The organism is Pseudomonas sp. ESBL9, assembly GCF_036668715.1.
GTDB lineage: Bacteria > Pseudomonadota > Gammaproteobacteria > Pseudomonadales > Pseudomonadaceae > Aquipseudomonas > Aquipseudomonas lundensis.
The window spans coordinates 284,163-399,505 of the sequence record NZ_JAZEVV010000002.1 but is presented as its reverse complement, the minus strand read 5'-3'; the positions used below and the strand labels follow the sequence as shown (position 1 = coordinate 399,505).

Genomic DNA, 115,343 nt, shown 5'->3' with positions numbered 1-115,343 from the left:
TGGGCAAGCCCCGGCCAGCACACACTGCTTGGGCACCGCTCCGTGTTGTGGCAACTTAAGCACACCCCACCCCCTGTCACCGATTGAGAACTTAAGTGCGCGCTCCAGTTTCCCCTGCGTTACCTGTTGAATCGTTTAACCCTGCTTCAGGCCTTGGCAACCCACATCTGCAAACGTTATGGGGGCCGTTGTGGCGTACCAAACCTGTGGTTGAACACCAGCGAGAGCGGCTGTGGCTCGACGATGGCGACTTTCTGGACCTGGATTGGCATGGCGCGCCATCGGCCTATCAACCGCTGGTGTTACTCCTGCATGGCTTGACCGGCTCTTCGGGGTCGCATTACATCGTGGGCCAACAATGCGCGCTGGCGGCTCAGGGCTGGGCCAGCGTGGCGTTGAACTGGCGTGGGTGCTCCGGGGAACCCAACCTGCTGGCGCGCAGTTACCATTCCGGGGCCAGTGAAGACTTGGCCGCCGCCGTCGCCCACCTGCGTGCACGCTTCCCGCTGGCGCCGCTGTATGCCGTGGGCTACTCGCTGGGCGGCAACGTCTTGCTCAAATACTTGGGCGAATCGGGCAGCGCCAGTGGTCTGCAGGGCGCAGTCGCGGTGTCGGTGCCGTTCCGACTGGACCAATGCGCAGACCGCATCGGACTAGGGTTTTCCAAGGTGTATCAAGCGCATTTCATGCGCGAGATGGTGGCGTACGTCAAAAACAAACAGCGTCAGTTCACCCACGACGCCAAGCAGGAAGGCCTGGCCACGCTGGCCAAACTGGGCACGCTTAAATCCCTGAGCAAAATGCGTACGTTTTGGGAGTTCGATGACCGGGTCACGGCCCCGCTCAACGGCTATCTGAATGTGGACGACTATTACCGCCGTGCGTCCAGCCGTTACTACCTGGGCGCTATCGAGACACCGACGTTGATTATCCAGTCCGAAGATGACCCGTTCGTGTTCAAGCACAGCATTCCCGAAGCCAGCGAGCTGTCACCCTGCACCGAGCTGGAGCTGCACGCCAGGGGCGGCCATGTGGGCTTCGTGGAAGGTTCCTTGAGAACACCGCGTTACTACCTTGAACGCCGCATTCCGCAGTGGCTGGCCAGCCTGAAACATGAGTCGGCGTGATGAACGGCAAACAAGGTGAGTCGATCCGTTTCTGGCAAACAGCCCCGCTGACAGGGGTCGAGTTACTCACCGCGCGCTACATCGAACACCGTTTCGTGCCCCATGTGCACGATGGCTTTGTGATCGGCATGATCATGGCCGGTGCCCAGCGTTATCGGTATCGCGGGGCTGAACACCTGGCGCCCACCGGGACGCTGGTGCTCATCAACCCCGACGAAGTGCATAACGGGCACAAAGGCCACGACGCCGGCTGGCGCTACCGCGCCTTCTACCCTGACAACGCGCAGATGCACAGCCTGCTGGAGGAACTGAACCTGCCCGGCACGCACTTGCCCACGTTCAACGAGACGCTGCTGCAAGACCCCGAACTGTTCAGTGGGCTGTGCCACTTGCACCAACAGCTCGAAGGCCCGGAATCGGCGCTGCAACAACAAACCGTCTGGCGGCAGATGATGCTTGCGCTGCTCAGCCGCCATGCCCGTTTGCCGCAACCGGCCCCACCGGGGGTGGAGCACCGGGCGGTGAGGCAGGCCAAAGAACTGTTGCAGACACGCCTGGCGCACCCGCCATCGCTGGAAGAACTGGCGGCAGCCGTCAATTTGTCGCCGTTTCACTTTGCGCGGGTCTTTCAGCGCGCCACGGGCATGCCGCCGCACGCCTGGTTGATGCAGCAACGCGTCGCTCACGCGCGGGCTTTATTGCAACAAGGTTGCTTGCCGGTACACGTCGCGACCCAACTGGGATTCGCGGACCAAAGCCACCTCAGCCGACAATTCAAAAAGGTTTACGGTGTGGGGCCTGCGGCCTACCGGGCCGCGTGTACCTGACACCGATCAATCCGCAGTTGCCCGCTCACCCGGCGGCTACCGCGCCTCCTACTCGCCCGTCGCAACGCCGCGCTGCGGGTCATTGATCCATTCGCTCCATGACCCGGCGTAGAGTTTGCCCAGCGGATAACCGGCCAACGCCAGCGCGAACAAGTTATGACACGCCGTCACGCCAGAACCACAGTACGCCACCAGTTCATCCGGCGAGCGATCACCGAGTTTTTCGGCAAAACGCTGCTTGAGTTGCTCAACCGGGAGAAACCGCCCGCTGCTGTCGAGGTTTTCGCCAAAAGCCGCACATTGCGCACCCGGGATATGCCCGGCCACCGGGTCGATCGGTTCAACCTCGCCCCGAAAGCGCGGCAATGCGCGAGCATCGATCAAGGTCAGGGCAGGGTCGTTGAGGCGCTTTTGCAGCGCTTGGGCCTTGATCAGCAACTGATTGTCCGGTGCTCCGTCAAAATGCCCCCGGGGAAGCCTGACCGAATCAAGGTTCAGCGGAAAACCCGCGGCGTGCCAGGCTTTAAGGCCGCCGTCGAGCACAAACACCCCGTCCCGCTTGCCCAGCCACGCCAACAACCACCACGCTCGCGCGGCAAATGCCCCCGGACCGTCGTCATACAGCACCACATCGCTGTCGTTGTTCATGCCCCACCCGCGCAAACGCTCTATCAGCTCATCGGGATCAGGCAACGGATGACGCCCCGTGACGCCTTTGGTCACCGGGCCACTCAAGTCGCGTTCCAGGTCGGCAAACTGCGCGCCCTCGATGTGGCCTTCGGCATAGCTGCGCAGCCCGTAGTCCGGGTCTTCAAGCGCAAAGCGGCAATCCAGAATGACCAGTCCGGGCTGGGACTGGCGTTCGTTCAGGGCTTGAGGGCTGATCAATTGCGCAACGGGCATCGTGAACTCCTGTGACGGATCAAAAGCAGTTAGTGAGAATCCAGGGCGTTTTCCAGCGGAACGTAATATTCCTTGATGAGTTCATCAACCGCCTCCCGGGCCTGATCGGTGACGAACCCGGCTTCCAGTACCAGCAGTTGATAAACACCACGTTTGATCGCCTGCTCGCTGAGCTGGTCGCTGTTCTCACGCGTGGTACACAGAAACCCGACCCATGACGTCAGGATGATCCACGCATTGAGGGTCAACGACTCGATTTGCAGCGGGGTCATGTTGAGAATCCCCGCCTCGACGAAGCTCGCATAAATCAGCTGGGCCTGCTTCAGGCAGTTTTGCGAGAAAAGCCGGTAACGGGAGGCCAGCTCGCTGTCGCTGTGCAGTAAATGCTCAATGTCGCGGTACAAGAACCGGTAGCGCCACATCGCATCGAGCAGTTGCTGCAAGTAGAAATGTTTATCGGCAACCGTCGCCAGACGCCCTTCTGGCGCGCGCAAAAAGCTCAGGACAAGCGTTTCGTATTCGCCAAACAAAACGGCGATGATCGCCTGCTTATTGGGGAAGTGGTAATACAGATTGCCCGGAGAAATCTCCATGTGCGCCGCAATGTGGTTGGTGCTCACACTGCGCTCGCCCAACTGGTTAAACAGCTCCAGGCTGGTGTTGACAATACGCTGGCTGGTTTTTATTCGTGCGGCCATGGTCTTGAGCTTTACTTGAGAACGAATGGCATCTTACGGCCTAACCCCGAATCGATAAACAACACGACAGGCAGGCCCCCTGATTGACAACTTAGAGCATACGCTCTAGAAACGACCTGGCTCTTGTAAACATTACCTAAAAAAAACGACCCGGAGCGGATCATGTCTGTAGACAGTGCCTACCATCAAGACACCACAGTCCTACCGACTGATCTTCTCTCCCTGCTCGACAAACAGCGTCAGGCCTACGCTGCGCATCCTTATCCTCCGCTTGCACAACGCCAGCAGTGGCTCAAAAGCCTACGGCGGTTGCTCAGCGATGAACGCGAGGTGTTAATCGACGCCATCAGCCAGGACTTTAGCCACCGCAGCCCTGACGAAACGCTGTTTGCCGAACTGATGCCCAGCCTGCACAACATCGATTACGCCCTTAAACACCTTAAACGCTGGATGAAACCCTCTTCCCGCAGCGTAGGCGTAATGTTCCAGCCCGCCAGCGCCCGCGTCCTGTATCAGCCTCTGGGCGTGATCGGGATCATAGTCCCGTGGAATTACCCGCTGTTTCTAGCGATGGGCCCCTTGATCGGTGCGTTGGCGGCGGGCAACCGGGTGATGCTCAAACTCAGTGAATTCACCCCGGCCACCGGGCGCTTGCTCAAAGACCTGCTGGGGCGGATTTTCCCCGATGACATGGTCACCGTGGTGCTGGGCGATGCCGAGGTCGCAGTGGCTTTTTCTTCTTTGCCAGTGGACCACTTGCTGTTCACCGGCTCGACCCATGTGGGCAAGTTGGTGATGCGTGCGGCGGCCGAACACCTGACGCCGGTCACGCTGGAACTGGGGGGCAAATCCCCGGCCATTGTCTCGGCCGACGTACCGCTCAAGGACGCCGCCCAGCGCATCGCCTGGGGCAAAAGCCTGAATGCGGGACAAACCTGTATAGCCCCTGATTACGTGTTGGTGCCTGAAGACCGGGTCGGCGCTTTTATTGATGCGTATCGTCAGGTGATGCACAGCTTTTATCCGACGCTGAGCGATAACCCGGACTACACAGCCATCATCAACGAGCGGCAACTGGCGCGCCTGGAGCATTTGAAAACCGATGCCAGCGCCAAAGGCGCACGTCTGATACCGCTGTACGAGCAGGGCCAGGGCCGACGCATGCCCCATTGCCTGCTGCTGGAGGTCAACGACGAGATGCAGGTGATGCAGGAGGAAATCTTCGGTCCGCTCCTGCCGATCGTGCCGTATCGCAACCTGGAACAGGCATTGGCCTACATCAACGACAGACCCCGCCCGCTCGCGCTCTATTATTTCGGCTACAACAAGGCCGAACAGCAACGGGTGTTTGAAAACACCCACTCAGGCGGCGTGTGCGTGAATGAAACCTTGCTGCACGTGGCCATCGACGACCTGCCTTTTGGCGGCGTGGGGCCTTCCGGGATGGGCTGCTATCACGGTCACGAAGGGTTTTTGACCTTCAGCCATGCCAAAGCCGTCCTGACCAAGCAACGTGTGAACAGCTCGCTGGCCATCTACCCGCCCTACGGACGCACACTCGGGCGCTGGGTGCAGAAACTCTTTATTCGCTGATCGACGAGGAGTGGGCATGCCTGACGCCCGTATGGAAAACGCACTGTTGTCACGCCGAGGCGTCATGAAAGTCGGCCTGGTGGCCAGTACCTTATTGGCCACCGCCGGCTTAACCGCCAGCCTCAGTGGTTGCTCGTCCAACGACCGCGCCTGTGGCTTTGCGGTCCTGCGCAACCGTGACCTGCCCTTTTTGCAGGCATTGATCCCCGTCATGCTGGCCGGCAGCGTCTCATCATCACTGATGCCCGGTGCAAACGATGCCACCCTGCATAAACTGGACAGCAACCTCAGTCACTTGTCACCCGCGCTATTAACGCTCACTCAGCAACTGTTTGATGTGCTGGCCATGCCCGTCACACGCGGCCCGCTCACCGGTGTCTGGGGCGCTTGGGAAAACGCCAGCCCGGAACGTATTCGGCATTTTCTCGAACGCTGGCAGAACAGCAGCCTGAGCCTGCTGCGCATGGGGCATGCCTCCCTGCTGCAACTGGTGATGATGAGTTGGTACGAACGACCGGAATCCTGGGCACAGTGCGGGTATCCCGGGCCGCCGACTGTCTGACCCGCGTTATCCAAAACAATAAAAACCAATGGATACCTCCTTATGCCTGTCCCCGACCTCTTTCGCGACGGCATGGCCCGTGGCTGGAAAACCCTCAACGGTGCGCAGCTCGACCATGACCTGATCCTGGACGCCGACGTTGCCATCATCGGCAGTGGCGCAGGGGGCGGCACCACGGCCGAGATCCTCAGTGCAGCGGGCTTGAAAGTGCTGTTGATCGAAGAAGGCCCGCTCAAAACCAGCAGTGATTTCAAGATGCTCGAAGACGAGGCCTATGCCAGCCTCTATCAGGAGGGTATCGGCCGCATGAGCAAAGACGGCGCCGTGAGCATTTTGCAAGGCCGGGCTGTGGGCGGGACCACGCTGGTGAATTGGACGTCCAGCTTTCGCACGCCCGCGCCCACCCTTGAACAGTGGGCCCGTGAGCATGCGGTGGTCGGTCATGGCAGCGAACAGATGGCGCCCTGGTTCGAGCGCATGGAACAACGCCTGGGCGTAGCCCCCTGGCGGGTCCCGCCCAATGCCAATAATCAGGTGCTGCAAACCGGCTGCGAGCAGTTGGGTTACAGCTGGCACGTCATCCCGCGCAACGTGCGCGGGTGCTGGAACCTCGGTTATTGCGGCATGGGCTGCCCGACCAACGCCAAACAGTCGATGCTGGTAACGACCATCCCCGCCACCCTCGAAAACGGGGGGCAATTGCTGTATCTGGCACGCGCCCACCGCCTGTTGATTAAGGGCGATCAGGTCACAGGGCTTGAATGCCAAGCCATGGACCCGCGCTGCGTCGCCCCCACCGGCCGGCTGATCACGGTCAGGGCGCGGCATTACGTGCTCTCGGGCGGTGGGATCAATACCCCCGGCCTGTTGCTGAGGTCAGACGCACCCGATCCCCATAAAACGCTGGGCAAGCGGACATTTCTGCACGTGGTCAACTTTTCTGCCGCACAGTTTCCTACCGCCATTAACGGGTTTTACGGTGCCCCGCAGTCGATTTACTCAGACCATTTTCAGTGGAAAGACGGCGTGAACGGGCCGATGGGCTACAAACTCGAAGTACCGCCCTTGCACCCGGCGTTGGCCGCCACCCTGTTTGCCCGCTATGGCGAAACCGGTGCGCAGCACATGGCGCAATTGCCCAACACCCAGATGATGCTGGCCCTGATGCGCGACGGTTTTCACCCCGACAGCCCCGGCGGCAGCGTTGAATTGCGCAGCGACGGCTCTGCGGTGCTGGATTACCGCCTCACGGCATACGGCTGGGAGGGGTTGAGGCGGGCCTTTCACAGCATGGCCGAGGTTCAATTTGCCGCAGGCGCCAGCGCCGTGATGCCACTGCACAGCGATGCGCGTATGTGCACAAACCTGCGAGAAACCCGTGAACTGATCGACAGTTTGAGCCTTGAGCTGTATCGGACACGTCTGGCCAGCGCCCACGTCATGGGCGGCTGCGCGATGGGTGAGAATCCGCACTTCGCCGTCACTGACAGCCTTGGACGACATCATCAACTGAGCAATGTGTCGGTACATGACGGCTCATTATTCCCCACCAGCATTGGCGCCAACCCGCAACTGTCGGTGTATGGGCTCACGGCAAAACTGGCGACACTGCTGACCGAACGCCTGGTAAAAGCCGGATGAAAACTGAAAATAATCAGCAAATCGGCGGCGTCTATAGTGCTTTCTACTGCGAATGGCGACTTGGCCGACCGGGATTGCTGCGATACCATCCGACTCCCCAACGGATTCCCGCCAGGACGACGCGATGAACCGAGTGTTGTACCCAGGTACATTCGACCCTATTACCAAGGGCCATGGCGACCTGGTTGAACGCGCTTCGCGCCTGTTCGACCACGTCATCATTGCTGTCGCTGCCAGCCCCAAGAAAAACCCGCTGTTCCCCCTGGAACAACGCGTTGAGCTGGCGCGCGAAGTCACCAAACACCTGCCCAATGTCGAAGTGGTCGGTTTCTCGACCCTGCTTGCGCATTTCGCCAAAGAGCAGAACGCCAATGTATTTTTGCGCGGCCTGCGAGCGGTGTCGGACTTCGAATATGAGTTTCAGCTGGCGAACATGAATCGCCAACTGGCACCGGATGTTGAGAGTCTGTTCCTGACGCCGTCAGAGCGTTATTCGTTCATATCATCGACGTTAGTGCGAGAAATCGCAGCGTTGGGCGGTGATATCAGCAAGTTCGTGCACCCGGCCGTGGCCGATGCCCTGACTGAGCGCTTTCGCAAGAAGTGACCGCTGAAGCGGCGCCCGCGTGCACTGCGGGCGCCAATGCGGCACAATTGTCCGCATTCGATTTCAGTTGCCCGGGCCGACCGCCCCGGCAGGAGTACCCATGTCCCTGATCATCACCGACGATTGCATCAATTGCGACGTCTGCGAACCCGAGTGTCCGAACGCCGCGATCTCCCAAGGCGAAGAGATCTACGTCATTGACCCGAACCTGTGCACCCAGTGTGTCGGTCACTACGACGAGCCGCAGTGCCAGCAGGTCTGCCCGGTCGACTGCATCCCGCTGGATGAAGCCCACCCGGAAACCGAAGAACAGCTGATGGAAAAATACCGTCAGATCACTGGCAAGGCGTAAAACAACACGGCGCCGTCAGCCGCGCGACCCGACTTAGGTCTGGCAGCGCGGGCAGAACACGCTTGAGCGCTGGCCCAGCTTGACCTCGCGCAATTCGCTGCCGCACACCTTGCACTGCTCGTAGGCGCGCCCGTACACAAACAGTTCTTGCTGGAAGTAGCCGGGCTGGCCATCGCCACCGATGAAGTCCCGCAGGGTGGTGCCCCCGCGCTCAATGGCTGCCGCCAATATGCGTTTGATCTCTATCGCCAGCTTCAGATAGCGAGCCCGCGAAATGCTTTTGGCTTCGCGGCGCGGGTCAATGCCCGCCGCAAACAGCGCTTCAGTCGCATAGATATTGCCCACGCCCACCACGACGGCGTTGTCCATGATGAACGGCTTGACCGCCATGGCGCGTTTGCGCGACAGCTGGAACAAGCGCTCGCCGTCAAACAGGTCGGTCAGTGGCTCAGGCCCCAGACGCAACAGCAATGCGTGGTTGAGCGGGTCGTGGGTCCAGAGCATCGCGCCAAAGCGGCGCGGGTCGGTGTAGCGCAGGGCAAGCCCGGACTCCAGTTCGATGTCCACGTGCTCATGCTTGGCCGCCAGTGACCCCGCCTCAACCAGACGCAAATTACCCGACATGCCCAAATGGCTGATCAATGTCCCGACTTCGGCGTTAATCAGCAGGTACTTGGCGCGACGTTCGACCCCGACGATTTTCTGCCCGGACAAACGCACATCCAGGTCTTCGGGAATCGGCCAACGCAGGCGCCGCTCACGCACGATCACCCGGCTGACCCGCTGCCCTTCGAGGTGCGGGGCAATGCCGCGGCGAGTGGTTTCGACTTCAGGTAATTCAGGCATTCGACACTCCGGCAGGGGACAACCTAGTGGGCACCCAGCTCGCGGATGCTTTCCTTGAGGTTCTCAAAGTCATATTCGGACAGACCGATGTAATCCAGCACCAGATGGCTGATGCTGTTCCATTCGTGGTCTTCGCGCTGAATGCCCAAGACCTTGTGCGAGGCACAAATATGCTCGGCCATCTTGAGGATCGCCAGCAGGTTTTTCAGTTGGCTGTGGCGCGACGAGTCGTCGCTGAAGATCGCCAGCGCGTTGTGGTGATTGGCAATGGCGTGGGTCAGGTGTTCCGGCAAGCGCCAGGACTTGGCCGTGTAGTAGCCGACCACCGCATGGTTGGTGTTGAAGTGGGTGTTTTCGGTGTCGACCACGCGACTGTTCGGGCCGGCATTGGCGTAGGCCTGTTCCAGCACTGACATGTAGTTGGGGAAGCGCTTGAGCATCAACGGGATGCCGCAATCGTGAAACAGCCCTAACGCGTAGGCTTCATCGACCGCCTGCGAACCGGTGCGCTTGGCCAGTGTCATGCTGGTCATGGCCACGTCCTGGGCGCTGTCCCAGAACCGGTTGAGGGTCACGATGGTTTCGTCGCACATCTCGCCTTTGATCGACTGCGCATTGATCAAATTGATCACCGTCCGGCAGCCCAGCAACGTCACGGCCCGCTTGATGGACGCAATCTTGTTGGTCAGGCCGTAATGCGGCGAGTTGACGATTTTCAGCAAGGCGCCCGACAAACCGGGGTCTTGGGCGATCAGGCGGGAAATGGCCTCCAGGTCCGGATCGGGCATGTACTGCTCCATCTGCAAATCCACCATGATTTGCGGTTGAGGCGGCACGCTAATGCCTTGCAGCGTTTGGCTGATCTGTTCGGATGAAAGCTCTGGGGGCATGACGACACACTCTGGAATAGCCCGCGATTCTAACGGAATTTACCGCAGCTTTGCGCAGGCAATCCGACACAATGCGGTGAATCAGCCAAGCCCCGCGTGCGCGTCTAGGGCTATAATCGCGCCCTTTTCAATACCCGGAGCGACGTCATGTCCCTGCCAAGCCTGCGCCTTAAAGCCAATGCCGATCGACGCCTGCGCGCCGGCCACTTGTGGGTCTACAGCAACGAAATCGATGTAGCCACCACGCCGTTGCACGGTTTCAAGGCTGGCGACCAAGCGGTGCTGGAGACTGCTGGCGGCAAACCGCTGGGCATCGTTGCCATGAGCCCGAACAACCTGATCTGCGCGCGTTTGCTGTCGCGCGACGTCAAAGTGCCACTGGACAAGTCGTTCTTGGTTCACCGCCTCAACGTGGCGCTTTCGCTGCGTGATCGCCTGTTCGACAAACCGTTTTACCGCCTGGTGTACGGCGATTCGGATTTACTGCCGGGCCTGGTGGTGGATCGTTTCGGCGACATTCTGGTGGTGCAACTGGCTTCCGCGACCATGGAGCAGCACAAGGCCGACGTGATCGCGGCGCTGGTTCAGGTGGTCAAACCGAGCGGCATCCTGTTCAAGAACGACTCGGCCGCGCGTGATGCCGAAGGCCTTGAGCGTTACGTCGAAACCGTGTTTGGCTTGGTGCCGGAGTGGGTTGCGCTGGAAGAAAACGGCGTGAAGTTTGAAGCCCCGGTCATCGCCGGACAAAAAACCGGCTGGTTCTACGACCACCGCATGAACCGTGCCCGTCTGGCGCCGTATGCCAAGGGCAAGCGCGTTCTGGACCTGTACAGCTACATCGGCGGCTGGGGCATCCAGGCTGCTGCCTTTGGCGCCAGCGAAGTCATGTGCGTGGATGCATCGTCGTTCGCACTGGACGGCGTCGAGCGCAACGCGGCACTCAACGGTTTCGCGGACCGCGTGACCTGCCTGGAAGGCGACGTGTTTGAAGCGCTTAAAGAGCTGAAAGCCAACGAAGAGCGTTTCGACGTGATCGTGGCCGACCCGCCGGCGTTCATCAAACGCAAAAAAGACCTGAAAAACGGCGAAGGCGCCTACCGCCGCCTGAACGAGCAAGCCATGCGCCTGCTCACCAAAGACGGCATTCTGGTCAGCGCATCGTGCTCGATGCACTTGCCCGAAGACGACCTGCAAAACATCCTGCTGACCAGCGCCCGTCACCTGGACCGCAATATCCAGTTGCTGGAACGCGGCAGCCAGGGCCCGGATCACCCGGTACACCCGGCGATCCAGGAAACGCGCTACATCAAGAGCATCACCTGCCGTTTGCTGCCAAACAGCTAAACGGGCACGTTCCACAGCCGCTACCGACGGTAGCGGCTGTGGCTTCAGGCTTATGGCTGCGGTTCTCGATCCAGCTTGGGGCTCAGTTCTGTGGTGCCAATCTGCAACGACTGATAGCGCGGCTTGACCACCTTCACCTTCCCCTGTCGAATCGCCTCAATCAACTCGGGTGAGTTGTCGCTTTCCTCGTAGGTGCCCGCCCGTTTCCATTGGCCTTGGGCGTCGCGCGTAAAAAAGTACACAGGGCCCGACCACTTCTGCTTCGGCAACTGCAACACTTCCATCTGCCCGTCGTTATTCAGATCCACCGCCCACAACGCGCACCCCGGTGCCCAGCAGGGCTGGCCTCCGATGCCCCGATCAGCGAACTGCTCACTGCCTTCGATTTTAGGGCCGATCCATTCCAGCATCCGCTCATTTGGCCCGCTAACCCGGTCCCCCATGTCCGCCTCTTTGAGACGCTTCAACAGCACGTCACGCTGTGGCGCCGACAACACCTGCCCCTGCTCCACCTGCGCCAACAAGGCCTCAAAAGCCTGTTTGCCGGGAGGTCCCAAGCGGTAACGCAAGGTGTCTGCATCAAAGGTGTCGACCGACGCTTTGCCGCTCAAAACCCGGTTGACCTGATTCTGGGCACTGAACTGCAGCGGGCTGAACCACGGGGTATGAATCGCCAGTAACAGCAACACGCTCAACAACGCGATCAACGGGTTGCTGACTCGCAAACGCGCCAACCACTGATGCTGTGGCAGCACCACGGCCCAGGCAGCCGCCAGGCTGTGCAATACCATCACGACCACCAGCAGCATCGCCAACAGACGGGTCGGCGTCAGGCCATACTGTTCAATTCTTAACCAGGTCGAATACCCGGCCAGCACCACCAGAACCGGCAGGCACAACAAACACAGGTCGACCATGCGCAGTAGCCACTTGGGGTAGCCAATCTCGTGTTCGCCGTCCTGTACCACGCCGTTGAGCAGGAACAGGATGACGGCCACCAGACACACCATGATTGGCGTCGAATAACCCGTGTCCCAAATCGGCCCCAGCCCCGTGAAGGGCAAGGCGAAGGTAAACACCAGGGCAATCAGCACGCCAAGCGGCAGCAAGAACCGGCACAACGTGAGCAGAATGCCGCGCAGCAAGCCGATTACACGATCATTGTCCCGGCCCATCTTCAGGCCCAGAGCAAACACCATGGCCGAACTGATGTAGATAAATCCGTCGGTGGAAAACAGTGTGTTCAGCGCCACAATGCCGAGCATTTTGAACAGGCCGCCCCACAACAGGATCAACGCCCAGAACACTGCGTTAAGCAGCAGCCCCAGTAGCACGATGAACACCGTGTCCCACGCGTGGCGGAACAAGTCTTCGTAGCGAGGGAAACGCCCTTCGCGGGTCGGCCAGCTGAGGATGAAGGCCGTGCAAATGTACGCAATCACCACCCCGAAACAGGTCCAGCTGCCCGTCAGCCAACTGCTTGAACGCCACTGCTCACCCCCTTCCCAGAACACCCAGGCGCTGATGGCGCTCATCACGCCCGTCAGGCCCAGGACCAGCCAGCCGGTGCCGCGCTGACGCACGTTATCGCCCAACAGCAGCACGTTGATGCCCCCCACCAACACCGCCGTCACCAGCGCGAACTTGAGGCCGTTTTCGGTGATGGAACGGGCCAGCCAGAGCAACACCCCCTGCACGAGGCCAATGGCCAGGCAGGTCTTGATGGAGCGTGTAATGACCATCGTTCAAAATCCCTGTAAGAAAAGCACCTCGACACTGTAAGCCTTAATAGCAAAATCGCCTACATAGGACGTTTTTACCGAACTGCCTGAAGATAAAACACGTACTTAACTCTCACTTAAGATTATTCCTACGTAAAAGCGGGCAATAACTCACTTTATATAACATTGTTGTTTTTCCGTAAGCAGCTAGTTTTAACCAAGTCACTTTGAGAACGACGCAGTACGAAGTGACTGCACTTACTCCCTGAAGTCACCCACTTTTATGTAAGGAGCACGATGATGAAAGCCGTTTCTCTAGAAGTTAGCAAAATCGCCAACCTGGCCTGTCTGGCCGTCCCTCCTCAGCGCTAACGCAACGTCGCTGACAATGAAGCCGGGGCCTGCCGACACCCCGGCTTCATTACCTTCCCCTTCAGAGCTGTTGATCCATGCATATAAATCCTTACTTGTTTATATTGGCCCGGTCACCGCATCACATCGTCTGGAATTATTCCAATCACACGCAATTTGAACTCGACTTTCACTACAGCAAGCGATTAACCCAACTTATTAGCTGCCCTGAACTTTTCGACCCCAACAGCACTGTCGATCAGGACTTTCTGGCGGCCTCAATTATTACAGACGAAGAAATCCCCACACCGGAATGGGGCTGGGATGACCTCTCCCGAATCTTCCATATCGGCACCAAGAACCTGCCGCAGGAGCACATTCCTCAAGACGTCCATGAATGGGCCGTGCAGTACCTGGCACATTGCAACGAAGTCTTGAGCACCCCGGCCCCCGAGCCCAATCGTATCGACCCCCATAACGCCAATCTGGTGGCCCTGCCCGTGTGCAAGCCTGCCGACGCCTTGAAAGGTTCACTCGCCACTGCATTGATCAACCGCAAAACGTCCCGTTCTTTTACCGGGCAAAGCCTTTCATTGCGCCAACTCAGCACCTTGCTTTACCTGTCACTCGGCTATCTGAACGAACGTCGGGGCGAGATCAATCTGTCCATTCCACTGGGCATGGAAGCGCGTCGCAGCAGTCCTTCCGGCGGCGGACTCAACGCCTGCGAGGGTTATGTGTATGTGCAGCACGTGACCGGTCTCAAGGCTGGCGTGTATGCCTATTCAAGTGACCTGCATGCCCTGAGCCTCATCAGCCCGCTCCCGGACGAGCCTTTGGGCAAGCTGCTGTGCGGCCAGCATTTCATCAATACCCTGCCCGTCGGGCTGTTCATCACCTCGCGCTTCGACAAATTGTGGTGGAAGTACGAGCACTCACGGGCCTATCGCATGGCCTACGTTGAGGCCGGGCATATCGCTCAAACGTTCCAGCTTGTGGCCACACAGTTGGGGCTGGATACCTGGCTGACCGGTGCCCTGACCGATGACCGTGTAGAAGCGCTGCTGGGCCTGGACGACAGCCCCGAACAACCCTTGTTTTTTGTGGGCTGCGGCAAAGGCGACGGCCAAGTGCAATGCCAGGAGCTGATGGCGCTCATCCAGCACAAGGACCCCGCACCGTGAACAAACCCTGCCCCCAAAAAACGTGTGCCTCTCCTGCGCCCTACACGTTGGCTGGCTGGGACACCAACGCCAGCGTGCGACTGGATCGCGCCCCTTACGCCTTGCCTGCGGACCTTGAGTCCCAACTGGGCGATCGCCACTGGTTTGTGCCCGCGTTCATGCCTTACCTCGATCACCCGGACATCGTGCAGGCAGGCACGTCCGTGGTGCGGCGCCTGGAGGCCAATCAACTGGTGTACTTCCTCGACTACACCACGGTGCTGGAACACAAACTGGTTAACCGCGCGGTCGAGACCCTGATCCACAACGAACTCGGCCTTCACGTGCCGCTCGCCATGAAAAACGCCGCCTTGCAGCTGTACACCGACGAGGGCTATCACGCGCTGTTCTCCAACCAGATCGCCGAACAGGTGGCTGAGCTGTACGGCATCAACAACCGCTCCCGCCCCGCCCACCGCATCCAGCGCCTGCAGCATCAAATAGACATCTGCCGACCGGCGGACAGGGCTCTGCACTGGTTTTTGATCGGCTTTGTGTCCGAGACGATCATTGCCAAAGAGCTGCTCGGCGCCATCCATGTCCCGCTGGTGTCCACCGTGCTGGACATGTTCAAAAGCCATCTGGGGGACGAAGCCCGTCACAGCCGGTACTTTAGTGAAGTGTTCGCCCATGTGTGGTCGTTGCTCGATGACGTCCAGCGCGCCAAAGCGGCCACCCAGTTACTCACCCTCCTCGGCATCTTTTTCGAAAGCGACACCCGTTGGCTGAAAGAAAGCCTCGCCAGTGTCGACCTCAACCCGACCACCATCGAACAGATCTGCATCCAGTTGCAGCAGCCCGCCGTTCACCAACAACGCGTGCGTGCCGGGGCCAGAGCCACCGTGCTGGCGTTGGCCAATGCCGGTTTTTTCACCCTTGAGCACAACCGGCGACTGTTCTTGAGCGCGGGGTTTATGGATGCCTGAAACGCCAGCGACCAGACCGGGGCTGGCGATTTTCCTGTTGCTCAGCATGGTGGTGCTCGGGGTGTTCCCGCTGGACGTCGTATTGCCCTCATTCCCAGCCCTGGCTGACTACTTTCAACGAACACCGGGCGATATCGCACTGTCCATCAGCCTGTTCGCTATTGGCATTTCGCTTTCACAACTGCTCATAGGTCCGCTTTCTGACCGCATAGGGCGCAAATCCTTGCTGCTTGCGGGCATGGCCCTGTCGATTGTCGGCGCGGCGGGTTGCGTGCTGTCCACAGATTACGGCGGATTTCTGCTGTTCCGGTGCCTGCAGGCCGTCGGGTGCGGGTGTTTCGTTTTGTCTCAAGCCTTGATCCAAGACCTGTTCACCGGCAACCAACGGGACCAGCTGCGCATCCTTATGGTCACCGCCAGCGGGCTGGCGATCTCGCTCTCACCCCTGGCGGGCACCGTGTTGCAGGACGCCTTCGATTGGCCCGGCAGCTTCTGGGTGTTCATCGCGCTGGGGTTGACCGTCTGGGTCATTGCCTGGAGGCACTTAAGGGACAACCCCGCGCGCAATCCGTCCTCCCACAGCCTGCTGAGGGCCTACGCCCTTGTGTGCCGCAATCCCACGTTCATCAGCTACTGGTTGATATCGGCCATCGCTTTCGCCTGCCATTTTTCATTCATCGTCATGTCGCCCTTGTTGTTTCTGGAGCAACTGCACCTGTCCAGCTACACCTTCTCGCTGATATTGCTGGTGTACGGCGCAGCCTATGTGGGCGGCGGCGTGTTGGCTCATGGACTCAGCAAACGCATTAGCGCGAACCGGCAGATCATTGTCGGGCTGTTATTGATCGTTTTGGCGGGGGGCTTGATGGGGCTGCTGCACCGCCACGCAGGCTTGACGGTCTTTAACGTGCTGCTGCCCATGATGGTCTGCACCATGGGCATCACCATCGCCCGGCCAATTGCCACCTCACGGGCGATGGACGTCTTTCCTGATCTGGCAGGCACGGCGTCGTCAGCCGGCAGCGCGCTGATCTTCATCTGCGGCGGGGTTGTCAGTGCCTGGGTCAACCTCAGCCCGGCCAGCCTGCCAGTGACGCTGGCGACCACCTTCATGGCGCTGGGCCTGATTGCGCTGGGCTTGATCCTGGCCACCTGCCGACGCCTGCGCGAACAGCGCCCGGCATAGCCCTTGCTCTGTGGGCCGTGCGTTAGGCCCATTCCCTCCGCACGCCAGCCGTGTAGAATCGACGCATTCATCGCCAATCATCCCCGGCGGGTTTATGAGCTCAGGCCCAGACGCGCGGCGATCCCGCAGCGTTAACGGCAGCTTGCTGACACGTAGTCATTTTCTGTGTTGTCAGTCAGCGATTAGAAGCTCACTTCCCTGTTTGTTACCTGATTAGCCGCCCGGAGTTGCTCCATGCCTGACTATCGTTCGAAAACCTCCACCCATGGCCGCAACATGGCCGGTGCGCGCGCGTTGTGGCGCGCCACGGGGATGAAAGATGCCGACTTCAAGAAGCCGATCATCGCCATTGCCAACTCCTTTACCCAATTCGTGCCGGGCCACGTCCACCTCAAGGACATGGGCCAACTGGTCGCCCGCGAGATTGAGCGCGCAGGCGGCGTTGCCAAAGAATTCAACACCATCGCCGTGGACGACGGCATCGCCATGGGCCATGACGGCATGCTCTATTCGCTGCCGAGCCGCGAGATCATTGCCGACTCCGTGGAGTACATGGTCAACGCCCACTGCGCCGACGCCATCGTGTGCATTTCCAACTGCGACAAAATCACCCCCGGCATGCTGATGGCCTCGTTGCGCCTCAACATCCCGGTGATTTTCGTCTCCGGCGGGCCGATGGAAGCGGGCAAAACCAAGCTCGCCAGCCACGGCCTCGATCTGGTGGATGCCATGGTGATTGCAGCCGACTCCAGCGCTTCTGACGAGAAGGTTGCCGAGTACGAGCGCAGCGCCTGCCCGACCTGCGGTTCATGTTCCGGCATGTTCACCGCCAACTCGATGAACTGCCTGACTGAAGCCCTCGGCCTGGCGCTGCCGGGCAACGGCTCGACACTGGCCACCCACAGCGACCGCGAGCAACTGTTCCTGCAAGCAGGCCGCACCATCGTCGACCTGTGCCGCCAGTACTACGTCGAAAACGACGAATCGGTGCTGCCGCGCAACATCGCCAACTTCAAGGCATTCGAAAATGCCATGACGCTGGACATCGCCATGGGCGGCTCGACCAACACCATCCTGCATTTGCTGGCCGCCGCCCAGGAGGCCGAGATCGACTTCGACCTCAAGGACATCGACCGTCTGTCGCGCCACGTCCCGCAACTGTGCAAAGTGGCGCCGAACATCCAGAAGTACCACATGGAAGACGTGCACCGCGCTGGCGGCATTTTCTCCATCCTCGGCTCGCTGGCCCGTGGCGGCTTGCTGCACACCGACCTGCCGACGGTGCACAGCAAGACCATGGCCGACGCCATCGCCCAGTGGGACATCACCCAGACTGACAACGAAGCCGTGCACACCTTCTTCCGCGCGGGCCCGGCCGGCATCCCGACGCAAACCGCGTTCAGCCAGTCGACTCGCTGGGACACGCTGGACGACGACCGTGAAAACGGCTGCATTCGCAGCGTCGAACACGCTTACTCGCAGGAAGGCGGGCTGGCCGTGCTGTACGGCAACATCGCGCTGGATGGTTGCGTGGTGAAAACCGCCGGGGTCGATGAGTCGATTCACGTGTTCGAAGGCAACGCCAAAATCTTCGAAAGCCAGGACAGCGCCGTGCGCGGCATCCTCGCGGATGAAGTGCAGGCGGGCGACATCGTGATCATTCGCTACGAAGGCCCGAAAGGCGGGCCGGGCATGCAAGAGATGCTCTACCCCACCTCGTACCTCAAGTCCAAAGGGCTGGGCAAAGCCTGCGCCTTGCTCACCGACGGACGCTTCTCGGGCGGTACGTCGGGCCTGTCCATCGGCCACGCCTCACCGGAAGCTGCGGCGGGCGGCGCGATTGGCCTGGTACAGGACGGCGACAAAGTCCTGATCGACATCCCGAACCGCTCGATCAACTTGTTGGTCAGCGACGAAGAACTGGCGGCGCGCCGGGTCGAGCAGGACAAAAAAGGCTGGAAACCGGTCGAAGTGCGTCCACGCAAAGTCACCACGGCATTGAAGGCATACGCCTTGCTCGCCACCAGCGCCGACAAGGGCGCGGTACGTGACAAAGCCTTGCTGGACAAACTGGTGCCGTAACCCACCTCGCACCCCCCAAAAATCCCGGCCATGTGCCGGGATTTTTAATGAAGGGACAAAAGATATTCCCTACAGACATACCCAATGCAAAAGCTTAAAGGCGCCATCAGCTATGCTTCTCTATAAGCGACACGAGAGGCACAAACAACCTTCGGTCTGTCGACAGGCTTATTCCCAAATCAAAGGTAGTCATTCCAGAACGGTATATTTCTAGCTATATCAACCTGTTAGCATTTCCGGTTCGAAATTGTTACACCCCAAGACTGGTACAAGTCGCCCCTCGGAGCTTTCATGAATTACCCGCTGATCCTCAATCTGCTGGTGTTCCTCGCGTTGCTGTTCGGCTTGTCGCTGACCCGCCACACCGCGTGGAGCCTTGCTAAAAAAGTCCTGCTGGCGCTGGTTGTCGGTGTGATTTTCGGTCTTGGTTTGCACCTTATCTATGGTGCTGAAAACCCTACCCTGAAAACGTCCATCGGCTGGTTCGATCTGGTTGGCAGCGGCTATGTGCAGTTGCTGCAAATGATCGTGATTCCGCTGGTATTTGCGTCGATCCTGAGCGCCGTGGCGCGGCTGCATAACGCGTCGTCGTTGGGCAAGATCAGCTTTTTGACCATCGGCACCCTGCTGTTTACCACCATGATCGCAGCGCTGGTGGGCATCGGCCTGACCAACCTGTTCGGCCTCACGGCTGAAGGTCTGGTGGCGGGCGCTGCGGAGATGAGCCGCCTGCAGATCATTCAAAGCGATTACGCAGGGAAAGTGGCCGACCTGAATGTGCCGCAGCTGCTGCTGTCGTTTATCCCGCAAAACCCGTTTGCCGACCTGGCCCGCGCCAAGCCGACGTCGATCATCAGCGTGGTGATCTTTGCTGCATTCCTGGGCGTTGCCGCGCTGCAACTGTTCAAGGATGAGCCGGAAAAAGGCAGCAAAGTGCTCAACGCCATCGACACCCTGCAAGCCTGGGTGATGCGTCTGGTACGTCTGGTCATGAAACTGACCCCGTACGGCGTGCTGGCCCTGATGACCAAAGTGGTGGCGACGTCCAACCTGCAAGACATCATCAAACTCGGCAGTTTCGTGGTGGTGTCTTACATCGGCCTGGCGCTGATGTTCGTGATTCACGGGCTGATCGTGTCGCTGTCCGGGGTCAACCCGCTACGCTTCTTCCGCAAGGTCTGGCCGGTGTTGACGTTCGCGTTCACCAGCCGTTCAAGCGCAGCCAGTATTCCGTTGAGCATTGAGGCGCAAACCCGTCGCTTGGGGATTCCGTCATCCATTGCCAGCTTTGCGGCCTCGTTTGGCGCGACCATCGGTCAAAACGGCTGTGCCGGTCTGTACCCGGCCATGCTGGCCGTGATGGTTGCCCCGACCGTGGGCATCAACCCGCTGGACCCGTTGTGGATTGCAACGCTGGTGGCGATCGTGACGCTGAGCTCAGCCGGTGTGGCTGGCGTAGGCGGTGGCGCAACCTTCGCTGCGCTGATCGTACTGCCCGCGATGGGCCTGCCAGTGTCGCTGGTGGCGCTGTTGATCTCGGTTGAGCCGCTGATCGACATGGGCCGCACGGCCTTGAACGTGAGCGGTGCCATGGTGGCCGGTACGGTGACCAGCCAGATCATGAATGAGACGGATAAAGCCATTCTGGCTGAAGACGATCATGGCGAGCTGGCACACGCGTAACGCTTGACCCTCACCGACCCCTCTCCCCATGGGAGAGGGGCTTCAATGTTTGCTTAAGCCCTTTCCCACACTTCAAAACTGAACGCCGGTTTTCCGTCTTCAGCCGCATGCGGCTCGTTGGACACCAATGTCCACTGCGCCTGATCAAACTCAGGAAACCACGCATCACCTTCCGGGCTCAGGCCCACACGCGTCAGGTACAACCGGTCGGCATCCACCAGACCCTGGGTGTACAACTGCGCGCCCCCAATCAACATCACTTCGCTGACACCCTGTTCCACCGCCCAGGCCTGGGCGCGCGCGACGGCGGCATCGAGGGAGGCGAACACCTCGGCACCTTCGAGTTGCAAGCCGGTCTGACGACTGACGACAAGGTTCAACCGGCCCGGCAAGGGGCGGCCCAGCGAGTCCCAGGTTTTACGCCCCATGATGATGGGCTTGCCCAGGGTGGTGGCCTTGAAATATTTGAAATCCGCCGGCAAATGCCACGGCATGCTGTTGTCGACGCCGATCACGCGGTTTTCACCGAGGGCTGCGATCAGGCTGAGGGGGAGTGTTTTTTTCATGGGGGCGAGGATACCAGAGCGACCCGCGCCCGCAGTACCCCGTCCGGCGCCGCAGCGGTTATGCTCTTGGCTCACTTGAATGGATCGGCCTGTGACTCAACTCTCTCCTTTGCAACGCCTTTGGCTGACTGAAACCGTGCGTCTGCGCGAAGCACATGCAGGCCCGCTGGATGATCTGGAAGCCAACCGCCGCGCCCGCACTACCGGCGGCGACTTGCCCGCACGCATTGAAAACCGTGCCCTGTGGCTGGCCGAGCGCGACGGTTTGCTCAGCGCCATGCTGCATTGGCTGCAAGGCGCGCGACTGGCCCTGTTGGTGCTCGCGGTGATGGCTGTCGTCAGTGGTGCCGGGCTGGCCTTTGCGGCGCTGGGCAACGGCCAGACCCCGGTCAACGTGTTTTGGGCGCTGGGCAGTTTGCTCGGGCTCAACCTGATCCTGCTACTGAGCTGGGTGGTCGGCCTGGTGTGTGCCGGTGAGCACGGTGCGGGTCTGGGCCGATTGTGGCTATGGCTCAGTGAAAAACTCGCCCGCGATGCCAAGGCCGCACAGCTTGGCCCCGCGTTAGTGCTGTTGCTGCAACGGCGCAAGCTCAATCGCTGGGCCGTTGGCGCGCTGGTCAATGGCCTGTGGCTGCTGGCCATGCTCAGCGCGCTGGTGATGATGTTGTTGCTCATGGCCACGCGCCGCTACGGGTTTATCTGGGAGACCACGATCCTCGGCGCCGATGTGTTCGTCGCTGCCACACGGGCGCTGGGCGCACTGCCGAACTGGCTGGGTTTCAGCGTGCCCACCGTGGAGATGATCCTCGTCAGCACGGACAGCAGTCTCTACAACAACGAATTGGTTCGTCAGTCCTGGGCGATCTGGCTGGTCGGCGTTGTTCTGATCTATGGCGTGATCCCGCGCCTGCTGCTCTACGTTTTCTGCCGCTGGCGCTGGAAAACCGGACGCGACACCTTGCAGCTGGACCTCACCTTGCCCGGCTACAGCCAACTGCGCGAACCCTTAATGCCCAGCAGCGAGCGCCTGGGTGTCAACGACAGCGCGCCCGAACAGTTGCATCACGTGCAGGCCGGACAGTCGGCACTGCAAACCAATGGCGCACTGATCGTGGGCCTCGAACTCGACGACCAACAGCCATGGCCGCCCGCCTTGCCTGCCTCGGTCAAAGACGCTGGCATCCTCGACAGCCGCGAGTCACGGCAAACCCTGCTGGAGCAAATGACTCGCTTCCCGCCCGCGCGCCTGGCAATTGCCTGTGATCCGCGGCGCTCACCGGACCGCGGCAGCCTGGCGTTGATTGGTGAACTGGCGCGCAGTGCCGCCGCCACGCGGGTCTGGTTGCTGCAAGCTCCGCCCGGTCAGGCGCTGGACGCCGACCGTCTGAGTGACTGGCATGCCGCGCTGGAGCAACTGGGCCTGCCCTTTGCCGCCAGCGCGCCCTTGAACTGGCTGGAGACGGGCCATGACTAAGCCTCTGACGCTGGCCGTGGTCGGCCACACCAATGTCGGCAAGACCTCGCTTTTGCGCACCCTCACCCGGGATGTCGGCTTTGGCGAAGTCTCCCATCGCCCCAGCACCACCCGGCACGTTGAAGGGGCACGTCTGTCAGTGGACGGCGAAGCCTTACTGGAGTTGTACGACACGCCGGGGCTGGAAGATGCCATCGCCCTGCTCGACTACCTGGAGCGCCTCGACCGCCCCGGTGAACGCCTGGACGGCCCGGCCCGGGTGGCGCGCTTCTTGGAAGGCAGCGAGGCCAGACAGCGCTTCGAGCAAGAGGCCAAAGTCCTGCGCCAACTGCTGGCTTCGGACGCCGGGCTCTACGTGATCGATGCTCGCGAACCGGTGTTGGCCAAATACCGTGACGAACTCAGCGTGCTGGCCAGTTGCGGCAAACCACTGCTGCCGGTGCTCAATTTCGTCAGCAGTGCGCAACAGCGCGAACCCGAGTGGCGCGACGCCCTGGCGCGCCTCGGTTTGCATGCACTGGTGCGTTTCGACAGCGTCGCCCCGCCCGAGGATGGCGAACGGCGCCTGTATGAAAGCCTTGCGCTGCTGCTGGAGCACTCACGGGACGCGCTGCAGCGCCTGGTTACCGATCTGCAAGCCCAGCGCGAGGCCCGCAAGCACAGCGCGCTGCGCCTGATTGCCGAATTGCTGATCGACTGCGCGGCCTGTCGACGCAGCGTGGTCAGCGAAAAAACGGCCGAACAGGAGGCCATTCATCAACTGCGTCAGGCCGTTCGCCAGCGCGAACAACGTTGCGTGGAAGCCCTGCTCAAGCTCTACGGTTTTCGCGCCAGCGACGCTGCGGCCAGCGATTTGCCACTGCTGGACGGGCGCTGGGGCGATGACTTGTTCAACCCCGAAACCCTCAAACAACTGGGCGTGCGCGTGGGCGGCGGTATTGCCGCAGGCGCCGCGGCAGGTGCGGGCGTGGACTTGATGGTGGGTGGCCTGACGCTGGGCGCGGCAGCCTTGGCCGGAGCCATTGCCGGTGGCGCCCTGCAAACCGCGCGCAGTTATGGCAGCCGCTTGCTGGGCAAAATCAAAGGCCAGCGCGAACTGACCGTGGACGACAGCGTGCTGCGCCTGTTGGCCTTGCGCCAACGCCAATTGCTGCATGCGCTGAATGCCCGAGGGCATGCCGCCGTCGACAGCATCAAGGTCGCCACGCCACAAGAGACCACCTGGCGCGCAGGGAAGCTGCCAGAAGCGCTGAACAAGGCGCGGGCGCACCCGCAGTGGTCGTCACTCAACCCGCACCCGAAGCTGAGCCAGGCTGAGCGTCAGGAGCAGATTGAAGCGTTGGCCGAACAGATCTGAGCCCTAGCGCCCGCACGTCAGCCGCGTCACGCCTCCTGCAGCATACGGGCGATATTGCCCTCGGCCATGGCGGGCCCGATGCTCATGCCCACCCCGGTGTGCATGAGCGCGGCATGCAGGCCCGGTGCCACGTCCAGCCATGAGAAAGGTCTGGCCCCTTTGGCGCCGTACACCCCTTGCCAGCGTTCCACGACCTGCACGCGACAGCCGAGGGTGTCCTCACACAGTTGCAGCATCCAGTCATCAACCTGTTCGCCGTTGAAAGGCGATGGATCGTCGCCGTATTCGTGAGAATCCCCGACGATCAAATCGCCATAAGGGGTCGGGCTGATCAGCAGGTGAATACCGTGATCGTCCAGATGAGGGCTGTTGCACAGAATCTCCTCCTGCACGGCGGCGGCCTCGGGCAAATCGGCAAACGCCCCGTAATGCACGCAGCTCAGGCCCGTGAGCAAAGCATGTTGCAGGTTCAACGCCACCTGCGGGCGCACACGCAACATTTGCAGGCGACAGATTTTAGGCGCGAGCTGCGCCATGGGCGCTGCCAGCAGGGTTTGGTAATCGTGGCCCGAACAGACAATCACCTGCGCGCCTTTGAAGCGGCCCGCGGTGGTGTGCACCACGCCCGGTTCGACGTCGCGCACCAGGGTTGAGAAATGAAACACGACGCCCAGCGCGTTGCGCAGGTACTCGATCAACGCCGGGATGGCTTCGCGGGAATAGACTTGTTGGTCGTCCAGGCCATGCAACGCGGCGCGGTGATGCTTGAACTGGCCGCCATACAGGGTGCCGAGATCACGGGCGCCGAGCCATTCGGCACGGTAGCCATATTCCTGTGCGCGGCCCTGACAGAATGCATCGAGCAGTTGTTCTTCGGCTTCGGTGCGGGCGAACAGATACGAGCCGTTGCGCTTGAGGTCGAAGCCCGCCTGCCGGGACCAGTCTGCCCACATGCTGCGGCTGGCGCGGGCCAGGTCCAGCATCTCGCCGGGTGGCTGGCCCGTGACCAGCGCTTGACCGAAGTTGCGCACCGACGCGCCCAGTGGCGTGGCCGTGCGCTCGAACACCCGCACCTTGAGGCCGCGCCGGGCTGCCGCGTAGGCGTGAGACAGGCCAAGAATCCCGGCACCGACGATCAAAATCGAGTTGGAATCGGACATAGCGAACTCCTCGGGTGGCCCTTTACTGCGCGGCTTTTTCAGTCTTGCCGTCGTAACGCTTACGCCACTCGGTCAAAATCTGGTCGCGGTTTTTCGAGGCCCAGGCGAAGTCGTTTTTGATCAAACGCTGCTCATAGTCGGCAGGCAGTTCGGTCTGCGGCTTGGCGATCCCCGGCTGGGCCAATACCGCAAAGTTCTCTTTGTACAGTTCCATGGCTTCAGGGCTGGCCGAGAAGTCTGCCAGCTTTTTCGCCGCCTCTTGGTGGGGCGTGCCTTTGATCACCGCCGTGGCCTCGATCTCCCAACCCAGGCCTTCTTTGGGCAAAACGATGTCCAGCGGCGCGCCCTGGCGCTTGAGCTGCACGGCCGGGTATTCAAACGAAATACCGATCGGGAATTCACCCGCAGCCGCCAACTTGCAGGGCTTGGAGCCAGAGTGAACGTATTGCCCGATGTTCTGATGCAGATCGTCCATGTACTGCCAGCCCTGCTTTTCACCGAAGGTTTGCAGCCACGCGCTCACGTCCAGAAACCCCGTCCCGGATGACGCCGGGTTAGGCATCACGATTTTGCCCTTGTATTCGGGCCGGGTCAGGTCTTGCCAGCTCACGGGCTTGGTCAGGCCCTGTTTTTCAGCCTCGATGGTGTTGAAGCAAATCGTCGCGGCCCACACGTCCATCCCCACCCAGGCCGGCGGGTTGGCCGCGTCGCGGTAGTTCGGCCCGATCTTGCCCAGGTCGTGGGGCGCGTAGTGTTGCAACATCCCTTGCTGGTCGAGGATCGCCAGACTGGACGCCGCCAGCCCCCACACCGCATCCGCCTGTGGACGCGCTTTCTCGGCCAGCAGTTTGGCGGTGATGATGCCGGTGGAGTCACGCACCCACTTGATTTCCACGTCCGGGTTGGCCTTTTCGAAGGCTTTTTTGTAGGTGTTGAGCTGTTCGGCTTCGAGGGCCGTGTACACGGTCAACTGGGTGTTGGCAGCAAACGCGTTGACGCTAAAAGCCGTGAGGACAGCAGCGACAAGGGCAAGAGGCTTGAACATGGTGCGGTTCCTTTGAGTGAGTGAAGGACGGATCATTGCGCCGGGGCGCCTTGGCGCCAGGCTTGCGAACGGCGCAGCAAGCCGCGCGAGGCAGCGGCCAGCAGCAGGGAGACACCCGCCGAGGTCAACAGAATCAGGGTCGACATGGCGGCGGCGCCGCCCACGTTGCCCGCGTCATCCATGTTCAGCACGGCCACCGCCGCGAGGAGGGTGTCGGGGCTGTAGAGGAAAATCGCGGCCGACACGGTGGTCATGGCCGATACAAACAGATAACGCACGATGTCCAGCAGCGCCGGCAGGCAGATCGGCACCGTGACCCGCAGGTAATGGCGATACAGCGGGGCCTTGAGCGATAACGCGGCGGCTTCGAACTCGGCATCCAGTTGGCGCAGGGCCGTGGTGGCGGTCATTTGCGCAGTGGTCAAATAATGAGCAATGGTGCACACCACCAACAGCGTCATGGTTGCGTACAGCACATGCAGCGGGTTGCCGGTCAGGTTGAAAAAGAACACGTAGCCCAACCCCAACACGAGGCCCGGCACGGCCATGGGCACAAAGCTGAGCATGCGCAGGGCCAGGTTAAGCCCCTTCTGGCTGTTGGTTTTCTCCATCAGGTACGCGCCGGTGAAGATCACTGCGCTGCCGATCAACGCCGTCCACAGTGCCATGGTCAGGCTGTTGCGATAGGCCAGCCAGCCGCCCCCGGCCGTGTCGTTGAATTGATAGTGGTTGAGCGACAGCGACAGGTTATAGGGCCAGAACGTGACCAGCGACGAATACACCGCCATGCCGAACACCGTCAGCAAGACCGCGCACATCAGCAGCACGATGGCCAGATAACAGCCGTCGCGCACCTTGCCCGGCGCCGGTGTGAAGACGTGAGCACGGCCGCTCATGGCGTCGCCGTGTTGCCGGCGCAGCCACGCATCGACGCCAAAACTGAACAGCGCAGGCAGCAGCAAGACCATGCCGATCAAGGCACCCCGGCCAAATTGTTGCTGCCCGACCACGGCTTTGTAGGCTTCCAGCGCCAGCACCTGATAGTCGCCCCCCACCACCACGGGCACGCCAAAATCGGTGATGGTCAGGGTGAACACCAGACAGAACGCGGCAAACACGGCCTGGCGTGTGCCGGGCCAGGTGATGCTGCGAAACGCTTTGAAAGGCCCGGCGCCCATGCTGGACGCGGCATCGAACAGGCGAGCGTCGGCCAGCGACAGCGCCGAGAGCAAAATCATCAGCGCATGCGGAAAGGTATAAATCGCCTCCCCCAGCACGATTCCCCAAAAGCCATAAATGTTGTCCGGGACCAGACCGCGCAACAGGCCCTGATTGCCGAACAGGTAGACCAGCGCAATACCCGGCAGCATGGACGGGGCCATCAACGGCAACAGCGATAGCCCGCGCCAGACACGTTTGCCGGGGATCAGAGTGCGTTGCAACGCGTAGGCAAACAGGTAGGCCAGCGGTACGACAATCACCGCCACGCTCAGCGAAACCTTCAGGCTGTTGCCGAGCAACCAATGAAAGTTGTCACTGACCAACAGTGCCCGTGCCGCCACCCAGCCGCCGCCCTGCCCGTCTTCTGCGCTGAAGCCGCGCCAGAAGATCGCCAGCAACGGCATCAACACCGCGACGACCAACAGCAGCAATAACAGCCATTTGCCGCCGACCACGAAAATCCGGTCGCCCAGTTCGGCACGTGACAAGCGGTGAGTCAATTTGCCGGGCAGTGGCAACGCCATGTCCGCGGCCATCTCAGGCAAACACCTGCAAACTGGCGGGCGGCAAGGCGACCAGAATGTCCTGATTACCGAGGCGCGGCAGGTCATGGCTGCTCACTTCGGCCATCAGCGCATGACCCGGCAAATGGTTGAGCTCAAAGCGCATGCGGCAACGGTTGCCGAGAAAGGTGATCTCCTGCACACGGGCGGGAAACAGGTTTTCCTGATGCAGCACCGGATTAACAGTGATTGCTTCGGGCCGGCAGAACAACCGACCTGAGGCGCCATGGTCGGTGTTATCCGCCAGCCGCACGTTCAGGCCGCCAACCTGTGCATGGCTGTCGCTGCTGCGCTGGAACGGCAGCCAATTGCCCTGCCCGACAAACTCGGCCACAAACGGCGTAGCAGGCCGGTTGTAAATCGCCTGGGGCGTGTCGTATTGCTCGACCTTGCCATGGTTCATCACCGCAATACGGTCGGCCATCAGCATGGCTTCGTCCTGATTGTGAGTGACCATCAGCGTGGTGATGCCGAGCTGGCGCTGCAATTGACGCAGCTCGGTACACAAATGCTCGCGCACCCTGGCATCCAGGGCCGACATGGGTTCATCGAGCAACAGCAGCGAAGGCGACGGCGCCAGTGCCCGGGCCAGTGCGACACGTTGTTGCTGACCGCCCGAGAGCTGGCCGGGGAATTTCTTCTCGCTGCCGGTCAGGCCCACCAGCGCCAGCATTTCGCAGACCCGTTTGCGCACTACGTCGCGATTGCTGCCCGCCAGCCCGTAGGCGATGTTGGCTTCGACGCTGAGATTGGGAAACAAGGCGTAGGACTGAAACAGAATCCCGTAATCCCGTGCTTGAGGGGCGAGGTCGGAGACATCGCGGCTGCCCAGGTACAACACGCCGCTGTCCTGGCGTTCGAGCCCGGCAATGCAACGCAGCAGCGTGGTCTTGCCGCAGCCGGACGGCCCGAGCAGACACACCAGCTCGCCTGCGGCCACATCCAGCGACACATCATCCAGCGCGGTGAAGGCGCCGAAGCGTTTGCTCACATTGCGCACCTGCATCGGTACGCCGGGTTGGGACAAAACGGTTGCGTTGGAGCGGTTCATGGATGCACCTCATCAAGCAGATGAGCGTCATCCTAGAGAGGCAATGCGTACAAGATGTGGCAGCAAGGCAAAAGCTGCCGATAGTGGTATTGGTGGATTTGGGTGAGGGACTTTTCAGCAGCCCGACATTTCCTGCGCCAACCCCAAGAAGGCCGCTGGCAAACGCGCCGCCTTTCGCTCTTTAAGGCAGTACAGGTATTCGTGAATCACGGGCGCGCTTTCCAGCGTCAGCACCCGCAACTGGGGATCGTGCGGCACTTCCTGACGGGCGATGATGCTGATGCCTATGTTGCGCAAAACGGCTTCACGAATGGACTCGCGACTGCCGATCTCCAGCAGCGGGCCAAAGCCCACACCGGCGGTGGCCAGCAGGTCTTCAGTCAGACGACGGGTGGTCGAACCCTGTTCGCGCATCAACAGGCAATGCCCGGCCAATGCACTGAGCGGCACATGATCCAAAGCGGCCAGCGGGTGATTGCGATGCACCGCCAGTACCAGCGGGTCCGAGCCCAGCACGCGGCGTATCAGACGCGGGTCTTCCAGTAGTTGCGAGGACACCGCAATGTCGACGCGATACTCCTCCAGCGCCTCCAGGACTTGCTGCGAATTGCCGATGTCCACCGACACGTCGATCTGCGGCAAACGCTCGCGAAAGGCTTTGACCAGATCGAGGATGTAATACGGCGCGGTCGCGGCGATACGCAATGCGCCCGTGCCCTGGCCGCTGTTGCGCAGGAAGAATTCGATGTCCGCTTCTTGCTGGAGTAACGCCTTGACCATCGGCATCAAGCGCACGCCGTCTTCGGTCAAGGTCAGACGGCGTCCTCCACGGTAGAACAGCTCCACGGCGTACTGGCTTTCAAGCTGGCGAATCTGCGTGGTCACCGTCGGCTGGCTGAGCCCGAGCTTTTTCGCAGCCTGCGTCATGCTGCCCAATTGGGCCACCCGGTAAAACGCTTTCAGCTCGGCACTCAGCACTGCGGCCTCTCTTGATCTATTTGCGCAACAGGCGCAACCCGTTGAACACCACCAACAGGCTTACGCCCATGTCGGCAAACACGGCCATCCACATGGTGGCCAGACCGAGGAAGGTTACCGCAAGAAAGATCGCTTTGATGACCAGCGCCAACGCGATGTTCTGCTTAAGGATGCTGGACGTTTGACGTGACAGGCGAATGAATGCCGGAATTTTGCGCAGATCATCGTCCATCAGGGCGACATCGGCCGTTTCTATCGCCGTATCGGTGCCTGCCGCCGCCATGGCGAAACCGATTTCGGCCCGTGCCAGGGCCGGGGCGTCGTTGATCCCGTCACCGACCATGCCGACGTGATGGCCTTTGGCATACAGCGCTTCAATGGCCTTCAGTTTGTCCTCCGGCAGCAGGTTGCCTTGCGCTTCGTCGATGCCCACTTGCGCGGCAATGGCCTTGGCCGTGTGCGGGTTGTCACCGGTCAGCATGAGGGTTTTGATGCCCAGCGCGTGCAACTCGGCAATCGCTTCGCGGCTGGAAGCCTTGACCGTGTCGGCAACGGCAAACAGCGCCATGGGGCCTGCGCTGTCGCACAACAGGATCACCGTCTTGCCCTGCTGCTCCAAGGCGAACAGTTTTTCTTCCAGCTCAGGGGAGCACAGGCCCAGTTCTTCCACCAGACGATGGTTGCCCAAGTGATAAAGCGTGCCGTCGATTTCGCCCCGCACGCCACGCCCGGCCAGTGCGGTGAAGTTATCCACAGCGCGCCATGCCTGTTTTTTATCCACAGCGGCATTGGCCACTGCCAGCGACACCGGGTGATCGGAACGCGAGGCTAGGCTGGCGGCCAGCAATACGGCACTGTCAGCCACCAGCGGGTCCAGCGGCAGGTAATCGGTTTGCACCGGCTTGCCGTGGGTGATGGTGCCGGTTTTATCCAGCGCCAGGTAGTCGAGTGTGTGACCGCTTTCGAGGTAAACCCCGCCTTTGACCAGGATGCCTTTGCGCGCCGCAGCCGCTAGCCCGCTGACGATGGTCACGGGGGTCGATATCACCAGCGCGCACGGGCACGCCACCACCAACAACACCAGCGCGCGGTAAACCCAGTCAAACCACGAGCCGCCCATGAGTAACGGCGGAACTACGGCCACGGCCAGCGCGAACAGGAACACCACGGGTGTGTAGATTTTGGCGAAGCTGTCGACGAAACGCTGGGTCGGGGCCCGGGCACCTTGGGCTTGTTCCACGGCATGGATGATGCGCGCCAGTGTGGAGTGGTTGGCCGCCGCTGTGACGCGGTACTCCAATGATCCCGCCTGATTGATGGTGCCGGCGAAGACTTTATCGCCCACTGTCTTCTCAATCGGCAGGCTTTCGCCGGTGATAGGCGCCTGATCGATGGTTGAACGGCCTGACACCACTTCGCCATCCAGGCCAATGCGCTCACCAGGGCGCACGCGCACGATGGCCTCCAGGGCGATGTCTTTGACGTCCAGCTCAAGCCAGCCGCCGTCTGCCTGCTGCACGGTGGCTTTGTCAGGCGCCATTTGCATCAGGCCACCGATGGCATTGCGGGCGCGGTCGAGGGATTTGGCTTCGATCAGCTCGGCCACGGTAAACAGGAACATCACCATCGCCGCTTCAGGCCATTGGCCAATCAAGATGGCACCGGTCACAGCGATGCTCATGAGCGCGTTGATGTTGAGGTTGAGGTTTTTCAGGGCAATCCAGCCCTTTTTGTAGGTGGTCAGACCGCCGCTGAAGATCGACACCAGCGCCACCAGCGCAATCACCCAGGTCGGCGCGGCATTCGTGAAGTGCAACACTTCTGCGGCCAGTGCTCCCACGCCGGACACTGCAAGCGGCCACGCGTGTTTTTTCTCGACAGGCGCAGGCGGACTATCGCTGCCCGATTCCAACGGATCGGCCTGCATGCCGAGGGACTTGATCGCCTCGACTATAGGGTCGGTAGACGGCAGGTCGTGGGTCACGCCGAGCACGCGGTTGATCAGGTTGAATTCCAGTTGCTGCACACCCGCCAGCTTGCCCAATTTGTTCTGAATGAGCGTTTTTTCGGTCGGGCAGTCCATCGCTTCAATGCGGAAGCTGCTCAGCCGGGCGCCTGCCGTGGGCGCAGCGCTGAGTTTAATCACGCTCGGACCTTCGGCCGCCGAACAGCAACTGTGGGCATGGGCCTCAGGCGCATGCGTGGCGCCGTGATCGTGATCGTGATCGTGATCGTGATCGTGATCGTGATCGTGATCAGCGTGCGGTTTGTGCGGGGTGTGGATGGAATCGCTCATCAGGGTGCGTCCAGAAAAGGTGCTTGTTGCCAAGTAAAGACCCTGTAGCCACTATAGGGTCAAGCAACCTTTCGGAGAGAGGCGTAATGAAAATCGGGGAACTGGCGAAATTGACCGACTGTCAGGTCGAAACTATCCGTTATTACGAGCGCGAAGGGCTGCTGCCGGAGCCGGCGCGCAGTGAGGGTAATTATCGGTTGTACACCCAGACACACGTTGAGCGACTCACGTTTATCCGCAATTGCCGCAGCCTGGACATGACCCTTGAAGAGATCCGCAGCCTGCTGAACCTGCGCGACAGCCCGCAGGGTCAATGCGAAAGCGTCAACGCGCTGATTGACGAGCACATTCATCACGTCAAGACACGTATTGACGGGTTGCTCGCCTTGCAGACACAACTGCTCGACCTGCGCCAACGTTGCAGCGAAGGGCCTGAGGGTGAACCTTGCGGGATTTTGCAGCAGCTGGAAGTCAGTGGCGCCGTGAGTGCGCCGGAAGGCGAGCTCAGCCATGTGGGCAGAAGCCACGGGCACTGAAACAACCCCCGCGTGACTGCCACCGGTTGCGGCCGCCACGTGGGGCAGAACGGATTAAACCGCCATCGGCGCGGTCATGGGCGCATGGTGCTGATAGCCTTCGAGGCTGAAGTCGCTCGGCTCGATCAGTTCCAGCCATTCAGGCTGGTACACGCCCGTCTTGGCAAACTCGGGCACGCGCTCCGAAATCACCAGTTTGGGCATCGGGAACGGCTCGCGGGTCAGTTGTTCGTTGAGCATGTCCAGGTGGTTTTCATATACGTGGGCATCGCCAATGAAGTAGGTGAACCAGCGCGGCGTATAGCCGGTCAGGCGGCCGATCAGGCTCAGTAAGGCGGCGCCTTCCGTCAGGTTGAACGGCGTGCCCAGGCCCAGGTCGTTGGAGCGGATGTAGAGCGTCAGGGAGATTTCCTTAGTCTCAACATTGGGGTGGAACTGGTACAGCAAGTGGCACGGCGGCAGGGCCATTTCGTCGAGTTGGGCGCAGTTCCAGCCATGGAACAGGATACGGCGGCTGCCGGGGTCGTTGATGATCGTGTCGACGCACTGGCGCACCTGATCGATGGCCTTGTAGAGCACCACGTACGGTTGGCCGTCTTCTTCACCTTCGGCGATCTGACGGTAGCCCTGGCTCAGGCAACGTTCGATGGCCGCCCGATTGCTGCGGGCAACCTGCTTGTACGCGGGCCATTTGCGCCATTGCACGCCATAGATTTCGCCAAGGTCGTCTTCACCCTGACGGAACGGGTTGGCCAGCCACTGGGCGTTTTCATTGGCGTTCTGGTCCCAGACTTTGCAGCCCAGGGCGCGGAAGTCAGCCGCGCTGTTGACCGGACGCAAGAAACCGCACATCTCGCCGATGGCCGACTTGAACGCCATGCGTCGGGTGGTGATGGCCGGAAAGCCTTCCTTGAGGTCGTAGCGCAACATGGCGCCGGGCAGACTGATGGTCTTCACACCGGTACGGTTGGCTTGCAGGGTGCCGTTTTTAATGACGTTGGCAACGAGGTCGAGATATTGCTTCATGGTTTTCCTACCGTTTGAATGCAGGGCCGCGCAGCCCTGCGATTCGAATTTAGTGCGCTGCTTGGCGGGCCGCCGGATCGCGGTGGTACGCCCACCCGATCAAGAACAGGCCACCGAGAATCATCGGGATGCAGAGAATTTGACCCATCGTCACCCAGCCGAACGCCAGATAGCCTAGCTGAGCATCCGGCACGCGGACGAACTCGACGATGAAACGGAAAATCCCGTAGAACAGGGCGAACATGCCGGAAACGGCCATGGTCGGGCGCGGTTTGCGCGAGTACAGCCACAGGATCAGGAAGAGTGCCACACCTTCGAGGGCAAACTGGTAAAGCTGCGACGGGTGACGCGCCAGTTGCTGCGGATCGGTCGGGAAAATCATCGCCCAGGGCACGTCGCTCGCCTTGCCCCACAACTCGGCATTGATGAAGTTGCCGATACGCCCGGCACCCAGGCCAATCGGCACCACCGGCGCAATGAAGTCCATGATCTGAAAGAACGACTTGTTGTTGCGCTTGCCGAACCACCAGGTCGCCAGCATCACGCCGATCAGCCCGCCGTGGAACGCCATGCCGCCCTTCCACACTTCAAAGATCAGCAGCGGGTTGGCGATATAAGCGCTCAGGTCGTAAAACAACACATAGCCCAAACGCCCGCCGACGATCACGCCCATCGCCACCCAAAACACCAGGTCGGAGAGTTTCTCTTTGGTCCAGGTCGGGTCGAAGCGGTTCAGGCGGCGCGACAGGATCAGCCAGGCGGCGCCAATGCCGATCAGGTACATCAAGCCGTACCAATGGATTTTCAGCGGGCCGATGGCCAATGCCACCGGGTCAATCTGCGGGTAAGGCAGCATTGCGACTCCTTGTTAGATCAGGAAACTCAAACCGACACAGAACAACAGTGCGGCAAACAGCCGTTTCAGCAAGCGCGGCGATAGTGTGTGGGCCAAACGCGCACCAAAACGGGCGAAAAACATGCTGGTCAGGGCAATCCCGAGCAGCGCCGGCAAATACACAAAACCGAGACTATGCGCGGGCAGGTCGGGGTTGTGCCAGCCAATGATCATGAAACTTAATGCACCTACCAACGCAATCGGCAGCCCGCAAGCGGCCGACGTGGCCACGGCTTGCTGCATCGGCACACTGCGCCAGCTCAGGAACGGCACGGTCAAGGAGCCACCGCCCACCCCGAAAATCGCCGACGCCCAGCCAATCACAGTGCCCGCGAGGGTCAGACCGACTTTACCCGGCACCGTTCGGCTGGCTTTGGGTTTGAGTTCAAGCGCCATTTGCACGGCGATGACCAAGGCAAAAACGCCAATGATTTTCTGCAAATGAGGACCGGCAATCGCTTCGGCCGTCAGCGCACCGATGCCCGCGCCGATCAAAATGCCCAGCGCCATCCACACAAACAGTGGCCAGCGCACCGCGCCTTTGCGGTGGTGTTCGCGGATCGAATTGATCGAGGTAAAGATGATCGTGGCCAATGAGGTGCCCACGGCCAGATGGGTCAGCACCTCGGGGTTGAAGCCCTGCAAGGTGAAACTGAACACCAGCACCGGGACGATGATGATGCCGCCCCCGACCCCGAACAAACCGGCCAATACCCCGGCAAAGCCTCCCAGCACCAGATAGAGCAGAAATTCCATGACGCCCCCCAAATTTGACCCGCATGGTAACGGAGCAAGGGCTTGGGCTCCACACATGGCGCGAGACGCCTGAGCAATCTATAAGTACAGGGGTTAAAAAAACATTAAGGACTGACCATGTGCCTGATTGTCTTCGCGTGGCGCCCCGGCCATGCACAGCCGCTGGTGGTGGCGGCCAACCGGGATGAATTTTATGCTCGCCCCGCCAGGCCCCTTGCGCAGTGGGCCGATGCACCGCACGTGTATGCCGGGCGTGATCTGGAGGCGGGCGGCACGTGGCTGGGCGTTGGCGCGAACGGTCGCTTCGCGGCATTGACCAATATTCGCGAACCGCACACACCGCCTACACGGCGTTCGCGGGGTGATCTGGTTGCGCGTTTTTTAAGCGGGAATCAATCGACTGAAGAGTATTTAAACGACGTTAGTCAACAATCAGTGAATTACGCCGGCTTCAATTTACTGGTGGGCACCCGCAACGAGCTGTGGCATTTCAATTCCAGGGACGTCGTCCCGATACGCCTGAATTCGGGGGTATATGGCCTGTCCAACGCCGGCCTGGACACACCGTGGCCCAAATTAGTGAAGGCCAGGGCCGCGCTCGGCGACGTGTTAAACGCACCCGACCCGCAAGCGTTGCTGGCCATTCTGAAAGATCGACAGACTGCCTCATTCAGTGACCTGCCCGATACCGGCGTGGGATTGGCGACGGAGCATTTGCTGTCGAGTGTCTTTATTGCCAGCACCACCTACGGCACCCGTGCCAGCACGGCATTGATTGTTAACGCTGACGGTTCAAGGGTGATGGTGGAACACAGCTTCGGGCCCAATGGCGGGCGCCTGGGGGAAGTCAGGCTGGAGCAGCCCTCACCCTGATCCGCTCCTGTGCGAAAGGGCCGGGTGAGGCGGTTGTTAATACGGCTTGATGGCCGCCGGGTTCATCATGCGGGTCAGGCCCATGTTTTTCAGGGCCAGTTGCACGGTGCTGCGAATCACCTGCGGGTTGTCGATGGTCATGACTTCGGCCAGCAGCTCCTTGGCACGGCTGAGTTCAACCTGACGCAGCATCCATTTCACTTTCGGCAAGTTGGTGGCGTTCATCGACAGGCTGTCGAAGCCCATGGCCATCAACAGGATCGCCGCCGCCGGATCGCCCGCCATTTCGCCGCAGATGCTGGCAGGCTTGCCTTCGGCGTGGGCATCGCGCACCACCGATTGCAAGGCTTGCAGCACCGCCGGGTGCAGGTAGTCGTACAAGTCGGCAACGCGCGGGTTGTTACGGTCCACCGCCAGCAGGTATTGGGTGAGGTCGTTGGAACCGACAGACAGGAAGTCCACCTGCCTCGCCAGTTCCCGGGTCTGATAAACCGCTGCGGGGATTTCGATCATCACACCGATGGGGGGCATCGGCACATCGGTGCCTTCATCGCGCACTTCACCCCAGGCACGGTGCAGTAAGTGCAGAGCTTCTTCGAGTTCGTGCGTGCCAGAGATCATCGGCAACAAAATACGCAGGTTGTTCAGGCCTTCGCTGGCCTTGAGCATGGCCCGGGCCTGAACCAGAAAGATTTCCGGGTGATCGAGGGTGACGCGGATCCCGCGCCAGCCGAGGAAAGGGTTGTCTTCTTTGATCGGGAAGTACGACAGTGACTTGTCGCCGCCAATGTCCAGGCTGCGCATGGTCACCGGTTGCGGATGGAAGGCGGCGAGTTGCTCGCGATAAATCGCCAGCTGCTCCTTTTCGCTCGGAAAGCGCTGATTGATCATGAACGGCACTTCGGTGCGGTAAAGACCTACGCCTTCTGCGCCGCGCTGTTGCGCCCGTGCCACATCGGCCAGCAAGCCGGTGTTGACCCACAGCGGCATGCGGTGCCCGTCCGGGGTGATGCACGGCAGTTCGCGCAGGGCATCGAGGCCCTGGGACAACTGACGCTCTTCTTCCACCACGTCGGCGTATTGCTTGCGCAGCAATTCACTGGGGTTGGTGTAGACCTCGCCGTGATAGCCGTCGACGATCATCTGAATGCCGTCGACCTTGGAATACGGCAGGTCCACCAGGCCCATGACGGTCGGAATGCCCATGGCCCGGGCCAGGATCGCCACGTGGGAGTTGCCCGAGCCCAGTACCGAGACCAGACCGGCCAGTTTGCCCTCGGGCACCTCGCCAAGCATGGTTGCCGTCAGCTCTTCACTGACCAGGATCGTGTGGTCGGGGTAGACCATGGTTTGTTTTCGATCATGCTGCAAATAGGCCAGCAGCCGCCGACCCAGGTCGCGCACATCCGACGCCCGCTCGCGCAGGTAATCGTCGTCCATCAGTTCAAAACGGTTGACGTGGTCCGTCACCACCTGACGCAACGCGCCCTGGGCCCACTGACCGGTCTTGATTACATTTTTGACTTCGCTGCCCAGTGACGCGTCGTCGAGCATCATCAGGTAAACGTCGAACAGCGCCTGTTCTTCGGGGCGCAGTTGCGTGGCGAGTTTCTTCGACACGGCACGCATGTCATTGCGCACGCCTTCGAGGGCGGTCTTGAACAGGGCGATTTCCGCCGGGATGTCGGTGATGGCCTTGTCGGGCACCACGTCGAGATCGGCCGGGGGCAGCATGACCACCGCCGTGCCGACCGCTGCGCCGGGGGAACCGGGCACGCCGACAAACTTGGCTTCCTGGATGCCCTTGCCCTGACGCCCCAGGCCGCGAATCGAGCCGGTGGCTTCAGCGTGGGCGATCACCCCGGCCAGTTGCGCGCTCATGGTGACCAGAAAGGCTTCTTCGCCTTCGTCGAACTGGCGACGTTCTTTTTGCTGGATCACCAGAACACCGACCACACGGCGGTGGTGGATAATCGGCGCGCCCAGGAAGGCGGCATAACGCTCTTCACCGGTCTCGGCAAAGTAGCGATAGCGCGGGTGATCGGCGGCGTTTTCGAGGTTCAGAGGTTCTTCACGGGTGCCCACCAGGCCGACCAGGCCTTCGTTGGGCGCCATGCTGACCTTGCCGATCGAGCGCTTGTTCAAGCCCTCGGTGGCCATCAACACAAAACGGTTGGTCTCTGGATCAAGCAAATAGACCGAGCAGACCTGACTGCCCATGGCCTCTTTGACGCGCAACACAATAATCCCCAACGCCGCCTTGAGATCCTTGGCGGAGTTAACTTCCTGGACGATCTTGCGCAGCGTATTGAGCATGGCTCGGGGTCGAACTCCGTGTCAGGCGCGCGTTAAAAGGCGCGGGGCAAGCTCTTTGAGAGCGCGACGGTAGACCTCGCGCTTGAATGTCACCACCTGGCCCAACGGATACCAATAGCTGACCCAGCGCCAGCCATCGAATTCCGGTTTACCGGTCAAATCCATCCGCACCCGCTGCTCGTTAGAGATCAGGCGCAGCAAAAACCACTTCTGCTTCTGGCCGATGCACAGCGGCTGGCTGTGGGTACGGACCAAACGTTGCGGCAAACGATAGCGCAACCAGCCTCGCGTGCAGGCGAGTATTTCTACATCTTCGCGTTCAAGGCCAACTTCTTCGTTCAGCTCACGGTACAAGGCGTCCTCTGGCGTCTCATCAGGGTTGATACCGCCCTGTGGAAACTGCCACGCGTCTTGATTGATTCGGCGAGCCCAAAGTACCTGACCAGCATCATTTGTCAGAATAATCCCGACATTAGGACGGAAACCATCGGGGTCGATCACGGCAACAACCTCGCAAACGCATGTCGCCGCATTGTTCCACAAAGGTTGTGAACGCAGCAACGCGCCACCCTGTCTTATGTGCACTCTTCTTAAAAGACCGTATTCTTGTGGGCTTTCAACCGACAGCTCAGCGGGTAATTGCAATGCGTCTGGCTTTATTCGACTTGGACAACACCCTTTTAGGCGGCGACAGCGACCACGCATGGGGCGACTACCTGTGCGAACGCGGCATTCTCGACGGTGAGGCCTACAAAGCGCGCAACGACGCGTTTTATCAGGATTACCTGGCAGGCACACTCGATAACGCGGCCTACCTGAATTTCAGCATGGAAATCTTCGGCCGCCATGACATGGCGCAACTGGATCAATGGCACCGTGAATTCATGCGCGACTGCATCGAGCCGTTGATGCTGCCCAAGGCCCAGGCGCTGCTGGCCCAACACCGCGAAGCTGGCGATACGCTGGTCATCATTACCGCCACCAATCGCGTGGTCACCGCGCCGATTGCCAGGCACCTGGGCGTGGAACATTTGATCGCCACCGAGTGCGAGATCGTCGATGGCCGCTACACCGGCCGCAGCGCTGACGTTCCGTGCTTTCGAGAAGGCAAGGTCACGCGCCTGACACGCTGGATGGCAGAAAACGGCCACACCCTCGAAGACAGCTACTTTTACAGTGATTCGATGAACGACCTGCCGTTGCTGGAGTGTGTCACCCATCCAGTAGCCGTCGACCCGGACCCCAACCTGCGGGCCGAAGCCATCAAACGTGGCTGGAAGGTCATGTCGCTGCGCGACTGAATGCAAAAGCCCCTCTTTGCAGAGGGGCTCGTCGGGTTCAGCACATGGCTTAAACCGGCTTGGCGCCCATCAAACCGGCGATGGCGACAAAGCAAACGGCACAAAAAATCGCCAACACCCGCGTGAAACGAGGGTGTTTGGCCACGCGCCCCAACCGCAGGCGATTGAGCCTGACCACCAGCCACACCCAGCTCAGCGCGCCCAACAAGTACAAGCAACTACCAGCCAGCAACCACAGTTGACTCAACGGCCAACCCGCCAGATGCACCAGCCACCACCCGCTGACGGGCAAGGCCAGCAGGCACAGCCCCATCAAAGCCCAGACAAAGCCCCACGGGCGTCGCAACGCGCCACCCGACACGTCTTTATCCCCGGCCCGGTTACGGCGAATAACCACCACCAGCAACGCAATGACGCAGACGAACAGCAGCAGTGTCGACACCCCATGCAACAGCTTCAACGCGGTGAAGGTTTCCATGTCATTGCTTCCTTGAACGGTTCATTGAGCTTAGCGCCTATCAGCCAAGAAACAGCTGATAGGCCGGGTTATCACTTTCATCCCAGTACGGGTAGCCAATGTCCGCCAGCGCGGCAGGCACCAGATGACGCTCGTCCGCAGGCACTTGCAACCCGGCCATCACACGACCATCTGCGGCGCCATGGTTGCGGTAATGGAACATCGAGATATTCCAGCGCCCACCCAGTTTGTTGAGGAAGTTGAACAAGGCACCGGGGCGTTCCGGGAATTCGAAGCGGAACAACTGCTCATCACTGACTTTGTCGGCGTGCCCGCCCACCATGTGGCGGATGTGCAACTTGGCCAGTTCGTTGTCGGTCAGGTCCACCACCGGGAAGCCTTGCTCGCGCAAGCTCGCCAGTAAGGCGCTGCGCGGATCGTTGACCGGGTGCGTCTGCACGCCGACAAAAATGTGCGCTTCACGGCCGGTGTGGTAGCGGTAGTTGAATTCGGTGATCTGACGCTTGCCGATCGCCTGGCAGAACGCCTTGAAACTGCCGACCTCTTCAGGAATGGTCACCGCGATGATGGCTTCACGGCCTTCACCCAGCTCCGCGCGTTCGGCCACATGGCGCAAGCGGTCGAAGTTGACGTTGGCGCCCGAGTCGATCGCAACCAGCGTCTGGCCCTTCACGCCACGCTGCTCGACGTATTTCTTGATCCCGGCCACACCCAGTGCACCGGCAGGTTCGGTGATCGAGCGGGTATCGTCGAAGATATCCTTGATGGCGGCACAGATCTCGTCTGTGCTGACCGTGATGACTTCATCCACGTAGTCTTTGCAGATATCAAAGGTGTGCTGGCCAATCTGGCCGACGGCCACGCCATCGGCAAAGATGCCCACGGTCGGCAACACCACGCGCTCGCCCGCGGCCATGGCGGCTTGCAGGCAGTTGGAATCGTCCGGCTCCACGCCAATGACCTTGATGTCCGGCCGCAAGTACTTCACGTACGCGGCGATCCCTGCAATCAGCCCGCCGCCGCCCACCGGCACGAAAATCGCGTCCAGCGGCGCCGGGTGCTGGCGCAGAATTTCCATCGCCACGGTGCCCTGCCCGGCGATGGTGTGCGGGTCATCGTAGGGATGCACGTAGACGTAGCCTTTTTGCTCCACCAATTGCAGTGAGTACGCCAGCGCCTCGGGGAACGAATCGCCGTGCAACACCACGATGCCACCACGGGAACGCACGCCTTCGATTTTGATCTCGGGCGTGGTTTTGGGCATCACGATGGTGGCCTTGACCCCCAGCTTTTTGGCGGCCAGCGCCAGGCCCTGAGCGTGATTGCCCGCAGAAGCCGTGACCACGCCACACGCGCGCTCGGCGTCGCTCAGGTGCATCAACTTGTTGTAAGCGCCACGAATCTTGAACGAGTACACCGGTTGCAGATCTTCGCGTTTAAGCCAAATCTGATTGCCCAACCGCTCGGTCAACTGGTTGGCGGCTTGCAAGGGCGTTTCAACGGCCACGTCATAAACGCGCGAGTTGAGGATCTTCTTAACGTACTGTTCGAGCATCGGAAAGCGTCACTGTGCGAGTTAGCAGGGACCCGGGAGTCTACCCCAGCGTTTACGCGGCCGACCACACGAAATGGGAGGTTTATACCGCCTCCTTATCCCGACCCTCTACTAAAGGAACAGGGCACAGGGTCGCACCCGTTGTCAGACCACGCCCACAGCTCAACGCTTGTCCGTATAATGCCGGCCTTCTGTTCCCCTTCCCGCCCCGGAGCCCGCATGACCCAGGATCAACTCAAACAGGCCGTCGCCCAAGCGGCTGTCGATTTCATCCTCCCAAAACTGGATGACAAGAGCATCGTGGGGGTCGGCACCGGCTCCACGGCCAACTGCTTCATCGACGCACTGGCCCAACACAAAGGCGCGTTCGACGGCGCCGTCGCCAGCTCCGAAGCCACCGCCGCACGCCTCAAGGGCCACGGAATTCCGGTGTATGAACTCAACACCGTCAGCGACCTGGAGTTCTACGTGGACGGCGCCGACGAGAGCGACGAGCACCTGAACTTGATCAAGGGCGGTGGCGCAGCCCTGACCCGCGAGAAGATCGTGGCCGCCGTTGCCAAGACTTTCATCTGCATCGCCGACGCCAGCAAGCTGGTGCCAGTGCTGGGTGCGTTCCCGCTGCCGGTCGAAGTGATCCCGATGGCCCGTAGCCACGTGGCCCGCGAGTTGGTCAAACTGGGCGGCGACCCGGTTTACCGCGAAGGTGTCATCACCGACAACGGCAATATCATCCTTGACGTGTTCAACATGCAGATCACCAACCCGGTGGAACTGGAGCGTCAAATCAACGCCATCGTCGGCGTGGTGACGAACGGTTTGTTCGCGGCACGGCCTGCGGATTTGCTGTTGCTGGGCACACCAGAAGGCGTAAAAACCCTGTCGAAATAAAACCTCAGGCATGAAAAAGCCGACGCATGCGTCGGCTTTTTTGTACGCGTTGACTTATCCGCGCTTGTAAACGATTTCTTTGGTGTCACCGCCGCAGGTGCCGACCACTTTGCCATCTGCCGAAGCGCCCTTGTCCACGATCTCCAGCGAGTAGTGTGCAACACCCTTGGCGTCTAGCTTGGCGGCAATTTCGCTTTTCAGCTCACCGCAGTCTTTTGCGGCAAAGGCTGTGCTCGCCAGAGTCATCAAACCGACAGCCACTAAAATCTTCTTCATCCGTCACATCCCCTGTTCAAAACAAAAAGGGTGCGCCGCGCTTGTGCAGCGTCGCACCCAGACGGTGTAGCGGAGTTTATGGCAAACGGCCAGCTCACAAGTTCAAAAGGATTGCGCGACTCAGCTGCTGGCGATGCGGAATCCGACCTTGAGGGTCACCTGGTAGTGCGCCACTTTGCCGTCCTTGATGTGCCCGCGAGTCTCCAGCACTTCGAACCACTCCATGTGCTTGATGCTTTTGTTGGCCTCGGCCAGTGCATTACTGATGGCGTCTTCTATGCTGCTCGGGGACGAGCCTACCAGTTCGATTTTCTTGTAGGTGTGATGGTCAGACATAACGTTCTCCATTTGTCGTAAGTCAAAGCCTAGCAGCGAATGTGCTGAATACTTGGGAAGCGATGCGAAAGGAAAAGTTCAGGTTTACTGCACTTTCTGAAAACACCGGAGTCGGACTTAACACACACAGTCACTCATCAATGCAGGAGAGCCCTAATGGCTAGCAATTCTTTACGTAAAGCCTCATTGCAAAGCATGGAAGCTGAGATCGAGAGCCTGCTTAAGTCTCTGGAAAGCCTCAAAGACGACGCCTCGGAAGAGTCCAAGAAGACCCTTAAGGCACTTAAAGGCAATGCTGAGAACGCCCTCAAGCATTCCCGTCACCTGCTCAGCGAAACCTTCGAAGAAGTGAAGGACAAAACCCGCGAGACGGCCATTGCCACCCGCGAATACGCCCAAGAGCACCCCTACGCCACAGCGGGCGTTGCCATCGGCGCACTGGGCCTGCTGGCCGCTTACCTGATGTGCAAGCGCGGCAACTAAACCGCGTTACGCGCAAGCTCAGCCTTGAGCCATTGCGCCAGTTGCCGGGCGCGCCCATCTGCGGCGCGCTTGGGCAGCCATAACGCCAGTTGCGCCGGGGTTTGCACAAACCCCCACGGCGCAACCAGGCGCCCTGCCTTGAGGTCCTCGGTGACCAGCGGCTGCGGGGCAATCGCAACGCCCAACCCGGCGACTGCGGCCTCCAGCAAGTAGTACAAGTGCTCAAACCCCTGCCCATATTTCAATGCCGTTGCATCGAGCGCATGCTGCTGCGCCCAACTGGGCCATGCCTGCGGCCTGGACGTGGTGTGCAGTAACGCCTCATCGAGCAAGGCGCTGGCCGGTGCATTGCGCAACTGTTCATAACGGGCGAAGCGCGGGCTGAGCACAGGCCCGATCCGCTCGCTGCCCAACTCATACACCTGCATGTCGGCGGGCCACGGCGGCTCAGCGAACACCAGCAAGGCGTCGAGCCCCGGTTTGCGGGGGTCCAGATCGCCTTCACCGGCAGACAGGTGCAAACGCAAATCCGGCAAATCGGCGTTCAACCGCCCCAGCCGGGGGATGAACCAGCGCGCCAGCAAACTGCCCGAACACCCCAGCACAAACGGCGCATCAATGTGGCTTTGCGTGAGTTCGTTGCACACGTTGCGTACCCGATCAAAGGCTTCGCTGCTGGCATCTCGCAGGCGCACCCCGGCGTCGGTCAGCCTCAGGCCACGGCCTTCCTTGACGAACAGGCTCACGCCCAAGTGCTCTTCGAGGACTTTGATTTGCCGACTGACGGCGCCGTGGGTGACGTTCAACTGTTCAGCCGCCTGACTGACGCTGTTCAGGCGGGCAGTGGCTTCGAAGGCACGCAGGGCATTTAAGGGTGGGAGGTCGCGGCTCATGGTATCTGTGAGTTTTCCTGACAGGTTGCGGCGATCTTATCGGTTTTCATCGCGGTCTGTCGCGCGTAGAGTCAGGCCCATCGACCTTCGTACCTTTTCAGCTGGAGCGTCCCATGACTCAATCCAATTTGCGTACCGGCCCCGACGCCAATGGCCTGTTCGGTTCATTCGGCGGCCGTTACGTGGCAGAAACCCTGATGCCCTTGATCCTTGAGCTGGATCGCGAATACGAGCTGGCCAAGCACGACCCCGAATTCATCAAAGAACTGGCGTACTTTCAGCGCGACTACGTGGGCCGTCCCAGCCCGCTGTACTACGCCGAACGCCTGACCGAGTTCTGCGGCGGCGCAAAAATCTACCTCAAGCGTGAAGAGCTGAACCACACCGGCGCGCACAAAATCAACAACTGCATCGGCCAGATCCTGCTGGCACGGCGCATGGGCAAAAAACGCATCATTGCCGAAACCGGCGCCGGGATGCACGGCGTGGCCACCGCCACCGTGGCAGCGCGCTTCGGCCTGCAATGCGTGATCTACATGGGCACGACCGACATCGAACGTCAGCAAGCCAACGTGTTCCGCATGAAGCTGCTGGGCGCCGAAGTGATCCCGGTCGTGGCCGGCACCGGCACGCTCAAGGACGCCATGAATGAAGCCCTGCGTGACTGGGTGACCCATGTCGACAGCACCTTCTACCTGATCGGCACCGTGGCAGGCCCGCACCCGTACCCGGCGATGGTGCGTGACTTCCAGGCTGTGATCGGCAAGGAAACCCGCGACCAGATGCAGGCACAGGAAGGCCGCCTGCCCGACAGCCTGGTGGCGTGCATCGGTGGCGGCTCCAACGCCATGGGCCTGTTCCACCCGTTCCTGGATGACACCAGCGTTCAGATCATCGGCGTCGAAGCGGCCGGGTACGGCATCGAAACCGGCAAGCACGCCGCCAGCCTCAATGGCGGAGAGCCAGGGGTCTTGCACGGCAACCGCACGTTCCTGTTGCAGGACAACGACGGTCAGATCATCGACGCTCACTCCATTTCCGCCGGTCTCGATTACCCCGGCATCGGCCCGGAACACGCGTGGTTACATGACATCGGTCGTGTCGAATACACCTCGGTCACTGACGATGAAGCCCTCGACGCGTTCCATAAATGCTGCCGCCTGGAAGGCATCATCCCCGCGCTGGAAAGCGCCCACGCACTGGCTGAAGTATTCAAGCGCGCACCGACCCTGCCAGCCGACCACTTGATGGTGGTCAACTTGTCCGGTCGCGGCGACAAAGACATGCAAACCGTGATGCACCACATGGAACAGTCCCAGCAGGAGAAACACTGATGAGCCGCCTGCAAACCCGCTTTGCCGAACTCAAGGAACAGAATCGCGCCGCACTGGTGACCTTTGTCACGGCGGGCGATCCGGATTACGCCACGTCCCTGGCCATTCTTAAAGGCCTGCCTGCTGCGGGGGCGGACGTGATCGAGCTGGGCATGCCGTTCACCGACCCGATGGCCGATGGTCCCGCCATTCAACTGGCCAACATTCGTGCACTCAGCGGCCATCAGAATCTGGCCAAAACCCTGCAAATGGTGCGCGAGTTCCGCGAAGGGAACAGCGATACCCCGCTGGTGCTGATGGGCTACTTCAACCCGATTCACCACTACGGCGTGGCCACATTCATTGCCGAGGCGAAGGCATCCGGCGTTGACGGCATGATCGTGGTGGACATGCCGCCCGAGCACAACAGCGAGCTGTGCGACCCCGCACAAGCAGCGGGCCTGGATTTTATCCGCCTGACCACACCCACCACCGACGACGCACGACTGCCCAAAGTACTGACCGGCAGTTCGGGTTTTGTGTATTACGTGTCGGTCGCGGGGGTGACCGGGGCAGGTTCTGCGACCACCGATCAGGTCAGTGAAGCCATTGAGCGTCTGCGTCGGCACACCGACTTGCCGATCAGTGTCGGGTTTGGCATTCGCACCCCGGAACAGGCGGCCGCCATTGCCCGCTTGGCCGACGGCGTGGTGGTCGGCTCGGCGCTGATCGACAAGATCGAAAATGCCGCAACCCCGGAACAGGCTGTGGATGGTGTGCTGAGCCTGTGTGCCGCCTTGGCTGAGGGTGTTCGCAAAGCCCGGGGCTAACCGTGAAAAACCTGCTGGCACGTGTGCCAGCAGGTTATCGGGACTGAGTTACCGCTTGTTCAGCCCCCTCGCCAGGCGATCCCCTCCCTGCTGAATCACCGCGACCAGCACCACCAGCAACACAATCACAGTGAGCATCACTTGGGTGTCAAATCGCTGGTAGCCATACCGATAGGCAATATCCCCCAGACCGCCCGCGCCGATGGCACCTGCCATGGCGGAGGAGTTGATCATGGTCACCAGCGTGATGGTGAATCCACCCACGATGCCGGGTAATGCTTCAGGCAGCAGGACGTGCCAGATGATGTGATGGCGTTTGCAGCCCATGGCTTGTGCCGCTTCGATCAGGCCGTGGTCCACTTCACGCAAACTGACCTCTGCAATGCGCGCAAAAAACGGGGTTGCGGCGATGGTCAATGGCACGACTGCCGCCCACACGCCGTAAGTTGTACCGACAATCAGCCGGGTGAACGGAATCAGTGCCACCATCAGAATCAGGAACGGGATGGAACGAAACAGGTTCACGAACGCGCCCAGTGCCTTGTTCAGCGCGGGCGCCTGATAAATGCCGCCCTTGTCACTGGTCACCAAAATGACCGCCAGCGGAATCCCCAGCACCAGCGCGATCAACGACGACACGCCGACCATCAGGAAGGTGTCGATCATCCCCTGCCACAAACGATCAAATGCCATAACCGACCACCTCGACGTGTTGTGCCCAGTGTTGGGCGCGCTTGCGCAGTTCTTCCGCGCCCACTGACATGCCGCTGACGCTGAGCAGCAGTTGCCCCAAGGCATGGCCCTGAATCTGTTCAACCCCGCCCTGCAGCAAGCGCACCTGGCCACCGAGTGCGGCAAACAGGGCGCCAAGGTCAGGCTCCTGCGCCTGCTGGCCAGTCAAGCGCAAGCGCAGGATCACACTCGATTGCGCCGACTCCGGTTGCGCGCTGATGCGCGCCTGCACGCTTTCGGGCAACGCATCCTGCAACGGCGCAAGCAAGGTTTTACTGACCTCGTGCTGTGGGTTGCCAAACACCTGCCAGACCGGGCCCTGCTCGACAATGCGCCCCTGCTCCAGGACCACCACGCGATGGCAGATGTCACGAATGACAGCCATTTCATGGGTAATGAGCACGATGGTCAGCCCCAATCGCTGGTTGATCTCACGCAACAAACCGAGGATCGAGTGCGTGGTTTCAGGGTCGAGTGCCGACGTGGCTTCGTCGCACAACAAAATGGCAGGGTTATGCACCAGTGCGCGAGCAATGCCCACGCGCTGTTTCTGCCCGCCTGACAGCTGCGCCGGGTAGGCCGTGTGCTTGCCTTGCAAGCCCACCAGTTCCAGCAACTCACGGACTTTTTGTTCGCGCTGCAATTTCGGCACGCCCGCCACCTTCAACGGCAACTCCACGTTTTGCCACACAGTTTTGGCGGACATCAGGTTGAAGTGCTGAAAAATCATGCCGATCTGCCGGCGCAGCGTTACCAGCGTGTTTTCATCAAACCCGCCAATGTCGACCTGATCAATCAGCACACGGCCGCGGGTGGGTTGTTCCAGACGATTGATGGTGCGAATCAACGACGATTTGCCCGCCCCGCTGCGGCCAATGATGCCGAAGATCTCCCCGCGTTGAATCGCCAGGTCGATGCCCGACAGCGCATCCACCGGGCCCTGGCGCCCGTCATAGGTTTTACCCACGCCGATAAAGCGCACATGGGCGCGACTGAGTTCAGGGTGCAGTTCGGTCCGGGTCGCACCGGGCGACTGGGTGTCGAGCCGCGCGCGAGCAATGGCCACGCTCATGTCAGCCTCCCCAGCCCGGCTGGTACAAGGTGCCGTAGGTTTTATCCAGCGACGCTTTGACCACCGGCGAGTGCTGGTAGATGTCCACAAATTTGGCGATGCGCGGATCGTCCTTGTTCTGCGGCTTGATGACGAACTGAATCACGTATTCCGGGTGATCGAGGCCGTCAAACAGCAGGGCGGAACCGGCATCGAAGGTTTTGGCCAGACGGATGTAGGCCGGATAACCCTGCACCAGATCGGCATCATCGTAGGCGCGGACCAATTGCACGGCTTCGACTTGCAGAATGTTGATGTTTTTCGGGTTGGCGGTGATGTCGTCTTCGGTAGCTTTGTAACCGACGCCCGGCTTGAGCGTAATCAGTCCCGCTTTAGCCAGTAATTGCAGGCCGCGACCGCTGTTGATCGGGTCATTGGCGATCGCCACCGTGGCCCCGGTCGGCAGCGCTTCCAGGCTTTTGTACGTTTTGGAGTACAAGCCGATGTTGTTGATGATCCCCGGTCTGAACGGCACCAGATCGCTGCCGGAAGCCGCGTTGGCATTCTCCAGAAACGGAATGTGCTGGAAATAGTTAACGTCGATATCGCCCGCCGCCAGTGTGGTGTTGGGCGCGATCCAGTCCGTGAACTCCACCAGTTCCACTTTCAGGCCCTGTTTTTCAGCTTCTGCGACGGCTGTTTCCAGCGGGATGGCAAAGGCGGCAGTCGTGCCAACCTTGAGGGGGTTGTCGGCTGCATGGGCGAATCCGCTGATCAGGCCGAGGGCTAACACCAGTGCGTTGACTGGGTGGGTGATGTGTTTTTTGTTCATGGGCATGTTCCAGTCAAAGGGGACATTCAAGAGCGCCGCTTCAGGCGCTGTGGCGGTAACTCGCACCGGTATGCCGCTGGGGCAGGTGCGCATCGCTTTCGGTAAACAGTTTTTGACGCAGGCTGCCGGGGTCATAGGCCGTTTTGTACGAGCCCCGGCGTTGCAACTCGGGTATCACCAGCTCGATGAAGTCCTGGTAGCTTTCCGGGGTGACGATGCGGGTCAGGTTGAAACCGTCCAGCCCGGTTTCTGCAATCCACGCTTCCAGCTCATCGGCAACCTGCTCGGGCGACCCCACCACCGTCATGTACCGCCCCCCCAACGCGTGCTGTTCCAGCAGTTTGCGGCGCGTCCAATCGTTGTTTTGCAGCACCTGGGTGGCGGACTGAATGGCGTTGCTCTTCACGTACTGGATCGGTTCGTCCAGTTCGTAGTCCGAGAAGTCGATGCCCGTGGAGCTGGAGAAATGCGCCACACCCGCTTCGGCGCTGGCATAGCTGAGGTATTCCTCGCGCTTGGCGTGGGCCTGTTGCTCGGTCGGCGCGACGATCACGTTGAGGCCCATGAACACTTTGATGTCATCCGGGTTGCGCCCGGCGGCCTCGGCGCTGGCGCGCACCTTGTCGACCTGCTGGCGGGTTGCCGACTTGGTCTGACCGCTGATGAACACGCATTCGGCATGGCGCCCGGCGAAGGCCAGCCCGCGTTCGGAACTGCCTGCCTGAAACAGCACGGGCGTGCGCTGGGGCGAGGGTTCGCACAGGTGATAACCCTCCACCTGATAGAACTCGCCCTGGTGCTTCACCTTGTGCACCTTCTCCGGCCGGGCATAGATGCGCTGCGCCGGGTCGTTAATCACCGCGCCCTCTTCCCAACTGCCCTCCCACAGTTTGTAGAGCACCTCCAGGTATTCATCGGCCTGGTCATAACGGCGGTCATGCTCGACTTGTTCCTTCAACCCCATGGCCTTGGCAGCGCTGTCGAGGTAGCCGGTCACGATGTTCCAGCCCACTCGGCCACGACTGAGGTGATCCAACGTCGACATGCGACGTGCGAACAGATACGGCGCTTCGTAGGTCAGGTTCGCCGTGAGGCCAAAACCGAGGTGGCGGGTGACCGCTGCCATCGCCGACACCAACAACAAAGGGTCATTGACCGGCAATTGAATCGACTCTTTGAGCGGGACATCCACTGACTGCTGATACACGTCGTACACGCCGACAATGTCTGCGATAAACAGGCCGTCAAACAGCCCGCGCTCCAGTAACTGCGCCAGTTCAGTCCAGTACTCAAGGGTATTGAACGCCGTGGAGTTGTCGCGCGGATGTGTCCACAACCCGTGGTTGATGTGGCCAATGCAATTCATGTTGAAGGCATTGAGCAGGATCTTTTTCTTGGCCATCAGATCGTCCCCCGCAGTGGCGGGTTTTCATCATTGAGGTAGTAATTGCCCACGGCGTGGTACTTCCAGCGCACCGGGTCATGCAGGGTGTGTACCCGGGCATTGCGCCAGTGGCGGTCCAGCCCGTGCTCGGCCAGGGTTGCCTGGCTGCCCGCCAGTTCAAACAAGGTGCTGCCAGCGGCCAGGGAAATCTCGGTGCTCAAGGCGCGCGCTTCGGCGACGGCAATGGAGGCAGCGGCCACTGTCTCGGCAGTCGGGTTGGCCTGGGCACGATCAAGAAACTCCCCGGCCCGTTCCAGCAGGGCTTCGGTCGCACTCAGGCGCACGCTCAGGTGGCCAAAACTTTTGAGGGTCAACGGGTCTTCACTGGCGATGTCGGTGGTGGCGTCGATCCAGGGACGGGTTTTGGTGCGCACAAAGTGCAACGCGTCTTCATAAGCCGCCCGGGCAATGCCGGTGTCGATGGCCGCATGAAGGATCTGCGCCAGCGGGCCCACGGTGGTCGGGCGCTCGAAAGCGCTTTGGAACGGGATCACGTCTTCAGCGGCTACGAATACGTTGTCGAACACCACCGAACCACTGCCCGTGGTGCGCTGGCCGAAGCCACTCCAGTCATCAATGACGGTCAGCCCATCGCTGCCACGCGGCACGAAAGCCAGATGCTGAATGCCATCATCGTCGACCACCGAGGTGGGAATGCGTTGCGCATACAGCGCGCCCGTGGCGTAAAACTTGCGGCCGGTAATACGGAAACCATGCTCAGCCTTTGCAAGATGAGTCGTACGCTCATGAGCGTTTTTGGTACCCAGCTCTGCCAGCGCATTACCGAAACGTTGACCCGCCAGGACTTCTTCATACAAACGCTGTTTTTGTTGCGGGCTGCCATTCACCCTCAGCACTTCGAGGGCATAGAAATGGTTTTGCGGGATTTGCCCCAGCGAGCTGTCCGCCGCCGCAATCACGGCAATGACGTTGGCCAGCGTGGTGTTTGAAACACCCGCGCCACCAAAGCCCTTGGGCACGCAAATGCCCCACAGGCCGGTGCGGGAAAACAGTTCGAGTTCGTCGTGGGGCAAGCGCCGTTCGCGGTCGCGCAGGGCGCTGTCGCGCTTTAAAACGGCCGCCAGCTCACGCGCTACGCTCAGGGCCTCGGCGTCGCTGCGCAGCACCGGGACCTGTTGGGATGTCAGTGACATGGTTCTCTCCAGAGTCAGATCCAGGAATGTCGGGCGGGCAAGGTGCCGTTCAGGCGATACGCACCAATGGCGTGGTATTTCCAGCGCACCGGGTCATGCAAGGTGTGTACGCGGGCGTTACGCCAGTGCCGATCAAGGTTGAATTCGGCGAGGGTGGCGCGGCTGCCGGACAGCTCGAAGAGTTTTTCGCTGGCCGATAACGACAGTTCGGTGCTCAACACTTTGGCTTCGGCCACGGCAATCGAGGCGCGAGCGGCGGCCTGAGCGTCGACAGGGCTGGCACTCACCTCATCGAGCACACGTCCGGCCTTGCGCAGCAGCGCTTCTGCGGCATGCAACTCGATGCTGAGTTTGCCGATGTCTGCGATCACATACGGGTCATCACTGTTGCGCTCAACCTTGGCGTCAATCCACGGGCGAGAGCGTTCACGCACGAAGCGGACGGTGTCGGCAATGGCTTCGCGGGCGATGCCCAAATCAATGGCCGCCTGAATCAGCTGCGACACCGCGCCTTGAATATTCGGGCTTTCGTTGAGTCGCCAGTTGTCGACCACCAGGTCAGCGTCAACCCGCACATTGTTGAGCAGCACGGTGCCGCTGGCAGTCGTGCGCTGACCAAAACCTGACCAGTCGTCTACCACACGCAAACCCGGCGTTGCGCGCCGCACAAAGGCGATGACCTGTTTGCCTGCTTCATTCAGCGCTTTGACGGCAATCCAGTGGGCAAATAACGCGCCGGTTGAGTAAAACTTCTGACCGTTGATGACGAATGCATCGCCATCAGCAGTGATGCGCGCTTTAAGGTCGAGGGTATTTTTACTGCCGCGCTCAGGGCCGGCATTTCCAATGCGCCACCCTTGCAGCACGCTGCCAAACAGTTGCTCTTTTTGAGCCTGAGTCGCCGTATTCAGAATCAGATTCAGGATGCCGACCTGATTTTGCGGGATCTGCCCCAGCGCCGGGTCGGCCGCCGAGATGATCGCAAAGACTTCAGCCAAGGTGACATAAGACACCTGAGGGCCGCCAAACTCGCGGGGGATTGAAAGACTGCCCAAGCCACTCTGGGTGAACGCCTCGATCAGGGACCACGGCAGCTTGCGTTGCTGATCTCGCTTGGCAGCGTGTTCGCGGGCCACAGCAGCCAGGGCGTGCGCAGCTTCAAGGGCTTCGTTATCCGTGCGCAGAATGCGCGCAGGTAACAACAAAGGCGCGACGTCCTGGTCGCTGTGCAAATGTGCATTAGCCAAATTAGACATCAGTACCGCTCCTTGGCTGCACCCAATGCCCTGGCGTTACGCACAAGGGTGATTGTGTTACTGACCATACCTACCTCGCATCTCATGGGAGCGCCATTCAACGGCGCGGATAATCACTTGAGAGTCCGGTGGTCCGGTCTATATACCCTAATCGAGTATAAAAATTTTAAGAACTAACTTTTAGGAATATAGATAGACGTTTCTCACAGCCTGTTTACATACTTCTCACAGCGATGGCTCGGGCTACTCACGCCAGTTGGGCCTGGGTTCAGCCGCGCGTAGCAGCTCGCGGGGCGCAGGGTTAACGTAACGTTTGTTGGCCCCGACCCTGATGCTGCGAGGAGGCGCCCAGCGCGAGTTGTTGCCGACGCGATCGATCACGCAATAGGTGATTTCCAGCTTCAGGTCTTCCCCGGCTTCCTGAATGATCTCGGGCGGGACGAATACATTCACGGGTTTACCGATATCGATCACACGCAATTTGGGCACATCCATGCGAATGTCGCCCCACATCAGCGTGATGGCATCTTCGACTGCCATGTTGGGATAAGGCTCAATGGTCAGCGGCACCCCACGCTTCATTTGGCTCGGGTTGACCCCATAGCGCTGGATCGGATCAGGAATGATCACGGGCGCCAATCCCTGGTTTTCTTCACCGATGGCCTTGCCGCCTGGGGAGTCCAGTTTTACCAGGACTTTGAGTTGAGCGGACAGTGCAGGGCTGCTGCCTACATGCATCACCCGATAATAAAGTCGGGCAGTACCATTTTGTATGAAACTTTCCGGCACCCTAAGCTGGCAGGGCTGCCCCACATCCAACTTTCCAACTTGTCGAGAAGTTACATAGCAACCGTCCCAGAACAACTCGATCAGGTCGCCCTCCTCCATATTTGTATAGGGCATGATTGTTATGAACAGCTGCTCGGCGGCCAACGCACAAATAGTGTTTTTATTAGTTTGGTAAAGGGTAGGCGCCGCGAGCTTTTGCGTGTACGAAGTGAATGGCATATAAAAACTCCATAATTATTTATTAAGAACATAACCGCGTACGCCAGCGCAAATGAAGCCTGGCTCCAGACCGGCAGCGGATGTCATGTACCCGGAATACGTGCGACTGCCATCCGCTCGATCACCCCTGCATTCGGTGCGGCCGATATAAAGTGCTAGCGATGGAAATCGTTTTATTAGATAAGAGGGTAAGAAGGCAGGTGTCAAGTTTGAAGTAAACGAATACAAATGTCTTCGAACTATTCGGAAACTTCCTACTTTCAGGATGCTTCGATCAGCAACTTTTGCATCTTTGTAAGTTTAAAAGGCACACATATGTAATGTGCCTGTGTACAAGTTAAGGCGCTGCACACGTTATTTGATGTACCCAAGTGCAAGGCACATGAAGTGTACGCCCCATGAATTTTAGTTATCGCGCGAATTTATAGATGGTTCCTACACCGGCTTTAAGGGGTTACGCCTGGCCGCAGACCATCAGCCGTTCGCGCCCATAGCCATACGCCATTACTGAGATTTTCCCGGCGTTCCTCTAAGCTGGCCGCCCCGCTGTCCGTACTTTTGCCAATAATTTCACATGCCATCCGGATAATGCTTCCGGGAGAAGTCCGTCACTGAAACCTGTTTGTGTTATTTAGACGTAGCAAAAAATTCTGGAAGAGCACACCCATGCCCACCGATCCTCTGCTAACTCACCCTGCTCGCCGACCTTCGCGCTTTGGCCTGCGCTGGTATTACTGGCTTTTACTACTGGCTGTCTTGCTTTACGGCCTGATGATAGCCATGCACTGGGATGATCGGGGCGCGTTATGGGTGTTGGAACGGTTCGAGAGCAAGAAGGAGCAGAGCGAAAGCGTCTGGCTCCCTGATTACACGGCCGTCATTGATGCCAAAGCCCTGCCCGGCATGGAGAAAGATGAGGCCTCTGACCTGGCCTATTCGCCACTGACCAAGACGTTGTTTTCGGTCATGGGCAAAAACCCGTTTCTGGTCGAGTTAACCCTCGAAGGCGACGTATTGCGCAAAATCCCCCTGGACGGGTGGAGCAACCCTGAAGGGCTGACCGTCATGGAAAACGGGCTGTTGGCGATCGTGGATGAACGTAATCACATCCTGAGCGTTGTGAAAATCGACGCCAACACCCAACGCTTGAACAGGGCTGACTTCCCTCAATACGACCTTGGGGTTTCGAAGGACCAGAATAAGGCCTTTGAAGCCATCGCCTGGGACCCGCGCCGCCAGCAATTGTTGCTGGGAGAGGAACGCCCCCCGGCGATGTTCATCTGGAAGAGTGATGGCAGTCAGGTGCTCACCGGGGAGAAGCAAAAAGTGCCCAGTGATGAACTGGACTTGCGCAACCTGTCGGCCTTGAGCGTCGATCCACGCACCGGCCATACGTTGGTGTTGTCGGCTGACTCGCACATGTTGCTTGAACTGGATGAGTTGGGGGAGCAAGTCAGTTTCATGACGCTGCTCGGAGGCTTCAACGGCTTGAAAGAGACAATTCCTCGTGCTGAAGGCGTCGCCATTGATGAGCAGGGCACCCTGTACATGGTCAGCGAGCCCAATTTGTTTTACCGCTTCGAGAAAACCAAGAAATAACCTATAGACACGTAGGATTATTCTTGAAGGCGGCGGCGTGCTACGTAGATTAAGGTTTAATTCATACAGCCGTGGTATCAACACGGCCTGATCTGATTTGAGTTCGAAATCCATGCGCCGCACCCGTCGCTCTACTGTTTTTTTTATCAGCCTCCTGCTTGTGGTCTTTGTGGCCGCAGGCTTTGCTGCACAGCACGTTCGCCTGTTTGAGCGGGCCTGGTTCAACGCCCGCCAATTGTGGGAGCCGGTTGATCCGCAGAGCATCAATTTGGGCGAATACCAGGCTGTGCTGCAGGGCCAGAAAATTGAAGGCCTTGAAGACGATGTATCCGCACTTACCTACGACCCTCTGCGTAAAAGCCTGTTTACCGTCACCAACAAGCAAGCCGAGTTGGTGGAGCTGTCCCTGGACGGGAGGATTTTGCGCCGCATCCCGCTGATCGGTTTCGGTGATGCCGAGGCAGTTGAATTCATTGGGCCTGATACTTATGTCATCACCGACGAGCGTCAGCAGCGCCTGATCAAGGTCCATGTGGATGACAGCACCCAAGTGCTGGACGCAGCGCACGCCGAACAATTGACCTTGGGCATCAATCTGTCGGGCAATAAGGGGTTTGAAGGCTTGGCGTACGACTCGGTGGGCAAGCGCCTGTTTGTCGCCAAAGAGCGTGATCCCATGCTGATCTACGAAGTGCGCGGCTTTCCTCAGTCCAATCCCCAACAGCCGTATGCGACCCATGTGGTGAACAACCCGCGCCGCGACTCCCGGCTTTTTGTACGCGACTTGTCGAGCCTGCAATACGATGAGCGCAGCGGCCATTTGCTGGCGCTTTCGGACGAGTCGAAGCTGTTGATCGAACTGGATGTAGAAGGACGCCCAATCAGCACGTTGTCCCTGAAAAAAGGGCGACATGGCTTGAAGAAATCAGTCCCGCAGGCTGAAGGCGTCGCGATGGACGATGAAGGCACGGTGTACGTAGTCAGCGAACCGAATCTGTTCTACGTGTTTAAAAAGCCAGCGGCAGATCAGTGATCCGCTGAAACAGGTGCGGTGCGCTTGGGCAGAAACGGCGGCAAATAGAGCGCCAGATAGGCTTCGAACACCCGCATGCCCTCTTCGGCCATGCGCGGCGTAATGCTGCCGTGGAGCTGAATCGAACGCGCGTAGACGCGATCCCCCAGTTCCATCGCCAACGTGAAGACGTCTACGTCATCAGGCATGACGGGCAGTTCGAAATGCCGGGAAAACACGGCGTGTAGCAATTGGCCCAGTTCGAGGTCGTGTTGACGGTCGGCCTGAGTGACTTCGGTGAGGCCATGTTGCGCCAGAATCAGCTGCCGCGCGGCCGCATCCTCGTTGTAAATCCTCAGCATGCGTTGTTCCACCACACGGGCCAGATCGCGCCAGCCGTGCACCTGCGCATGCTCGACGGGCACTTGCAGGCAGGCACGGAAGGCGGCATGAACATCACTGGTGAGGGCTTCGAGCAGCCCCGGCACGCCGGAAAAAAAATGGTAGACCGACGACGGCGGAATTTGCGCCCGCTCTGCCACGCTATAAATGGACAGACTGGCGACCCCTTCGCTGGCAAGCAATGTACGGGCGGCAGCGAGGATGGCCTCAATCCGGCCCTGACTACGGGCGCGGGCTTTGCGAGGTGCTGCGCGTAAAGGGGCGGGGCGCGTCATGGGGCTCTCCTGCGGGTCAGCAGGCATTGTACGAGCCGAGTGGGCGGTTAGCCACTGACCCTCACGGTGTGCTTGATCACAGGCTGGACGGGCCGTGGATCAATGGGAAACATCAATTGGAAGGCCACAATTTGTTCCTCCGACACTTCGACGGGCGTTTTCAAGATATGCCAGCGGACCTTTTCAGTGCAGGGCGGTACAGGCAAGCCTGCTCGGTAGGTGTAGTAATGACGCTGAGCAGGCATAAAACGCTCCACATTCAACTGCCCTAACACATAGGCATCGCCCTTGTGTCGAGGCATGACCCCTAACAACTGAGCGAGACTGCTGTTTTCTTTTCCTTTTTTAAACTGAATGGCAATCACCGCCAGCGTGCCTTTTTTGTCGCGATGAACCAGATGCGCAGACAGGGGATAAATCTGACCCTGGATTTGCTCACCGCTGGGGGTATGGAAATGCAACTGCTCAAATTCGTAGACTTTATTGCCTAACCTCAGCTCACCTTTGAGGTCTGTACGAACTTCGAGCGTATGACCGTTATGCCTGACAGTGGCCGGACCTCTGAAATAGCGCACCTGCAAGGGGGGCAAATCGGCAAGCACTGCATGCTCAATATTGATGGGCGACTGCTGTTCCCCGTCGCTACACAACGCGTATTTTGGGTCCAGCGTGGCCAGGTGCTCTGCACGGGAAGGTGCGTTATAGCGCCAAGGCGCTTCCTCATCAGCCAAGGCAGAGTGATAGACCATCAACGCCATTAACAAAAGGGTCGCCGCCAGGCGGTGATGTTTGATCGCTGACCGCTTCAAGACAAGATGCATAAAAAGGCAGTCCGGTGAAGGTAATGGAGCGCCCTACGTGAGGCTCAACAAGTCGATCATCTTGGGAGCTTCGAATGTATTTTTATGTAGGATTTGTCCTGTGGGCTGGCAGAAAAAGCCTGATTAATTGAACGAAAAAACCAAAAAAACGCCGCGGGCTCAGGAGCCGGCGGCGTTTTTTGTGCGCGATCCGTTTACACGGTGTGCAAGTACCAGTTGTATTCGAGGTCGGAGATGGAGTGTTCAAACTCTTCCAGCTCACTCTCTTTACAGGCGACAAAGATATCGATGTATTTGGGATCGATGTACTTGGCCATCACTTCGCTGTCGTCCAGCTCGCGCAGTGCATCACGCAAGTTGTTGGGCAGACTTTGCTCGTTCTGCTCGTAGCTGTTGCCTTCAACCGGAGCACCCGGCTCGATCTTGTTGGTCAGGCCGTGGTGAACACCGGCCAGAACAGACGCCATCAACAGGTACGGGTTGGCATCGGCGCCGGCTACCCGGTGCTCGATACGCACAGCGTCGGACGAACCCGTCGGAACGCGGATCGCGACCGTGCGGTTGTCCAGGCCCCAGCACGGTGAATTCGGCACGTAGAACTGTGCGCCAAAGCGACGGTAGGAGTTGACGTTAGGGCAAAGGAACGCCATTTGGGCGGGCAGGGTCTCCAGCACACCGCCGATTGCATGGCGCAATGCGGCGTTCTGCTCGGGATCCTCGCTGGCAAAAATGTTCTTGCCGTCTTTGTCCAGAATCGAAATGTGTACATGCAACCCGTTACCCGCCTGGCCCGGATAAGGCTTGGCCATGAATGTGGTGTCCATCTCATGGTCGTAGGCGATGTTTTTAATCAGGCGCTTGAGCAATACCGCATAGTCGCAAGCCTTGATCGGGTCGGCGACGTGGTGCAGGTTCACCTCGAACTGAGCCGGTGCGCTTTCTTTAACGATGGCGTCAGCCGGGATGCCTTGCTCTTTCGCACCTTCCAGAATGTCCTGGAGGCAGTCGACGTATTCGTCGAGGTCGTCGATCAGGTAGACCTGAGTCGAATGCGGGCGTTTGCCAGAAATTGGCGAGCGAGGAGGTTGCGGACGACCGTTCACGTTCTCCTGGTCAATCAGGTAGAACTCCAGCTCGAACGCGGCGCAGATGGTCAGGCCAAGATCGTCGAATTTGGTCACGACTTGACGCAGTACTTCGCGGGGATCGGCGAAGAAAGGTTCACCTTCAAGTTCGTGCATGGTCATGAGCAGTTGCGCAGTCGGGCGCTTTTGCCATGGTTCATTGCACAGGGTGTCAGGGATTGGATAACAGATTCGGTCTGCGTCACCGATGTCCAGACCCAGACCGGTGCTTTCCACCGTTGAGCCATTGATATCCAGAGCAAATAAAGAGGCTGGCAGGTTGATGCCTTTCTCGTAAACCTTGTGGAGGCTGGTGCGTTCAATGCGCTTGCCGCGCACTACACCATTCATATCCGCAATTAGAAGGTCAACGTACAGAACCTCAGGATGTTCCTTAAGGAACGCGTTCGCTTCATTCAGCTGAACGGCACGCGGGGGTACCGACATGATGCAACACCTTTGTTGTTAAAAATATCAATCATTGAGCGCTACGGGTTTCAGTCAACCCGAACGGCATACCGAAGTCAAGCAGCCTGTTTTTCGCCCTAAAAAAGCGCCGAAAGGCCATTTTTGACGCTTTTTAGGGCGCCATTCACTTAAAAAAAACCGTGCCGCCCGCAGGCTTGAGCGGGCCGTGTTGTATTTTTTACGGGGGTGTTGTGTAAAAAAATGAACAAGGCTAAGCTCGATTCAAACCCATAACAGCAATAATACCGGGGTGTTACATGTCACGCCTGCCGTTAATCGGCGTCACCGCCTGCACCAAGCAGATCGGTTTGCATCCTTATCACATCACCGGTGACAAGTACGTGCGAGCTGTTGCGGTGGCAGCCAAAGGCTTGCCTCTGATCGTTCCGTCGTTGGCGGAGCTTATTGATCCGATCGATATTCTTGACGGTCTGGATGGCCTGCTCTTTACCGGGTCACCCTCCAATATCGAACCTCATTTGTATCACGGCCCGTCCAGCGCGCCTGGCACGCTGCATGACCCTGACCGTGATCGCACCACCCTCCCCCTGATCCGTGCCGCGCTCGCCGCTGGCGTTCCCGTGCTTGGCATTTGCCGCGGGTTTCAGGAGTTGAATGTAGCCCTCGGCGGCTCGCTTCACCAGAAACTCCACGAAGTCGAGGGCTTCATCGAGCACCGCGAAGACCCGAGCGCCCCGGTTGACGTGCAGTACGCACCCAGCCACGCCATGCACGTTCACCCCGGCGGCGTGCTAGCCGGTCTGGGCGTGCCGGCCGAATTCGCGGTCAATTCCATCCACACCCAGGGTATTGATCGCTTGGCCCCCTGCTTGCGGGTTGAAGCCACTGCGCCGGACGGTCTGGTGGAGGCGGTTTCGGTCGAAGGCGGCAAGGCTTTTGCTTTAGCTGTTCAGTGGCACCCCGAATGGCAGGTAAGCTCTAACCCGATTTACCTCGCCATCTTCCAGGCATTTGGAGATGCCTGCAGACGGCGCGCAACACAACGCGACGCCGATGCGTCAGTAAACGCCTGACTTATTCAAGTCAGGAAACTCAGCCCAGAGGCATTTATGAGTAACAACCTCGACCAGCTCACCGATTGGTTGAAAGACCACAAGATCACAGAAGTCGAATGCATGATCGCCGACCTTACCGGGATTACTCGCGGCAAGATCTCGCCGACCAACAAGTTCATTGCCGAAAAAGGCATGCGCCTGCCCGAGAGCGTATTGCTGCAGACCGTAACGGGCGACTACGTCGAAGACGACATCTATTACGAACTCCTCGATCCGGCCGACATTGATATGGTCTGCCGCCCCGACGAGAACGCCGTATTTCTCGTGCCATGGGCGATTGAACCCACGGCCCAGGTGATTCACGACACCTACGACAAGCAAGGCAACCCGATTGAGTTGTCGCCGCGCAACGTGCTGAAGAAGGTGCTTAAACTCTATGCCGACCACGGCTGGCAGCCCATCGTGGCGCCGGAAATGGAGTTTTACCTGACCAAGCGCAGCGACGACCCGGATTATCCATTGCAGCCGCCAGTCGGTCGCTCGGGTCGCCCGGAAACCGGCCGTCAGTCCTTCTCTATAGAAGCCGCCAACGAATTCGACCCCCTGTTCGAAGATGTTTACGACTGGTGCGAACTGCAAGAGCTGGATCTGGACACCCTGATCCACGAAGACGGCACCGCGCAGATGGAAATCAACTTCCGTCATGGCGACGCGCTGTCGCTGGCCGACCAGATTCTGGTGTTCAAGCGCACCATGCGTGAAGCCGCGCTCAAGCACGACGTTGCCGCCACCTTCATGGCCAAGCCCATGACCGGCGAGCCCGGCAGTGCCATGCACTTGCACCAGAGCATCATCGACATCGAAACCGGCAAGAACGTCTTCTCTAATGAAGACGGCACCATGAGCACGCTGTTCCTCAATCACATCGGTGGTTTGCAGAAGTTCATTCCAGAGCTGCTGCCGCTGTTTGCACCGAACGTGAACTCCTTCCGCCGTTTCTTGCCTGACACCTCGGCACCGGTGAACGTGGAGTGGGGTGAAGAGAACCGGACCGTGGGTCTGCGGGTGCCGGATGCCGGTCCGCAAAACCGTCGGGTCGAGAACCGTCTGCCGGGCGCCGACGCCAACCCGTATCTGGCGATTGCCGCCAGCCTGCTGTGTGGCTACATCGGCATGGTCGAAGGCGTTAATCCGAGCGCGCCGGTTGTCGGCCGCGGTTATGAGCGTCGCAACCTGCGCCTGCCGTTGACCATCGAAGATGCGCTTGAGCGCATGGAAAACAGCAAGACCATCGAGAAGTACCTGGGCACCAAGTTCATCACCGGCTACGTCGCGGTCAAACGTGCCGAGCATGAAAACTTCAAGCGCGTCATCAGTTCGTGGGAGCGGGAATTCCTGCTGTTCGCCGTCTGAAACGCCGGGGCCGCGCTTGGGAAGCGCGGCTCCCCACTGAATAAAGGAGAGCCGTATGACTAACAAGAACCCGCAAACCCGCGAATGGCAGAACCTCAGTAACGATCACCACCTCGCGCCATTCAGCGACTTTAAGCAGTTGAAAGAAGTTGGCCCGCGCATCATCACTCACGCCAAGGGCGTGTACCTGTGGGACAGCGAAGGTCACAAGATTCTCGACGGCATGGCCGGCCTGTGGTGTGTGGCCATCGGTTACGGGCGTGACGAACTGGCCGACGCGGCCAGCAAGCAAATGCGCGAATTGCCCTACTACAACCTGTTTTTCATGACCGCCCACCCGCCCGTGCTGGAGCTGTCGAAGGTCATTGCCGAGATCGCGCCTGAAGGCATGAACCACGTGTTCTTCACCGGCTCGGGCTCCGAAGGCAACGACACCATGTTGCGCATGGTCCGCCACTACTGGGCGATCAAGGGCAAACCGAACAAGAAAGTCATCATCAGCCGCAAAAACGGTTACCACGGTTCGACCGTGGCCGGCGCCAGCCTGGGCGGCATGACCTACATGCACGAACAGGGCGACTTGCCGATCCCGGGCATCACCCACATCCCGCAGCCTTACTGGTTCGGCGAAGGCGGTGACATGTCCCCGGAAGAATTCGGCATCTGGGCGGCCAATCAACTGGAAGAAAAAATCCTCGAAATCGGCGTCGATAACGTCGGTGCCTTTATCGCTGAGCCCATTCAGGGTGCAGGCGGCGTGATCGTGCCGCCTGAAACCTACTGGCCGCGCATCAAAGAAATCCTCGCCAAATACGACATCCTGTTCGTGGCCGATGAAGTGATTTGTGGTTTTGGCCGCACCGGTGAGTGGTTCGGTAGCGATTTCTACGGCCTCAAGCCCGACATGATGACCATCGCCAAAGGCCTGACCTCCGGCTATATCCCCATGGGCGGCCTGATCGTGCGCGATGAAGTCGTGGACGTGCTCAACGAAGGCGGTGACTTCAACCACGGCTTTACCTATTCCGGTCACCCGGTGGCCGCTGCCGTTGCGCTGGAAAACATCCGCATCCTGCGCGATGAGAAAATTATCGAAAAGGTACAGGCCGAAACGGCACCGTATTTGCAAAAGCGTTTACGCGAACTGAACGATCACCCGCTGGTGGGCGAAGTCCGAGGTGTCGGCATGTTGGGCGCCATCGAACTGGTGCAGGACAAAGCCACGCGCAAACGTTATGAGGGCAAAGGGGTGGGCATGATCTGCCGCCAGTTCTGCTTTGATAACGGCCTGATCATGCGCGCCGTGGGCGACACCATGATTATTTCGCCACCGCTGGTGATCACCCGGGACGAGATTGATGAGCTGGTAACCAAGGCTCGTAAGTGCCTGGATCTGACCTTGGAAGTCCTGCAAGGTTAACTGCTAGGCTTCGAGCGCAAGACAACTGCCGTTTTAAAGTAGGTAATTGCGCTCGAAGCCTTAAGAATCAAGGCTCTTCCCTTGAAAGCCTGCCCCGGATCTTGCCAGACTAGCCGCCGGCTTTAGTCACCCTGAGATCAGGACGCTGAATCGGTGGTTTAAAAGAATAATTGGAGCATTACAGATGAAGGCATCAGGTTTTAAGAACGCTGGCAAGACCCTTCTCGCCCTGTCTTTGATGGGTGTGATGGCTGGGGCAGCACAAGCAGCAGACAAAGTGCTGCACATCTACAACTGGTCCGATTACATCGCACCCGATACCGTGAAAAAGTTTGAAGACCAAACCGGTATCAAAGTGGTGTACGACGTGTTCGACAGCAACGAGACCCTGGAGGCCAAGCTGCTGGCGGGCAAGTCCGGCTACGACATCGTCGTGCCGTCCAACAATTTCCTGGCCAAGCAGATCAAGGCCGGGGTTTACCAGGAGCTGGACAAATCCAAGCTGCCTAACTGGAAAAACCTCGACCCTGCGTTGCTCAAGGCCGTTGGCGATGCCAGCGACAAAGACAACAAACACGCGTTCCCGTACATGTGGGGCACCATCGGCATTGGCTACAACCCTGAAAAGGTCAAGGCTGCCCTGGGCGTCGACACCATTGATTCATGGGACGTGCTGTTCAAGCCCGAGAACGCGGCCAAGCTCAAGAGCTGTGGCATCAGCTTCCTTGATTCGCCAACCGAGATGATCCCGGCTGCCTTGCATTACCTGGGTTATCCGACCAATACGCAGGACAAAAAGCAATTGGCTGAAGCCGAAGCCCTGTTCCTGAAGATCCGTCCTTCGGTGGGTTACTTCCACTCCTCCAAGTACATCTCCGACCTGGCCAACGGCAACATCTGTGTCGCTGTGGGTTACTCGGGCGACCTTGAGCAGTCGATTTCCCGCGCCAAGGAAGCCGGTGACAAGGTCAAGCTCAAGTACGTGATTCCGAAAGAAGGCGCTGGCAGCTTCTATGACATGGTTGCCGTCCCCAAAGATGCCGAAAACGTGGACGCGGCTTACGCCTACATGAACTTCCTGATGCAGCCGGAAGTGATGGCCGAAATCACCAACAGCGTACGTTTCCCGAACGGTAACAAGGCTGCAACGCCACTGGTGAATAAAGATATTTCGGGCGACCCGAGCATTTACCCGTCCGACGAGGTAAAAGCCAAGTTGTACGCAATCAGCGATTTGCCACCGACCACCTTGCGGTTGCTGACCCGCAGCTGGACCAAAATCAAGTCGGGCAAGTAAGCCATCTGGAGCGGCTGCACAAGGTTGCGATTGAGACAAAAGGACGCAGGCATTTGCCCTTTTGAAGGCCTTCAAGGCCCTATCGCAGCCTGGCGCAGCGGCCTCAGAAACCGGCCATCGCGCAATTAATCGCAGAAAACTTTGCTGTGCAGGTTTATCGAGGGTAAGTTGCGCGCCGGTTTTGTCTTTGGCGGTACTGCTGCCGTGTGACGCGGGCAACTCAGGCCCAACTATTTTGAGGACCATCACGTGTCTATATCTTTGTTTCGCAAGACCTTGCTGGTCGGCGCTGGTTTGACGCTTGCCGTCAGCGTACAAGCGGCACCCACCGTGCACATCTATAACTGGTCGGACTACATCGCCCCGACCACGTTGGGCGACTTTGAAAAGGCCACCGGTATCAAACCGGTCTATGACGTCTTCGATTCCAACGAAACCCTGGAAGGCAAACTGCTGGCCGGACGTACCGGTTATGACGTGGTCGTGCCGTCTAACCACTTCCTGGGCAAGCAGATCAAAGCGGGCGCCTTCCAAAAGCTGGATAAATCGCAACTGCCCAACTATTCCAACCTCGATCCGGCCTTGCTCAAGCGTCTTGAGCAAAACGATCCGGGCAACCTGTATGCCGTGCCTTATCTGTGGGGCACCAATGGCATCGGTTACAACGTCGACAAAGTCAAAGAAGTACTGGGCGTCGACACCATCGACTCGTGGGATGTGGTGTTCAAACCCGAGAACATGAAGAAGCTGCAAAGCTGCGGCGTGGCCTTCCTCGACTCGGCCGACGAAATGCTGCCGACCGTGCTCAATTACTTGGGCAAAGACGCCAACAGCACCAACCCCAAGGACTATAAAGAAGCTGAAAAGACCCTGATGTCGGTGCGTCCATACGTCACCTACTTCCATTCTTCCAAGTACATTTCCGACCTGGCCAACGGCAACATCTGTGTCGCCATTGGTTTCTCCGGTGATGTGTTCCAGGCCAAGGCGCGTGCCGAAGAGGCCAAAAAGGGCGTCAACATCGCCTACATCGTGCCCAAGGAAGGCGGCGCCCTGTGGTTTGACATGCTGGCTATCCCCAAGGACTCCAGCAACGTCAAGCAAGCCCACACGTTCATCAACTACTTGCTCAAACCTGAAGTGATCGCTCAGGTCAGCGACTATGTCGGTTATGCCAACCCTAACCCGGCGGCCGACAAGGTGATGGACGAGTCCATTCGTACCGACGAAGCGGTTTACCCAACCCAGGCGGTGCTGGACAAAACCTACGTTTCCACCGAACTACCCCCGAAAGTGCAACGTCTGATGACGCGCACGTGGACCAAGGTCAAGACGGGTAAATAACCCTCTGGATCACCTATCCAAGGCCCGACCATCTGGATCGGGCTGCTAAATTTGTTGGGAGTTTCGTAATGGCTGTTGCCTCCGGCGCCTATAAGAAAGCCCTCGAGGGCGACCAGACCCCTAAACAGGTACTGGTCAAAATCGACCGGGTCACGAAAAAATTCGACGAGACGATTGCCGTGGACGACGTGTCCCTGGAAATCAACAAAGGCGAAATCTTCGCCTTGCTCGGCGGATCGGGATCGGGCAAATCCACCTTGCTGCGTATGCTCGCCGGTTTCGAGCGCCCAACAGAGGGCCGTATCTTCCTCGACGGTGTGGACATCACGGACATGCCGCCCTACGAGCGGCCGATCAACATGATGTTCCAGTCCTACGCGCTGTTTCCGCACATGACCGTGGCGCAGAACATCGCATTCGGTCTCAAGCAGGACAAAATGTCCAACGCCGAGATCGATGCCCGCGTGGGCGAGATGCTCAAGCTGGTGCACATGAGCCAGTACGCCAAGCGCAAGCCGCACCAGTTGTCCGGTGGCCAGCGCCAGCGTGTGGCCCTGGCCCGCTCGTTGGCCAAACGCCCGAAGCTGCTGCTGCTCGACGAACCGATGGGCGCGCTGGATAAAAAACTGCGTTCGCAAATGCAACTCGAACTGGTGGAAATCATCGAGCGCGTGGGCGTGACCTGCGTGATGGTGACCCACGACCAGGAAGAGGCCATGACCATGGCCCAGCGCATCGCGATCATGCATTTGGGCTGGATTGCCCAGATCGGCAGCCCGATCGACATTTATGAAACCCCGGTCAGCCGACTGGTGTGCGAATTCATCGGCAACGTCAACCTGTTCGAAGGTGAAGTGGTCGACGACGCAGAAGGCTATGCCCGTATCAACTGCCCGGAGCTGGAGAACGACATCTACGTCGGTCACGGCATCAGCACCTCGGTGGAAGACAAGCATGTGACCTACGCGATTCGCCCGGAAAAAATGCTCGTCACCACTGAGAAGCCGACCTACGAGTACAACTGGTCGCGCGGCAAGGTGCATGACATCGCGTACCTGGGCGGGCACTCGGTGTTCTACGTCGAACTGCCGAGCGGCAAGCTGGTGCAATCGTTTGTGGCCAACGCCGAACGCCGTGGCGCACGCCCGACCTGGGACGACGAAGTTTACGTCTGGTGGGAAGACGATAGCGGCGTGGTACTGCGCTCATGAACATGCGAAAACTTAAACGCCGACTGCAACGAATAACCCCCCGGGGCCGCCATGCGGTGATCGGGATTCCATTCCTGTGGCTGTTTTTGTTCTTCATGCTGCCGTTCTTCATTGTGTTGAAGATCAGCTTTGCCGAGGCCGACGTTGCGATCCCGCCTTATACCGAGATCTACAGCTACGTTGACCAAAAGATCCAGATCCTGCTGAACCTGGGCAACTACGCCATGCTGGGCGACGATGAGCTGTACATCGCCGCTTATCTGGGCTCGTTGAAGATGGCCTTTTTCAGCACGTTGCTGTGCCTGCTGATCGGCTATCCGATGGCCTACGCCATCGCCAATGCGCGTAAAGAAATGCAGACCGTGCTGGTGCTGCTGATCATGATGCCCACCTGGACCGCCATCCTGATCCGCGTTTACGCGTGGATGGGCATCCTGAGCAACAACGGGCTGCTCAACGGCTTCCTGATGTCGATGGGCTGGATCAGTGAACCGTTGCAGATCCTCAACACCAACATCGCGGTTTACATCGGTATCGTCTATTCGTACCTGCCGTTCATGATCCTGCCGCTGTACGCCAACCTCGTGAAGCACGACACCAGCCTGCTGGAAGCCGCGTCTGACCTGGGTTCGAGCACCTTCAACAGCTTCTGGAAGATCACCGTTCCGCTGTCCAAGAACGGCATCATCGCCGGCTGCATGCTGGTGTTCATCCCGGTCGTAGGTGAGTTCGTGATCCCGGAACTGCTGGGCGGCCCGGAAACCCTGATGATCGGTAAAGTGTTGTGGCAAGAGTTCTTCAACAACCGTGACTGGCCGGTAGCCTCCGCGCTTGCCGTGGTGATGCTGGCGATCCTGATCGTGCCTATCATCCTGTTCAACCGCAGCCAGGCTAAAGAGCTGGAGGGCAAGATATGAATCGCTTCCGTTTTTCTAGCTTCATGTTGGTCGCGGGGTTGTTGTTCATCTACCTGCCGATGCTGATTCTGGTGATCTACTCGTTCAACGCCTCCAAGCTGGTGACGGTGTGGGGCGGCTGGTCGCTGAAGTGGTACACCGGCTTGCTGGACAACACGCAGCTCATGGGCTCGGTCATGCGCTCGCTGGAAATCGCGCTGTACACGGCGATTGCAGCGGTCGCCCTGGGCACCCTGGCAGCGTTCGTGCTGACGCGCATCAGCCATTTCAAAGGCCGCACGCTGTTCGGCGGCCTGGTGACAGCGCCGCTGGTGATGCCTGAAGTGATTACCGGTCTGTCGCTGTTGCTGCTGTTCGTGGCCATGGCGCAGATGATTGGCTGGCCGCAAGAGCGCGGCATCGTCACCATCTGGATCGCTCACACCACGTTCTGTGCAGCGTATGTAGCGGTCGTGGTGTCGGCGCGGTTGCGTGAACTGGACCTGTCGATCGAAGAAGCGGCCATGGACTTGGGTGCCAAGCCCTGGAAAGTGTTCTTTCTGATCACCATCCCGATGATCGCGCCTTCGCTGGCCGCGGGCGCCATGATGTCCTTTGCCCTGTCGCTGGACGACCTGGTACTGGCCAGCTTCGTGTCCGGCCCGGGCTCGACCACGTTGCCAATGGAAGTGTTCTCGGCCGTGCGCCTCGGGGTTAAGCCCGAGATCAACGCAGTGGCCAGCCTGATCCTGCTGGCGGTGTCGCTGGTGACCTTCCTGGTGTGGTTCTTCAGCCGTCGTGCCGAAGAACACCGCAAGAAAGCCATCCAGCAAGCCATTGATGAGGCGGCTGCCGAGTCATGGAAGCAACCTGATGTTCGCCGTCCCAAGTCGCCCAGCGCGGCTTAAGGCAGTGCACTAAAAAAACCTCGCCTTCCTGTTCAGGGGGCGAGGTTTTTTTATGAGCGCCAGGGCAATCGCCCTCAGGTTGCTTTCAAGGCTTGGCGACTTTCCACGCGCCGTCCATTTTCCCGTCACCTACTTTGTCTCCGGCTTTTTTGTCCTTCACGAAGGTGTACAACGGCTTGCCGTCATAGGCCCACTGCACTTGCTGGTCATCCCGGATAATCGTGGTCCATTTGCCTTCGCCTTTGTCCGTGCTCTCAGCTTTGAGCGGCGGCCAGTTCTCTGCGCATTGGTCATTGCACATCGATTTGCCATCGGCGTCTTTGGCAAAGGTGTACAGCGTCATGCCGTTGTGGTCGACCAGCACACCGTCTTTTGTCATCGCCGGGGCGGCGGCAAATGCCAGTCCCGGTACTGCCAGCACTGCGCTTAGCAGTAATGCCTTCAGGGAAAAAGAGCTGTATGTCATCGGAATCGTCCTCGTTGTGGATGTACGATTTGAACTTCAAGCGTAGTTCACTCACCCTTCGAACGTGGCGCTTGCCCAAAGTTGTCACACGACTGCAATAATTCCGTTATCTAATGCGCCACAAGACAGATAAATGACATGAGGATTACGGCATGGTTGGCAGGAGCATTCTGATCGTCGATGACGAGGCACCGATCCGCGAAATGATCGCTGTGGCTCTGGAAATGGCGGGTTACGACTGCCTGGAGGCGGAGAATGCTCAGCAGGCCCACTCCATCATCGTCGACCGTAAACCCGACTTGATCCTGCTCGACTGGATGCTGCCGGGGGGCACGTCCGGGATTGAGCTGGCTCGCCGCCTCAAGCGCGAGGAAATGACCGGGGACATCCCGATCATCATGCTCACGGCCAAGGGTGAAGAGGACAACAAGATTCAAGGGCTGGAAGTCGGCGCGGACGACTACATCACCAAACCCTTTTCCCCCCGCGAACTGGTGGCGCGCCTCAAAGCCGTGTTGCGGCGTGCAGGCCCGGCGGACAGCGAATCCCCCATTGAAATAGGCGGCTTGTTACTCGACCCGATCAGCCACCGCGTCACCATCGACGGCACCCCCGCCGAAATGGGCCCGACCGAATATCGTCTGTTGCAGTTCTTCATGACCCACCAGGAACGCGCCTACACCCGCGGCCAATTGCTCGACCAAGTGTGGGGCGGCAACGTGTACGTTGAAGAGCGCACCGTGGACGTGCACATCCGCCGTCTGCGCAAAGCCCTCGGCGAGGCGTACGAGAATCTGGTACAAACCGTGCGCGGCACCGGGTATCGCTTTTCCACCAAAGCCTGATACCCCCTCCAGACTCAACGGCAAGCAAGGACCCGCGCGACGTGAATCAAAACTGGCATAGCACGCTGATTCGTCATTTGTTGCTTCTGGTCACTGGCTGCCTGTTGATCGGGCTGGCCACCGGCTATTACGGCTGGAGCCTGGCCGCCGGGGTGGCCTTGTACCTGGGCTGGACCCTCAAACAGTTGCTGCGCCTGCACGACTGGCTGCGCAATCACCAACCCGATGAAGCCCCGCCCGACGGCTATGGCCTGTGGGGCGAAGTGTTCGACAGCATTTATCACCTGCAACGCCGCGATCAACGCGTGCGCGGGCGCCTGCAAGCCGTCATCGACCGCGTGCAAGAGTCCACGGCGGCGCTCAAGGACGCTGTGGTGATGCTCGACAGCGAGGGCAACCTCGAATGGTGGAACCGCGCCGCAGAGACTTTGCTGGGCCTCAAGACGCCCCAGGACAGCGGCCAGCCCGTGACCAACCTGGTGCGCCACCCGCGCTTCAAGGAGTATTTCGAGCAGGACAACTACGCCGAACCGCTGGACATCCCCTCGCCGGTCAACGACCACCTGCGCATCCAGCTGTACATCACCCGCTACGGCAACAACGAACACCTGATGCTGGTGCGCGACGTAACGCGTTTGCACCAGCTCGAACAAATGCGCAAAGACTTCATCGCCAACGTGTCCCACGAGCTGCGCACGCCGCTGACCGTCATCTGCGGGTATCTGGAAACCCTGCTGGATAACGTCGATGACGTGAACCCGCGCTGGAAACGCCCGCTGTCGCAAATGCAGCAACAGGGCGAGCGCATGCAAACCTTGCTCAACGACTTGCTGTTGCTGGCCAAACTGGAAGCCACGGATTACCCATCGGACAACCAGCCCGTGCCCATCGACAGCCTGCTGCGCACTATTAAAAACGACGCGCAGGCGTTGTCCGGGCAGCGCAATCAAACCATTACGCTGGACGTTGAAGCCGACGTTGCCCTCAAAGGCAGTGAGACCGAGCTGCGCAGTGCGTTTTCAAACCTGGTATTTAACGCCGTCAAATACACCCAGGACGGCGGGCACATTCGCATTCGCTGGTGGTCCGACGGCTCGGGCGCGCACTTGAGCGTGCAGGATTCCGGTGTCGGGATCGACAGCAAACACCTGCCGCGCCTGACCGAACGCTTCTACCGCGTCGACTCCAGCCGCAACGCCAGCACCGGCGGCACGGGCCTGGGGCTGGCCATCGTCAAGCATGTGCTGCTGCGCCATCGCGCCCGCCTTGAAATCAGCAGCGTACTGGGCCACGGCAGCACCTTCACCTGCCATTTCCCCCCGGTTCAGGTCACAAAATCGCTCAGCCCCGACCTGATTGACTGAACCCTGCGGCGTTCGCCCACTAGGCAACAGCTACATCAATGGTTACATTGCTTGCCATGTGCCTGCCCTTCAGGCACTTGACCTTTCCCTTTTTTGAAACAACGGAACCATTAAAACTCCATCATGGACCCTTCCCCTGGCTTGACCCTCGCCACACTGTTCGCCGATTTCGGCATGATTCTTTTTGCACTGATCCTGGTTTTGCTCAACGGCTTCTTCGTTGCGGCGGAATTTGCCATGGTCAAACTGCGCTCAACCCGGGTTGAAGCCATCGCCGACCAGAACGGCTGGCGCGGACGCATCCTGCGCACCGTTCACAGCCAGCTCGACGCCTACCTGTCGGCGTGTCAGCTGGGCATTACGCTGGCCTCGCTGGGCCTGGGCTGGGTCGGTGAACCGGCGTTCGCACACCTGCTTGAACCGCTGCTCAGCGCGCTGGGCGTAGAGTCGGCCGAAGTGGTCAAAGGCGTGTCGTTCTTCACCGCCTTCTTCATCATTTCGTACCTGCACATCGTGGTCGGTGAACTGGCCCCCAAATCCTGGGCGATCCGCAAACCCGAGGCGCTGTCGCTGTGGACCGCTGTGCCGCTGTACCTGTTCTATTGGGCCATGTACCCGGCCATTTACCTGCTCAATGCCAGCGCCAACGCGATTTTGCGCATTGCAGGCCAGGGGGAACCGGGCGCGCACCACGACCACGCCTACAGCCGCGAAGAACTCAAACTGATCCTGCACTCCAGCCGTGGTCAGGACCCGAGTGACCAAGGCATGCGGGTATTGGCTTCGGCCGTGGAAATGGGCGAGCTGGAAGTGGTCGACTGGGCCAACTCCCGCGAAGACCTCGTGACCCTCGACTCCAAGGCACCGCTCAAGGAAATCCTCGCGCTGTTCCGTCGCCACAAGTACAGCCGCTACCCGGTCTACGATGCCGAAACCAACACCTTCGTCGGTTTGCTGCACATCAAAGACCTGCTGCTGGAACTGGCAGACCTCGACCACTTGCCCGAGACATTCAACCTCGAAGAACTGACCCGGCCGCTGGAGCGCGTGTCGCGCCACATGCCGCTGTCGCAGTTGCTTGAACAGTTCCGCAAAGGCGGCGCGCACTTCGCGCTGGTCGAAGAAGCGGACGGCAAAGTCGTGGGCTACCTGACCATGGAAGACGTGCTCGAAGTGCTGGTGGGCGACATTCAGGACGAACACCGCAAGGCCGAGCGCGGCATTCTTTCGTACCAGCCCGGCAAGCTGCTGGTGCGGGGCGATACGCCGCTGTTCAAGATCGAGCGCCTGCTGGGGGTCGATCTTGACCACGTCGAAGCCGAAACCGTGGCGGGCCTGATCTACGACACCCTCAAGCGCGTGCCGGAAGAAGAAGAACTGCTGGAAGTCGAAGGCCTGCGCATCATCATCAAAAAGATGAAAGGCCCGAAAATCGTCCTGGCCAAAGTCCTCAAGCTGGACTGAAGCCACACCGGTTGTCGCTGACGCGCGCTCTTGCCCCGTCAGCGACCACCGCTTTTGCCCCCCCCTGACACGCCCCTTCAATCATTTCTACCCGGCGAAAGCTGGCTGAAAGCATTCCCCTCTAGCATCGCGTCACTCCCGGCATAAGACCGGCAGGCCAGAGCAGCGGTCCAACCCGCGCTCAGCGCCCACTCGACAACAATAAGAATGGTGACTGTTTATGCTGACCTTCCTTGGCTTTGCCATGGTCATTACGTTCATGTACCTGATCATGACCAAGCGCCTGTCCGCCCTCATCGCGTTGATTCTGGTGCCTATCCTGTTTGCCCTCTTCGGCGGTTTTGCACCCAAGATCGGCCCCATGATGCTCGAAGGCATTACCAAGCTGGCCCCGACCGGGGTGATGCTGATGTTTGCCATTTTGTATTTCGCCCTGATGATCGACTCCGGCCTGTTCGACCCGGCCGTGCGCAAGATCCTCAAGCTGGTCAAGGGCGACCCGCTGAAAATCAGCGTCGGCACCGCCGTGCTGGCACTGGTGGTATCGCTGGATGGCGACGGCGCCACCACCTACATGATTTGCGTGGCGGCGATGCTGCCGCTGTACAAGCGCATCGGCATGAGCCCGCGCATTATGGCCGGGCTGATTATTCTGGCGGGCGGGGTGATGAACATGACGCCGTGGGGCGGTCCGACTGCACGGGCCGCCAGTGCGCTGCATGTCGACCCCTCTGACATTTTTGTGCCGATGATCCCCGCCATGCTGGCAGGTTGCGCGACCATTCTGGTGATCGCCTGGTGCTACGGCCTGCGCGAGCGCGCGCGTCTGGGCCAGTTGCATGTGCAAGGCGACGACGTGGATCACAGCGAGATCAGCGTGTCGCAATTCCCCGACGCACGCCGCCCCAAACTGATCTGGTTCAACGGCGCGCTGACCCTGGCCTTGATGATTACGCTGATCGCCGGTTTGCTGCCGCTGCCCGTGCTGTTCATGGTCGCGTTCAGCATCGCGATGATCGTCAACTACCCGTGCCTGCAACAACAAAAAGACCGCGTCGCCGCTCATGCAGGCAGCGTGCTGGCGGTGGTCGGGCTGATTTTCGCGGCGGGTATTTTCACCGGCATCCTCTCCGGCACCGGCATGGTGGATGCCATGTCAAAAAGCCTGCTGGCGGTTATTCCTCCGGCGCTGGGGCCGTACCTGGCAGTCATCACCGCGCTGGTGAGCCTGCCGTTTACCTTTTTCATGTCCAACGATGCGTTCTACTACGGCGTATTGCCGGTCCTGACCGAGGCGGCAAGCCACTACGGAATCACCGCGGTCGAAATGGCCCGCGCCTCGATTGTCGGCCAGCCCGTGCACTTGCTCAGCCCATTGGTGCCCTCCACGTACCTGCTGGTGGCGCTGGCCGGTATCGAGTTTGGTGACCACCAGCGCTTCACCCTGAAATGGGCGGTTCTGGTGTGCATGGGCATTCTGCTGGCCGCCTTACTGCTCGGCACCTTCCCGTTGTACAGCACGCTCTGACGCCCGGCACCGCGAGCGGCCGCTGACCACGTCGGCCTCTCGCTGCGGGTTTTCTCACAAGTGTTTCAGAAATGTTTCAACCCTCCGCCAGCTATGCGATGCTGGCGCTCTGCTTATTTGCCGACTACAGCTTAAGAAACGACTGTAGGAGCTGGCCGCAGCCCTTTGATCCGGCCCACCAGGGCATCCATCGCACAGGGAGCCTGCATGCTGACCCTGCTTAATCTGCTTTCCGCCGTGACCCTGCTGATCTGGGGCACGCACATTGTCCGGACCGGTATTTTGCGGGTCTACGGTACTAACCTGCGCCACGTCATCGGGCAAAACGTGTCCAAGCGCATGCTGGCATTTGTCGCCGGTATCGTGGTGACCGCCATGGTGCAGAGCAGCAACGCCACCGCCATGCTCGTCACGTCATTTGTCGGCCAGGGCTTGATGGCGCTCACGCCAGCGCTGGCCACAATGCTCGGGGCCGATGTCGGTACGGCACTGATGGCCCGGGTGCTGACGTTTGACCTGTCCTGGCTGTCGCCGCTGCTGATTTTCCTGGGCGTGATCTTCTTCCTCTCGCGCAAACAAACGCGCGCCGGGCAACTGGGGCGCGTGGGCATCGGCCTGGGCCTGATCATCCTCGCCCTGCAATTGATCGTCGAAGCCGCAGCCCCCATCACCCAGGCGCAAGGGGTGAAGGTGATCTTCGCCTCGCTGACCGGCGATATCTTGCTCGATGCCTTGATCGGCGCCCTGTTCGCGATGATTTCTTACTCCAGCCTGGCCGCCGTGCTGCTGACGGCGACGCTGGCCGGTGCGGGGGTCATCAGCTTGCCGGTCGCGGTAGGGCTGGTGATTGGCGCCAATATCGGCAGCGGCGTGCTGGCGTTTCTCAGCACCAGCATGCAAAACGCCGCCGGGCGGCAGGTTGCGCTCGGTAGCCTGCTGTACAAGCTGATCGGGTTGCTGCTGATTATCCCGGTCCTCGACCCGCTGGTGGCATGGATGGACAGCCTGAGCTACAGCGCCCAGGAACTCGTGATCGGCTTCCACCTGCTCTACAACACGGCGCGTTGCTTCCTGATGCTGCCCACGGTCGGGCCGATGGCGCGGGTGTGCGCATGGCTGTTGCCCGAGCGCGAAAATGCCAACGGCGCTGTCAAACCCCGTCATCTCGACTCGACCGCCCTGGAAACGCCGAGCCTTGCCCTGGCCAACGCAGTCCGTGAAACCCTGCGCATCGGTGACCTGATCGACAACATGCTGGTCAACATGCTCGACGTGCTACGCGGCAAGCAAACAGCCATCACCCAAGAAATGCGCACCCTGGCCGATGATGTCGAAGTGCTCTACAGCGCGGTCAAACTCTATCTGGCGCAGATGCCCCGCGAAGACTTGGGCGAGCAAGACAGCCGACGCTGGGCGGAAATCATCGAACTGGCGATCAACCTCAAGCTGGCCAGTGACCTGATCGAGCGTATGTTGCGCAAAGTGCAGCAGCAAAAAACCTCCAGGCGCCGGGCGTTTTCCGAAGACGGACTGGAGGAACTGACCGGTTTGCAAAGCCAGTTGATCGACAACCTGCGGCTGGGGCTGACGGTCTTCCTCACCGGCGACCCGCAGAGCGCACGGCAATTGCTGCGTGAAAAACGCCGTTTTCGTGCGCAGGAACGTCGACTGGCGCACGCCCACGTCAGCCGTTTGCAGCGCAAAATCACCCAAAGCATCGAAACCAGCTCCCTGCACCTTGAACTGATCGCTGACATGCAGCGCCTCAACTCCCTGTTTTGCGCCAGTGCTTACGTGGTGCTCGAAACCTCTGAAACGGGCGCTCTGTTGCTGGACGAGATGACCGATACCCACCATTCGCCTTGAACGTTGCGCGATCCACTGTTGTCAGTCTTTAGAACCCGCATCGACGGCATCACACACCCGACAGGGATTCAGGGATTTTTTATGCGTTGCCTGCTGTTCATCTGCCTGCTGCTCGGCGCCGTCCAGAGCTTTGCCCTCGACCGTTCCAGCGTTGAAGGCTACCAACTGGCCAACGGCCTGCAACTGATCCTCAAACCCACCAGTGACCGCGGACACGTGTCGATCCGGCTGGTGGTCGGGGTGGGGCTGGATGATTTCAGCTGTGCCGACCAACAACTGCCGCACTTGCTCGAACACTTGCTGTTCAGCGGCACCGATGACTCGGGCGAAGGCGGCCTCGAAGAACGCATGCAGGCGCTGGGTGGCGAGTGGAACGCCTTCACCAGCCATGCTGACACCACCTTTGTGATCGAGGCGCCCGCCAAGAACCAGCGCAAGGTACTGGATCTTTTACTGAGCCTGTTGACCCAAACCCAACTCACCGAACAACGCATCGCAGACGCCAAGCAAGTGGTCGAACGCGAAGACGGCGGCCACTACTCGCACTTGCAGCGCTGGCTGGACCGTCAGGATTTGGGCCACAGCGCGAGCAATCAGCTGGCGGTCGAACTCGGCCTCAAATGCGCCGAACGCGCGCCCGTCCGCAGCCTCACCCGCGAGCAACTCGAACGCGTGCGCAACGATTGGTATGCGCCCAATAACATGACGCTGATTGTCGTCGGCGAACTGGATCGCGTGCTGCCGGCCTATCTGGAGCGCACCTATGGCGCGCTGGAAGCGGTCGAGCCGAGCGATCACAAGCCGTTGGCCGACATTGATGCAAAGGCCGACGCCGAACGCGTGTTGCTGCGCGGTGTGGTCGGCGATACCGCCAAGCTGCACTGGTTGTTGCCGGAACCGGTCATCGCCGGGCAAAGCGACGAAACCTGGAACCTGCTGCGCGACTATCTGGAGTGGGCGCTGTACAGCGAGCTGCGGCTCAAGCATGGCTTGTCTTACGGGCCGTGGTCAGAGCGCGAAGTGTTTGGCGGGGTGGGCTTTCTGAGCCTGAATGCCGACCTTGAGCGTGATGATGTCGAGCAAGCGCAACAGGTGATGACGCAACTGAAAACCCAACTGCTCAAGAACGGCCTCGACCCGCAGCGTTTCGCCCGCCTCAAGCAAGCCGCCATCGCGCGTCAGGCGTGGGCTGTGCAGGGCAACAGCGCGCTGGCCGACTATTACTGGAGCGCACTGGGCGATTACGACGAAAGCCGCTTTGCCGACCCGGCCAAGCGCTTGCAGACGGTGACGCTGAACGAGGCCAATCATGCGTTACGCCAATTGTTCGCTGAACCGGGTTATGTGCGCATCGAGAAGCCGCTGTTCAGCTACAACGGCTTGAGCGTGGCGATTTTGGCAGCGCTGGTGCTGCTGGTGTTGATCGCGCTGGGCTGGCGCATCTGGCGCCATCGTCATCATTAAGTGTAATTGTCCAAAACTGACACGCCTTGATACCGTAAAATCATTGCCCTTTCGCGACCGGCACACCCGGTCGCCAGCGTGCGGAGTATTCATCGTGAGCGAGCGTTCCAATCCTTGGCAATTGCAAACCATCGTCGGGCAGTTACGCACCGCGCGTAACCAGTGGCGCACGCAAAACGGGCGTGTCAGTGGCGAACTGGGCGGGAGAGAGCTGCCGTCCCGCGCCGCGATGGCCGACATCCTGGAAGCGTTGTGCGGTGCGTTGTTCCCGATGCGTTTGGGGCCGGTGGACTTGCGCGAAGAAAGTGAAGATTTCTACGTCGGCCACACCCTGGACGTCGCCCTCAATGCCTTGCTCGCGCAGGCTCGGCTGGAACTGCGCTACGCCGCACGTCAAAGCGGCCAGCCGGACGATGGCGTCGATGCCACGGCCACCTTGCTGATTCAGGATTTCGCCCTGGCGCTGCCGGGTCTGCGCACCCTGCTCGACACCGACGTGCTGGCCGCCTACCACGGCGATCCGGCGGCCCGCAGCGTGGATGAAGTGCTGTTGTGCTATCCGGGGATTCTGGCCGTGATTCACCACCGGCTGGCGCACCATTTGTATCGCGCCGGTTTGCCGCTGCTGGCCCGCATCAGCGCGGAGATCGCTCACTCCGCCACTGGCATCGATATCCACCCCGGCGCACAAATTGGCCGCAGTTTCTTCATCGACCACGGGACCGGCGTGGTGATTGGCGAAACCGCGATCATCGGTGAGCGGGTCAGGATTTATCAAGCCGTCACCCTGGGCGCCAAGCGCTTCCCGGCCGACGAATCCGGCCAGTTGCAGAAAGGCCACCCGCGTCACCCGATTGTCGAAGACGACGTGGTGATTTACGCCGGGGCCACGATTTTGGGGCGCATCACCATCGGTCAGGGTTCGACCATCGGTGGCAACGTGTGGCTGACCCGCAGCGTCCCCGCCGGTTGCAACCTGACCCAGGCCAACCTGCAACACGACGACGGCACCCAGAAATAACAGCGTCCACAAAAAACCCCGAAGGGCTCACGCCCTCCGGGGTTGTGGATAACTCACGCCTTACAACTTGGCGATCGAGACTTCCGTGGATTTCACAAAGGCGATCACTTCGCTGCCCACCACCAGTTCCAGCTCTTTGACCGAGCGGGTGGTGATGACCGAGGTGACGATGCCGGAAGCGGTTTGCACGTCGATTTCAGACAGCACGTCCCCCAGCACGATTTCCTTGATGTGGCCTTTGAACTGGTTGCGCACGTTGATGGCTTTTATGGTCATGGTGTCGATTCCTGTCTCGGGATAGAAAAACAAAGGTTATTGCGCCCAACGCAATTGCGTGGGCAGCGGTGCAACGGGTTCCGGTTCGGGTGGCGAACCGGGTAAAGCGAGCACTCGGTTGAGCACTTCGGTTTCCAGCGCCGCCAGCCGATGCGAACCGCGCACCCGAGGGCGCGGCAATTCGAGAGTGAGGTCGAGCCCCACAGCGCCGTCTTCGATCAAAATCACGCGGTCGGCAATGGCCACGGCCTCGCTGACGTCGTGGGTCACCAGCAACACGGTGAAACCATGCTGGCGCCACAAACGCTCAATCAACTGCTGCATCTCGATGCGGGTCAGGGCATCCAGCGCGCCCAACGGTTCGTCCAGCAGCAGCAAACGCGGCTGGTGGATCAGCGCGCGGGCCAACGCCACACGCTGTTTCTGCCCGCCCGACAACGCCGCTGGCCATTCATCGGCCCGTTCGGCCAGACCGACTTCTTCCAGGGCCTTGAGGGCCTTGGTGCGCCAGTCACCGTTAAGCCCCAGACCGACGTTGTCGATGACCTTTTTCCACGGCAGCAAGCGCGCTTCCTGGAACATCAGGCGCGTGTCGCCGTGGGCCTCGCGCAGGGGCGCGCTGCCCGCCAGCAGTTCGCCACCCGTGGGTTGGTCGAGACCGGCGATCAAGCGCATCAGCGTGCTTTTACCGCAGCCGCTGCGCCCCACCACGGCCACAAACTGCCCGGCCGGAATGTGTAAATCGATGTCGCGCAGTACCTGACGTTCGCCAAACGCTTTGTGCAGGCCGTTGATCGCCAGCGGAATGCCCTGACGCAAACGCGGAGGTTGTTGAGCTGTCATGCTGCACCGCCTTTAACCACTTGATACGCCGGGTGCCAGCGCAACCACACGCGCTCCAGCCCACGGGCCGCGCTGTCGGCCAATTTGCCGAGCACCGCGTACAAAACAATTGCCAGCACCACCACGTCGGTTTGCAAAAACTCGCGGGCATTCATCGCCAGATAGCCAATGCCGGAGCTGGCAGAGATGGTTTCAGCCACGATCAGCGTCAGCCACATAAAGCCCAGCGCAAAGCGCACGCCCACCAGAATCGAGGGCAAGGCGCCCGGCAAAATCACTTGCCAGAACAGGCCCAAACCCGACAGCCCGTAACTGCGCGCCATTTCCACCAGCGCCGGGTCCACGTTGCGGATGCCGTGATAGGTGTTGAGGTAAATCGGGAACAACGTGCCCAACGCGACCAAAAAGATCTTGGCCGACTCGTCGATCCCGAACCACAGAATCACCAGGGGAATCAGCGCCAGATGCGGCACGTTGCGGATCATCTGCACCGAACTGTCGAGCAGGCGCTCGCCCCACTTTGACAGGCCGGTGATAAAGCCCAATGCCAGGCCTATGCTGCCGCCGATCACAAAACCCAGCCCGGCGCGCCAGCCGCTGATGGCGAGGTGCTTCCAAATTTCGCCACTGCGCACCAACTCGACCCCGGCGGCAATCACGGCGCTGGGCGCAGGCAAGATCCGCGTCGACAACCAGCCCGCCGACACGGATAACTGCCACACCGCCAGCAGCAACACGGGCAAAACCCAGGGTGCCAGGCTGTGACCGATCGTATTGAGGCGCGACGCCTTCCCCGTACTCATGCCCGCCTCAGCTCTGCGACGCCGCTTTGGGAAGAATGTCGTTGGCCACCATCTCGCCAAACGGGCTCACATAACCGGCGCTTTTCGGCAACTCGGGACGCTCGACATCAAGGTGCGGGAACAGCAATTCCGCCACGCGATACGACTCCTCCAGATGCGGGTAGCCCGAGAAGATGAACGTGTCGATGCCCAGGTCGGCGTATTCCTTGACCCGCGCGGCCACCGTCGGGCCATCACCGACCAGCGCCGTGCCTGCCCCACCGCGCACCAGCCCCACCCCGGCCCACAGGTTAGGGCTGACTTCGAGGTTGTCACGGCTGCCGCCATGCAAGGCGGCCATGCGCTGCTGGCCCACCGAGTCGAAACGCGACAGCGATGCCTGCGCCCGGGCGATGGTGTCGTCGTCCAGATGGGAAATCAGTTTGTCAGCGGCTTTCCAGGCCTCTTCATTGGTTTCGCGCACGATCACGTGCAGGCGTATTCCGAAGCGCACGGTGCGACCGAGCTTGGCGGCCTTGGCACGCACCTGTTCGATCTTTTCAGCGACCGCCGCGGGCGGTTCGCCCCAGGTCAGCACCATCTCGACTTGCTCGGCGGCCAGGTCCTGCGCCGCTTGCGAAGAGCCCCCGAAGTACAGCGGCGGGCGCGGTTGCTGGATCGGCGGGTAGAGCAACTTGGCGCCTTTGACACTGATGTGCTGGCCGTCGTAATCAACGGTTTCGCCTTCCAACACACGACGCCAGATGCGGGTGAATTCCACAGACGCCTGGTAGCGTTCTTCGTGGCTGAGGAACAGGCCGTCACCGGCCAGTTCTTCCGGGTCGCCGCCGGTCACCAGATTGAACAGCGCGCGCCCGCCAGAGAGTCGATCCAGGGTCGCAGCCTGACGCGCCGCCACCGTGGGCGAGACGATGCCGGGGCGCAAGGCCACGAGAAATTTCAAGCGCTGGGTCACTGGAATCAAGGACGCGGCCACCAGCCACGAGTCTTCGCAGGAACGGCCGGTGGGGATCAATACGCCGCCAAAACCCAACCGATCTGCGGCTTGTGCCACTTGTTGCAGGTAACCGTAATCGACAGCGCGGGCGCCTTCGCAGGTGCCAAGGTAATGGCCATCACCGTGGGTAGGCAGGAACCAGAAAATGTTGAGGCTCATGGAGTGGTCTCCTAAATGGGTACGGCAAGCGTTAAAGGGCTTTGGCCACAGCGGCCGGCGGCGTCCAGATCACGTCTTTCACCACCAGCGGCTTGGGGATCAGCTTGAGCTGGTGAAAGCTGTCAGCGATTTTTTGCTGCGCATTGACCACATCCGGGGTCAGGAACTGCGCGCCGTAGCCCTGACGCTTGACCGCTGTCAGCGTGATATCAGGCGACAACCCCAGCAGCGGGGCCACTTGCTGAGTCACCTCGTCAGGGTTGGCCTTGGCCCAGTCGCCAATGTTGCGCACTTCATCGACCAGGGTTTCGATCACCTTGGGATGCTGTTCGGCGTAAGGCTTGGTGGCCAGATAGAACTGATGGTTGTCCGCGATACCGCTGGCATCGCGCAACGTGCGGGCGTGCAGTTGTTGCTCGGCGGCGGCCTGGTACGGGTCCCAGATCACCCAGGCATCGACACTGCCGCGCTCGAAGGCGGCTCGCGCATCGGCCGGGGGCAGGAAGACGGTCTGGACATCGGTGTACGTAAGGCCCGCGTCTTCCAAAGCCCGCACCAACAGGTAGTGCACGTTGGAGCCCTTGTTGAGCACAACTTTCTTGCCTTTGAGATCGCTGACCGAGGTGATCGGTGAGTCCTTGGGCACCAGGATTGCTTCACTGGTGGGGGCCGGAGGCTCGTAAGCGACGTACAGCAAATCGGCACCCGCGGCCTGGGCGAACACCGGCGGCGTTTCGCCTGTCACGCCAAAGTCGATCGAGCCGACGTTCAAGCCTTCCAGCAGTTGCGGGCCACCGGGGAATTCAGTCCATTGAACGTCAACGCCCTGCTCGGCCAGACGCTTTTCCAGCGTGCCTTTGGCCTTGAGCAACATCAACGTGCCGTACTTTTGATAACCGATGCGCAGGGCATCCGCTTGGGCTTCCAACACAACGCCGAAGGACACAGCCGCAGCAAACAGTGCGACCAGACCTCGACGCAAAATGACAGGGCGCATGGCGCTCTCCTTTTGTTATTCGAGATTCAGATAGCACCTGCCGAGCCGTTAGCGAATCAGTAAGGTGGGACGACATAAACGGGTGTTTCAAATACTCCAGCGAGCCGTCACCAGACGGTCGTTGAGGATGTTCGGGTCCAACGGTTTCGGGCGACGGGCCAGCGCGCTGTAGAACTGCTCCAGCGACTCGTTCAGCCGTTGCTCCAGCACCGGGGCCAATTGGGGCTGGGCGCTGCCTTCGCCATACGCAATCTGGCTGTCGTCAGCAAAAATGCCGTGCAGCATTTCCTGTGCCTTGAGCGCCGACAGCACAGGCTTGAGGGCGTAATCCACCGCCAGCATGTGAGCGATGCTGCCTCCCGTGGCAATCGGCAACACCACTTTGTGGCTCAGTGCGCGCTCAGGCAGCAGGTCGAGCACGGTTTTCAATGCGCCGCTGAACGACGCTTTGTACACAGGTGTGGCGATGACCAGCCCGTCGGCGTTTTCGATCTGTTGCAACAAGTCGATGATCTTCGGGCTGTCGAAACGCGCATGCAGCAAGTCTTCAGCCGGGAAATCACGCACCTGATAGCTCACCACTTCGACCCCTTGCTGGTTGAGCCAGTGTTTGGCGCGGTCCAGCAACACCCCGGAACGGGATCGTTGGCTTGGGCTTCCTCCGAGTGTCACGACCAGCATCTAGAGATTTCCTTGCATGAATGTGTGCAAACCGCTGTCAGCGTTTTCGCTTGAGTGGACAGACCATAACAGGCGATTTTTATATCCATAAATCATATTTATTCATTTGTTTATTCTTTATTTGCATATACGACGAGGCATGTATTCCGTCTCGCCGCCGCCCCGGCCAACGGCCCGCCGCACTCCGACACCGGGCTAGGGTGTTCAGGCTGTGTTACTTGTTCGGCTGTGGCGTCAGGCGCAAATAGGGCTTCACGGCACGGTAGCCTTTGGGGAAGCGCTGCCGGATTTCCTCCTCGTCCTTGATGGACGGCACGATCACCACTTCGTCGCCGTCTTGCCAGTTGGCAGGGGTGGCAACTTTGTAGTGATCGGTCAATTGCAGCGAATCAATGACCCGCAGGATTTCGTGGAAATTGCGCCCGGTACTGGCGGGATAGGTGATGGTCAGGCGAATTTTCTTGTTCGGATCGATCACGAACAACGAGCGTACGGTGAGCGTGTCACTGGCATTGGGATGAATCAGGTCGTACAGGTCACTGACCTTGCGATCGGCGTCGGCCAGGATCGGGAAGTTCACGACGGTGTGCTGGGTTTCGTTGATGTCATCGATCCACGCGTGGTGTGAATCCACCGGGTCCACCGACAGCGCGATGGCCTTGACGCCACGTTTGGCGAATTCATCTTTGAGTTTGGCGGTAAAGCCCAGCTCCGTGGTGCACACCGGGGTGAAGTCCGCGGGATGCGAAAACAACACCCCCCAACTGTCCCCCAGCCATTCATGGAAGCGGATCGGGCCAGCGCTGGAATCCTGATCAAAATCGGGGGCGATGTCGCCGAGTCTGAGGCTCATTGTGCAGCTCCTTTTTATAAGGGTTGGCGGGGCGTAGCAGCCTCACTCTGCCTGCCTCATGAATGAATTAAAAAGAATGAATATCGATTTATTTAGATCGGAATCGAATATTAAAAAGTGTTTCATTGGACGCCAAAAAGCACCGGGTCCACTCTGGACTCTGGTTTAGGCAAGGGGAGCGGCAGGGAGCTGCGACTATGACTGTGTTACGAATTGATCGTTCTGGTCTTCGGTAAACACCCTGCCCGGCATTGCGCCGGGCAGGATTTTTCTTGCCTTTGCGCTACGCCCGAATTACAGCAACGGGATCGAGTAGCTGACGATCAGACGGTTTTCGTCCTGATCGCGCTGGCTGGCAATGTCGTTGCGCCACATGGCGTTTTTCCACATCACACCCACGTTTTTCAGCGGGCCTTCCTGCACGACGTAGGCAACCGTGATGTCACGTTCCCACTCGGAAGCGCCATTGCTGGTTTTACCGTTAGCACCATAGGTGTCGATGTTATCGCCGCGCAGGTAAACAGCGCCTGCGGTCAGACCAGGAACACCCAGTTTGGCGAAGTCATACGAATAGCGTGCTTGCCAGGTGCGTTCACCAGCACGGGCAAACTTGGAAATTTGCATGTCAGTGGTGATGTAAGCCGAAGAGCCGTCACCTTGGTTCAGCCATGGGAAGTCGCTGCTGCCGTTACTCACCTGATAGCCACCACCGAAGGTGTGACCTTCAATGGTGTACAGGAACAGGCCGCTGTACAGGTTGTTGGAAACCTTACCTTTACCGTTCTTCGACACACTGTTGGCGTAGTCGCCGTTGCTGAAGTAATCCGAGTCGTAACCGTTTTTACCGTCATCACGGCTGTTGAAATAACGCAGGTCGGTTTTCAACACGCCCGGGCCGATCGACCAGTTGTGTACCAGACCGAGGAAGTTCTGTTTGTAGAACTTGTCCAGGTTGCCGTAGTAGTACTGCAGCAACAGGTCTTTGGTGACTTTGTAATCGGCGCCAGCGTAGATGAACTTGTTGCTGTTGGCGGTGCGAGCGCTCGCGCCCCCAATCGACATCTGTTCATTGTTGCTGGAGTTACGGCCTTTAACGTGTTCGATCTGACCACCGATGAGGGTCAGGTCCTTGAACTCGTTTGAGGTGATTTGGCCACCTTCAAAGGTCTGAGGCAGCAGACGACCATCGTTGTAGGAGATGACCGGCAGTTTCGGCATCAGGGTGCCGTAACGCAGTTCGGTCTGGGAAATCTTGGCTTTGGCGGTCAGGCCCAGGCTGGAGAAGTCATTGACTGCACGACCGTCGCTGTCGGTCGGAAACACCGTGCCCCCGTAGTTTGCGCTGTTCCGATTACCGTGGCGGCCTTTACCGGAATCAAGGCGAACGCCCAATAGACCGATTGCGTCAACACCAAAACCGACTGTGCCTTGGGTAAAACCCGAGGTGAAATCCAACTGGAAGCCTTGGCCCCATTCTTCTTGGTAGCTGGCGTTCTTGAGCGTACCCGAATCGCGGTTGTCGTTATTGATGTAGAAGTTACGCAGTTTCAGCGTGGCTTTGCTGTCTTCGATGAAACCGGCAGCGCCCGCTTGTTGTGCCAACAAACCTACGGCCACAGCCACGGCCAAGGTGGACTTGTTCATTGTCTTGCTCCTTTGCATTTCTAATTTTTGTAGTTCTTTAGCCCCAGATCTGACGTCTCGGTGCTACAGATGCGCGATTAGCGCCAGACAGTGACTGACAAGTCAATCGTAACTTTTCGTGTCTACGACCTTTGTCTAGTCCGCTGTCCTTTGTGCGTAGGTTAATGGCTTTCTGTTAAACCCAAAAAGAATTATTTCTAAAATTATCAGATCAAACAGCTATATACAGCGCCTTTTCCAACGCGCAGGTGAGGGAATGCTATCGGCCTTTGGTCTAATTTCTAAATGGATATTTATGAAGTTTTTAAGTCTGTTTTCTTATAAGGCGATCAACGGATCAGGGACGCAGAAAATCGCCGGATCAGTTTTCGTCACCGCACGCTCAAGCCGAACGAAGAACTTCATAAGCTAATGCTTAAAAGTTATTTATTTAGCGATTCTTAGATCATTTAACCTTGTTTTCTGCCGATATCCGGCCGCCTGTCGAGGAGCTTCATCGTGAAACTGTATTCTCCCCTACGCCTTCTGGCTGCTTTGTCCCTGGCAACGGCCAGCCTCTTCGCACAGGCCGCCACGGATCTCACCGTTGCCTACCAAACCACCGTCGACCCGGCAAAAGTGGCTCAGGCAGACGGCGCTTACGAGAAAGCCATCGACGCCCCCATCAAGTGGCGCAAGTTTGATAACGGCGCAGACATCATTGCCGCTATCGCGTCGGGCGATGTGCAAATCGGCTACCTGGGTTCCAGCCCGTTGACCGCGGCGATCACCCGTAACGTCCCGGTCGAAACCTTTTTGATAGCCACTCAGATCGGCGGCGCTGAAGCGCTGGTAGCGCGCAACGGCTCAGGCATCAACAACCCGCAGGATCTGATCGGTAAAAAAGTCGCCGTGCCGTTTGTATCGACGGGCCACTACAGCCTGCTGGCCGCGTTGAAGCACTGGAACATCGACCCGTCGAAGGTCACGATTCTGAACCTTGCGCCGCCCGCCATCATTGCCGCCTGGAAGCGCGGTGACATTGACGCTACGTACGTATGGGACCCGGCGCTGGGCGCCGCCAAAGAAAACGGCAAAGTGCTGATTACCTCCGGCGAGTTGAGCACGTTCGGCGCCCCGACGTTTGATGCGTGGATCGTGCGCAAAGACTTCGCCACCCAACACCCGGACGTCGTCAAAGCCTTTGCCAAGGTGACCCTGGATGCTTACGCCGACTACCACAATGACCCGAAAGCCTGGCTGGCCAATCAAAGCAACATCGACAAGCTGGTGAAGCTGTCGGGCGCCAAAGCGGCTGATATCCCGTTGTTGCTGCAAGGCAACGTGTACCCGCTGGCCACCGATCAGGCGGTATTGCTGGGCGCGCCCACCACCAAAGCCCTCGCTGACACAGCGGCCTTCCTTAAAGAGCAAGGCAAAGTGGACGCCGTGCTGCCTGACTACGCGCCGTCTGTGAACGCCCGCTTCGTCGCTCAATAACTCACGCTTTTTCAGGAGCCGCCCGACATGGCCTTGTTATCACTGGAGCGCATCAGCGCACAGTATCCGGGGGCTGCCGAACCGGTGCTGTCGGACATTTCCGTCAACCTCGGCCCGCAGCAGTTGCTGGTCGCACTCGGCCCGTCGGGCAGCGGTAAAACGTCGTTGCTGAACCTGATTGCAGGCTTTGTCGAACCCAGCGGCGGGCGTATCACCCTCGATGGCGCGCCGGTCCATGGCCCCAGCGCCGAACGCGGCGTGGTGTTTCAAGATGACGTGCTCCTGCCTTGGCAAGACGTACTGGCCAACGTCGGCTTCGGCCTTGAACTGGCGGGTATCGCCAAGGACAAACGCGAAAGCCGGGCCCGCGAAATGCTCGCGATGGTGGACTTGTCAGGTTTTGAAACACGCCGGATCTGGGAGCTGTCGGGCGGGCAGAAACAGCGCGTGGGGCTGGCCCGTGCGTTGGCGGCCGATCCTCGCGTGCTGCTGATGGACGAACCGTTTGGCGCCCTCGATGCCTTCACTCGTGAGCAGATGCAGGAGCTGTTGCTGCAAGTGTGCCGCCGCACTGCCAAGCCGGTGTTCCTGATTACCCACGACATCGAGGAAGCCGTGTTTCTGGCCACGGACCTGATTCTGCTGGCACCGAATCCGGGACGCATCGTGGAACGCCTGACGCTGGACTTCGGGCAGCGCTACAACGCCGGAGAGTCCGCACGCTCGATCAAGTCTGACCCCCTTTTTATTGAAACCCGCGAACACGTGCTCGAACGCGTGTTTTCGCAACGCGACGCCGCCCGACGGCAGGAGCGCGCATGAGCAGTTACGAACTGGCGAACGACGCCACCCCAACCGCAGCGGCGCACCCGCCGCGTCCAGCCAAACGTCCACTGAGCACACGCTGGATCAGCCTGTTGACGCTTATTACGCTGATCGCCGCCTGGTGGGCCGTGACCGCTGCGGGGCTGATCGAGCCGCTGTTTTTGCCACCGCCGTCCGCCGTGCTGGAGAAAGGCTGGTTGCTGGCAACCCGGGGCTACATGGATTCAACCTTGTGGCAGCACTTGGGCGCCAGCTTGAGCCGCATAGGGTTGGGCCTGGGGTGTGCGATTCTCACCGCGATTCCGGTGGGCATTGCGATTGGCCATAACCGCATTGCGCGGGGGATTTTCGACCCACTGATCGAGTTCTATCGCCCGATCCCGCCACTGGCTTACTTGCCGCTGATCGTGATCTGGTGCGGCATCGGTGAGCTGTCGAAAGTGCTGCTGATTTACCTCGCGATCTTTGCGCCGATTGCCATTGCCACCGCCACCGGCGTGCGCACCGTGGACCCGGCCAAAGTGCGCGCCGCGCAGTCACTGGGCGCAACCCGCTGGCAGTTGATTCGGCATGTGATCCTGCCAAGCGCCCTGCCCGACATTTTGACCGGCGTGCGCATTGGCCTGGGCGTGGGTTGGTCCACGCTGGTGGCCGCCGAGCTGATCGCCGCCACCAGCGGCCTGGGGTTCATGGTGCAGTCGGCCGCGCAATTTCTGGTCACCGATGTAGTGGTGCTGGGCATTCTGGTGATTGCCATCATCGCTTTTGCCATGGAAATGGGCCTGCGCGCCCTGCAACGCAAGCTGGTGCCGTGGCACGGCCAGGCTCACTAACTGTTTCGAACTAACACGACGCTGATCCATCGGCGCGCTGATGAAGAGAATGACCATGAGCCTGACCCTTACCCCGCTTAGCGCTGCCCTCGGCGCGCAGATTGAAGGCGTTGACCTGACTCAGCCGCTGAGCATCGAACAGCGCGAAGCCATTGAACAGGCGTTACTGACGCATCACGTGATCTTCTTCAGGAACCAGTCGATCAACCCGCAGCAACAAGCGCGATTTGCGGCCAATTTCGGCGATCTGCACATTCACCCGATTTACCCGAACATCCCCGAGCAACCTGAAGTGCTGGTGCTGGACACCGCCGTCACCGACGTGCGCGACAATGCGGTCTGGCACACCGATGTCACCTTCCTGCCAACGCCTGCCCTGGGCGCGGTGTTGAGTGCCAAGCAGTTGCCAGCCTTTGGGGGCGACACGTTGTGGGCCAGCGGAATTGCGGCATTTGAGGGACTGTCAGCACCCTTGCAGCGGCTGCTGGACGGGTTGACGGCGACCCACGACTTCACCAAGTCGTTCCCGCTGGAGCGCTTCGGCTCCACCCCGGAAGACTTCGCGCGCTGGGACCAGACGCGCAAGAACAACCCGCCGCTGTCACACCCGGTGATACGCACGCACCCGGTGAGCGGTCGCAAGGCGTTGTTCGTCAATGAGGGCTTCACCACACGCATCAATGAGCTGTCTGAGGCTGAAAGCGAGGCGCTCCTGAAGCTGCTGTTCGCCCACGCCACGCGCCCTGAATACACCATTCGCTGGCGCTGGCAGGAAAACGACGTGGCGTTTTGGGACAACCGCGTCACTCAACATTACGCCGTGGATGATTACCGCCCCAACCGGCGCGTGATGCACCGCGCCACCATTCTGGGCGATGCACCGTTTTGATTCACCGCGTTCGGGCAGTGATGGCACTGGCCCACCTACCACCTGAACCCATGGGGATCGGTCATAAAGGGAAGTGCTTGACGCTTTGACGGCGGCACATAGACCTCTTGCAGCACAAAGTGGGTCGCTGAGGGGGCATAGGCTTTTACTAGCGCTTGAGAGAAGCCCGCAGGCTTAATGGTGAAGGTCGATTGCAGCGGGTAGATGCTTTCGGCCTCATTGACCGGCGATGGCAACTCCATGGCGCGCGCACCTTTGACCGTGAGCATCACAGGGTTCAGGCCCCCCCCACGTGTGTCGTAAGACCCAAGCGAAAACCGCTTGGCAACGCTCATCATGCTGCTGACAGACAGAAATTGCTCAGTGCGCACTATGTCGCCTGTACTGGCTTGTGCAATCAGGGCCTTCAAACCCAAATCACTCACCCCAGTGCCTCTGAAAGCAGTCACCACTGAGGCTCCGGGGTTGCTGCGTATATGCAAATCGAACAGCTCGACAGCGCGTTCGCGGGTCACACTCAACGCGTCACTCATGCCTGATTCAGCAGGATCAAAGGTAACAGCGCCTTCGGGTTGCATGTTTGAGTAGATCGTCTCGATGTCCGCTGTGCTCCAATCGCCAGGGACCGGGTTGAAAAGAGGATTGGTCATCCATCTAGCCATTTCGTTGAAATAACTGGATGACGCAATATACGCCTGCTCCAAGCCCTGCAAGATATTGGCTGGTCTGTTGGCGCTGATGCTCACGGAAGCGTTGTACTTGGCCATTTCTTCGAAACTGAACCCTTGCGTTCTTAATGCGTTGATGACATCCGCGTGCTCACCGCCTGAAAGGCTGTGCCGGAACATGAACGTCTCCAGGGGTTGAAGGTAAACCGTTGGAAAATGCTCGCGCACGTAATGCTCCAAGGCTTGAACGCGGGTCGGCCTGAGATCCGCATAGGCGCCAATCAATCCATTGCGATCAGTTTTTGAGATCGGGTTGTTACCCACCATGACGAAGCGGTTCAAACCGTCGATGGCGCCTGCCGGGTCGGGGTTGATCCAGCGTTGCAACCACGGCGCGTAATAGCGAAATCCGTAGTAATACAGCCCGCTGGCGTCCTGTTCCTTGCCCGAGTAACGAACCGTTTTGAACGTGGCCTGCAACGCCGTCCGGGCCGCCCACCAGGCCGTGGCGCCATAGGGGTAATAGCTTTCCTGCGTGATTAACTGCCCGTGCCCGTCAAGCTCCAGCGTGGTACTGCCTGACAGATCTGCGAGGCTGAAACGACACTGCGTTTGAGCCTCGGGGTCAACCCGACCGCGATCCCACTGCAACACCCTGATCCCGCTCAAACCGGTTTGAACCGTAATGACATTGAGTTGCTCGCCAGTGGCGGTGTCTTCGCGGATCTCAAGCCCCGGCAAATACAGAACCGAACGGGTATGGACCCTGCTTGCGGCCAGGGTCGTGCGCACTTTCTGCACCCGTTGCCCGGCCGCGTCATAGGTATAAGCCTCCTCGTCGTTGCGGGCATCGGTGCGGTGAACCAGCGTGACGCTCAACAGGTGGTTGTTCACGCTCCATTGAAGGGCCTGCCCCCGACCCAGCGACAGTGGGTTGCCGTTGCGGTCAAACGCACTGCCCAGTCCAGGGGTTTGAGGCGTAACGGCCTCGTCGTCATGCAGCACACCGTGATTGCTGGTGCTAGCCACTGCAAAGGTCCGCCGATAGCCGCTGCCGGTCTTAACGTGATGGCGTAACTGGGTCAGGTTGCCCGCCTCGTCGTAGACATACACGTGCCGGTAGTTTCGCCAGACCGTGTCATCTTTCACTCCAAACAGCATGAACGCCGGTAACGCCGGGGAGGGGCTGTTATTCGCGTTTTCGCGCCCCGTTGCATAAGTCAACTGATAGAGCGTGTCGTAAGCGAAGGTACTGACCGGATCGACCTGAGCATTAAACGACCACTGCACCGGCTGCGCGTTGTCGCGGATCCGGGTCACATTGCCCACCCGGTCATATTCATAGTTCAGGTCTTGCAGCGGCGACTTCGCCTCGCCAGCCCGGTAAGCCTGCAACCGCTCCAGACGTCCATCAGGCTGCGCGTATTGCGCCACTGTCATCACATTGTTCGAGGCGCGTTCGGACTCCAGCTGGCCACTGGCGTTGTAGGTGCGTTGATCGATCAGCACCTGGCGGCGCTCACCTTTGAGGGTCAGGGCGTTTTCGAGCAACAACCCATCGATGCCATAGACACTGTGCTGACAATGACCTTTGGCATCAATTTGCCCGATCACCGCCGCAAACACGTCGTAGTGCCAGGCCGTGGTGAAACCCTCAGGCTTCAACCGTGCATCGCGCTCAGCCACCGCTTGCGGCCAGTCCACCACGTGCAGTGACTGACAGAGCCTGCGCTGCTCGCTCAACACCTGCCCTGTCAACGAATAGTGCTCATAACGCAAAGACCCCGAGGCATCCTCATGCCGCACCAATCGCCCGCAGCGGTTGGCGGTCTTGTCCTGTGACGTGACGCTTGCGTAGGTCAGAACCTCGACGCAACGTTCAGCCAGCTCGTCGGCGCCGCGCTCATGCCGTGCGATCAGTCGCAGCCATGGGTCGAACACCTGACGCTGCTTTGCCCCCCTTGAGTCCCAACTCCTGAGCACGTGCCCCGCTGCCCCGCGCAACCACCAGCGACTGCCCGCATCGACGCTGCGGCTAAAGAGGGGGTGACCGCCGAGGCTGTACCGGGTGCTTTGATTGGACTGAGGCGCGGGCGATTGGTCCCGCATGCGGTGCAGGCGCGGGTCCCACTGCTCCAGCAACACGCCCGTTGCGCTAAACACCTGACTATTGATGCGCGACAGGGCCGGGGCGTCGGAGGAGGTTCGGTGATAGGCCACGCGCCGCACACTCAGGCCACGAGGGTCAAAAGCGGCGAGGCTTGGCGTGTGGTGGTGCAAAGAGGAAGGCATGGGCATGACCACAGGTAAACAAGGTCACGCCAGCCTGACGGCCCGATCAAGCCGTCAGGTGGTAGATAGTTATTGCGGCGAGCGTGCCTCTGAGCGTTGCTTCATCACCTGCGCCAGCAATTCATAGGAATGAATACGGTCAGCATGTTCGTACAGGTCGCAGGTGAAAATCAGCTCATCAGCGCCCGTCTGCTCAACCAATACCTCAAGCTTGGCGCGGATCTTCTCGGGGCTACCGACCATGGCCAGGCCGAGGAAGCTCATCACAGCGTCCTTTTCATGCGGCAACCACACACCGTCCATGGTTTTGACCGGCGCGCGCTGCACCAGACTTTGCCCGCGCATTAACGCCAGAATGCGCTGATAGACCGACGTCGCCAGGTACTCGGCGTGCTCATTGGTATCAGCGGCCACCAGCGGTACGCCCAGCATCACGTAGGGTTTGTCGAGCACAGCCGAGGGTTTGAAGTGATTGCGGTAGACGCGAATGGCTTCATGCATCAAACGGGGTGCGAAATGGGAGGCGAAGGCGTAAGGCAAGCCGCGTTCACCCGCCAATTGGGCACTGAACAAGCTCGAACCGAGCAGCCACACAGGCACTTGGGTGCCGGTCCCGGGCATGGCAATCACGCGCTGATCCGGCGTACGCGGGCCCAGGTAGCGCATCAGCTCGGCCACATCCTGCGGGAAATCATCGGCGCTGCCGGAGCGTTCGCGTCGCAACGCCCGCGCGGTCATCTGATCCGAACCCGGCGCACGGCCGAGCCCCAGATCAATGCGCCCAGGGTAGAGGCTTTCAAGGGTGCCGAACTGCTCGGCAATCACCAGCGGCGCATGGTTGGGCAGCATCACACCGCCAGAGCCCACGCGAATGGTCGATGTACCGCCCGCCAGATAACCGATCAGCACCGCGGTCGCGGAACTGGCGATGCCGTCCATGTTGTGGTGTTCGGCAACCCAAAAGCGGTGATAGCCAAACTTTTCCACGTGCTGCGCCAAATCCAGCGAATTGTGCAGCGATTGGGCAGCGCTGCCGCCTTCACGCACGGGCACCAGATCGAGGGTTGAGAACTTGATATCGGACAGGTGTGTCATCAGCCGGCTACTCCTAATGGGACGCAGGCTCAGACGCTCGCCAAAACCTGCCAGTGCTCTTTGCAATATGGGCATATACCCGAGTTTCAATAGCAGGCTACGAAATGAGCTACTAAAAAAGACGATTGGTCTGACAGTATGAACTTTACTCAGCCGACTACCCTCACAACTCCATACAAGGCGTGAAACCTTCACGCCGTTCTTCAGGAGGCACGCATGAGTATTAAAAAGACAGCATCGGCTCATTGGGCAGGCGACCTTAAAACCGGCATCGGCTCCATCTCCACTGAAACCGGCGTACTGCGCGAAGCGCCTTACGGCTTCAAGGCACGATTCGAAGGCGGCAAAGGCACCAACCCCGAAGAACTGATCGGTGCGGCCCACGCTGGCTGCTTCTCGATGGCCCTGTCGATGATCCTTGGTGAGGCAGGGCTCACAGCCGAGAGCATCGACACCACCGCAGAAGTGACGCTGGATAAACAAGACGACGGTTTCGCGATCACTGCCGTGCACTTGGTGCTCAAGGCCAAAGTGCCGGGCGCCACCCAGCAGCAATTCGACGAATTGACCACCAAGGCCAAAGAAGGCTGCCCGGTATCGAAAGTTCTCAAGGCCGATATCACGCTGGACGCCACGTTGCTGAGCTGATCAAGCACGGCACCGCGCCCTGGCCCGCTCCCTCTTGAGCAGGCCAGGGCGGTCTTGGCGATCCCCGTGTGTTTGCCCTGGATCAGTCTGGATTGACGCCCAATGTGATCGAATCATCCCCGCGTGCGTCAATGCATGACTTTGCGCATCGCAATCAAGGGAGTCTCACCATGAAACGTTTCGCTTTAGCTGTTATCTGCTGCGCCATGGCGACCACTGCGTTGGCCGCGCCCAAGCCGTGTGAAGAACTCAAGGCTGAAATCGAGGCCAAGATTCAGGCTAATAACGTGTCGTCCTACACCCTGGAAATCGTGACCAACGATGAAGTCCAAGACCAGAACATGGTGGTAGGCACGTGCGAAAACGGCACGAAAAAGATCATCTACCAGAAGAACGACAACTGATCGCTACGGAATACAGTTGACCAGCCGCTCCTCGGCCACCACCTTGCCCTCGGCGTTAAACAGCCGGGCATAGGCGTTGAAGCCCAGGGAGCGTGCCTGCAACCGATAACGCTGACCGGGCTGAAAATCGGCGTAATCGAGCGTCAGGTAGCACAGCCGTTCCTGCGGGTTGCTGAACTGGCTCATGCCCCCGATAAACACCTCATAGTCGAACCGCACCATGAGTTCATGGCTGCCCGGCGTCACCTGAAAATAGCGGCCATCGGCCGTGCGCTGGTTATCCAGCCGCTCCGCCATCACCAGCTTGCCGGTTTGCGTCTCAAGATCGACCCACGCCATGGCGGGGTTGTGCACAGGCAAGGGCGTGCTGGCACACGCACTCAGCAGCAGACACGCTAGCGCCAACCCGATAAAAGTTCGCATGCTCGTTTCCTTGGCAGTGTGAAGTGCCAGCATAGCGCCTTCACCGCGACTGTGGCGCACTCACCCTCTTAACAGCTAGGCTTGCCGCACTCTTTGACTGGATGACCCGATGACGCCCAGGGCTTGTTGTTTATGGGTGCTGGCTGCACTGACCCTGCTCAGTGGCTGTTCCAGCGTGAACTATTACTCACAACTGGCCAGCGGGCAGTTGCACCTGCTAAAAGCCCGCGAGCCGATCGATCGCGTCATCAACGACCCCCAACGCCCCGCAACCCTGCGCAATCAGCTTGCCCATGCACAGGCGGCGCGCACCTTCGCCAGCCAGCATCTGCTACTGCCTGAAAACGCCAGCTATCGCCTGTACGCCGACCTCAAACGCCCTTACGTGGTGTGGAACGTGTTTGCGACCCCGGAATTTTCACTCGACCCCATCACCCATTGCTTCCCGATTGCCGGGTGCGTTGCCTACCGAGGCTATTACTCATTGGCAGGCGCGCGGGGCGAAGCGGCCTTACAACGCGAGCAACACCGGGATGTCTTTGTCAGTGGTGTGGAAGCCTATTCGACCTTGGGCTGGTTCGACGATCCGATCCTCAACACCATGCTGAACTGGGGTGACGAGCGGCTCGCCAGCGTGATTTTTCACGAACTCGCTCACCAGCGTGTTTACGTCAAAGACGACACAGAATTCAACGAATCCTTCGCGAACTTCGTCGAACAGGAAGGCACGCGTCAGTGGCGTGCCCACCAAGGCTTACCGCCCCCCGATCCACGCGCCACCCAACAACGCGAGCAATTTATCGGCTTGGTTCTGCAAACGCGCCAAGCGTTGCAAACCCTCTACGCGCAAGAGTTACCGGCCGACACCATGCGCCAGCGCAAAGCCCAGACGTTTGAGCGCATGCGCGATCAATACCGCCAATTGCGTGACCAGCAGTGGGCCGCCAATACGCGTTTTGACCTGTGGATCAATAGCCCGATGAACAACGCCAAACTGCTGCCGTTCGGGCTCTACGATCAATGGGTGCCCGCGTTCGCGGCGTTGTTCCAGCAAAGCGGCAACGACTGGCAGACGTTTTATGCCGCCGTGGAACACCTCGCGAAATTGCCGCTGCTGGCGCGCAAAACCGCCTTACGCCAACTGGCCGCACACGCTGCGGCTTAAGCCTTGCCCGGCTTCAGCCAGTTCATCACCACACACGATGCAAATGCACTCGTGCTGCACGCGCCACTGCTCAAGGCTGCACGCAAGGCCGGTATGTCTGCGTTCATCAGGTATTTCGCGCCATCCTTGTAATGCGCATTTTCACCGAAGCCGCCTTGGGTCATTTCTTTAAGCGCCTCTTCCTTGCTCCAGTCCTGAACCACCACGCGGTACATGGCTGACATCAGCCCGGTGCGGTCGGCGCCATGCTTGCAATGCATCAAGACCGGCCCGCGCGCTTGTGCCGTCTGAATGGCGCGCAGCGCAGCCAGTACGTCCTGGTCGTCCACGTGATTGGTGCGATACGGCAGCTGCACCTGAGTCACGCCGGGGGTTTTCAGCCACGTGCTGTCGGCCTCGGGCAGAAAATTGATCACCGTCGCAATCTGCAACGTTTCCAGCAGCGGCTGCGCATGGCTGTCGGGCAAGGCGCTGCGGTAGAGCGTGGGCGACATTTGATACAGGTTGTACTGCGTGGCAACAGGCTGGGCCCATTGCACAGGGCGAGACGCAGGATGTTCATCCGCCTGCGCCTGTGGCAGCGCCGCCAACGTCAGGAATATCAGGCACAGCGCAGGGAGAATCCGATGTTTCGCCATATCAGTTCGACCGTTTTTATAAAGATCAGAAAAAGTGGGGCGAGGGTGGATCAGCCGCAATCAAAACGCTGTGAGCCGCTTGTCAAAAAAACGTGAAGCCCGCAATTGCCCGGATTTAATTGCCGCGGGGTGCGGCAAAATTACGCATGAAACGATTCACCTAGGTCATTGGCCTGTTAGAATTTGTAACCAATGTTTGCCTGCGCGTTCTTTTTCCCGGTCGAAGCCGACCCGTGCCGCCTGCCAAAACGAAAAGCTGCCGCTGAGCAGCTGTCATCCGTGAATGCCTGATGAGGTGCCTCATGTCTGAACAAGACAACCCGCGGCGTGAGTTTCTGCGCAAAACCCTGACCCTGATTCCCGTGGTGACTGTCGCCAGCACCAGCCTTGGCGGCTCAGTGCTGATGGCCTCGGCCAGCGTCGATGCCAACGCCGCGGCTCGCGAAGGGCGCTCGCCCGCGCCGGCTGCCGGCAATGCGTACGAACCCACCTACTTCACCGCCCAAGAGTGGGCATTTGTGCAGGCCGCCGTGGCGCGCTTGATTCCAACTGACGAACAAGGCCCCGGCGCACTGGAAGCCGGTGTGCCGGAATACATCGACCGCCAGATGAACACGCCTTATGCCAGCGGCGCGCTGTGGTTCATGCAAGGCCCGTTCAATGCTGATGCCCCGGCCGAGATGGGCTGGCAGAGCAAACTGGTCCCCAATCAGATTTATCGCCTGGGCATTGCTGCCACGGATGAACACTGCAAAAAGGTCTACGGCTCAGTATTTGCTGGGCTAGACAGCGCTACCCGAGACACCGTGCTCTCGCAGCTGGAAGCAGGCACCCCGCAATTGGAGAGTGTCCCGGCGAAGATGTTCTTCAGTTTGCTGCTGCAAAACACCAAGGAAGGGTTCTTCTGCGACCCGATTCACGGTGGCAACAAAGGCATGATCGGCTGGACCCTGATCGGCTTCCCCGGCGCCCGCGCCGACTTCATGGACTGGGTAGAACGCAATGAGCAGTACCCCTTCCCGGCTGTATCGATCCGCGGCGAGAGGGCCTGAGCATGACCGTTATGAAAAAAGTGGACGCCGTGATTGTAGGTTTCGGCTGGACAGGCGCGATCATGGCCAAGGAGCTGACCGAAGCGGGACTGAACGTGGTAGCCCTTGAGCGCGGCCCGATGCAGGACACGTACCCGGATGGCAATTACCCGCAGGTCATCGACGAACTCACCTACAGCGTGCGCAAAAAGCTCTTCCAGGATGTGTCGAAAGAAACCGTCACCATACGCCACAGCGTGAACGACGTCGCACTGCCGAACCGCCAGTTGGGTGCCTTCCTGCCCGGCAACGGGGTGGGCGGTGCCGGTTTGCACTGGTCAGGCGTGCATTTCCGTGTCGACCCGATCGAACTGCGCCTGCGCAGCCATTACGAAGAGCGTTACGGCAAACACTTCATCCCCAAGGACATGACCATCCAGGACTTCGGCGTGAGCTATGAAGAACTGGAGCCGTTTTTCGATTACGCCGAAAAAGTCTTCGGCACCTCGGGACAGGCCTGGACCGTCAACGGGCAGTTAGTGGGTGAAGGCAAAGGCGGCAACCCGTATGCGCCGGATCGCTCAAATCACTTCCCGCTGGAATCGCAGAAAAACACCGTTTCTGCACAACTGTTTCAGAAAGCCGCCAATGAAGTGGGCTACAAACCCTACAACCTGCCTTCAGCCAACACCTCGGGGCCGTACACCAACCCCTATGGCGCGCAGATGGGGCCGTGCAACTTCTGCGGCTTTTGCAGCGGCTATGTCTGCTACATGTATTCCAAAGCCTCGCCCAACGTGAACATCCTGCCCGCGCTCAAGCAGGTGCCCAACTTTGAACTGCGCCCCAACGCGCACGTGATTCGCGTCAACCTCGACAGCGACAAAACCAAAGCCACGGGCGTTACCTACATCGACGCCCTGGGCCGCGAAATCGAACAGCCCGCCGACCTGGTGATTCTGGGCGCGTTCCAGTTCCACAACGTGCGTTTGATGCTGCTCTCGGGCATCGGCAAACCTTACGACCCGATCACCAATGAAGGTGTGGTGGGCCGTAACTTTGCCTACCAGAACATGGGCACCATCAAGGCGTACTTCGACAAAGACGTGCACACCAACAACTTTATCGGTGCGGGCGGCAATGGCGTGGCGATTGATGACTTCAACGCCGACAACTTCGATCACGGGCCGCACGGTTTCGTGGGTGGCTCCCCCATGTGGGTCAACCAGGCCGGGAGCCGTCCGATTGCCGGCACGTCCAACCCGCCAGGCACCCCGGCGTGGGGCAGCGCGTGGAAGAAAGCCACCGCCGATTACTACACCCACCAAGTGTCCATGGACGCTCACGGCGCACATCAGTCTTACCGTGGCAACTACCTGGATCTCGACCCGATTTACCGCGATGCCTACGGCCAGCCCTTGCTGCGCATGACATTCGACTGGCAAGAAAACGATATCAAGATGAACCGCTTCATGATGGAAAAAATGGGCAAGATCGCCCAGGCAATGAACCCGAAGGCCATCGCCCTGCTGGGCAAAAAAGTCGGTGACCACTTCAACACGGCGTCCTATCAGACCACCCACCTTAACGGTGGAGCAATCATGGGCACCGACCCGAAAACCAGTGCGCTGAACCGCTATTTGCAGAGCTGGGATGTGCATAACGTGTTCGTACCGGGCGCGTCAGCCTTCCCGCAGGGCTTGGGCTACAACCCGACCGGGCTGGTAGCGGCACTGACCTACTGGTCGGCGCGGGCCATTCGCGAGCAGTACCTGAAAAACCCCGGCCCGCTGGTTCAGGCATAAGGAGCGATGACCATGAAAGCACTTGTTATCGCAACCTTCGGGCTGCTGGGCAGCGTCTCGGCCATGGCCGCCGGGGCAGATCCGCAGGCCTTGATCCGGCAGGGCGAGTATCTGGCGCGCGCCGGGGACTGCGTGGCCTGCCATACCGCCAAGGACGGCAAGCCGTTCGCGGGCGGCCTGCCGATGGAAACCCCGATTGGCACGATCTACTCGACCAACATCACGCCAGACAAGAGCGGCATCGGCGATTACAGCTTTGAGGACTTCGACAACGCCGTGCGCCATGGCATTGCGCAAAACGGCAGTACCCTGTACCCGGCGATGCCCTACCCGTCCTACGCCCGGGTGAATCAGGCGGACATGCAAGCGCTGTATGCCTACTTCATGAAAGGCGTGGCGCCCGTCAAGCAAGCGAACAAACCGGTGGATATCCCGTGGCCCATGAGCATGCGCTGGCCGCTGGCCATGTGGCGCTGGACCTTTGCGCCCGCCGTGCACGATTTCACCCCCGTCGCGGGCCAAGATCCGGTGCTCAGCCGTGGCGCGTACCTGGTAGAAGGCCTGGGCCATTGCGGCGCATGCCACACCCCGCGCGCCCTGACCATGCAGGAAAAAGCATTGAGCGCCACAGACGGCAGCACCTTCCTCTCGGGCAGTGCGCCGCTGGAAGGCTGGATCGCCAAAAACCTGCGCGGCGACCACAAGGACGGCCTTGGCAGCTGGGACGAAACGCAGTTGGTGCAGTTCCTGAAAACCGGGCGCAGTGATCGCAGTGCGGTGTTTGGCGGGATGAGTGACGTGATCGTTCACAGCATGCAGTACATGTCTGATGCCGACCTGACGGCAATCGCACGTTACTTGAAGTCTTTGCCTGCGGTGGATTCAACCGACAAACCCCATCAGTACGACCCGGCCGTGGCCGACGCACTGTGGAACGGCGACGACAGCAAACGCGGTGCGGCGGTCTACATCGACAACTGCGCCGCGTGCCATCGCACCGATGGTCATGGCTATACCCGCGTGTTCCCGGCGCTGGCGGGCAACCCGGTGTTGCAGTCCGAAGACCCGACCTCGTTGATCCATATCGTGCTCAAGGGCGGGACACTCCCGGCGACACACACCGCGCCGTCGACCTTCACCATGCCCGCCTTCGACTGGCGCTTGTCGGATCAGGAAGTGGCCGATGTGGTCAATTTCATCCGCACCAGCTGGGGCAACAGAGGGGCGGACGTCAACGCGTCTGATGTGAAAAGCATGCGCGACTCATCCACACACCCATGATGTATCGGGCGCCACGGCCGCTGTCAAGCAGCGGCCGCGGGGCGAAGGTGAGATCTACCCGGGTCAAACCACGGGTGGCGCAGGACACATCTTCCCGAACAGCCAATTTTTTATGGCGTTCGATGGGAACAACGGGGGGAAATCGCACTGCATCCGGGTTAAACCGAAGTGGCCGAAGACCGATGTCTATATCGGGGAAAAGGGGGCTATCGATAGCCGAACGGATGGCAAGCTCATTGAAGCATGCGGGCCTCTGCCCAAATAGAACACGCCGAGAACCTGGTCTTTCGTATGACGTGATGACGCAGTATCCGATCTATACGCACCCGCTCTAACGTCAATAAACGGCGTTGGCGATCGATCTTCACCTTCACGTTTTCCAGCCCCTTCTGACCGCCACTGTTCTCAACGAACCCGCCAACCTTCAGCCCGTATCAGCAGGGGCAAGCCCAGTTGAGTGCTTTCCAGCAAAAGCTAATTGATCAAATGGCGGCCACTGCAGGTCTAAGCACTATGATTGATTGCAACATCGTATGTCCCGCTTTCAATCCCCGACAGCAACTGGTTGCCGTTCGTGATCAGGTTGAGGCCTGCACCTGCTGCGTTTGCGCCAACCGTTGGCCCGGCTCAACCTCAAACCCGGTCAGGTGCCCGGCCTGCCTGAAGATTCACGGCGGCGTGTCTGCGTCGAGGGCGGTGCGCGATTCGCACCGGTGGCTAACGTCATCGATCAACGCGGCGTGAGCCAAAGGGCTCATCCGTGGCAATAACAGCATCAGGCCTGGCAGAAGGCGCAGGGTCACTGGGTTGAACAGGATGCAAGCGATTCGCAATAAAGGTTCGCTTTGCTTTATGTTGGTCCGCTGCGGGTTGGACAGCACTGCGATTGGACGCTGTCTTAACCCCATGAATTTTGTGAAAAACGGAGAGAAAAATGAAAAGTTTACTGTCTCGCGCTGCACTGGCTTCAGTTCTGATGGGCGCTTCGGTCATGGCCATGGCGGCCACCCCGGCACCCGAAGGCGCAAAAGTTTCGATCATTTCCCCGGCTGACGGCGCCACAGTGGATAAAACCTTCACAGTCAAATTCGGCGTTGAAGGCATGAAGCTGGCACCTGCTGGCGACCAGACACCCAACACCGGCCATCACCACCTGCTGATCGACGTTGACCAGCCCATTGCTGCGGGCCAAGTGATCCCGGCAGACGCCAACCACGTGCATTTCGGCAAGGCGCAGACTGAAGCTGAAGTCACCCTCGCGCCCGGCAAGCACACCTTGCAGCTGGAGTTGGCAGACAAGAACCACATGACCTTCGAACCGGTGATCGTGTCGAAGAAGATCACGGTTAACGTGAAGTAACTTTACGGGCGGCACAAAAAAGGAGACCCGAAGGTCTCCTTTTTTAGTAGCGCGCGACTTAGAACAGTACGCGGCAACGGATGGTGCCGGTGATGCTTTGCAGCTTCTCTTGCGCCAAGTCCGAGGACTCGGCGTCGACGTCGATCACCACGTAACCAACTTTCTCGTTGGTTTGCAGGAACTGACCGGAAATGTTGATGCCGTTTTCTGCAAAGACCTTGTTGATCTCGCTCATCACACCCGGAATGTTCTGGTGGATGTGCAGCAAACGGTGCTTGCCAGGGTGAGCCGGCAATGCCACTTCGGGGAAGTTGACGGAGGACACCGACGTACCGTTGTCGCTGTACTTGACCAGCTTCTCTGCCACTTCCAGACCGATGTTGGCTTGCGCTTCAGCGGTAGAACCGCCGATGTGCGGGGTCAGGATCACGTTGTCCAGGCCGCGCAGTGGGCTTTCGAACTCTTCGTCGTTGGAACGCGGCTCGACCGGGAACACGTCGATGGCGGCGCCGATCAGGTGTTTGTCCTTGATCGCGTCAGCCAGGGCGTCCAACTCGACCACGGTGCCACGTGCGGCGTTGATCAGAATGCCGCCCTTTTTGATGGCGCGGATTTCTTTCTCACCGATCATCCACTGAGTGGCGGCGGTTTCAGGCACGTGCAGGGTCACGATGTCGGACATGCCCAGCAGTTCGTGCAGGTTGCCCACTTGCGTGGCGTTACCCAACGGCAGCTTAGTCACGGTGTCGTAGAAGAAGACCTGCATGCCCAGGCCTTCAGCCAGTACCGACAGCTGTGTGCCGATCGAACCATAACCGACGATACCCAGCTTTTTGCCGCGGATTTCGAAGGAGTTGGCAGCGCTTTTGATCCAGCCACCACGATGGCAGGAAGCGTTTTTCTCAGGGATGCCACGCAGCAACAGGATCGCTTCAGCCAACACCAACTCGGCCACCGAACGGGTGTTGGAGTAAGGGGCGTTGAAAACAGCGATACCGCGTTCGCGAGCAGCGTTGAGGTCGACCTGGTTGGTACCGATGCAGAAACAGCCAACAGCCACCAACTTCTTGGCGCAATCGAACACTTCTTCGGTCAGTTGAGTGCGAGAACGGATGCCGATGAAATGGGCATCAGCGATCTTTTCCTTCAGCTGATCTTCAGGCAAGGAACTGGTGATGTACTCAATGCTGGTGTACCCGGCGGACTTGAGAACATCAACAGCGGATTGGTGGACGCCTTCCAGAAGAAGGAACTTGATCTTGCTCTTATCGAGAGAAGTCTTGCTCATCTGCGTAAACCTGTGTCCCAGAGAAAAATGGCAGGGAAGTGGACAGCCTGAGCTGACCTGGCCGGCGTGAAGACCGGCACCGAGAATCGTCCTACGGCTCGATTCTACGGGGGGCCCGTATGCTAGCATAAGCGCCCCGCTAAACACCCATTCCTGCGACGTGAAGCGTTCTCAGGATGACCATGAATTGTTCGAGAGTTCTGTTGATGACCCATCCTGCCTTGATTGATGAGCTAAAGACCCTGGTAGAGCCTGGCAAGGTTCTCACCGACGCCGATTCCCTCAATGCTTATGGCAAGGACTGGACCAAGCATTTCGCCCCCGCGCCGCTGGCCATCGTGTTCCCGAAAACCACTGAACAGGTGCAGGCCATCGTGCTGTGGGCCAACGCCCATCACGTCGCGCTGGTGCCGTCGGGCGGCCGTACCGGTTTGTCGGCCGCAGCCGTGGCGGCCAATGGCGAAGTGGTGGTGTCCTTCGACTATATGAACCAGGTGCTGGACATCAACCTGACCGACCGCACCGTGGTGTGCCAGCCGGGCGTGGTCACTGAGCACTTGCAGAACCTCGCTGAAGAAAACGGTCTGTATTACCCGGTGGACTTCGCCTCGGCAGGTTCCAGCCAGATTGGTGGCAATATCGGCACCAATGCCGGCGGGATCAAGGTGATTCGCTACGGCATGACCCGCAATTGGGTCGCGGGCATGAAAGTGGTCACCGGCAAGGGCGACATACTCGAACTGAACAAAGACCTGATCAAAAACGCCACCGGTTATGACATGCGCCAGCTGTTCATCGGAGCCGAAGGCACGCTGGGCTTTGTGGTCGAAGCCACCATGCGCCTGGACCGTGCGCCCAAGAACCTGACCGCCATGGTGCTGGGTACGGCCGACTTCGATTCGATCATGCCCGTGCTGCATGCCTTCCAGAGCAAGCTGGACCTGACAGCATTCGAGTTCTTCTCTGACAAGGCTCTGGCCAAGGTCATGGCGCGTGGCGATGTGCCTGCAGCGTTTGACACCGAGTGCCCGTTCTACGCGCTGCTGGAATTCGAAGCGACCACCGAAGAAGTGGCCAATGCCGCGCTGGAAACCTTCGAGCACTGCATGGAACAAGGCTGGGTGCTGGACGGCGTGATGAGCCAGAGCGAAACCCAGCTGCAAAACCTGTGGAAACTGCGCGAGTACATCTCCGAGACCATTTCCCACTGGACACCGTACAAAAACGATATCTCGGTGACGGTTTCAAAAGTCCCGGCGTTCTTGAAAGAAATTGACGCGATCGTCGGCGAACACTACCCGGACTTCGAAATTGTCTGGTTCGGCCACATTGGCGACGGCAACCTGCATTTGAACATCCTCAAGCCTGAAAACCTGAGCAAGGACGAGTTCTTCGCCAAGTGCGCGACCGTCAACAAGTGGGTGTTTGAAACCGTCGAGAAGTACAACGGTTCGATCTCGGCCGAGCACGGCGTGGGCATGACCAAGCGTGATTACCTGACATACAGCCGCTCGCCGGTCGAAATCGAGTACATGAAGGCCATCAAGGCTGCCTTCGACCCCAACGGCATCATGAACCCGGGCAAGATTTTCGCGATTTAATCAGCGGCACCACAGCGGTCGTCGCTGCCGAACGGTGGTTCTACCACCTGCATCACTGAAGGCCGCGTGCATGGGGCCTTCAGGGGCAACATCGGCATCGACGCTTTCAGCGAACCCACCAGCGGAGTCGGTCAATGAGCTATCAGCACCAATATGTCGACGGTACAAGGATTCACTTTCCAATGGGCAAAGTGGTGTGCATCGGGCGTAACTACGCCGAGCACGCCAAAGAGCTGGATAACCCGATCCCGACTGAGCCTTTGTTGTTCATCAAGCCCGGCAGTTGCGTGGTGCCGCTGCAAGGTGGCTTCACTATCCCGACCGAGCGCGGCTCCGTGCATTACGAGGCCGAGATCGCTGTGCTGATCGGCAAGGCGCTGTCCAACCACCCGAGCCCTGAAGAGGTGCTGGACGCCCTCTCCGGTTTTGCTCCGGGCCTGGACCTGACCCTGCGCGACAAACAGGCCGAACTGAAAAGCAAAGGCCTGCCTTGGGAGATCGCCAAATCATTCGACGGCGCCTGCGTGCTGGCCCCGTTCGTACAAAGCAGCGCATTCAAGGATCTGGCTGACATTGGCATTCGCCTGACCATCAACGGCGAAGTCCGCCAGGACGGCAACAGCGCCCTGATGCTCAACCCGATAGTGCCGATGATTCAGCACATGGCCTCGTGCTTCTCGCTGCAAGCGGGCGACGTCATCATGACCGGCACGCCGGTGGGGGTAGGTCCGTTGAATGTCGGGGATGAGATCGTGCTGGAACTGCCAGGCATCAGCCGCTTCGAAAGCCGCGTGAACTAAGTCAGGGTCACAGGCCCCCTTACCCTTCAGCGCCCCTGCTCAGGGGCGCACAATCTCTCAGGCACCAGCAGTACTTAAACGCTATTCTGTCGAGGATTTTTCCTATACAGAATGTGAACCCGCCGCATGCCAAACTGGAACCATTACTTACAGCGCGTCATTGAATTGATGAAGCGCTATCCGGGGCTGATTGCGCTGTTCGGTTTCTGTTCGGGTGTGGGCAGTTTCATTCTGGTTGATCGCCAGCAAGGCATGGCCCGCTGGATCGCGGTGATTTTGCTGGTGAGCTGGGTCTGGCTGATGCTGGAAAACACCTTCACCCAGCTGTTTATGCGGGTGTTCAAACGCGAAATTCCCCCGCCGCTGCTGCGTTACGCCACGCAGATGATCCATCAGGAGAGCCTGTTTTTTGTCTTGCCGTTTTTCTTTGTCACCACCACCTGGAACAGTGGCCAACTGGTGTTCACCGGGCTGCTCGGTGCAACCGCGCTGGTAACCATCACCGACCCGCTCTATTACAAATGGTTGGCGCCCAAGCGCTGGCTGTTTTTGGCCGTTCACACGCTGGCGCTGTTCGCGGCGCTGCTGACCGCACTGCCGATCATCCTCAACCTCACCACGTCGCAAAGCTACATGCTGGCGCTGGGCGCCGCTGTGGTGCTGTCCATCCCCAGCCTGGCCGTGAGTTTGCCGCTCAAGACCGTGCGCGGCTGGCTGTTGCTGCCGTTGCTGGTCATTGCCCTCGGCGGCACGGGATGGTTGCTGCGCTCATGGGTACCGCCCGCCACGTTGTGGATGACGGAAGTGGCCGTGACCACGCAATTACAAGACCGCACGCCGGGCGAGAGCCTCAAGCGCATCGACGTCAATGAGCTGCGTGCGCGGGGTCTGTACGCCTACACCGCGATCAATGCGCCACGGGGCTTGAATGAACGGATTTATCACGTGTGGAAGCTCAACGGCCAGGAAGTGGACCGCATCGCGCTGGACATCAAAGGCGGACGCCAGGAAGGCTACCGCGCCTGGACCCACAAACAGAACTTCCCGCCCAATCCCGTAGGCCGCTGGCAAGTGCGGGTGTTGACTGAAGATGGGCAAATGATTGGCGTGCTGCGCTTCCGGGTTACCGACGCAGATCAATCGCCTTCAGCGTCCCGTCAGGCAAACTGACCGGATTGTGCTATTACCTATGGTCTACGTATTCGCAAACTGAGCTTGGAGCCGACGATTATTACTGCTAAGGCTGGCGACGCCCAATTAGATACTTCGAGCAAACCGGCCCGGCTGCACATCAGTGGCGACTGGACGCTGGCCAATTACACACGCCTCAAGCAACTCAACGCGCAGTTGGCCGGCAAGTACGACGACAACACCCACGTTGACCTCGATGACGTGACCCGCCTCGACACGGCAGGCGCTTCGCTGCTGGTCGAGCTGCTGGGCGCCGAGCGCGTCAGCCAACTGGCCGACACCACCTCCAGACTCCCCGCCGCCGACCGTGCCTTGTTGCAAACGGTCTATTCTTCGATGCGCGACTTTTGCGTGCCGACCAAGGCCGCCGAGGAGAACACCGGCATTCAGGTGCTTAGCCGCATTGGCTGCGCCGTCGACAAGCTGTGGCAAGACTCGCTGCAACTGCTGGGTTTCATCGGCCTGATCCTGCAAACCCTGGCCCGTAACCTGTTTCGACCCAAGCAATGGCGCATCACCCCGGTGGTGGCGCATATCGAACAGATCGGTTTGAACGCGGCCCCGATTGTGGTGTTGCTGACCTTCATGGTGGGCGCGGTGGTGGCGTTCCTTGGCGCGACAGTACTGGCCAACTTCGGCGCGGGTATTTTCACCGTCGATCTGGTGGCGTTTTCCTTCTTGCGGGAATTTGGCGTGTTGTTGACCGCCATCCTGCTCGCCGGCCGCACCGCGAGTGCGTTCACGGCACAAATCGGTTCGATGAAAGCCAACGAAGAGATCGACGCCATCCGCACCCTGGGCCTCGACCCCATGGATTTGCTGGTGTTGCCGCGTGTCCTGGCGCTGCTGATCGCGCTGCCGCTGCTCACGTTCCTGGCAATGATGGCCGGGATTCTGGGCGGCGCCGTGGTGTGCATCGTGTCCCTGGGCATCTCGCCCGACATGTTCATCTCGCTGCTGCACTCAGACATCGGCGTGCAGCACTTTTTGGTGGGCATGGTCAAAGCGCCCTTTTTCGCCTTCTTGATCGCCGCCGTCGGCTGCCTTGAAGGCTTCAAGGTGGCGGGCAGTGCTGAATCGGTGGGCGAACACACGACCTCCAGCGTGGTGCAGTCGATCTTTATCGTGATCGTGCTCGATGCCGTGGCGGCGCTGTTTTTCATGGAGATGGGCTGGTGAGTGCTTCTGTGCCAAACGACCGCAAGGCGGTGATTGAAGTGCGCGGCCTGTGCAATCGCTTCGGCAGCCAGACCGTGCACGAGCACCTCGATCTGGATGTCTACAAGGGCGAGATATTGGGGGTAGTGGGCGGCTCGGGCACGGGTAAATCCGTGCTGTTGCGCAGCATTGTTGGCCTGCGGCGGCCCAATGAAGGCGAAGTCCGTGTGTTCGGTGAAGACTTGATGAGCTTGCCGGAAGAACAGCGCTCACGGGTCGAACGACGCTTTGGCGTGCTGTTTCAGCAAGGCGCGCTGTTTTCATCGCTGACGGTGACCGAAAACATTGCCTTGCCACTGATCGAACACGCAGGCCTGAGCCGCCCGGACGCCGAGCATCTGGCGCTGGTGAAATTGGCCCTGGCCGGGCTGCCGCTGTCGTCGGCCGATAAGTACCCGTCGTCGCTGTCCGGCGGCATGGTCAAGCGGGCCGCGCTGGCCCGTGCCCTGGCGCTGGACCCGGACATCCTGTTTCTCGACGAGCCGACTGCCGGGCTCGACCCGATTGGGGCGGCGGCGTTCGACCAATTGATTCTGACCCTGCGCGATGCGCTGGGTTTGAGCGTGTTCCTGGTCACCCACGACCTCGACACGCTTTACACCATCACCGACCGGGTGGCGGTGCTGTCACAGAAACGCGTGTTGGTGGCCGAACCGATCAAGCAGGTCGAAGACTACGACGACCCGTGGATTCATGAGTATTTCCATGGCCCTCGTGGCCGCGCCGCGTACGAAGCGGCAACCCAGCGTAAGGAGCAATGACATGGAAACCCGCGCCCATCATGTATTGATTGGCTTGTTCACCGTACTGGTCATCGTCGGTGCCATGCTGTTTGGGCTGTGGTTGGCCAAGGCCAGCATGGACAGCACCTTCAAGGACTACGAAGTGGTGTTCAACGAGGCTGTCAGCGGTTTGTCCAAGGGCAGCTCGGTGCAATACAACGGGATCAAGGTCGGTGATGTGATTGAGTTGCGGCTCGACGACAAGGACCCGCGCCGGGTGCTGGCGCGCATCCGCCTCGCGGCCAATACCCCAGTCAAAGTCGACACCAAGGCCAAACTGGCGCTGACCGGTGTGACGGGCACGTCCATCATCCAGCTCAGCGGCGGCGACCCGAACAGCCCGCCACTCAAAGGCAAAGACGGCAAACTGCCGGAAATCGTGGCCTCGCCCTCGCCTATCGCGCGCCTGCTGACCGACGGCTCGGACGTGATGGCCAACGTCAACATGCTGCTGCACAACGCCAATCGACTGTTCTCCCATGAAAACGTCGACCGCGTGGGTAAAACCCTGAACAACCTTGAGCAAACCACCAACGCCATTGCCGGCCAGCGCGGGGACATCTCCCAGACGCTTAAGCAACTGGCGCAGGTCGGCAAACAGGCGAGTATCACGCTGGAGCAAACCACGGCGCTGATGCGCAATGCCAATGGCCTGCTCAACACCCAGGGCAAGCAGATGTTCGGCAGCGCCGAGCAGGCGATGCAGTCGCTGGAGCAAAGCGCGGCCACCATCAACACCTTGCTCAGCAATAACGAAGAGTCGCTGAACAACGGCATGCAAGGCCTCAATCAACTGGGCCCGGCCGTCAATGAGCTGCGCGAAACCCTGAGCACGCTGCGCAGCATTTCGCGGCGGCTTGAGGCCAATCCAAGCGGTTACTTGCTGGGCCGCGAACAGAACAAGGAATTCACGCCATGAGTCGCACGTATCGCCTGGCAGGTTCAATCGTATTGGCCGCAAGCCTGAGCCTGCTCAGCGCTTGCTCGATCTTGCCCAAGCCCGAGCAAGTGGACGTGTACTGGTTGCCCTATGCGCAAACGCCGATAGCTGCCAGCCGCAGCGCGCCGGTGACATGGTCGCTGCGACTCGACAAGCCGATGGCCAGCAATGCACTGAACAGCCAGAACATCGCCGTCGTGCCGCAAGGCAACCTGATCAGCAACTACAAAGGCGCACGTTGGAGCGACCCGGCGCCGGTTCTGTTGCGTAATCGCTTGCTGGACGCGTTCTTGCAAGACGGGCGGATTCAGGGGTTGAGCACGGACGACAGCAACCTGCAGGCGGACTACGAATTGGGCGGCGAGTTATTGGCCTTTCAGACCCATTACAACGGCAAAAACCCTGAAGTGCTGGTTCAGTACAACGCGCGTCTGGTGCGCACCAGCGACCAACGGGTGATCGCGTCTCGCCGCTTTGAAACGCGCCAGCCCCTGAGTAATCCGATGGTGCCGGGCGTGGTGGCAGGGTTTGGCCAAGCGACCGATGCGCTGATGCCTCAAGTGGTGCAGTGGGTGATGCAACAGGGCCAGGCGCAACGCGTCATCGCCCCTTAGTCGACAACGCAGCCGCGCCCCTGGCTGGACATTACCGGGGGACGCGGCGACGACAGCCCGTTGGCCTTAACCGAAGAACCAGTAACACACACCAATGGCCGCCACTACGCCCGAGAACTCCGCCAGCAACGCGCAACCCACGGCGTGGCGGGCGCGCTGGATACCGACCGCACCGAAGTACACCGCCAGTACATAGAACGTCGTTTCGGTACTGCCCTGCACCGTCGCCGCCACCAGCGCCGGGAAGCTGTCGACCCCCTGGCTCTGCATGGTTTCGATCAACAACGCCCGCGCCGCACTGCCCGAGAAGGGCTTGACCATCGCGGTGGGCAGGGCGTCGACAAAACGCGTGTCCCAACCCAGCCATTGCACCGCATGGCGAATGCCGTCCAGGCCGAAGTCCAACGCCCCCGAAGCCCGCAGCACGCCGACGGCACAGAGCATGGCCACCAAGTAGGGAAGCAGGTTCTTGGCCACGTCGAAGCCTTCTTTGGCGCCTTCGACAAACGCCTCATACACCTTGACCTTACGCAGCGCGCCGATAATCAAAAAGATCATGATCAGCCCGAAGAGGGTCAGGTTGCCAAGGAGGGACGACACACTGGCCAGCGCCGTGGCAGACAAGCCTGCCAGCAAGGCCATGAACCCGCCCAGAATCAGCGCGCCCGGTAGCAAGTACGCCAACACGACCGGGTCCCACAGGCGCAAACGCTGCATGAAGGCCACTGAGAGCAGCCCTACGAGGGTTGAAGCGCTGGTTGCCAGCAAGATAGGCAGAAACACCAGCGTCGGGTCAGCAGCGCCCTGCTGGGCGCGGTACATGAAGATGGTGACGGGCAGAAGCGTCAAGGACGAGGCATTGAGCACCAGAAACAGGATTTGCGCATTGCTGGCACTGGTCGGATTGGGGTTGAGCTCTTGCAGGGCGCGCATCGCTTTCAAACCGATCGGCGTGGCAGCGTTGTCCAGGCCCAGTCCGTTGGCGGCGAAGTTCAGGGTAATAAACCCCAGCGCCGGGTGGCCGGGCGGCACTTCGGGCATCAGGCGCTTGAACAACGGCCCCAGCGCCCTGCCCAGCCAGTCCACGACCCCGGCCTTCTCGGCGATGCGCAGAAACCCCAGCCACAGGGTCAGGGTGCCGAACAGCAGAATCATCACCTCAACCGAGAGCTTGGCCATGGCGAAAATGCTTTCGACTATCGCGGCGAAGATCCCGGCATTGCCACCCACCAGCCATTGGGCGAGTGCGGACACGGTCGCGACGACGAAAAAGCTGAGCCATAGGCCGTTAAGCATCAAAAGCACTCCTCAAAGATGCGGCGAATGATAGCGGCCAACCCCCGAAAACAACAAACCCCGGACAAGTCCGGGGTTTGGCGGTTCAAGCATGCGCGGGGCGATTATTCGCCTTTTGGCAGGGCTTGCTTGCTGCGCCAGTGCGGCAGCGAGTTCCAGTAGCGCTGGCCCTTGGCATCGTCGTACATGCCTTCCCAACGCGAGATCACCAGTACCGCCAGGGCGTTACCGATCACGTTCAGGGCCGTACGGGCCATGTCCATGATGCGGTCAACACCGGCGATGAAGGCCAGACCTTCGAGCGGGATACCGACGCTGCCCAGTGTCGCCAGTAGCACCACGAAGGACACGCCCGGCACACCGGCGATGCCTTTGGAGGTCACCATCAGGGTCAGGACCAGCAGCAGTTGCTGGCTGATCGACAGGTCAATGCCGTACAGCTGGGCAATGAAGATCGCCGCGATGCTCTGGTACAGGGTCGAACCGTCGAGGTTGAACGAGTAACCGGTTGGCACCACGAAGCTGCAGATCGCTTTCGGGCAACCGTAGGCTTCCATTTTCTCGATCACACGCGGCAGCACGGTTTCCGAGCTGGCGGTGGAGTAAGCCAGTACCAGCTCATCCTTGAAGATGCGCATCAGCTTGATGACGGAGAAACCAAACATCTTGGCAATCAGGCCCAGTACCACGAAGCCGAAGAACAGGATGGCGGCGTACACCAGCACCACCAGCTTGGCCAATGGCAGCAGCGAGGCAAAACCGAAGTTGGCGACGGTCACGGCGATCAGCGCAAACACACCGATTGGCGCGTAGTTCATGATCATGTGAGTCACTTTGAACATCGACTCGGACACGCCCTGGAAGGTTTTCACCAGCGGGTCGCGCAGCTCGGCGTTCAGGCTCGACAAACCAAGACCGAACAGCACCGAGAAGAAGATGATCGGCAGCATTTCACCGCGAGCCATGGCCGCGAAAATGTTCGATGGGATCAGGTTGAGGATGGTTTCGATGAACGCATGTTCGTGCTGAACTTCTGCGGCCGTCGCTTGATATTTGGAGATATCGACCGTGCCCAGGGTGCTCATGTCGATGCCGGCGCCCGGGTGGAACAGGTTGGCCAGTAGCAGGCCGACCACGATCGCGATGGTGGTCACCACCTCGAAGTAAATGATGGTTTTAAGCCCGATGCGACCGAGTTTCTTCGCATCCCCCACGCCTGCAATCCCGACAACCAGTGAAGAAATCACGATTGGGATTACGATCATCTTGATCAGACGGATAAAGATATCGCCAGCGGGTTGCAAGACGTTGCTGATCCACCAGGCCTTTTCAGCACTGAAATGGTTAAGCAGCGCGCCGATTGCAATACCCAGGACCAGACCGATGAGGATCTGCCAGGCGAGGCTCAGTTTTGCCTTCTTCATGTCATTACCCTTACTTCAAGTGGACTCGGGAAGAGGCTCAGACTAGAGCGCCGCGAGGCGCATAAATCCAAAACCTCTCCCCCCGTAGAAGGTCGCCCAAATCGAGCCGATCAGGCTCTTCGGCAGGCGAAAAAAGGCGCAACTATTCCCATGCAAGGGGAAGCCGTCTAATGCCGTAAACGCCTACCCTATGCCGAATCGGCATGGATATTGTCCGACAAGACCTTAAACGCATGGAGCCGTAAAGACAGAGAATAGACGACATAACCGCCGCATACCGGCTGTTTCAAGGTCTTTTTGTCACCGCGAGGCGAGCAAAAATACGTTCTGACCTCAGAAATATCCGACAACATAAATCGGTTATAGAG

General features: G+C 59.6%; 106 protein-coding genes (1 of these 106 only partly in view). 58 read left to right on the top strand and 48 right to left on the bottom strand.

The features are described 5' to 3' along the window. The 3 genes in view from V6F78_RS08335 to V6F78_RS08325 are tightly spaced (at most 8 nt apart) and all read left to right on the top strand, a layout consistent with a single transcriptional unit that may run on beyond the window. Positions 1-87: the 3' portion of a M16 family metallopeptidase gene (locus tag V6F78_RS08335; RefSeq protein WP_332726953.1), read on the top strand. Its footprint begins 1,458 nt before the window's first position; the window shows 87 of its 1,545 coding nt (coding positions 1,459-1,545); its start codon lies off the left edge, out of view; its stop codon occupies positions 85-87. Positions 88-95: 8 nt separating this feature from the next. Beyond that, entirely contained in the window at positions 96-1,127 is a 1,032-nt protein-coding gene (locus V6F78_RS08330) for a hydrolase (RefSeq protein WP_047278423.1), read from the top strand. Next, the gene (locus V6F78_RS08325) at positions 1,127-1,954 is read left to right on the top strand and encodes an AraC family transcriptional regulator (RefSeq protein WP_047296137.1); all 828 of its coding nucleotides are present in this window, start codon (positions 1,127-1,129) and stop codon (positions 1,952-1,954) included. The genes V6F78_RS08330 and V6F78_RS08325 overlap by 1 nt, the downstream gene beginning before the upstream one ends. Positions 1,955-2,002: 48 nt before the next feature. Here the strand turns inward: V6F78_RS08325 and V6F78_RS08320 are convergent, their stop codons facing one another. Together V6F78_RS08320 and V6F78_RS08315 are read right to left on the bottom strand one after the other, a co-directional pair. Then, positions 2,003-2,857 carry a sulfurtransferase gene (locus V6F78_RS08320; RefSeq protein ID WP_332726952.1) on the bottom strand — a complete coding sequence of 285 codons (855 nt, stop codon included), beginning with the start codon at positions 2,855-2,857 and terminating at the stop codon, positions 2,003-2,005. A 29-nt stretch (positions 2,858-2,886) separates the two neighbouring features. After that, a complete protein-coding gene (locus V6F78_RS08315) occupies positions 2,887-3,555 on the bottom strand; it encodes a TetR/AcrR family transcriptional regulator (protein WP_047279477.1) in 669 nt (222 codons plus the stop codon). A gap of 162 nt (positions 3,556-3,717) precedes the next feature. Between V6F78_RS08315 and V6F78_RS08310 the strand changes: the two genes are divergently transcribed. From V6F78_RS08310 to V6F78_RS08290, 5 genes are all read left to right on the top strand, one after another. Further along, positions 3,718-5,148 carry a coniferyl aldehyde dehydrogenase gene (locus V6F78_RS08310; RefSeq protein WP_332726951.1) on the top strand — a complete coding sequence of 477 codons (1,431 nt, stop codon included), beginning with the start codon at positions 3,718-3,720 and terminating at the stop codon, positions 5,146-5,148. Positions 5,149-5,164: 16 nt separating this feature from the next. Continuing rightward, positions 5,165-5,710 (top strand): hypothetical protein, encoded by a 546-nt coding sequence (locus V6F78_RS08305; protein WP_047296142.1) that lies wholly within the window; start codon positions 5,165-5,167, stop codon positions 5,708-5,710. A gap of 42 nt (positions 5,711-5,752) precedes the next feature. Further along, complete coding sequence (locus tag V6F78_RS08300; RefSeq protein ID WP_332726950.1) at positions 5,753-7,351, top strand: GMC family oxidoreductase; 1,599 nt, start codon at positions 5,753-5,755, stop codon at positions 7,349-7,351. A gap of 124 nt (positions 7,352-7,475) precedes the next feature. Beyond that, positions 7,476-7,958, top strand: coding sequence for a pantetheine-phosphate adenylyltransferase (gene coaD, locus V6F78_RS08295; RefSeq protein WP_047278434.1), 483 nt, complete (start codon positions 7,476-7,478; stop codon positions 7,956-7,958). 100 nt (positions 7,959-8,058) lie between these two features. Further along, positions 8,059-8,310, top strand: coding sequence for a YfhL family 4Fe-4S dicluster ferredoxin (locus V6F78_RS08290; RefSeq protein ID WP_047278436.1), 252 nt, complete (start codon positions 8,059-8,061; stop codon positions 8,308-8,310). 33 nt (positions 8,311-8,343) lie between these two features. Here V6F78_RS08290 and mutM read toward each other — a convergent pair whose 3' ends face one another. Together mutM and V6F78_RS08280 are read right to left on the bottom strand one after the other, a co-directional pair. After that, on the bottom strand, positions 8,344-9,156 hold the full coding sequence (gene mutM / locus V6F78_RS08285; protein WP_047278438.1) for a bifunctional DNA-formamidopyrimidine glycosylase/DNA-(apurinic or apyrimidinic site) lyase: 813 nt from the start codon (positions 9,154-9,156) through the stop codon (positions 8,344-8,346). 23 nt (positions 9,157-9,179) lie between these two features. Beyond that, positions 9,180-9,992 carry an HDOD domain-containing protein gene (locus V6F78_RS08280; RefSeq protein ID WP_169838894.1) on the bottom strand — a complete coding sequence of 271 codons (813 nt, stop codon included), beginning with the start codon at positions 9,990-9,992 and terminating at the stop codon, positions 9,180-9,182. Between the two features lie 201 nt (positions 9,993-10,193). Between V6F78_RS08280 and V6F78_RS08275 the strand changes: the two genes are divergently transcribed. Continuing rightward, complete coding sequence (locus V6F78_RS08275; protein WP_047278442.1) at positions 10,194-11,390, top strand: class I SAM-dependent rRNA methyltransferase; 1,197 nt, start codon at positions 10,194-10,196, stop codon at positions 11,388-11,390. A gap of 50 nt (positions 11,391-11,440) precedes the next feature. Here V6F78_RS08275 and V6F78_RS08270 read toward each other — a convergent pair whose 3' ends face one another. Continuing rightward, positions 11,441-13,132: a DUF4153 domain-containing protein gene (locus V6F78_RS08270; RefSeq protein WP_047296148.1), complete on the bottom strand. Its 1,692-nt coding sequence runs from the start codon at positions 13,130-13,132 to the stop codon at positions 11,441-11,443. Positions 13,133-13,560: 428 nt separating this feature from the next. On the opposite strand from V6F78_RS08270, the gene V6F78_RS08265 reads away from it, so the two are divergent. The 5 genes from V6F78_RS08265 to V6F78_RS08245 all read left to right on the top strand — a co-directional run bounded on the left by V6F78_RS08265 (position 13,561) and on the right by V6F78_RS08245 (position 20,562). Further along, a complete protein-coding gene (locus V6F78_RS08265; RefSeq protein ID WP_047296150.1) occupies positions 13,561-14,646 on the top strand; it encodes a SagB/ThcOx family dehydrogenase in 1,086 nt (361 codons plus the stop codon). Further along, the gene (locus V6F78_RS08260; protein ID WP_332726949.1) at positions 14,643-15,611 is read left to right on the top strand and encodes a diiron oxygenase; all 969 of its coding nucleotides are present in this window, start codon (positions 14,643-14,645) and stop codon (positions 15,609-15,611) included. Before V6F78_RS08265 ends, V6F78_RS08260 begins: the two co-directional genes overlap by 4 nt. Beyond that, positions 15,604-16,797, top strand: coding sequence for an MFS transporter (locus V6F78_RS08255; protein WP_169862214.1), 1,194 nt, complete (start codon positions 15,604-15,606; stop codon positions 16,795-16,797). Before V6F78_RS08260 ends, V6F78_RS08255 begins: the two co-directional genes overlap by 8 nt. Before the next feature lie 234 nt (positions 16,798-17,031). Then, on the top strand, positions 17,032-18,879 hold the full coding sequence (gene ilvD, locus V6F78_RS08250) for a dihydroxy-acid dehydratase (protein WP_047279486.1): 1,848 nt from the start codon (positions 17,032-17,034) through the stop codon (positions 18,877-18,879). Positions 18,880-19,170: 291 nt separating this feature from the next. Next, positions 19,171-20,562 (top strand): L-cystine transporter, encoded by a 1,392-nt coding sequence (locus V6F78_RS08245; RefSeq protein WP_047278457.1) that lies wholly within the window; start codon positions 19,171-19,173, stop codon positions 20,560-20,562. Between the two features lie 53 nt (positions 20,563-20,615). Here V6F78_RS08245 and V6F78_RS08240 read toward each other — a convergent pair whose 3' ends face one another. After that, a complete protein-coding gene (locus tag V6F78_RS08240) occupies positions 20,616-21,128 on the bottom strand; it encodes a dihydrofolate reductase (RefSeq protein WP_332726948.1) in 513 nt (170 codons plus the stop codon). A gap of 91 nt (positions 21,129-21,219) precedes the next feature. Here V6F78_RS08240 and V6F78_RS08235 point away from each other — a divergent pair, with 91 nt between their 5' ends. Together V6F78_RS08235 and V6F78_RS08230 are read left to right on the top strand one after the other, a co-directional pair. Beyond that, positions 21,220-22,602, top strand: coding sequence for a DUF2868 domain-containing protein (locus V6F78_RS08235; protein WP_047296154.1), 1,383 nt, complete (start codon positions 21,220-21,222; stop codon positions 22,600-22,602). After that, positions 22,595-23,959 carry a DUF3482 domain-containing protein gene (locus V6F78_RS08230; RefSeq protein ID WP_047296157.1) on the top strand — a complete coding sequence of 455 codons (1,365 nt, stop codon included), beginning with the start codon at positions 22,595-22,597 and terminating at the stop codon, positions 23,957-23,959. Before V6F78_RS08235 ends, V6F78_RS08230 begins: the two co-directional genes overlap by 8 nt. Positions 23,960-23,985: 26 nt before the next feature. On the opposite strand, the gene V6F78_RS08225 is transcribed toward V6F78_RS08230, so the two are convergent. From V6F78_RS08225 to V6F78_RS08200, 6 genes are all read right to left on the bottom strand, one after another. Further along, complete coding sequence (locus tag V6F78_RS08225) at positions 23,986-25,119, bottom strand: TIGR03364 family FAD-dependent oxidoreductase (RefSeq protein WP_048375296.1); 1,134 nt, start codon at positions 25,117-25,119, stop codon at positions 23,986-23,988. 22 nt (positions 25,120-25,141) lie between these two features. After that, entirely contained in the window at positions 25,142-26,164 is a 1,023-nt protein-coding gene (locus V6F78_RS08220) for a putative 2-aminoethylphosphonate ABC transporter substrate-binding protein (protein WP_094990183.1), read from the bottom strand. A gap of 32 nt (positions 26,165-26,196) precedes the next feature. Beyond that, a complete protein-coding gene (locus V6F78_RS08215; RefSeq protein ID WP_047296163.1) occupies positions 26,197-27,921 on the bottom strand; it encodes a putative 2-aminoethylphosphonate ABC transporter permease subunit in 1,725 nt (574 codons plus the stop codon). A gap of 1 nt (position 27,922) precedes the next feature. Further along, positions 27,923-28,999, bottom strand: coding sequence for a putative 2-aminoethylphosphonate ABC transporter ATP-binding protein (locus tag V6F78_RS08210; RefSeq protein WP_332726947.1), 1,077 nt, complete (start codon positions 28,997-28,999; stop codon positions 27,923-27,925). A gap of 114 nt (positions 29,000-29,113) precedes the next feature. Continuing rightward, positions 29,114-29,977 carry a LysR family transcriptional regulator gene (locus V6F78_RS08205; RefSeq protein WP_047296166.1) on the bottom strand — a complete coding sequence of 288 codons (864 nt, stop codon included), beginning with the start codon at positions 29,975-29,977 and terminating at the stop codon, positions 29,114-29,116. Positions 29,978-29,993: 16 nt separating this feature from the next. After that, positions 29,994-32,273 carry a heavy metal translocating P-type ATPase gene (locus V6F78_RS08200; RefSeq protein ID WP_332726946.1) on the bottom strand — a complete coding sequence of 760 codons (2,280 nt, stop codon included), beginning with the start codon at positions 32,271-32,273 and terminating at the stop codon, positions 29,994-29,996. 86 nt (positions 32,274-32,359) lie between these two features. Between V6F78_RS08200 and cadR the strand changes: the two genes are divergently transcribed. Beyond that, complete coding sequence (cadR, locus tag V6F78_RS08195) at positions 32,360-32,809, top strand: Cd(II)/Pb(II)-responsive transcriptional regulator (protein WP_048375285.1); 450 nt, start codon at positions 32,360-32,362, stop codon at positions 32,807-32,809. A gap of 54 nt (positions 32,810-32,863) precedes the next feature. Here cadR and V6F78_RS08190 read toward each other — a convergent pair whose 3' ends face one another. From V6F78_RS08190 to V6F78_RS08180, 3 genes are read right to left on the bottom strand one after another with little or no spacing between them, the layout of a single operon-like run. Further along, positions 32,864-33,835: a thymidylate synthase gene (locus V6F78_RS08190; protein WP_169838856.1), complete on the bottom strand. Its 972-nt coding sequence runs from the start codon at positions 33,833-33,835 to the stop codon at positions 32,864-32,866. A gap of 49 nt (positions 33,836-33,884) precedes the next feature. Then, a complete protein-coding gene (lgt, locus tag V6F78_RS08185; protein ID WP_047296177.1) occupies positions 33,885-34,691 on the bottom strand; it encodes a prolipoprotein diacylglyceryl transferase in 807 nt (268 codons plus the stop codon). A gap of 12 nt (positions 34,692-34,703) precedes the next feature. Further along, complete coding sequence (locus V6F78_RS08180) at positions 34,704-35,486, bottom strand: sulfite exporter TauE/SafE family protein (RefSeq protein ID WP_047279198.1); 783 nt, start codon at positions 35,484-35,486, stop codon at positions 34,704-34,706. A 117-nt stretch (positions 35,487-35,603) separates the two neighbouring features. Here V6F78_RS08180 and V6F78_RS08175 point away from each other — a divergent pair, with 117 nt between their 5' ends. Further along, a complete protein-coding gene (locus V6F78_RS08175; RefSeq protein ID WP_047296179.1) occupies positions 35,604-36,359 on the top strand; it encodes an NRDE family protein in 756 nt (251 codons plus the stop codon). Positions 36,360-36,395: 36 nt separating this feature from the next. On the opposite strand, the gene ptsP is transcribed toward V6F78_RS08175, so the two are convergent. Both ptsP and V6F78_RS08165 read right to left on the bottom strand, forming a co-directional pair. Next, complete coding sequence (gene ptsP / locus V6F78_RS08170; protein ID WP_047278490.1) at positions 36,396-38,675, bottom strand: phosphoenolpyruvate--protein phosphotransferase; 2,280 nt, start codon at positions 38,673-38,675, stop codon at positions 36,396-36,398. Positions 38,676-38,696: 21 nt separating this feature from the next. Then, positions 38,697-39,176 (bottom strand): RNA pyrophosphohydrolase, encoded by a 480-nt coding sequence (locus tag V6F78_RS08165; protein WP_047278492.1) that lies wholly within the window; start codon positions 39,174-39,176, stop codon positions 38,697-38,699. A 143-nt stretch (positions 39,177-39,319) separates the two neighbouring features. Here V6F78_RS08165 and V6F78_RS08160 point away from each other — a divergent pair, with 143 nt between their 5' ends. Then, positions 39,320-39,976, top strand: coding sequence for an HAD family hydrolase (locus V6F78_RS08160; protein ID WP_047278493.1), 657 nt, complete (start codon positions 39,320-39,322; stop codon positions 39,974-39,976). A 49-nt stretch (positions 39,977-40,025) separates the two neighbouring features. On the opposite strand, the gene V6F78_RS08155 is transcribed toward V6F78_RS08160, so the two are convergent. Both V6F78_RS08155 and ilvA read right to left on the bottom strand, forming a co-directional pair. After that, positions 40,026-40,454, bottom strand: coding sequence for a DUF2269 family protein (locus tag V6F78_RS08155; RefSeq protein WP_332726945.1), 429 nt, complete (start codon positions 40,452-40,454; stop codon positions 40,026-40,028). Positions 40,455-40,494: 40 nt separating this feature from the next. Continuing rightward, on the bottom strand, positions 40,495-42,009 hold the full coding sequence (ilvA, locus tag V6F78_RS08150) for a threonine ammonia-lyase, biosynthetic (RefSeq protein WP_047278497.1): 1,515 nt from the start codon (positions 42,007-42,009) through the stop codon (positions 40,495-40,497). Between the two features lie 219 nt (positions 42,010-42,228). Here ilvA and rpiA point away from each other — a divergent pair, with 219 nt between their 5' ends. Beyond that, positions 42,229-42,900 (top strand): ribose-5-phosphate isomerase RpiA, encoded by a 672-nt coding sequence (gene rpiA, locus V6F78_RS08145; RefSeq protein ID WP_047278499.1) that lies wholly within the window; start codon positions 42,229-42,231, stop codon positions 42,898-42,900. 54 nt (positions 42,901-42,954) lie between these two features. Here rpiA and V6F78_RS08140 read toward each other — a convergent pair whose 3' ends face one another. Beyond that, complete coding sequence (locus V6F78_RS08140) at positions 42,955-43,176, bottom strand: DUF1161 domain-containing protein (protein ID WP_047296183.1); 222 nt, start codon at positions 43,174-43,176, stop codon at positions 42,955-42,957. A 120-nt stretch (positions 43,177-43,296) separates the two neighbouring features. Then, entirely contained in the window at positions 43,297-43,512 is a 216-nt protein-coding gene (locus V6F78_RS08135; RefSeq protein ID WP_047278502.1) for a dodecin, read from the bottom strand. Between the two features lie 156 nt (positions 43,513-43,668). On the opposite strand from V6F78_RS08135, the gene V6F78_RS08130 reads away from it, so the two are divergent. Beyond that, a complete protein-coding gene (locus tag V6F78_RS08130; RefSeq protein WP_047278504.1) occupies positions 43,669-43,995 on the top strand; it encodes a DUF883 family protein in 327 nt (108 codons plus the stop codon). Here the strand turns inward: V6F78_RS08130 and V6F78_RS08125 are convergent. Further along, positions 43,992-44,888, bottom strand: a complete 897-nt coding sequence (locus V6F78_RS08125) for a LysR family transcriptional regulator (protein ID WP_047279503.1) — start codon at positions 44,886-44,888, stop codon at positions 43,992-43,994. The genes V6F78_RS08130 and V6F78_RS08125 overlap by 4 nt on opposite strands. Positions 44,889-45,001: 113 nt before the next feature. On the opposite strand from V6F78_RS08125, the gene trpB reads away from it, so the two are divergent. Beyond that, complete coding sequence (gene trpB, locus V6F78_RS08120) at positions 45,002-46,222, top strand: tryptophan synthase subunit beta (RefSeq protein ID WP_047279504.1); 1,221 nt, start codon at positions 45,002-45,004, stop codon at positions 46,220-46,222. Further along, positions 46,222-47,031 (top strand): tryptophan synthase subunit alpha, encoded by an 810-nt coding sequence (gene trpA, locus V6F78_RS08115; RefSeq protein WP_047296187.1) that lies wholly within the window; start codon positions 46,222-46,224, stop codon positions 47,029-47,031. The genes trpB and trpA overlap by 1 nt, the downstream gene beginning before the upstream one ends. 48 nt (positions 47,032-47,079) lie before the next feature. Here trpA and V6F78_RS08110 read toward each other — a convergent pair whose 3' ends face one another. The 7 genes from V6F78_RS08110 to V6F78_RS08080 form a co-directional block, all read right to left on the bottom strand. After that, entirely contained in the window at positions 47,080-47,724 is a 645-nt protein-coding gene (locus tag V6F78_RS08110) for a methionine ABC transporter permease (protein ID WP_047296189.1), read from the bottom strand. Then, complete coding sequence (locus tag V6F78_RS08105) at positions 47,714-48,835, bottom strand: methionine ABC transporter ATP-binding protein (protein ID WP_332726944.1); 1,122 nt, start codon at positions 48,833-48,835, stop codon at positions 47,714-47,716. The genes V6F78_RS08110 and V6F78_RS08105 overlap by 11 nt, the downstream gene beginning before the upstream one ends. 1 nt (position 48,836) lies before the next feature. Further along, positions 48,837-49,646: a MetQ/NlpA family ABC transporter substrate-binding protein gene (locus V6F78_RS08100; RefSeq protein ID WP_332726943.1), complete on the bottom strand. Its 810-nt coding sequence runs from the start codon at positions 49,644-49,646 to the stop codon at positions 48,837-48,839. A 40-nt stretch (positions 49,647-49,686) separates the two neighbouring features. Then, positions 49,687-51,048, bottom strand: a complete 1,362-nt coding sequence (locus tag V6F78_RS08095) for an LLM class flavin-dependent oxidoreductase (protein WP_332726942.1) — start codon at positions 51,046-51,048, stop codon at positions 49,687-49,689. Continuing rightward, positions 51,048-52,244 carry an SfnB family sulfur acquisition oxidoreductase gene (locus tag V6F78_RS08090; protein ID WP_332726941.1) on the bottom strand — a complete coding sequence of 399 codons (1,197 nt, stop codon included), beginning with the start codon at positions 52,242-52,244 and terminating at the stop codon, positions 51,048-51,050. The genes V6F78_RS08095 and V6F78_RS08090 overlap by 1 nt, the downstream gene beginning before the upstream one ends. Before the next feature lie 14 nt (positions 52,245-52,258). Beyond that, on the bottom strand, positions 52,259-53,500 hold the full coding sequence (locus V6F78_RS08085) for an SfnB family sulfur acquisition oxidoreductase (protein ID WP_169838851.1): 1,242 nt from the start codon (positions 53,498-53,500) through the stop codon (positions 52,259-52,261). A gap of 243 nt (positions 53,501-53,743) precedes the next feature. Then, positions 53,744-54,508: a hypothetical protein gene (locus V6F78_RS08080; protein WP_047296200.1), complete on the bottom strand. Its 765-nt coding sequence runs from the start codon at positions 54,506-54,508 to the stop codon at positions 53,744-53,746. A gap of 666 nt (positions 54,509-55,174) precedes the next feature. Here V6F78_RS08080 and V6F78_RS08075 point away from each other — a divergent pair. Both V6F78_RS08075 and V6F78_RS08070 read left to right on the top strand, forming a co-directional pair. Continuing rightward, positions 55,175-56,107 carry an SdiA-regulated domain-containing protein gene (locus V6F78_RS08075; RefSeq protein WP_070412783.1) on the top strand — a complete coding sequence of 311 codons (933 nt, stop codon included), beginning with the start codon at positions 55,175-55,177 and terminating at the stop codon, positions 56,105-56,107. Positions 56,108-56,219: 112 nt separating this feature from the next. Then, positions 56,220-57,140 (top strand): SdiA-regulated domain-containing protein, encoded by a 921-nt coding sequence (locus tag V6F78_RS08070; RefSeq protein ID WP_047279511.1) that lies wholly within the window; start codon positions 56,220-56,222, stop codon positions 57,138-57,140. Here the strand turns inward: V6F78_RS08070 and V6F78_RS08065 are convergent. The 3 genes from V6F78_RS08065 to V6F78_RS08055 all read right to left on the bottom strand — a co-directional run bounded on the left by V6F78_RS08065 (position 57,134) and on the right by V6F78_RS08055 (position 60,188). Then, on the bottom strand, positions 57,134-57,796 hold the full coding sequence (locus tag V6F78_RS08065; protein WP_070412785.1) for a TetR/AcrR family transcriptional regulator: 663 nt from the start codon (positions 57,794-57,796) through the stop codon (positions 57,134-57,136). The two genes, V6F78_RS08070 and V6F78_RS08065, sit on opposite strands and share 7 nt — an antisense overlap. Positions 57,797-57,843: 47 nt before the next feature. Further along, positions 57,844-58,545 (bottom strand): carbonic anhydrase, encoded by a 702-nt coding sequence (locus V6F78_RS08060; RefSeq protein WP_332727051.1) that lies wholly within the window; start codon positions 58,543-58,545, stop codon positions 57,844-57,846. Positions 58,546-58,811: 266 nt separating this feature from the next. After that, the gene (locus tag V6F78_RS08055; protein WP_020295897.1) at positions 58,812-60,188 is read right to left on the bottom strand and encodes a glutamine synthetase family protein; all 1,377 of its coding nucleotides are present in this window, start codon (positions 60,186-60,188) and stop codon (positions 58,812-58,814) included. 278 nt (positions 60,189-60,466) lie between these two features. Between V6F78_RS08055 and V6F78_RS08050 the strand changes: the two genes are divergently transcribed. From V6F78_RS08050 to V6F78_RS08015, 8 genes are all read left to right on the top strand, one after another. Then, positions 60,467-61,243 (top strand): gamma-glutamyl-gamma-aminobutyrate hydrolase family protein, encoded by a 777-nt coding sequence (locus V6F78_RS08050; RefSeq protein WP_047279513.1) that lies wholly within the window; start codon positions 60,467-60,469, stop codon positions 61,241-61,243. Positions 61,244-61,279: 36 nt separating this feature from the next. Then, positions 61,280-62,638 (top strand): glutamine synthetase family protein, encoded by a 1,359-nt coding sequence (locus V6F78_RS08045; protein ID WP_047296205.1) that lies wholly within the window; start codon positions 61,280-61,282, stop codon positions 62,636-62,638. Between the two features lie 55 nt (positions 62,639-62,693). Then, a complete protein-coding gene (locus V6F78_RS08040) occupies positions 62,694-64,058 on the top strand; it encodes an aspartate aminotransferase family protein (RefSeq protein WP_047279514.1) in 1,365 nt (454 codons plus the stop codon). Between the two features lie 184 nt (positions 64,059-64,242). Beyond that, positions 64,243-65,355 carry a polyamine ABC transporter substrate-binding protein gene (locus tag V6F78_RS08035; RefSeq protein ID WP_047296210.1) on the top strand — a complete coding sequence of 371 codons (1,113 nt, stop codon included), beginning with the start codon at positions 64,243-64,245 and terminating at the stop codon, positions 65,353-65,355. A gap of 249 nt (positions 65,356-65,604) precedes the next feature. Next, positions 65,605-66,699: a polyamine ABC transporter substrate-binding protein gene (locus V6F78_RS08030; protein WP_047296212.1), complete on the top strand. Its 1,095-nt coding sequence runs from the start codon at positions 65,605-65,607 to the stop codon at positions 66,697-66,699. A 68-nt stretch (positions 66,700-66,767) separates the two neighbouring features. After that, a complete protein-coding gene (locus V6F78_RS08025) occupies positions 66,768-67,910 on the top strand; it encodes an ABC transporter ATP-binding protein (protein ID WP_047278543.1) in 1,143 nt (380 codons plus the stop codon). Then, positions 67,907-68,827: an ABC transporter permease subunit gene (locus V6F78_RS08020; protein WP_047279516.1), complete on the top strand. Its 921-nt coding sequence runs from the start codon at positions 67,907-67,909 to the stop codon at positions 68,825-68,827. The genes V6F78_RS08025 and V6F78_RS08020 overlap by 4 nt, the downstream gene beginning before the upstream one ends. Continuing rightward, complete coding sequence (locus tag V6F78_RS08015; RefSeq protein WP_047278547.1) at positions 68,824-69,714, top strand: ABC transporter permease subunit; 891 nt, start codon at positions 68,824-68,826, stop codon at positions 69,712-69,714. The genes V6F78_RS08020 and V6F78_RS08015 overlap by 4 nt, the downstream gene beginning before the upstream one ends. Positions 69,715-69,799: 85 nt before the next feature. Here V6F78_RS08015 and V6F78_RS08010 read toward each other — a convergent pair whose 3' ends face one another. Then, a complete protein-coding gene (locus V6F78_RS08010) occupies positions 69,800-70,180 on the bottom strand; it encodes a COG4315 family predicted lipoprotein (protein ID WP_047296215.1) in 381 nt (126 codons plus the stop codon). 152 nt (positions 70,181-70,332) lie between these two features. On the opposite strand from V6F78_RS08010, the gene phoB reads away from it, so the two are divergent. The 7 genes from phoB (at position 70,333) to epsC (ending at position 79,732) form a co-directional block, all read left to right on the top strand. Continuing rightward, the gene (gene phoB, locus V6F78_RS08005; protein ID WP_047278552.1) at positions 70,333-71,025 is read left to right on the top strand and encodes a phosphate regulon transcriptional regulator PhoB; all 693 of its coding nucleotides are present in this window, start codon (positions 70,333-70,335) and stop codon (positions 71,023-71,025) included. Positions 71,026-71,066: 41 nt separating this feature from the next. Continuing rightward, complete coding sequence (gene phoR, locus V6F78_RS08000; protein ID WP_047296217.1) at positions 71,067-72,389, top strand: phosphate regulon sensor histidine kinase PhoR; 1,323 nt, start codon at positions 71,067-71,069, stop codon at positions 72,387-72,389. Between the two features lie 123 nt (positions 72,390-72,512). After that, positions 72,513-73,853, top strand: coding sequence for a hemolysin family protein (locus V6F78_RS07995; RefSeq protein WP_047278557.1), 1,341 nt, complete (start codon positions 72,513-72,515; stop codon positions 73,851-73,853). Between the two features lie 220 nt (positions 73,854-74,073). Beyond that, on the top strand, positions 74,074-75,381 hold the full coding sequence (locus V6F78_RS07990) for a CitMHS family transporter (protein ID WP_047296218.1): 1,308 nt from the start codon (positions 74,074-74,076) through the stop codon (positions 75,379-75,381). A gap of 207 nt (positions 75,382-75,588) precedes the next feature. Beyond that, positions 75,589-77,247 (top strand): Na/Pi cotransporter family protein, encoded by a 1,659-nt coding sequence (locus tag V6F78_RS07985; protein WP_047278560.1) that lies wholly within the window; start codon positions 75,589-75,591, stop codon positions 77,245-77,247. An 81-nt stretch (positions 77,248-77,328) separates the two neighbouring features. After that, on the top strand, positions 77,329-78,711 hold the full coding sequence (locus V6F78_RS07980; protein ID WP_047279520.1) for a M16 family metallopeptidase: 1,383 nt from the start codon (positions 77,329-77,331) through the stop codon (positions 78,709-78,711). A 94-nt stretch (positions 78,712-78,805) separates the two neighbouring features. After that, positions 78,806-79,732, top strand: coding sequence for a serine O-acetyltransferase EpsC (epsC, locus tag V6F78_RS07975; protein ID WP_047278566.1), 927 nt, complete (start codon positions 78,806-78,808; stop codon positions 79,730-79,732). A 60-nt stretch (positions 79,733-79,792) separates the two neighbouring features. Here epsC and V6F78_RS07970 read toward each other — a convergent pair whose 3' ends face one another. The 8 genes from V6F78_RS07970 to V6F78_RS07935 form a co-directional block, all read right to left on the bottom strand. Further along, on the bottom strand, positions 79,793-80,008 hold the full coding sequence (locus V6F78_RS07970) for a TOBE domain-containing protein (RefSeq protein ID WP_003444581.1): 216 nt from the start codon (positions 80,006-80,008) through the stop codon (positions 79,793-79,795). A gap of 36 nt (positions 80,009-80,044) precedes the next feature. Further along, positions 80,045-80,851: an aliphatic sulfonates ABC transporter ATP-binding protein gene (ssuB, locus tag V6F78_RS07965; protein WP_332726940.1), complete on the bottom strand. Its 807-nt coding sequence runs from the start codon at positions 80,849-80,851 to the stop codon at positions 80,045-80,047. After that, positions 80,848-81,654 (bottom strand): aliphatic sulfonate ABC transporter permease SsuC, encoded by an 807-nt coding sequence (ssuC, locus tag V6F78_RS07960; protein WP_047296222.1) that lies wholly within the window; start codon positions 81,652-81,654, stop codon positions 80,848-80,850. Before ssuC ends, ssuB begins: the two co-directional genes overlap by 4 nt. 7 nt (positions 81,655-81,661) lie before the next feature. Beyond that, positions 81,662-82,810 carry an FMNH2-dependent alkanesulfonate monooxygenase gene (gene ssuD, locus V6F78_RS07955; RefSeq protein WP_047296224.1) on the bottom strand — a complete coding sequence of 383 codons (1,149 nt, stop codon included), beginning with the start codon at positions 82,808-82,810 and terminating at the stop codon, positions 81,662-81,664. A gap of 31 nt (positions 82,811-82,841) precedes the next feature. Then, complete coding sequence (locus V6F78_RS07950; protein WP_048375088.1) at positions 82,842-83,807, bottom strand: sulfonate ABC transporter substrate-binding protein; 966 nt, start codon at positions 83,805-83,807, stop codon at positions 82,842-82,844. An 87-nt stretch (positions 83,808-83,894) separates the two neighbouring features. Further along, entirely contained in the window at positions 83,895-84,488 is a 594-nt protein-coding gene (gene ssuE, locus V6F78_RS07945) for an NADPH-dependent FMN reductase (protein ID WP_047278578.1), read from the bottom strand. 214 nt (positions 84,489-84,702) lie between these two features. Beyond that, the gene (locus tag V6F78_RS07940; RefSeq protein ID WP_094990173.1) at positions 84,703-85,341 is read right to left on the bottom strand and encodes a peroxiredoxin; all 639 of its coding nucleotides are present in this window, start codon (positions 85,339-85,341) and stop codon (positions 84,703-84,705) included. A gap of 294 nt (positions 85,342-85,635) precedes the next feature. Further along, positions 85,636-86,985 carry an OprD family porin gene (locus tag V6F78_RS07935; protein WP_332726939.1) on the bottom strand — a complete coding sequence of 450 codons (1,350 nt, stop codon included), beginning with the start codon at positions 86,983-86,985 and terminating at the stop codon, positions 85,636-85,638. 498 nt (positions 86,986-87,483) lie between these two features. On the opposite strand from V6F78_RS07935, the gene tauA reads away from it, so the two are divergent. From tauA to tauD, 4 genes are read left to right on the top strand one after another with little or no spacing between them, the layout of a single operon-like run. After that, the gene (gene tauA / locus V6F78_RS07930) at positions 87,484-88,464 is read left to right on the top strand and encodes a taurine ABC transporter substrate-binding protein (RefSeq protein ID WP_332726938.1); all 981 of its coding nucleotides are present in this window, start codon (positions 87,484-87,486) and stop codon (positions 88,462-88,464) included. Between the two features lie 27 nt (positions 88,465-88,491). Next, positions 88,492-89,286 (top strand): taurine ABC transporter ATP-binding subunit, encoded by a 795-nt coding sequence (tauB, locus tag V6F78_RS07925; RefSeq protein WP_047296232.1) that lies wholly within the window; start codon positions 88,492-88,494, stop codon positions 89,284-89,286. After that, entirely contained in the window at positions 89,283-90,122 is an 840-nt protein-coding gene (tauC, locus tag V6F78_RS07920) for a taurine ABC transporter permease TauC (RefSeq protein WP_094990171.1), read from the top strand. The genes tauB and tauC overlap by 4 nt, the downstream gene beginning before the upstream one ends. Before the next feature lie 55 nt (positions 90,123-90,177). Then, positions 90,178-91,011 (top strand): taurine dioxygenase, encoded by an 834-nt coding sequence (gene tauD, locus V6F78_RS07915; protein ID WP_047283354.1) that lies wholly within the window; start codon positions 90,178-90,180, stop codon positions 91,009-91,011. A gap of 35 nt (positions 91,012-91,046) precedes the next feature. On the opposite strand, the gene V6F78_RS07910 is transcribed toward tauD, so the two are convergent. Continuing rightward, positions 91,047-93,971: an RHS repeat-associated core domain-containing protein gene (locus tag V6F78_RS07910; RefSeq protein WP_169838843.1), complete on the bottom strand. Its 2,925-nt coding sequence runs from the start codon at positions 93,969-93,971 to the stop codon at positions 91,047-91,049. 69 nt (positions 93,972-94,040) lie between these two features. Next, complete coding sequence (locus V6F78_RS07905; RefSeq protein ID WP_048375100.1) at positions 94,041-95,066, bottom strand: LLM class flavin-dependent oxidoreductase; 1,026 nt, start codon at positions 95,064-95,066, stop codon at positions 94,041-94,043. 216 nt (positions 95,067-95,282) lie between these two features. Here V6F78_RS07905 and V6F78_RS07900 point away from each other — a divergent pair, with 216 nt between their 5' ends. Next, a complete protein-coding gene (locus V6F78_RS07900) occupies positions 95,283-95,714 on the top strand; it encodes an OsmC family protein (RefSeq protein ID WP_047296236.1) in 432 nt (143 codons plus the stop codon). A gap of 170 nt (positions 95,715-95,884) precedes the next feature. Next, positions 95,885-96,118, top strand: a complete 234-nt coding sequence (locus V6F78_RS07895) for a DUF1161 domain-containing protein (protein WP_047279681.1) — start codon at positions 95,885-95,887, stop codon at positions 96,116-96,118. Positions 96,119-96,121: 3 nt separating this feature from the next. Here V6F78_RS07895 and V6F78_RS07890 read toward each other — a convergent pair whose 3' ends face one another. Beyond that, positions 96,122-96,541: a PA0061/PA0062 family lipoprotein gene (locus V6F78_RS07890; RefSeq protein WP_047296237.1), complete on the bottom strand. Its 420-nt coding sequence runs from the start codon at positions 96,539-96,541 to the stop codon at positions 96,122-96,124. A 109-nt stretch (positions 96,542-96,650) separates the two neighbouring features. Here V6F78_RS07890 and V6F78_RS07885 point away from each other — a divergent pair, with 109 nt between their 5' ends. Then, positions 96,651-97,706, top strand: a complete 1,056-nt coding sequence (locus V6F78_RS07885; protein WP_332726937.1) for an aminopeptidase — start codon at positions 96,651-96,653, stop codon at positions 97,704-97,706. Here the strand turns inward: V6F78_RS07885 and V6F78_RS07880 are convergent. Continuing rightward, positions 97,703-98,344, bottom strand: coding sequence for a dual specificity protein phosphatase family protein (locus V6F78_RS07880; protein WP_048375103.1), 642 nt, complete (start codon positions 98,342-98,344; stop codon positions 97,703-97,705). The genes V6F78_RS07885 and V6F78_RS07880 overlap by 4 nt on opposite strands. A 302-nt stretch (positions 98,345-98,646) precedes the next feature. On the opposite strand from V6F78_RS07880, the gene V6F78_RS07875 reads away from it, so the two are divergent. From V6F78_RS07875 to V6F78_RS07860, 4 genes are all read left to right on the top strand, one after another. Next, positions 98,647-99,396: a gluconate 2-dehydrogenase subunit 3 family protein gene (locus V6F78_RS07875; RefSeq protein WP_047296243.1), complete on the top strand. Its 750-nt coding sequence runs from the start codon at positions 98,647-98,649 to the stop codon at positions 99,394-99,396. Positions 99,397-99,398: 2 nt separating this feature from the next. Next, complete coding sequence (locus V6F78_RS07870) at positions 99,399-101,180, top strand: GMC family oxidoreductase (RefSeq protein ID WP_169862224.1); 1,782 nt, start codon at positions 99,399-99,401, stop codon at positions 101,178-101,180. Between the two features lie 12 nt (positions 101,181-101,192). After that, on the top strand, positions 101,193-102,461 hold the full coding sequence (locus V6F78_RS07865) for a c-type cytochrome (protein ID WP_332726936.1): 1,269 nt from the start codon (positions 101,193-101,195) through the stop codon (positions 102,459-102,461). A 934-nt stretch (positions 102,462-103,395) separates the two neighbouring features. Then, on the top strand, positions 103,396-103,821 hold the full coding sequence (locus V6F78_RS07860; protein ID WP_047296248.1) for a DUF4399 domain-containing protein: 426 nt from the start codon (positions 103,396-103,398) through the stop codon (positions 103,819-103,821). A 58-nt stretch (positions 103,822-103,879) separates the two neighbouring features. On the opposite strand, the gene serA is transcribed toward V6F78_RS07860, so the two are convergent. Then, positions 103,880-105,109 (bottom strand): phosphoglycerate dehydrogenase, encoded by a 1,230-nt coding sequence (gene serA, locus V6F78_RS07855; RefSeq protein ID WP_047278613.1) that lies wholly within the window; start codon positions 105,107-105,109, stop codon positions 103,880-103,882. A 206-nt stretch (positions 105,110-105,315) separates the two neighbouring features. Between serA and V6F78_RS07850 the strand changes: the two genes are divergently transcribed. The 7 genes from V6F78_RS07850 to V6F78_RS07820 all read left to right on the top strand — a co-directional run bounded on the left by V6F78_RS07850 (position 105,316) and on the right by V6F78_RS07820 (position 112,255). Beyond that, the gene (locus V6F78_RS07850; protein WP_048375114.1) at positions 105,316-106,710 is read left to right on the top strand and encodes an FAD-binding oxidoreductase; all 1,395 of its coding nucleotides are present in this window, start codon (positions 105,316-105,318) and stop codon (positions 106,708-106,710) included. Positions 106,711-106,844: 134 nt separating this feature from the next. Then, positions 106,845-107,510, top strand: a complete 666-nt coding sequence (locus V6F78_RS07845; protein ID WP_047296250.1) for a fumarylacetoacetate hydrolase family protein — start codon at positions 106,845-106,847, stop codon at positions 107,508-107,510. Between the two features lie 126 nt (positions 107,511-107,636). After that, the gene (locus V6F78_RS07840) at positions 107,637-108,680 is read left to right on the top strand and encodes a DUF5924 family protein (RefSeq protein ID WP_332726935.1); all 1,044 of its coding nucleotides are present in this window, start codon (positions 107,637-107,639) and stop codon (positions 108,678-108,680) included. A 45-nt stretch (positions 108,681-108,725) separates the two neighbouring features. Then, positions 108,726-109,880, top strand: a complete 1,155-nt coding sequence (locus tag V6F78_RS07835; RefSeq protein WP_186347955.1) for an ABC transporter permease — start codon at positions 108,726-108,728, stop codon at positions 109,878-109,880. 8 nt (positions 109,881-109,888) lie between these two features. Further along, on the top strand, positions 109,889-110,680 hold the full coding sequence (locus tag V6F78_RS07830; protein ID WP_095007509.1) for an ABC transporter ATP-binding protein: 792 nt from the start codon (positions 109,889-109,891) through the stop codon (positions 110,678-110,680). 1 nt (position 110,681) lies between these two features. Beyond that, positions 110,682-111,620, top strand: a complete 939-nt coding sequence (locus tag V6F78_RS07825; RefSeq protein ID WP_047296253.1) for an MlaD family protein — start codon at positions 110,682-110,684, stop codon at positions 111,618-111,620. After that, on the top strand, positions 111,617-112,255 hold the full coding sequence (locus tag V6F78_RS07820) for an ABC-type transport auxiliary lipoprotein family protein (protein WP_047279533.1): 639 nt from the start codon (positions 111,617-111,619) through the stop codon (positions 112,253-112,255). The genes V6F78_RS07825 and V6F78_RS07820 overlap by 4 nt, the downstream gene beginning before the upstream one ends. Positions 112,256-112,321: 66 nt before the next feature. Here V6F78_RS07820 and V6F78_RS07815 read toward each other — a convergent pair whose 3' ends face one another. Beyond that, a complete protein-coding gene (locus tag V6F78_RS07815) occupies positions 112,322-113,551 on the bottom strand; it encodes a nucleoside recognition domain-containing protein (RefSeq protein WP_169858405.1) in 1,230 nt (409 codons plus the stop codon). A gap of 104 nt (positions 113,552-113,655) precedes the next feature. Continuing rightward, on the bottom strand, positions 113,656-114,975 hold the full coding sequence (gene gltP, locus V6F78_RS07810; protein WP_047278630.1) for a glutamate/aspartate:proton symporter GltP: 1,320 nt from the start codon (positions 114,973-114,975) through the stop codon (positions 113,656-113,658). Positions 114,976-115,343 lie beyond the last annotated feature (368 nt).

Coding starts and splice junctions, on each gene's coding strand:
- V6F78_RS08025 (WP_047278543.1), top strand. CDS start 66,768: ATGGCTGTTGCCTCCGGCGCCTATAAGAAAGCCCTCGAGGGCGACCAG.
- V6F78_RS08060 (WP_332727051.1), bottom strand. CDS start 58,545: ATGGTCTATCACTCTGCCTTGGCTGATGAGGAAGCGCCTTGGCGCTAT.
- V6F78_RS07905 (WP_048375100.1), bottom strand. CDS start 95,066: ATGACACACCTGTCCGATATCAAGTTCTCAACCCTCGATCTGGTGCCC.
- V6F78_RS08200 (WP_332726946.1), bottom strand. CDS start 32,273: ATGAGCGATTCCATCCACACCCCGCACAAACCGCACGCTGATCACGAT.
- V6F78_RS07910 (WP_169838843.1), bottom strand. CDS start 93,971: ATGCCTTCCTCTTTGCACCACCACACGCCAAGCCTCGCCGCTTTTGAC.
- V6F78_RS08245 (WP_047278457.1), top strand. CDS start 19,171: ATGAATTACCCGCTGATCCTCAATCTGCTGGTGTTCCTCGCGTTGCTG.
- V6F78_RS08320 (WP_332726952.1), bottom strand. CDS start 2,857: ATGCCCGTTGCGCAATTGATCAGCCCTCAAGCCCTGAACGAACGCCAG.
- V6F78_RS07845 (WP_047296250.1), top strand. CDS start 106,845: ATGAGCTATCAGCACCAATATGTCGACGGTACAAGGATTCACTTTCCA.
- V6F78_RS08095 (WP_332726942.1), bottom strand. CDS start 51,048: ATGGCCAAGAAAAAGATCCTGCTCAATGCCTTCAACATGAATTGCATT.
- V6F78_RS07815 (WP_169858405.1), bottom strand. CDS start 113,551: ATGCTTAACGGCCTATGGCTCAGCTTTTTCGTCGTCGCGACCGTGTCC.
- V6F78_RS08050 (WP_047279513.1), top strand. CDS start 60,467: ATGTCACGCCTGCCGTTAATCGGCGTCACCGCCTGCACCAAGCAGATC.
- V6F78_RS08075 (WP_070412783.1), top strand. CDS start 55,175: ATGCCCACCGATCCTCTGCTAACTCACCCTGCTCGCCGACCTTCGCGC.
- V6F78_RS08125 (WP_047279503.1), bottom strand. CDS start 44,888: ATGAGCCGCGACCTCCCACCCTTAAATGCCCTGCGTGCCTTCGAAGCC.
- V6F78_RS07970 (WP_003444581.1), bottom strand. CDS start 80,008: ATGACCATAAAAGCCATCAACGTGCGCAACCAGTTCAAAGGCCACATC.
- phoB (WP_047278552.1), top strand. CDS start 70,333: ATGGTTGGCAGGAGCATTCTGATCGTCGATGACGAGGCACCGATCCGC.
- V6F78_RS07870 (WP_169862224.1), top strand. CDS start 99,399: ATGACCGTTATGAAAAAAGTGGACGCCGTGATTGTAGGTTTCGGCTGG.
- tauC (WP_094990171.1), top strand. CDS start 89,283: ATGAGCAGTTACGAACTGGCGAACGACGCCACCCCAACCGCAGCGGCG.
- V6F78_RS07860 (WP_047296248.1), top strand. CDS start 103,396: ATGAAAAGTTTACTGTCTCGCGCTGCACTGGCTTCAGTTCTGATGGGC.
- V6F78_RS08080 (WP_047296200.1), bottom strand. CDS start 54,508: ATGCCATTCACTTCGTACACGCAAAAGCTCGCGGCGCCTACCCTTTAC.
- V6F78_RS07895 (WP_047279681.1), top strand. CDS start 95,885: ATGAAACGTTTCGCTTTAGCTGTTATCTGCTGCGCCATGGCGACCACT.
- V6F78_RS07980 (WP_047279520.1), top strand. CDS start 77,329: ATGCGTTGCCTGCTGTTCATCTGCCTGCTGCTCGGCGCCGTCCAGAGC.
- serA (WP_047278613.1), bottom strand. CDS start 105,109: ATGAGCAAGACTTCTCTCGATAAGAGCAAGATCAAGTTCCTTCTTCTG.
- ssuD (WP_047296224.1), bottom strand. CDS start 82,810: ATGAGCCTCAACATTTTCTGGTTCCTGCCTACCCACGGTGATGGCCAT.
- V6F78_RS08140 (WP_047296183.1), bottom strand. CDS start 43,176: ATGAAGAAGATTTTAGTGGCTGTCGGTTTGATGACTCTGGCGAGCACA.
- V6F78_RS07890 (WP_047296237.1), bottom strand. CDS start 96,541: ATGCGAACTTTTATCGGGTTGGCGCTAGCGTGTCTGCTGCTGAGTGCG.
- V6F78_RS08210 (WP_332726947.1), bottom strand. CDS start 28,999: ATGAACCGCTCCAACGCAACCGTTTTGTCCCAACCCGGCGTACCGATG.
- ptsP (WP_047278490.1), bottom strand. CDS start 38,675: ATGCTCAATACGCTGCGCAAGATCGTCCAGGAAGTTAACTCCGCCAAG.
- V6F78_RS07880 (WP_048375103.1), bottom strand. CDS start 98,344: ATGGCGAAACATCGGATTCTCCCTGCGCTGTGCCTGATATTCCTGACG.
- V6F78_RS07935 (WP_332726939.1), bottom strand. CDS start 86,985: ATGAACAAGTCCACCTTGGCCGTGGCTGTGGCCGTAGGTTTGTTGGCA.
- ssuB (WP_332726940.1), bottom strand. CDS start 80,851: ATGACAGCTCAACAACCTCCGCGTTTGCGTCAGGGCATTCCGCTGGCG.
- V6F78_RS08220 (WP_094990183.1), bottom strand. CDS start 26,164: ATGTTCAAGCCTCTTGCCCTTGTCGCTGCTGTCCTCACGGCTTTTAGC.
- mutM (WP_047278438.1), bottom strand. CDS start 9,156: ATGCCTGAATTACCTGAAGTCGAAACCACTCGCCGCGGCATTGCCCCG.
- V6F78_RS08300 (WP_332726950.1), top strand. CDS start 5,753: ATGCCTGTCCCCGACCTCTTTCGCGACGGCATGGCCCGTGGCTGGAAA.
- V6F78_RS07995 (WP_047278557.1), top strand. CDS start 72,513: ATGGACCCTTCCCCTGGCTTGACCCTCGCCACACTGTTCGCCGATTTC.
- V6F78_RS07820 (WP_047279533.1), top strand. CDS start 111,617: ATGAGTCGCACGTATCGCCTGGCAGGTTCAATCGTATTGGCCGCAAGC.
- V6F78_RS08085 (WP_169838851.1), bottom strand. CDS start 53,500: ATGTCTAATTTGGCTAATGCACATTTGCACAGCGACCAGGACGTCGCG.
- V6F78_RS08160 (WP_047278493.1), top strand. CDS start 39,320: ATGCGTCTGGCTTTATTCGACTTGGACAACACCCTTTTAGGCGGCGAC.
- V6F78_RS08015 (WP_047278547.1), top strand. CDS start 68,824: ATGAATCGCTTCCGTTTTTCTAGCTTCATGTTGGTCGCGGGGTTGTTG.
- V6F78_RS08055 (WP_020295897.1), bottom strand. CDS start 60,188: ATGTCGGTACCCCCGCGTGCCGTTCAGCTGAATGAAGCGAACGCGTTC.
- V6F78_RS08040 (WP_047279514.1), top strand. CDS start 62,694: ATGACTAACAAGAACCCGCAAACCCGCGAATGGCAGAACCTCAGTAAC.
- rpiA (WP_047278499.1), top strand. CDS start 42,229: ATGACCCAGGATCAACTCAAACAGGCCGTCGCCCAAGCGGCTGTCGAT.
- V6F78_RS08290 (WP_047278436.1), top strand. CDS start 8,059: ATGTCCCTGATCATCACCGACGATTGCATCAATTGCGACGTCTGCGAA.
- V6F78_RS07950 (WP_048375088.1), bottom strand. CDS start 83,807: ATGCGCCCTGTCATTTTGCGTCGAGGTCTGGTCGCACTGTTTGCTGCG.
- V6F78_RS08065 (WP_070412785.1), bottom strand. CDS start 57,796: ATGACGCGCCCCGCCCCTTTACGCGCAGCACCTCGCAAAGCCCGCGCC.
- V6F78_RS08270 (WP_047296148.1), bottom strand. CDS start 13,132: ATGGTCATTACACGCTCCATCAAGACCTGCCTGGCCATTGGCCTCGTG.
- tauD (WP_047283354.1), top strand. CDS start 90,178: ATGAGCCTGACCCTTACCCCGCTTAGCGCTGCCCTCGGCGCGCAGATT.
- V6F78_RS07865 (WP_332726936.1), top strand. CDS start 101,193: ATGAAAGCACTTGTTATCGCAACCTTCGGGCTGCTGGGCAGCGTCTCG.
- V6F78_RS07885 (WP_332726937.1), top strand. CDS start 96,651: ATGACGCCCAGGGCTTGTTGTTTATGGGTGCTGGCTGCACTGACCCTG.
- V6F78_RS08215 (WP_047296163.1), bottom strand. CDS start 27,921: ATGGCCGCGGACATGGCGTTGCCACTGCCCGGCAAATTGACTCACCGC.
- coaD (WP_047278434.1), top strand. CDS start 7,476: ATGAACCGAGTGTTGTACCCAGGTACATTCGACCCTATTACCAAGGGC.
- V6F78_RS08100 (WP_332726943.1), bottom strand. CDS start 49,646: ATGAACAAAAAACACATCACCCACCCAGTCAACGCACTGGTGTTAGCC.
- V6F78_RS07850 (WP_048375114.1), top strand. CDS start 105,316: ATGACCCATCCTGCCTTGATTGATGAGCTAAAGACCCTGGTAGAGCCT.
- cadR (WP_048375285.1), top strand. CDS start 32,360: ATGAAAATCGGGGAACTGGCGAAATTGACCGACTGTCAGGTCGAAACT.
- V6F78_RS08325 (WP_047296137.1), top strand. CDS start 1,127: ATGAACGGCAAACAAGGTGAGTCGATCCGTTTCTGGCAAACAGCCCCG.
- V6F78_RS08255 (WP_169862214.1), top strand. CDS start 15,604: ATGCCTGAAACGCCAGCGACCAGACCGGGGCTGGCGATTTTCCTGTTG.
- V6F78_RS08240 (WP_332726948.1), bottom strand. CDS start 21,128: ATGAAAAAAACACTCCCCCTCAGCCTGATCGCAGCCCTCGGTGAAAAC.
- trpB (WP_047279504.1), top strand. CDS start 45,002: ATGACTCAATCCAATTTGCGTACCGGCCCCGACGCCAATGGCCTGTTC.
- V6F78_RS08110 (WP_047296189.1), bottom strand. CDS start 47,724: ATGGCATTTGATCGTTTGTGGCAGGGGATGATCGACACCTTCCTGATG.
- V6F78_RS08045 (WP_047296205.1), top strand. CDS start 61,280: ATGAGTAACAACCTCGACCAGCTCACCGATTGGTTGAAAGACCACAAG.
- V6F78_RS08275 (WP_047278442.1), top strand. CDS start 10,194: ATGTCCCTGCCAAGCCTGCGCCTTAAAGCCAATGCCGATCGACGCCTG.
- V6F78_RS08310 (WP_332726951.1), top strand. CDS start 3,718: ATGTCTGTAGACAGTGCCTACCATCAAGACACCACAGTCCTACCGACT.
- V6F78_RS08175 (WP_047296179.1), top strand. CDS start 35,604: ATGTGCCTGATTGTCTTCGCGTGGCGCCCCGGCCATGCACAGCCGCTG.
- V6F78_RS08130 (WP_047278504.1), top strand. CDS start 43,669: ATGGCTAGCAATTCTTTACGTAAAGCCTCATTGCAAAGCATGGAAGCT.
- V6F78_RS08135 (WP_047278502.1), bottom strand. CDS start 43,512: ATGTCTGACCATCACACCTACAAGAAAATCGAACTGGTAGGCTCGTCC.
- V6F78_RS07940 (WP_094990173.1), bottom strand. CDS start 85,341: ATGAGCCTCAGACTCGGCGACATCGCCCCCGATTTTGATCAGGATTCC.
- V6F78_RS07840 (WP_332726935.1), top strand. CDS start 107,637: ATGCCAAACTGGAACCATTACTTACAGCGCGTCATTGAATTGATGAAG.
- V6F78_RS08020 (WP_047279516.1), top strand. CDS start 67,907: ATGAACATGCGAAAACTTAAACGCCGACTGCAACGAATAACCCCCCGG.
- ssuE (WP_047278578.1), bottom strand. CDS start 84,488: ATGCTGGTCGTGACACTCGGAGGAAGCCCAAGCCAACGATCCCGTTCC.
- V6F78_RS08190 (WP_169838856.1), bottom strand. CDS start 33,835: ATGAAGCAATATCTCGACCTCGTTGCCAACGTCATTAAAAACGGCACC.
- V6F78_RS08070 (WP_047279511.1), top strand. CDS start 56,220: ATGCGCCGCACCCGTCGCTCTACTGTTTTTTTTATCAGCCTCCTGCTT.
- V6F78_RS07990 (WP_047296218.1), top strand. CDS start 74,074: ATGCTGACCTTCCTTGGCTTTGCCATGGTCATTACGTTCATGTACCTG.
- ssuC (WP_047296222.1), bottom strand. CDS start 81,654: ATGAGTACGGGGAAGGCGTCGCGCCTCAATACGATCGGTCACAGCCTG.
- V6F78_RS08105 (WP_332726944.1), bottom strand. CDS start 48,835: ATGAGCGTGGCCATTGCTCGCGCGCGGCTCGACACCCAGTCGCCCGGT.
- ilvA (WP_047278497.1), bottom strand. CDS start 42,009: ATGCTCGAACAGTACGTTAAGAAGATCCTCAACTCGCGCGTTTATGAC.
- V6F78_RS07985 (WP_047278560.1), top strand. CDS start 75,589: ATGCTGACCCTGCTTAATCTGCTTTCCGCCGTGACCCTGCTGATCTGG.
- V6F78_RS08315 (WP_047279477.1), bottom strand. CDS start 3,555: ATGGCCGCACGAATAAAAACCAGCCAGCGTATTGTCAACACCAGCCTG.
- V6F78_RS08155 (WP_332726945.1), bottom strand. CDS start 40,454: ATGGAAACCTTCACCGCGTTGAAGCTGTTGCATGGGGTGTCGACACTG.
- trpA (WP_047296187.1), top strand. CDS start 46,222: ATGAGCCGCCTGCAAACCCGCTTTGCCGAACTCAAGGAACAGAATCGC.
- V6F78_RS08180 (WP_047279198.1), bottom strand. CDS start 35,486: ATGGAATTTCTGCTCTATCTGGTGCTGGGAGGCTTTGCCGGGGTATTG.
- lgt (WP_047296177.1), bottom strand. CDS start 34,691: ATGCTGCCTTACCCGCAGATTGACCCGGTGGCATTGGCCATCGGCCCG.
- V6F78_RS08225 (WP_048375296.1), bottom strand. CDS start 25,119: ATGTCCGATTCCAACTCGATTTTGATCGTCGGTGCCGGGATTCTTGGC.
- V6F78_RS08230 (WP_047296157.1), top strand. CDS start 22,595: ATGACTAAGCCTCTGACGCTGGCCGTGGTCGGCCACACCAATGTCGGC.
- V6F78_RS08265 (WP_047296150.1), top strand. CDS start 13,561: ATGCATATAAATCCTTACTTGTTTATATTGGCCCGGTCACCGCATCAC.
- V6F78_RS08010 (WP_047296215.1), bottom strand. CDS start 70,180: ATGACATACAGCTCTTTTTCCCTGAAGGCATTACTGCTAAGCGCAGTG.
- V6F78_RS07875 (WP_047296243.1), top strand. CDS start 98,647: ATGTCTGAACAAGACAACCCGCGGCGTGAGTTTCTGCGCAAAACCCTG.
- V6F78_RS07900 (WP_047296236.1), top strand. CDS start 95,283: ATGAGTATTAAAAAGACAGCATCGGCTCATTGGGCAGGCGACCTTAAA.
- gltP (WP_047278630.1), bottom strand. CDS start 114,975: ATGAAGAAGGCAAAACTGAGCCTCGCCTGGCAGATCCTCATCGGTCTG.
- V6F78_RS08090 (WP_332726941.1), bottom strand. CDS start 52,244: ATGTCACTGACATCCCAACAGGTCCCGGTGCTGCGCAGCGACGCCGAG.
- V6F78_RS08305 (WP_047296142.1), top strand. CDS start 5,165: ATGCCTGACGCCCGTATGGAAAACGCACTGTTGTCACGCCGAGGCGTC.
- ilvD (WP_047279486.1), top strand. CDS start 17,032: ATGCCTGACTATCGTTCGAAAACCTCCACCCATGGCCGCAACATGGCC.
- V6F78_RS08035 (WP_047296210.1), top strand. CDS start 64,243: ATGAAGGCATCAGGTTTTAAGAACGCTGGCAAGACCCTTCTCGCCCTG.
- tauB (WP_047296232.1), top strand. CDS start 88,492: ATGGCCTTGTTATCACTGGAGCGCATCAGCGCACAGTATCCGGGGGCT.
- V6F78_RS07825 (WP_047296253.1), top strand. CDS start 110,682: ATGGAAACCCGCGCCCATCATGTATTGATTGGCTTGTTCACCGTACTG.